Source organism: Vallitalea sediminicola (genome assembly GCF_054408565.1).
This window is the reverse complement of sequence record NZ_BTPT01000026.1, coordinates 115343-206102: the sequence shown is the minus strand read 5'-3', so window position 1 is coordinate 206102 and position 90760 is coordinate 115343. Positions and strand designations below refer to the sequence as shown.

Here is a 90760-nt window from a genome sequence, read left to right as displayed (position 1 = left end):
GTTTTACGGGTGGTGGTGATTTAAGTGCTATAGAAAAGTTTCATTAGGCTTTTCTGTTTGAAAAATAAGACATGAGGTGATTAAATGTTGATGAAAAGTTTTATCATAAAAGCTGAAACAGGATTACATGCAAGACCAGCAACATTATTTATTAATAAATCAAAAGAATATAATTCAGAGATTAAGGTAATAAAAAATAAGAAAGAAGCTGATGGGAAAAAATTTTTGCAAGTTTTATCTCTAGGTGTATTGAAAGATGATTTAATATACCTTAGAATCAATGGTAATGATGAAGAAGAAGCTATGAATGCATTAGAAAAATTAATAATGAATAACTTCACAGTCTAAGGAGAAAAACTATGGAAGAGTTATTTGGAATTAATGTATCAGCAGGTTATGGTATAGGCTCGGTGTATTGTTATAATCCTACTGAATATATAATAAGCAAAAAAAATAATGTTAATATCACCAGTGAAAAAATGAAATTGGAAAAAGCTTTAACAATAAGTATAGAACAATTACAGAAAATACATCTAGATAATGCTGATAACATTGGTGAAACAGCGGATATTATTAAAGCTCATATTACAATGATAGAAGATCCTGACCTAAAAGATAATATAATAGAAAAGATAGAAGAAGGTCACGATGCCCTGTGGGCGGTAGATCAAACAGTTAAAAAATATGCTGATATATTTAAAAATATGAATAACGAATATTTTAAAGAAAGAGCTCTAGATATAGAAGATATAGGTAAAAGAATCATTAATAACCTAATCGGGAATATTAAGAAGCCTCTAAATGATCTTAAGGATAAAATTATACTAGTTACAAAAGAGCTTACTCCCTCAGATACTTTATCAATGGATAGAGATAAAATATTAGGAATAGTAACAGAAACTGGAGGAAAAACATCTCACACAGCAATACTAGCTAGAACCCTTGGAATTCCTGCGGTGACTGGAATTGATAATGTCACTAGAATGGTTGAAAACAAACAAAATATAATTATTGATGGAACTAAAGGTAAAATTATTTTAGAGCCAGAAGAATATCAGATAAATACATATAAACAAATGATTGAAAAAAGAATACTTCAACTAGAAGATGAAAAATCTTTTATAGGATGTAAAACTAAGACAATAAATGGTTATAACTGCAAGATTTATTGCAATATCGGTTCTATAGAAGATGTACAGCAAGTACTAAATAATGATGGTGAGGGTATAGGATTATTTAGAACAGAATTTCTGTATATGAACAAAAAGATACCTCCATCAGAAAACGAACAATATGATATCTATAGCAACATAGGTAGAATGATGAAAGGTAAAGCGGTAATTATTCGAACATTAGATGTAGGTGGAGATAAGAAGATAGAGTATATAAATATAGAAGATGAGTTAAACCCTTTTTTGGGGAATAGAGCTATCAGGTACTGCTTACAAGAAGAAAACCTATTTTTGACTCAATTGAAAGCAATACTTAGGGCTTCGGATAATACTAGTATAAAAATTATGTTTCCAATGATAACTGCATACGAAGAGCTTATAGAAGCCAAAAAACTTCTAGAAAAAGCGAAGAACCAATTAATTGAAGAGAAAAAAAGTTTTAATGAAGAAATTAAAGTAGGTATCATGATAGAAACACCAGCTGCTGTTTTTAATTCAGACCAATTTGCAAAAGAAGTTGATTTTTTCAGTATTGGAACCAATGATTTAACCCAGTATACTTGTGCTGTGGATAGAATGAATACAAAGGTAAGCTATCTATATTCACCATATAATCCAGCTGTTATAAAAAGTATAAAGATGGTTGTTGAGAATGCTCAAAAAGAAGATATTGAAGTTTCAATGTGTGGAGAAATAGCATCAGATGAATTGCTGCTTCCACTATGGATTAGTTTAGGAATTGATGAATTAAGTGTTGTTTCAAGGAATGTTCTACGTATACGTAAACATATTAATAGTATTAATAGAAATAAATCTTTGATTGATGAAGCTGTAAAGTGTAAAAGTGGAGATGAGATGATAGAACTTTTGAAAAACATAAGTAGTATCTGATTGGAGGAGGCAGTTGTGAGTGGGGAAAATACATATCATATCATTAAAGTACTAAATAATAATGTCGTTCTTGCCAAAAAAACAAGTAATAATCAAGAGATGATTCTTATCGGGAAAGGAATCGGTTTTGGGAAAAAAGCTAATAAAGTTGCTATAATTGAACATAATAAAATTCAAAAAATATATAGTAACTCAGAAGGTATACTCAAAGAAGAATATATTAGGCTAGTAAATGCTATAGATAGAAAAGTAATAGGAGTAGTTGAAGAAATAATACTTTTGGCAGATAAAGAAATGGGGCATTTAGATGAACATATCCATATAGCTCTAGTAGATCATGTTGGGTTTGCTTTAGAACGATTAAAACAAGGTATGGTTTTTTCTAATCCATTCTTATCTGAAATAAAATCAATGTACAAAGATGAATATAATCTGGCATTAAGAGGAAAATCATTATTATATAAGCGTCTAGGTGTAATGATACCTGATGATGAAGTTGGGTATATAGCTCTGCATCTCCATTCGGGAAGACAACGAAAAGACATTAAGCATACAATCAAGGACACTAGATTATTAAAGAATATATTGGAATTAATAGAAAGTGAAATAGGATATGATATAGATAAAAATCTAACTATGTATACTAGATTGGTAACTCATCTAAAGCAAAGTATTACCAGGGTAGAAAAGAAAAAGGAAATAATAAATCCTTTATTAGATGATATTGTTACCAAGCTTAGTGTAGCTTATGGAATAGGGGAAAAAGTAGCAGGAATAATTGAAAATGAAAAGGAGATAAAGGTATCAAAAGACGAAATAGGTTTTTTGGCACTACATATTGAAAGATTAAGAAATTGATGAGCGTGTTACTGGTAATGCAGGCATAAGCTTATGGTTTAGAGATGGTATTTTGTTGATATCATTATTTGACTATGAGTTTATGCCTTTTTTTATTAATACACAATAAGTTATAACTGCTAGAAATCATTAAAAACAACTTTTTGTGAATTAATTTAATATTATATTACAAAGATTAAAGGAGGAGTTTTTTATGAGTAACAAGGCTGAGGCAACAAAAAAACAAATAAGTGCATTATTGCTTCCAGTGGGTGTCTTACTAGTAGCCGGGATATTATTACTACTAGGTCAACCAGGTGTGTTGAACATCGCTTTCTTTGAAGAAATGGGGAAAACAGTATTTGCACATTTACCAATGATTGTTGCCATTATAGTAGCAATCGCATTGGCTGTTGATGATCATGGTACAGTTGTATTATCAGCAGTATTAGGGTATTTCGTACTTAATAAAGGAGTTCAGACTATAAATGATGCTAGTAACATGGGTATAGTTGCTGGGATTATTGCAGGTATAGTAGCTGGATTATTATACAATAAGTATAAAAATGCTCAATTACCTACATGGTTAGCTTTCTTTGGAGGAAAAAGATTTGTACCAATTGTAACAGCATTCGCATGTATAATATTAGCACTTGTATTTGGTTATGCATGGGTACCACTTAAAGGACTATTCTAGAATTATATTAAATAAGGAGGATTTATAATGCAAGTATTTAGTAAGTTACAAAAATTAGGTACAGCTTTAATGCTTCCAATAGCAGTGTTACCAGCAGCTGGAATATTATTACGTATAGGTCAGCCAGATGTTCTTAATATTCCATTCATCAGTAATGCTGGAGATGCTGTGTTTAGTAATTTAGCGTTATTATTTGCAATTGGTGTAGCAATCGGTTTATCAAAAGACAAGAGTAGTATAGCTGCTTTTTCAGGTTCAATAGCTTATTTTATGGTAATAGCTGGAATCAATGCCGTAGTACCTGGTACTGATATAGGTGTATTGGGTGGTATAGTAACAGGTGGAGTAACTGCATTTATATATAATAGGCTAAAAGATAACAAGTTCGGAAAATCAGTAGTGCCTTTGGTTACATCCATTGCGTCTATTCCTTTATCTTTACTATTTTGCGTAGTATGGCCATTTATCGCAAAAGGATTAGATATGTTCGGTAATTTTGTTATTCAGTCGGGAGCAATTGGAGCAGGGGTATATGGTTTCCTTAACCGACTATTAATACCTACTGGTTTACATCATATCCTTAACAATATATTCTGGATGAATTTCGGTGAATTCACTAATGCAGCAGGTGAAATAGTAAGAGGAGACTATGCTAGATATCTTGCTGGAGACCCAAGTGCAGGAATATATATGGCTGGGTTCTATCCAATAATGATGTTTGCCCTTCCAGCAGCAGGTCTTGCTATGTATACATGTGCAAAAAAAGCGAACAAAGCTTTGGTAGGTTCAATGATATTCTCACTTGCATTTACTTCATTTTTAACAGGTGTAACTGAACCATTAGAATTCAGTTTTATATTCTTAGCACCAGTATTATATGTTATACATGCAGTTTTAGCCGGATTATCATTGATTATATGTAATATACTGGGCATATTGCATGGGTTCATATTCTCGGCTGGTTTCATAGACTACGCTCTATATTTTAAATTAGCGACTAAACCGTTATTGCTTATACCAATAGGGTTATGTTTTGGAGTTGTATACTACTTTGTTTTTGTATTCGCAATCAAAAAACTCAATTTACCTACACCAGGTCGTTTAGATGAACAAGGTGGTAATATTGATGCTCTTATTGCAGATCTTGGTATGGCAGGAATAGCAGCGGAGTTTGTAATGGCACTAGGTGGTAAACAAAATATCAAGGCAGTAGATGCTTGTATCACAAGACTTCGTTTGACCTTGAATGATTCATCAATAGTTGATGATGATGAATTAAAGAAATTAGGAGCTTCAGGAGTCCTTAGACCTAATAATAAGAATATGCAGGTTGTTGTAGGACCAAAAGCTGAATTAGTAGTTGATGAAATGAAGAAAATTGTATAGAACCCTGCAAATCAGTTTTATGTTATAACAACAATAATCCTAGGAGGCAATCATGTTTAAAATACTAAAAAAACAGAAAGATACACTAATATATACACCAGCTAGAGGCAAGGTCGTAGAACTTGATAAAGTACCAGATGAAGTTTTTGCTTCTAGGATGATTGGAGATGGTATTGCAATTTTACCATATGATGGTATTATAAAAGCACCATGTGATGGTAAAATAATTCAGATATTCCCAACGAATCATGCTATAGGAATTAAATCAAAAGAGGGTTTGGAGATACTTATACATATGGGAATAGATACTGTGGAGTTAAAAGGTGAGGGATATGAAAGATTAATTCAGGAAGAACAAGTTGTAAAAAAAGGTGATCCATTAATTAAAATGGACCTTGAATTAATCAAAGAAAAAGGCAAAGAGATAATAACACCTATTATCATAACCAACATGGAAAAGGTTAAAAGTCTTTCTTATTGTAATTTAGATAAGGCTATCGAAGATGATGTGATAATGAAAATCAGATTAAAGTAGGGATTCATATGCTCATACAAGAAGTTGTATTAAAGTATAATTTCCATGCAAGACCATGTGCTTACTTTGTCAATCAAACGTCGAAATATCAATCTAACATCAATATAGTAATTGGTGATATAAATGCTAATGGCAAAAGTGTTATTAGTGTGATGATGTTGGAGTTGGCTAAAGATGATAAAGTTAAAATTATCATTGATGGAAATGATGAGAAGGAAGCCATGAAAAAAGTAATATATCTGGTAGAGAACCCTCTAGAAAAGGACTGGTAGAAATGCTGGTTCTTTTTGTTTTGGGGGTTCAAAGGAATTCTTAAATGTGGAAAAGTGGTAATAGCCATGATTTTGGTAATATAGAACAAAACACTTTTTATGACTGACTTGTACTTAAAAAACCTAAAAGCCACTAACAATTGTCTTTAACATACATATATGATAAAATAATCTAAATGACGATACAATAATATTAAAGGTGATTTCATGGAAACTCAGCAAGTTATTGAAGGAATAATTGAAGAGATTATATATAGAAATGAGAATAATGGATACTGTGTATGTGAGATAAGTATGGAAGAGGAAGATATTACTTGTGTGGGTACAATGTTGGGAGTATCTGAAGGTGAGCAGATTAGAGCAGTTGGAGAATATGTCTCTCATCATACTTATGGTAGGCAATTTCAGATAGAAAGCTATCAAAGTTTTATACCACAGGATAGACATTCTGTTTTGAGGTATCTATCTTCTGGAGCGATTAAGGGAATTGGACCAGCTCTAGCTAAGAGGATTGTTAAGAGATTTGGGGATGATTCTTTTAGAATTATAGAAGAAGAACCAGAGACTCTTGCTTTGGTAAAGGGTATAAGTGAAAATAAGGCTAGAGAGATAGCTAATATTTTTTATGAGCAGAGAGAAATGAGGAAGACAATTATATTCTTACAAGAATATGGTATTTCGTTAACTTATGCAATAAAGATATATAATAAATATAAAGAACGTACCATGGATATTGTTGGAAACAACCCTTATAAGCTTGCTAAAGATATAATTGGTATAGGTTTTAAGACAGCTGATGAAATAGCTATGAAGATGGGGATTGATAAAGACTCAATTCATAGGGTTAAATCTGGGATTATGTTTATTCTGGGTAGAGCTTCACTTAATGGACATACTTATTTACCAAAAAATGAATTAATAGATAAAGCAGAAGAAATATTGTTAGTTCCATACGAGCTTATAGAAAATGCAATAATTGAGTTGCAGATCAATAAACAAATTATCAGTAAAGAAATCGAAGATGAAGTTATTACCTATAATATAATGTTTTATCATGTAGAATTAAATATAGCTAGAAAAATCTATGATCTTGCGCAATTTGAATATGATCTACCTAGTAACGTTGATAAGGAAATTGAAGCTATTGAAGATAGTTCAGATATTGTTTTTGATGATTACCAAAGACAAGCTATAAAAGAAGGAATCAAGAATGGAGTTATAGTCGTTACTGGAGGTCCTGGAACAGGAAAAACAACAACAATTAATTCCATTATAGAATTATTAGAAAGACAAGGATTAGATGTAATGTTAGCTGCACCTACAGGTAGAGCTGCCAAGAGAATGACAGAAGCTACAGGAAGGCAGGCGCAAACTATACATCGTCTATTAGAAATCTCTTTTATGAGTAGTGAAGATAATAAATTTGAGAAACATGAAGATAATCCCCTAGAATGTGATGCTTTAATTGTTGATGAGGCATCAATGGTTGATGTTATTCTTATGAATAGTTTATTAAAAGCGCTAATTCCTGGTACAAGGCTTATTATTGTTGGGGATAAAGATCAATTACCATCCGTAGGACCAGGAAATGTATTAAAAGATATAATAGAAAGTAATAAAGTAAAGGTAGTAAAATTGGAAAAGATTTTCCGACAAGCCAGAGAAAGTGCAATTATAATGAATGCACATAAGATTAATTCTGGAGAATATATTGACTTAACTAACAAAAAGAGCGATTTTTTCTACATAAAGAGGGCTACAGCAGGTAGTATTTTAGAAGAACTGAAAACTCTAACAAAAACTAGATTACCCAAATTTGCTAAATGTTCTTCTTTTGAAGGAATTCAAATACTTTCTCCTATGAGAAAGGGACTTCTTGGCACCATTAATCTTAATAAAGAATTACAAGCAACCTTAAATCCACCCCAAAAAGATAAGAATGAAAAAGTCTTTCGTGATGTTTTATTTAGAGAAGGCGATAAGGTCATGCAGATAAAAAATAATTATAACTTGGCATGGCAAATCAAAAATGAGTATAACTTTACTATAGACGAAGGTGTTGGTGTATTTAATGGGGATATTGGAACAGTTATTGAGATTAATCAGTATACTAATAAACTAAAGGTCAAATTTGAAGATAATAAAGTAGCTGAATATGAATATGCTAATCTAGAGGAATTGGAATTAGCTTATGCAGTTACAATCCATAAATCACAAGGAAGTGAATATCCAGTGGTGGTTATCCCTTTACTAACGGGACCATCCATGCTTCTTATAAGAAACTTGTTATATACCGCTGTTACTCGTGCTAAAAAATATGTAGTTATTGTCGGGCTAGATACTACAATACATCAGATGATAGATAATGATAAAGAAATTGAGCGTTATTCTACACTCAGATTAAGAGTTCAAGAGATTTTTGATACAATGAATGAAGTCATGAATAATAATGGGTAGGTCGAATCTATGAAACTTGATAAATTAGGAAATGAATTACTTAGCATAATTTATCCAAAACGTTGTCCAATATGCATGGATATAATACCTATCAATGGAGAAGAAAGAATTTGTGATTCATGTGTAGAAGAATTACCATATATAATAGAACCTCGTTGTAGAAAATGCAGTAAACCACTTAATAATGAAGTGACAGAGTATTGCTTTGATTGTACTAAAAATGAGCATGATTATACAAGAGGTTGGGCTGTCTGGCTCTACGAAGGTGAATTAAAAAAGGCTTTACGAAGATATAAATATGATAATAATGAAAATTATGGTAGAATTTTCTCGAAAGAAGTAGTAACATTATATAAAAGGGAGATACTAGAAGCACAGATTGATTTAATAATTCCCGTACCTCTTCATAAAAAAAAATTAAGAAAAAGAGGTTATAATCAAGCTGGTATTATCGCTACAAATATTGGGAAATACCTAGATATATCTTGTAATACCAATTGTGTCATTAGAACAATCAATACTAAGCCTCAGAAAAATCTTTCTGACAAAGAAAGAGTTAATAATATGAAAAAGGCATTTAAAGTAATAAAATCTGATGAAATAGTTGGTAAGACAATATTGATTTGTGACGATATATATACTACAGGTAATACTATAAACAGCCTTGCAAAGGAATTATTGATAAGTGGAGCAAATGAAGTGATTTTTATTACATTAGCGATAGGAAAAGGATTTTAACGGAGGTGTTTTTTATGAATGTAAGAAATTGTGTGAAGTGTGGTAGAATATTTAATTATATAACAGGTATACCTATGTGTCCTGCATGTAAAAGCGATTTAGAGGATCAATTCCAAGTGACTAAGAAATATATTAGGGATAATCCTAATGCTAATATAGCTCAAGTGGCGGAAGAATGTGATGTATCACTAAAACTGATTCATCAATGGGTACGTGAAGAAAGACTTACATTTTCTGAAGGTTCAGCAATAGGTATTGAATGCGAGTTATGCGGTAAGACTATTAGAACGGGTCGATATTGTGATCAATGTAAACATGATATTCAACATAATCTAGATGGTGCATACGATAAAAAAGATGCAATCAATAAATTAAAAGAAGATGAAGTGAAAAATAAGATGAGATATCTTAATAGGGATAACAAGTAATGAATACATAAATATAATTAGTTATAAAGTAATGAGCTAAAGGACTGCTTCATAATCCATTTTTGTATAAGTATTATTAATTAAGATTAGGGTAATTTTTATTGATAATATGAAAAAATAGATTATGAGACGGTCTGTTTTTATGTTTTTTTATTTTTGACTAAATATTATAATGATGATTGCCGATAAAATAATTGAAACCAACATATACTTAAAATATGTTAGAGAAATAAAATGGAAGGACGGGTTCTATCATGAGAGTAAATGGGATTAAAAATGTTAACAACGCATACAAAGTTAACCAGACAGATAGAATATCCAAAATAGCAAAAGTTAAGAATGAAAAAGACTCATTAGCTATATCAGATGTTGCTAAAGAACTACAGATAGCTAAGAAAGCAGTGAAAAATGCACCTGATATCAGACAAGATAAAGTTAATGACATAAAAAAGCGTATACAATCTGGTTCATACAATGTTAGTGCTAGAGAGGTAGCTGACAAAATAGTTGATAGATATTTTGACAAAAGAGGTTAATAGAGTAGATAGTATTATTCTAACTAATAAGTGTTAGATGTTTAATATTTTGAAAGGATTGAGCACATTGGCTAGTTTAATAGAAGATTTAATAATAACTCTAGAAGATGAAAAACAGTGCTATAAGAAATTGCTTACTGTTGGTGAGGCAAAAACAGAAATAATTATTAAAGGTGATATTTCTGCTCTTAATGAACTCACTAGAGAAGAACAACAGATGGCTTCACATGTTATAAGAATAGACAAAAAAAGAGAAGAAATAATTAATGATATCGCTATAGTAACTAATAAAGATTCAGATGAATTAACTATAAATAATTTAGCGGTTCTACTAGCCAAACAGGAAAAGGAACATTCTAAGCTGAATAATCTAAAAGAGGATATTAGAGAAGTTGTTGAAAGGTTACAAGTAATCAATGACAGAAATAAGATTTTGTTAAAAGAATCACTTGACTATATAGATTTTACAATGAATGCTTTACAAAGTGAAAGTGCAATGACAAATAGCAATTATGAAGCACAAGGTAATATATATAATTCACAAGAAGGAAGAAGATTCTTTGATGCTAAACAGTAACGTTATATTTAATTAGATAGATACTGGTTGAGTATTAAGAGGTGTAAGCCTAATTATTTAATATAGTTTAGATTATAACTCTTAATACTTAACTACAAAGGATAAAATAGCAGTGAATAATTAACAGTAGAGGTGATAATGTGTCGTCAATTAGTAGTTTATCTAGAGCCATATCAGGGCTACAAGCTAGTCAATATGGATTACAAGCAACTGCTCATAATATGGCTAATGTAAATACACCAGGTTACGTTAGACAACAAGTACTAATGAAAGATTCAAGTTATTTTAAAATAGGTAGTAATGGAAATAGTAACTTAATGGTTGGTATGGGTACTGATGTACAGGCTTTACGTCAAGTAAGAGATATGTTTCTTGATGGAGCATTCAGAAATGAAGCAAGCAGATATGGATATTATAATTCTGGTGCAGATGCTTTAGACGAAATACAAACAATTCTAGGTGAAATAGAAGGGGAAAGTATGGAAAAGGTACTTGAAAAGTTCTGGAAATCCCTTAATGAGCTTTCAAAACATCCAGATGGTAGAGAAGCAAGAGGTACATTCGTTCAAAGTGCCGTTCTTTTTGTAAATAAAGCAAATCTTATCATGGAACAGTTGGATGAATATCAATTAAATCTTAATAAACAGGTTACTGATAAAGTTGATGAAATAAATAGACTTGGTGAAGAAATAAATATACTGAATGATAAAATTGTTAAATATGAGATAAATGGTGATAATGCTAATGATTATAGAGATGCAAGGAATAATGCTCTAGACCAATTAGCACAGATAATTGACATAACTTACAAAGAAGACAAGCTTGGTAATGTTTCAGTCAAAGCAGAAGGTTTTGATTTTGTATCTCTTGGCAATGTCAACAAAATGGAACTTGAGCAAGCAGTACCTAATAGTCCGCTAGTATCACCTATATGGAAAGCAACTGGTCAAAGGGTATTTAATCTAGATACAGAGATTTCTGCTGAGAAAGAAAATGATAGAGGTTCATTAAAAGGAATATTATTATCAAGAGGCACTAGAAGAGCTAATTGGAAGGATACAGAGATTGCAAGTGATTTCAATGATAACGTAAAGCCTTCTATTATTATGAGGACTCAAGCTAAATTTGATTTATTTGTACATTCGGTTGTTACAACCATTAATGATAATATAGCACCAATAACAAGGGATGGTCCTTATGGGTTAGATGGTTCACAGAATATAGAGATTTTCAAGAGGAAGCATATGGATAGGTATACTGGTACTACATTCAATGATGAAAATGCTGGCTCTGACTCATTATATTCGGCTGGAAATCTAGAGATTAATCCGGAAGTATTGAATGATTACGATAAAATATGTATTACTGGAGTTCAAGGAGAACTTCAAAATAATGATGTTGTAGAGGCAATTAAAACTCAGTGGCAAAATCCGTTGCTGGACGAATATCCTGGATGTGATTCTAAGTTGAATATTAATGAATATTATGTAAGTTTTGTTGGAGATATAGGTAATATTGGGAAATTGACTAAAACACAGATGGAGAATCAACAAATACTTATTGCACAGATAGATAATCAAAGAGGTATTCTTATGGGAGTATCATCTGATGAAGAGTTAGGTAATATGATGAAATATCAGCATGCATACAATGCATCTGCAAGAGTGGTTACCGTGGTAGATCAGATGTTAGATCAAGTTATCAATAGATTAGGTCTTGTAGGAAGATAGGGGGAGTTAAATGCAATCATCATTTTTTGGCTTAAATGTAGCTACACAAGGTTTATTTACAGCAAGAACATGGTTAGATATAACTAATCATAATATAACTAATGCACAGACTCCTGGTTACAGCAGGCAATTTGGTATTCAATCAGCTTGCAGACCTTTACCTAATAATGGTATTGGAATGATGGGGACTGGTTCTGAAATATTAAAGATAAGTCAATACAGAAATAAATATTTAGATACTAAGTTTTGGAGCAATTCAAGCCATCTCGGAGAGTATACGGTTAAGAATTCACAGACAAGCAGTATAGAAACAATTCTTAATGAAATAAAAGATACAGGTATATCAAAACAGTTTGATGATATGTTTGATTCATTGCAGAAACTCTCTACAGATCCATCAAGTGAACCATATAAAATTAATTTTATTGATATGGCTAAGAGCTTTTCAAGATATTTTAATGATATCGGTGATAAAATGAGGTCTTTTCAAAGAGAAGCCAATTTCTCAATCAAAACTAAGGTAGACCAGATTAATTATTGTGCTAATCAGTTAGCGACTCTTAATGAACAAATAGAAAATGTTGAGTTTTCAGGTGCAGAGGCAAATGACCTAAGAGATAAAAGAGCGCTTATCGTAGATGAGTTATCACATATAATAAATGTTAAGGTTGATGAACGCGTAGATGTCAATGGTAAGAAGACTTTCTCAGTTCTAGCTAATGGACAAAAGCTGGTTGAAGGAAGTAGGGTAAATCTATTAGAAACTAAATCAAGAGAACATCTAAATAATCCAGAAGATGAACCAGGATTATTTGATATATATTGGGAAAATGGGAATAAATTCGATATGACAGACCCTGAACTAGAAGGTGAGTTAAAAGGGTATATTGATATGAGGGATGGCAATAATGGTGATAATTTTAAGGGTATAATAAATACAGTAGCTGTTGATACTATTGTAGTTGGTAATGTTAATAGAGCTGATTTACCAGATACAGGTGAAATTAAAATTGATGGTGTAGTATATAAGTATAACAGTTTTACATATGATGAAGGAAATAATGAGGTGACTTTTACATTAGCTTCAAATGCACCAGCAGGAGCTACTAATGTTAGTATGGGAGAAAATCTCAAATACAAAGGAATCTCATACTATGTTGAGAGAATGAATAACTTTGTAAGGACTGTTGCTGAGAAATTCAATGAAATACATAGAAAAGGGAATAACAATACTGGTGGTCCATTATTTACTTTTGTAGGCTTTACCCCTGGTGATGTTGTTGATTATAGTAAAATGACTATTGATAATTTCCAATTTTCTAAGGAAATAGCATCGGATATAGATAAGTTATTAACAAGTTCCGATCCAACATCAGGTGAAAGTGATAATGACATTATTAAAGAAATGCTAGATTTAAAGCATGATAATGATATGTTCAAAACAGGTGAACCAGGTAACTATATTCAAGCATTAATTGGAGAATTAGGAATAGATAAAAGTCAAGCTGATAGCTTTGAAACAGGTCAGACAAACCTTAATTTGATGATTAATAATCAAAGATTATCTTATTCAGGTGTCGATATTAATGAAGAAACAACCAATATTATTAAATTTCAACAAGCTTATGTAATATCAGCACAGATGATACGTGTATTTGATGAGATATACGATGTAACAATTAATAGAATGGGAGCTAATTAATTATAAAGTGTTTAATATAAGTGTGATTATGATATAGATAAGGAAGGTGTAATCTGAATGCGAATAACGAATAATATGGTAGCAAACAATATACTTCTAAGTCTTAATAGAAGTAAATATGCTCTTAGTATCTACGAAGGACAATTAGCTACAGGTAAAAAGATTCAAAAGCCCTCTGATGACCCTATAGTTGCAGTCAGAGCATTGAAGTTCAGAACCAGCGTTAGAGAAGTGGAACAGTACAAATCAAATGCCAAGGATGCAATATCTTGGATGACTGTTACCGAGAATTCAATTTCAAATATTATTGAAATCGTTAAAAAAGCTAGAGATTTAAGTGTTCAAGCTTCTAATGACCCTCTAGGTATAGGTGAAAGAGAAAGTATCATTACTTCCTTGAAGCAGCTAAAAGACCAACTTGCTAATGAGGGAAATGTGGATTACGCTGGTAGACATGTTTTTACCGGGTATAAGACGGATCAGCCATTGACGTTTACGGAAAAAGTGAGTGGTAAAAATTATAAGATTACAGAAAAATTTAAAAGTGATGATGTTGAAACAATTGAAAAAATAATAGATGATACCCCTAATCCAAGAGTAATTAATGTTGATAGGATAAGGTTGGGGTATTCTAATATAAATAATATTGCTGATACTAATATAGTATCACCTGATTTAGCAGTTGATACTATAGATTCTAATGATCCTAATGCTTATGAACCAGCTGTGGGAAAAGTTAACTTTCTAAAAGATACAGGAGAATTGATATTTAATTCGGCTGATAAAGCCAGTGGGAAAATACCAACAGATATAACATTTGAATATAATAAAGATAAATTTGAGAAAAATGATCTTAATCCAATACATTATTATAAATGTACTGATTATAATAATGTTGAATATGAAAATCAAAGAGATAATATTAGTTACCAAGTAAGCTATAATCAAAGTGTTCCAATTAATTCCTTAGGAAAAGATTTAATTAGTGTTGATTTGGTAAGAGATCTTGAAGAAATGATAAACGAAGTTGGTAAAGTATCAAAAGATGGTTCTAAATATGATGATTTATTGAAAGACAGTCTAGGAGATAAATTTACTCAGCTTATAGGTAAAATTGATAAACATAAAAATGAACTACTTAAACAAGAAGCCGATTTAGGTACTAGAATTAATCGCATGGATCTAACAATCAATCGTCTGGACGATGATAAAGTTAATTTTACTGATTTGATGTCTCAAAATGAAGATATTGATGTTGCAGAAGTAATTATGAAAATGAAATCTCAGGAAATGGTTTATAATGCAGCGTTAATGTCATCTTCTAAAATTATGCAAACTACGTTGTTGGATTTTATAAGATAGAAAATTTTAATAATAAAGATTTTAATAAATAATAATAGACGCATTAGAATATGCGTCTAAATTATTATTAAGTGGAATAAAATACCAAAATAATTTATTTGTTATATCTTTCTATGTTAAATAATGAATGATATAATAGTATTATGGTATATTTTGTATGAATTACTTATTTATTCCTAGATAAACAAGTTTCATGTTATAAACAAATAATCTCGTAAGGGGTGGTAGAAATGCTAATTGATACAAAGCATTTTGGTAAAATAGAAGTTGATAAAGAACATATTAATACATTTGATGAAGGAATTTTTGGATTTACTCAATATCACGAGTTCACTATTATACACGAAAATGATATCTTTTGTTGGTTACAGTCAATAGAAGATAAAGATATAGTATTACCGATGATATGTACACCGTTGGTATTTCCAGATTATAGTCCAGAAGTCAAGGATGAATTGATTTTGCGGATTGGAGATTTAAAAGAGGAAGATTTACTTTTATACAGTATAATTGTAGTTCCAACAGATATTGAGAAAATGACTACTAACTTAAAGGCTCCAATTATTGTTAATGCTAAGACTAAAAGAGGTATTCAAATTATACTAAATGACAATAAATATAAGATTAAACAGAATTTATATGAACACCTTAAACTATTAAAGCAAAAGGTGGGTGAATAATATGTTGGCATTATCTAGGAAAAAAGGCGAAGGTATTATTATTGGAGATGATATTGAATTAATAATTTTAGAAATTGGTAAAGATCAAGTACGAATCGGTATAAATGCGCCTAAGGATATTACTATTCATCGTAAAGAAATCTATGTACAGATTCAAGAAGAAAATAAAAAAGCTAGTAATACAACTGATCAAGGTATTAATAAATTAAAAGATTTATTTATAAAAAATTCATAAAACTATAAAGTTTATTTTAAATATACCGATATAATATGTGTATAATAATTTATGTGTAATAACGCATAATTATTAAAAAATAATATTGGCAAGGATGCCAAGCAAAATTCAAGGAGGAATTTATTATGATTATTAATCACAATATGATGGCAATGAATACGCATCGTCAAATGGGTGGAATCGCTACATCCCAATCAAAGGCAACGGAAAAATTATCATCAGGTCTTAGAATTAATAGAGCAGGTGATGATGCAGCTGGTCTTGCAATTTCTGAAAAAATGAGAGCACAAGTTAGAGGATTAAATCAAGCTTCTAGAAATGCTCAAGATGGTATCTCTCTAATTCAAACTGCTGAAGGTGCGTTAACTGAAACTCATGCTATGCTTCAAAGAATGAGAGAATTATCAGTTCAAGCTTCTACAGATACAGCGACAGATTTAGATAGAGATCAGTTAGATGCTGAATTTCAACAATTGAAATCAGAAATCAATGATATTGCTTCTCAAACAAAATTTAATAAAATGACTCTTCTGGATGGTAATTTTGGTAATTCAGTTGATCAAGATGCTGCTAACTCTACAGCATTAGCAGTAGCTGGAGTAACTTCAATATCAGGTAGTGGTGCTGCAGAAACATATACAATTGCAGATGATGGTACTGATTTAACTGTTACAGATGTTGCAGGTAATAGTGTTACTATAGCTGGAGGTACTATGGGTGCAGGTGCACAAACTGTAAAAATTGAAGAATTTGACATTTCTATATCAACAGGTAGTGCTTTTGTTGCTGCATCATTAAATGGTACAGATGTAGTTATCGGTGGAACGGGTTCAGTAGCATTTCAAACAGGAGCTAATGCTGGAGAGACTATGACATTAGGGATTAGTAACATGGATGCCACTGGTCTTGGAGTAAATACTAATGATTTACAAGATACTACAAATGCTTCTGCTTCTATTACTAATATTGATTCAGCAATCAAACTAGTTTCTGATGAAAGAGCTAAACTTGGTGCGAAACAAAATAGATTAGAACATAGAATTAATAATTTGAACACATCATCAGAAAATCTGCAAGCGGCAGAATCAAGAATTAGAGACGTTGATATGGCAAAAGAGATGATGAATTTTACAAAACAAAACATCTTAATGCAAGCGGCACAGTCAATGTTAGCGCAAGCAAATCAAGCACCTCAAGGGGTACTCCAATTATTAAGATAATTAATTTTTGAGTCGCAAAGTATAGATTAGATAATTATAAATTGAACATTTTAAAAAGAAGTTAAGAGTTATATCTTTAAATTAAATAAATCTAAAATCTAAAAAAGCATTATTAATAAGGAAAGAGTTAATTATTCTCCTTACGAATAATGCTTTTTTAGTTACTTTAAATATAATTATGCATCTCTAACACATCCATAACAAATATGTATAAATCAATCCATTAAAATGCTAATACATTAATGTACCTCAGGCATTAATCTGTTGATATATTATAATTAATAAATAATATTTATAATTGTATATATGAAAAAAGTTATAAAAAATATAAAAAAAGCTAAAGTTGTTATTATGAATAACCGATATATACTTTGAAAGAAATTATATAAGAAATATAAGGCATAAACAAGGATGATAAATAGAAACTTACAATATTTGGCAGGATGCCGAACAAAGTAAGTCTAAGTATCATACGTGTTTATGCCTTATTGCATGTGAATCAAGGAGGAAAAAATATGTTAGTATTAGGCAGGAAGCCAGGACAATATGTAATGATAGGTGAAAAAGTTAAGGTGGAGGTAGTAAAAAGTAAAGATGGTGACTTACGTCTTGCAATAGATGCCCCAAAAGATATTTCGATTATTAGAGGAGAAATATTCGAAAAACAAAGTATCAAATAAAGATTATTAACAATTATATAAAGAAATAAACTTCAAGGATGAGGGAATTATTTCAACCGTAGACTAGTAAAGGATTACTAGTAGAGGGTTGGGTTAATTCCCTTTTTTAATTAGATAATAAGCCAGTAATGTGTATCAAATGGCTTTTTATAAATAAAAATAGGTGACAATGGAAGGTCATCTTAAAAATTCAAGGAGGTAATATTTATGATTATCAATCACAATATGTTAGCAATGAATACTCATCGTCAAATGGGTGCTATTGGTACAAATCAAGCAAAATCAACAGAGAAATTATCATCAGGTATGAGAATTAATCGTGCTGGTGACGATGCTGCAGGTCTTGCAATAAGTGAAAAAATGAGAGGGCAAATTAGAGGATTAAACCAAGCATCTAGAAATGCTCAAGATGGTATTTCTTTGATTCAAACTGCAGAAGGTGCTTTATCTGAAACTCATTCAATGCTTCAAAGAATGAGAGAGTTAGCGGTACAATCTAATAATGGGACTAATACTAATGATGATTTGTTAGAATTACAAAAAGAATTCAATCAGTTAAATAGTGAAGTTGATAGAATTGCCGAGAAGACAGAGTTCAATACCAAACAGCTTCTTAAAGGAACATTAGGTGTAAGTATGGCGGATGGTACTCTTACTAAGGCAGCTGCCACTGCAGAAGGTGTTAGTTTTGATGTATCTGGAGTGAAGACTGGCGAAACTTTAACTTTTGATGTTTCAGTAGCAGGTAAAGTCACAGTTGAAGGTACTAATAGTGGAGTAACACAAACGGTAACTGTTGGAGATATAGCAGATGTAAAAGCTGGGACTACTCTTAATTTTGATAAGTTAGGCTTAACTGTTAACTTTACAGCTGATGACGACTTTGCAACACTTGCTGATGGTAAAACTATTACAACAACAGGGACAGCATTGAATTTTCAGATTGGTGCAAATAAAGATACAGTACTTGGGATAAGTATATCTGCAATGGATAAAGCTAATCTAGGAACAGGAACAGCAGTGGCTGGTGATGTTGCAAATATTGGAGCTGTTGATTTGACGGCAGCAGGACAAGGGTTTGATAAGAATATAGTGGTTATTGATAAAGCTATATCTCAAGTATCTTCCCAACGTTCTTCACTTGGTGCTTTCCAAAACAGATTAGAGCACACAATTAAGAATTTAGATACTTCTTCTGAAAACTTACAATCATCAGAATCAAGAATTAGAGACGTAGACATGGCAAAAGAAATGATGGAATTCACTAAGAATAACATTCTTCAACAAGCTGCTCAATCTATGTTAGCTCAAGCAAATCAAGCTCCTCAAGGAGTACTTCAATTATTAAGATAATTGTAGATGAAATTAATAAAAGAGGGTCAAGGAATATTTCCTTTGGCTCTTTTTTTATAAAATAATTTAATTATTATATTAAGTTATTTTATTAGAATTACGATATAGTTAGTAGAGATTATTTCACAAGGAGGTTCAGTTATGAGAATTGAATCAGAAAATATAAATGGTTATTATAATTCGCATTCTCAAGGTGACGTAAGTAGAAAAGAAAGTAATCATGTAGTTGAAAAAGATAAAATTAAACCAAGGGAAATGGTTAGTGAATTACCTAATAATAGTGATAATAAAAAAACTCAAGAACACGAAGTAATAGAAGCCATTGAAAAAGCAAACAAACATTTCAAATCATATGATAGAAGATTAGAATTTTCTATTCATGAAAAAACTAAACAAATCATGGTTAAAGTAATAAATACTGATGATGATAGTATTGTAAGAGAAATACCATCTGAGAAGATACTCGATATGGTTGCAAAACTATGGGAAATGTCAGGTATATTCGTTGATGAGAAAAGATAAGGAGTGATTTAATGGGAATTCAATTTTCTGGTCTAGCATCTGGACTTGATACAGATAATATTATTAAAGAATTGATGAAAGCAGAAAGAATAAAAGTAGATAGGGTAAAAAAAGACAGAACTAAACTTGAATGGAAGAAAGATATATGGAAAGATATGAATTCCAAGATGTATTCTTTTTACACTAAAAATATTTATGATTTAAAATCTAGAGGAACTTTCACAAAAAAAAATGCGTTATCCTCTAATGAGGCTCTTATATCAGCTAAGGCGGGCATATCTGCTGTGGAAGGAACGCATACGGTAACAGTGAATCATCTTGCGAAAGGATCATTTCTAACAGGTAACGAGGTGACAACAGATAGAAACGCTGCAGATATTACATCTTCAACTGTTGCTGGAGATTTAATTGATTTTGGAGGGGCTACTGAAAAAACAATTAAGATTAGTTTGGATAACGGAACAACTTATTCTGAGGATATTAAAATACTAGCTACTGATACAATTACTGAAATAACAAATAAGATAAAAGAAAAACAAGGAGATATCAATGTATCCTTCGATAATAATTTCAATAGGCTAATGATGTCAACTAAAGAGCAGGGACTAGGAAAACAAATCATGGTAGCTGGAGATGATGCATTACTTACATCATTAGGCTTAGTACCCTCCAAAAGAGCAGGAACTGCTGGACAAGATGCGGAATTTGTTTATAATCAAACAACTTTAACTTCAAGTAGCAATGAAGTAACTATAAATGGTCTTATTTTAACATTAAAAGGCGAAGGAGAAACTGCTAATATAACAGTTAATCAAGATACAGAAGCAATATATAATAAAGTTAAAGAATTTGTAACAGAATATAATAAATTGCTTTTAGAAATAAATGATAAAGTCTATGCGGATAGAGCGAAAGGATATGAACCATTAACAGAAGATGAAAAAAAATCTATGTCAGAAGATGAGGTAGAACTCTGGGAAGATAAAATCAAAGATTCATTGTTAAGAAGAGACAGTGCTTTATCTGGGTTAAAGGATTCAATGAGAAGCATTTTGTGTAATAGTAGTGGTGTAGATACAAGTGGTTTTGAATTTGATTTTTTATCTGAATTAGGTATTGTAACTGGTGATTATAGTGAAAAAGGGCTGTTACACATTAATGGAGATGAAGATGATCCGTTATATGCTGCTAAAAAAAATAGTTTAAAAATAGCTATTGAAGAAGACCCAGAAAAAGTAGCTGATTTATTAAATGCTATTGGTGATAAACTTCATTCTACAATGCAAGAAAAAATGAAATCTACTGAAATAAGCAGTGCACTTACATTTTTCAATGACAAACAAATAGATAAACAAATTGATAGCTATAAAGACCGTATAGAAGAATTAGAAGAAAGATTAACTAATGTAGAACAACGTTATTATCAACAATTCACTGCTATGGAAAAAGCGATACAAATGATGAATAATCAAAGTGCTTCACTAGCATCGATGTTAGGAGGAGGGGCGTAATGATTTATAATAATGCTTATAATCAATACCAAAACAACGCAATCTTAACCGCTTCCCCACAAGAACTAACACTAATGTTATATAACGGAGCAATAAAATTCTGCAACCAAGCTATCGTATCAATAGACAATAATGAAATGGAAAAAGCACATAATTACATTAGTAGAGTAGAAGATATTATAGAAGAATTTGTTATTACATTAGATGAAAAATATCCAGTAGCCGAAAGCTTTAAGAAAATGTATGACTATATAAATGATAGACTAGTTGAAGCTAATGTAACTAAAGACAAGGGAGTATTAGAAGAAGTTCTAGGTTACCTAAGAGAACTTAGAGATACTTGGAAAGAAGCCATGAAACTTGCAAAGATGCCTAAAAACAAAGACACAACTAACGCTACAGAATAAAGGAGTGAAGTGATACTATGGATATAGCAGCACTATCAACATCTTTGTCACAAGGGAAAATTATGTCTCAAGTTAATATTTCATTAAGTAAGATGGGTATGGATATGGTTAAACAGCAGGGACAAGCGTTAACTGAACTTATGCAATCTACTTCGCTTGAAACATCAGTGAATCCACATATAGGAGCTAATATAGATATTAAGCTGTAATTAACATAATTAACATTTACTTATATAGTAGAAAAGAGGTATTTGTATGTCGGATATCAACACCTATCTTAATATATTATTAGATTCGTTGAATAAGAAGTCAGACGTTCTTAAGAAAATTCATGATGTTACTAGAAAACAAAGTGACTATGTTAATAATAATGAATTCGATTTAGAAGAATTTAATATGTTTATGGCTGAAAAACAAGAATATATTGATACCATAGAAATTCTTGACTCAGGTTTTCAATCAACATTTAACAGAATCTCGAAAGAACTTGAAGGTAACATTAACCTATATAGAGATAAAATAAAGTTACTAAAAGATAAAATAACAAGTGTATCTGAGATTGGTATAGATATACAAGTATTAGAAGAAAAGAATAAAGTATTAATAGAAGAACACTTCAATAATAAAAAAAGAGAAATAAAAACTTTTAAAAAGAGCAAAAAAACAGCCACAAACTACTATAAAAATATGAATAACTCATTAAAAGATAAATCATATTTCCTTGATCAGAAAAAGTAAGATAAATCTTATAACTTAATAATTACAACGATATTCATAAAATTGTTGCGAAAACCTTGACAGTAGAACCCACAATATGATATATTATATACGCATATTTGTAGGGCTCTTTTTTTTTATGCCTTAAAATAATGTGTATTTCTCTAAACTTATAGACAAGTGGAGGTGGAAGTTGTGCGTGTCAAAATAACTTTAGAATGTACTGACTGCAAGCAAAGAAATTACAACACAACAAAAGAGAAGAGATTACATCCAGAAAGACAAGAAACAAAAAAATACTGCAGATTCTGTAGAAAACATACTCTTCATAAAGAGACTAAATAATTTTCTGCAATAATTTGCACAAAGGAAGTGAAAACATGGGTGAAGCAAAAGTTGTTAAAAAGAAAAGCTTTTTTAAAGGTTTAAAAGGTGAATTTAAAAAGATCATTTGGCCTGACAGAACAACATTAGCAAAACAAACAGTTACGGTATTATTTGTTTCATTAGTGGTTGGAGCTATAATTACTGTAATAGACCTATTGTTTCAAGCAGGAGTAGGGTATATTTATTAAACTAATAAGGTATACTCTTCAAGTAGGTAAAGATTGTAATCCTTTGGGCTATGGTCTAAGTGAAAAAAGTAAAGAAGGATGGTTCTATGGCAGAAGAAGCTAAATGGTTTGTTGTGCATACTTATTCAGGGTATGAGAACAAAGTTAAAGCTAATATTGAAAAATTAGTTGATAACAGAAAATTACATGACCAGATATTAGAGGTAATTGTACCACTATACAAAGTTATAGAAGAAAAGAATGGAAATAAAAAAGAAGTTGAGAAAAAAACATTTCCAGGTTACGTTATCATTAAAATGGTCATGAACGACGATACATGGTACGTTGTAAGAAACACTAGAGGTGTTACTGGATTTGTTGGACCTGGATCAAAACCTGTACCTTTATCTGAAGAAGAGATAAAAAATATGGGTATTGATATTGAGGTTGTTAACATTGAGGTAGAGACTGGTGATTCCGTTAAAGTTACTGAAGGACCTTTTGAAGGATCTGTAGGTGTTGTTAAGGAAATTCATGAGCATAAACGTACCGTAATAGTTAATCTTTCAATATTTGGTAGAGAAACACCAGTAGAATTAGACTTTACAAAAATGGAAAAACTTTAATTAATTATTGGTTTAATAGTATGAACTTCGTTTGTTCATGCTAGTGGGAGGGAAATCCCGTTAAATACCACAAAATTCAGGAGGTGCCCTTAATGGCTAAGAAAGTTACAGGAATGATAAAATTACAAATTCCAGCTGGTAAAGCTACACCAGCACCACCAGTAGGTCCAGCACTAGGACAACATGGTGTGAACATAATGCAATTTACAAAAGAATTTAATGCTAAGACAGCTGATCAAGCAGGAATGATTATTCCAGTAGTAATTACTGTATATCAAGATAGAAGTTTTAGTTTTATTACTAAGACTCCACCAGCAGCTGTATTACTTAAAAAAGCTTGTAAAATAGACTCTGGTTCAGGAGTTCCTAATAAAACTAAAGTAGCTACAATTTCTAAAGAAGAAGTTCAAAAAATTGCAGAATTAAAAATGAATGATTTAAATGCAAGTTCTGTTGAATCTGCTATGAGTATGATTGCTGGAACTGCAAGAAGCATGGGAATTGTTGTAGAATAGACAGTGATACTACAAAATTCACACTGTGGGAGGGTTGCTCCCGATATTACCACAAGGAGGTTAATGAAATGAAAAGAGGAAAAAGATATAAAGAGGCTGCTAAGTTAGTCGATAGAACAACACTATATGATCCAAAAGAAGCTACTGATATTGTTGTAAAAACAGCTAGTGCTAAATTTGACGAAACTATTGAGTGTCATATTAAATTAGGTGTAGACAGCCGTCATGCTGACCAACAAGTACGTGGAGCTGTAGTACTTCCACATGGAACAGGTAAAACAATTAGAGTATTAGTATTTGCCAAAGGTGATAAATTAAAAGAAGCCGAAGAAGCAGGAGCAGACTTTGTTGGAGGGAATGAATTAATCCCTAAGATTCAAAATGAAGGTTGGTTAGATTTTGATGTTGTAGTAGCGACACCTGATATGATGGCAGTTGTAGGTAGACTTGGACGTATACTTGGTCCAAAAGGATTAATGCCAAATCCAAAAGCTGGAACAGTAACAATGGACGTTGCAAAAGCTATTAATGATATAAAAGCTGGTAAAATTGAGTATAGATTAGACAAAACTAATATTATTCATGTTCCAATCGGAAAAGTATCATTTGGAACAGAAAAGATTATGGACAACTTCCACACTTTAATGAGCGCAATTATAAAGGCAAAGCCATCGGCTGCCAAAGGTCAATATTTGAGAAGTGTTGCTATAACTTCAACAATGGGACCTGGAATTAAAATCAACGGAGATAAATTAACTGTAGAAAAATAGTTGACAGGCTATTGAGTAGATGATATAATACGTTGAATAATTAAATATAAGTAATCTCATTGGAGATAACTTAACTGTAGACAGTAGGTACTGATTAGTGTAAAGGGTAACCACCTACCGAGGTATTACAAGTAAACAATAACAATTTTGAATTAAGTTCTGATTGTTTATTGATATTGAATTGTTAACCTCTTTGTCTATGGATGAAGAGGTTTTATTTATTAAGTACAAAACGAAAGTTTTTACTAAATATAATACGATGAAAATCGTGCTAAAAACCGCAACATTGAATTTAAGGAGGTGTACAGGATGCCAAATGTAGAATTAAAGCAAACAGTAGTAGATGAAATCAAAGAAAAACTTGAAGGTGCATCATCTATAGTGCTCGTTGATTATCGTGGTTTAACAGTTGAAGAAGATACAAAACTACGTAAAGACCTAAGAGAAGGAAATGTTATCTATAAAGTGTATAAAAACACAATGATGAATTTTGCTTTAAAAGGTACAGAGTTCGAAGAGTTAAAAGATCATTTAGCTGGTCCTAGTGCTATTGCAATAAGTTATGAAGATCCTATTGCTGGACCTAGAATACTTAAAAATGCAGCAAAAGACTTTAAGAACCTTGATTTTAAAGCTGGTGTTGTAGAAGGAATTTACTATGATGTTGAAGGTATTAAGAAAGTAGCTTCAATACCTACAAGAGATGAATTGCTTGCAAAATTACTTGGAAGCTTCCAATCTCCTATTTCAACATTTGCTCGTACAGTTAAGGCTATTGCGGACAAAGTAGAAGAAACAGGAGTTGAAACAGCTGCATCATTAGCAGTTGAGAAAACAGAAGAAAAAGTTGAAGAAGCGCAAGAAAAAACAGAAGAATAATATAATAATTTCGGAGGTGTATGATAATGGCAAAATTAACAACAGCAGAAATAATGGATGCTATTAAAGAATTATCAGTATTAGAATTAAATGAATTAGTAACAGCGTGTGAAGAAGAATTTGGTGTATCAGCAGCGGCAGGTGTTGTAATGGCAGCTCCTGGAGCAGCTGGAGCAGTAGCTGAAGAAAAAACTGATTTTGATGTTGAATTAACAGCAGCAGGATCACAAAAAATCAAAGTAATCAAAGCAGTAAGAGAAATTACTGGTTTAGGATTAAAAGAAGCAAAAGCATTAGTTGAAGGTGCTCCAACAAATGTTAAAGAAGGCGTAGCTAAAGATCAAGCTGAAGAAATGAAAGCTAAATTAGAAGAAGTAGGCGCATCTGTAACATTAAAATAATAATGAATTAAGGCCTCTAGCTAAGCTAGAGGCTAAATTTATAAAAATCGATATTTCAGGAAGTAAACTGAATCTAAAAGTAAATAAATTATGTAGATATTATTCTACATTAATCTCATTAAATTGCGGCTAAGGTCGCTTTTATTAATTTCTAGTGATACTTGTTTATTCATCCAAATATACAGTTTTTCAATTTCAAAAATAATAATCTGAAAAAAATCCAAAAAATTATTGACACACATTCTAATGTGTGGTAATATTTGATAATGCATTATTGTGGAGTTGTATGCTCATTAATTGTGTATACAAAAAACTTAACAAATAATATAAAACGAAAAATAACTCTGAGGAGTTGATTTTAACTGATATTAGACCATTCAGTAGTCTTAAATGAATAATAGTTTAATAGTTGTCAATGATATAAAAGATGATTAATGATACATGATGAAATCGGTAAAAAATTATTTTTTGCCAAATCATTGTATTTTTAGATAAATTTAAATTTAGCCAAGGGGTGAAACGTACATGGAAAAAAACAGAATTCGACCTATGAAGATCGGGAGAGGCCTTAGAATGAGTTACTCCCGTAGAAAAGAAGTCCTAGATATGCCAAATTTAATAGAAGTACAAAAAAACTCTTATCAATGGTTTTTAAAAGAAGGACTTAAGGAAGTATTTCGTGATATATCCCCTATTACTGATTATAGTGGGAACTTGGTACTAGAACTTATAGATTTCTCACTTAATAAAGAATTAAAGTACACAATTGAAGAATGCAAAGAAAGAGATGCCACTTATGCAGCTCCGTTAAAAGTAAAAGTCAGACTTATTAATAAGGAAAAAGATGAAATTAACGAACATGAAATTTTCATGGGTGACTTGCCTGTAATGACAGAAACAGGTACATTTATTATTAATGGTGCAGAGAGAGTTATTGTTAGTCAACTAGTTCGTTCGCCTGGAATATATTATAATATTAATTTTGATAAGATTGGTAAAAGATTATTCTCAGCAACAGTAATCCCTAATAGAGGGGCTTGGTTGGAATACGAAACTGACTCTAATGATATTTTTTACGTACGTGTTGATAGAACAAGAAAAGTACCAATAACAGTATTAATACGAACATTAGGTATTGGAACAGATGCGGCTATTGTGGATTTATTTGGGGAAGAGCCTAAAATACTTGCTAGTATTGAAAAGGATGGAACAACATCTTATGAAGAAGGATTAATTGAGATTTATAAGCGTATAAGACCGGGAGAACCACCAACAGTAGAAAGCGCTGAGTCATTAATCAATACGATGTTTTTTGATTCTAGAAGATATGATTTGGCTAAAGTGGGACGTTATAAATTTAATAAGAAATTAGCACTAAAAAATAGAGTAAAGGGTTTTACCCTATCAGAATCAGTTGTTGATGGATCAACAGGTGAAGTAATTGCAGAGGCTGGAACTATAATTACTGAAGAAATAGCAGAGAGTATCCAAGATGCTGCGACACCATATGTTTGGGTTACTGTAGAAGATAGAAAAGTAAAAGTCCTATCTAATCTCGCTGTAGATATAAGTAAATTTGTAGATATAGATCCAAAAGAGTTTGATATCTATGAAAAAGTATACTACAAAGCATTAGAAGAAATATTAGAAGAATATGATGACATAGAAGAAATTAAAGAAGCTATTAAGAAAAACATACACAAATTAGTTCCTAAGCATGTCACAAAAGAAGATATATTAGCTTCAATTAACTATAACATTGCTTTAGAATATGGTATCGGAAACAAAGATGACATTGACCATTTAGGAAACAGAAGAATCCGTGCTGTAGGTGAATTATTACAAAATCAATTCAGAATTGGTTTATCTAGATTAGAACGTGTTGTTAGAGAAAGAATGACAATACAAGATAGTGATGGTATATCACCACAGACACTAATAAATATTAGACCTGTTACAGCAGCTATTAAAGAATTCTTTGGTAGTTCACAGCTGTCTCAATTTATGGATCAGAATAATCCTTTGGCTGAGTTAACTCATAAAAGACGTTTGTCAGCTCTTGGACCAGGTGGTCTTTCAAGAGAGCGTGCAGGTTTCGAGGTTCGTGACGTCCATCACTCTCACTATGGTAGAATGTGTCCTATAGAAACGCCTGAAGGACCTAACATTGGACTAATTAACTCCTTAGCTTGTTATGCAAGGATTAATGAGTATGGATTTATTGAAGCGCCTTACAGAAAGATTGATAAAACTTCTGGAGTACCAGTAGTTACAGATAAAGTAATTTATGTAACAGCTGACGAAGAAGAAAACTATAGAGTAGCGCAAGCTAATGAAACACTTGATGAAAAAGGACATTTCTTACACAAATATGTTACAGGTAGACATAAAGAGGATATATTAGAGATGGATGCTAACGCTATTGATTTAATGGACGTATCTCCTAAACAATTGTTCTCAGTTGCAACATCAATGATTCCTTTCCTTGAAAATGATGATGCTAACCGTGCATTAATGGGATCTAACATGCAGCGACAAGCTGTACCATTACTGATGACAGATTCTTCAATCGTAGGTACAGGGATGGAACATAAAGCAGCTATAGACTCTGGTGTAGTAATTATCGCTAAACGACCAGGTGTTGTTGAAAGGGTTGCTTCCAAAAAGGTAGTTATTAAAACTGATGATGGACAACGAGATATTTATAAGTTACAAAAATTTTCAAGAAGTAACCAAGGTACTTGTATTAACCAAAGACCAATAGTTAATAAAGGTCAAAGAATTGAAGTTGGTGAAGTTATAGCTGATGGACCATCAACTGACCATGGTGAAATAGCATTAGGTAAAAACCCTCTAATTGGATTTATGACTTGGGAAGGTTATAACTTTGAGGATGCAATTTTATTGAGTGAGAATTTAGTGAAAGAAGATGTGTATACATCTGTTCATATAGAAGAATATGAGGCAGAAGCAAGAGATACTAAGCTTGGGCCAGAAGAAATTACTAGAGATGTACCAGGTGTTGGTGAAGATGCCTTAAAAGACCTAGACGAAAGAGGTATTATAAGGATTGGAGCAGAGGTACGTGCTAACGATATATTAGTTGGTAAAGTAACACCAAAGGGTGAAACAGAATTAACAGCAGAAGAAAGACTTCTTAGAGCTATATTTGGTGAAAAAGCTAGAGAAGTTAGAGATACATCTCTTAGAGTACCACATGGAGAAACGGGTATTATAGTAGATGTGAAAGTATTTACTAGAGAAAATGGCGACGAATTGCCACCTGGAGTAAATCAATCTGTTAGAGCATATATAGCACAGAAAAGAAAAATATCTGTTGGAGATAAAATGGCTGGACGACATGGTAACAAAGGTGTTATCTCTAGGATTTTACCAGTTGAAGATATGCCATTCCTACCTAATGGTAGACCTCTTGATATCGTTCTTAATCCATTAGGGGTGCCATCCCGTATGAATATAGGACAGGTACTTGAAGTCCATTTAGGATTAGCTGCAAAAGCTCTTGGATTCAAAATTGCTACACCAGTTTTTGATGGAGCAAATGAAAATGATATCATGGATACACTTGAACTTGCTAATGATTATGTCAATAAAGATTTCGATACATTCTGTGATAGATATGCAGAATCATTAAGACCAGACGTACTAAAATATTTAGATGATAATAAAACTCATCGTGAAGAATGGTCAGGTGTTCCGATTTCAAGAGACGGTAAGATATTCTTGAAAGACGGTAGAACGGGAGAATACTTTGATAATCCTGTTACAGTAGGATACATGCATTACCTAAAACTTCACCACTTGGTTGACGATAAGATTCATGCTAGATCAACTGGACCTTATTCATTAGTAACTCAACAGCCACTAGGTGGTAAAGCACAATTTGGTGGACAGAGATTTGGTGAGATGGAGGTATGGGCATTAGAAGCATATGGTGCTGCTTATACACTTCAAGAAATATTAACAGTTAAATCTGATGATGTAGTAGGACGTGTAAAAACTTACGAAGCAATAATCAAAGGTGAAAATATACCAGAACCAGGAATACCAGAATCATTCAAAGTATTATTGAAAGAATTACAATCCTTGGCTCTTGATGTGAAAATTCTTAGAAGTGATGCTTCAGAAGTAGAAATCAAGGAAAGTATGGATGATGCAGATGACTTATCTATCAACTTAGAAGGTAAAGAAGATGAATATATTTCTTCAGACGTAGTAAGCGGTGGAGCTAGTAAGAGAGAAACTTCAGAAACGAATGAACTGTTTGAGGATATTGAAGATGATAGTTATGAAGAAATAGATAAAGAAAAATTTATAATATCAGATGAAAAAACATTATTTGACGATGAGAAGTAAGAAGGGAGTGTCCAAGAGTGCCAAACGAGAATATAGAGCAATCAGTAAGCTTTGATGCTATTAAGATTGGCTTAGCATCTCCTGAAAGAATTAGAGAATGGTCAAAGGGAGAAGTAAAAAAACCTGAAACAATTAACTACAGAACTTTAAAACCAGAAAGAGATGGTTTGTTCTGTGAAAAGATTTTTGGACCTAGTAAAGATTGGGAATGTCATTGCGGTAAGTATAAAAAAATACGATATAAAGGTGTAGTATGTGATCGTTGTGGTGTTGAGGTAACAAAGTCCAAGGTACGTAGAGAAAGAATGGGACACATTGAATTAGCGGCGCCTGTATCTCACATATGGTATTTTAAAGGTATTCCTAGTAGAATGGGATTAATCCTTGACTTATCTCCAAGAACTCTTGAGAAAGTACTATACTTTGCGTCATATATTGTAATAGATCCTGGAGAAACAGGATTACAATATAAACAAATCTTGACAGAAAAAGAATATAGAGATGCTTATGAAAAGTACGGTAATAAATTTAGAGCCGGTATGGGAGCAGAATCTATAAAAGAAATTTTGGCTAATATTCAATTAGAAAAGGAATCAATTGAATTAAGAAAAGCTCTAAAAGAATCTTCAGGGCAAAAAAGAGCTAGAATAATAAAAAGACTAGAAGTAATAGATGCCTTTTTCAAATCCAATAACAAGCCAGAGTGGATGATTATGGAAGTTGTTCCAGTAATTCCACCAGATCTAAGACCAATGGTTCAATTGGATGGAGGTAGATTTGCTACATCTGATCTTAATGATTTATATAGAAGAGTTATAAATAGAAACAATAGACTTAAAAGATTACTTGATCTTGGAGCGCCTGATATTATTGTACGTAATGAAAAAAGAATGCTTCAAGAAGCGGTAGATGCACTTATAGACAATGGTAGAAGAGGTAGACCAGTAACTGGACCAGGTAATAGACCATTAAAATCATTATCTGATATGTTAAAAGGTAAGCAAGGACGTTTCAGACAGAACTTGTTGGGTAAACGTGTTGACTATTCTGGACGTTCAGTTATCGTTGTTGGCCCAGAGCTTAAGATATTCCAGTGCGGTTTACCAAAAGAAATGGCAATTGAGTTATTTAAGCCATTTGTTATGAAAAAATTAGTTAGTGATGGATTAGCTCATAATATAAAATCAGCTAAAAAAATGGTTGAGAGACTAGAATCAGACGTATGGGATGTATTGGAAGAAGTTATTAAAGAACATCCTGTTATGCTTAACCGTGCTCCTACACTTCACCGTTTAGGTATTCAAGCTTTTGAACCTGTATTAGTGGAAGGTAAGGCCATTAAGCTACATCCTTTAGTTTGTACAGCGTATAATGCCGATTTTGATGGTGACCAAATGGCTGTCCATGTACCGCTATCAGTAGAAGCACAAGCTGAATGTAGATTTTTGCTTCTTTCACCTAATAACCTATTAAAACCTTCAGATGGTGCTCCAGTATCCGTTCCTTCTCAAGATATGGTACTAGGTACTTATTATCTGACTCTTGAAAAAGAGGGAGAAAAAGGTGAGGGCTATTATTTTAAAGATGAAAATGAAGCTATGCTTGCTTATGAAAATAAAGAAATAACTTTACATGCTAAGATACATGTAAGAAGAACAATGGAAATTGATGGAGAATTTAAACAACAATTAGTTAAATCATCAGTTGGTAGAATCATATTTAATGAAGCCATACCACAAGACCTTGGGTTTGCTACTAGAGAGAAACCAGAGGATATATTCAAGTATGAGATTGACTTTTTAGTAGGTAAAAAGCAATTAAAGGATATATTGTATAGATGTATTATAACTCATGGATCAACTAAAACATCAGAAGTTCTTGATGGGATTAAGAAACTTGGTTTTAAATACTCTACAAGAGGTGCGTTAACTGTATCAGTTTCAGATATGGAAGTACCTGCAAGCAAAAAAGAAATAATTAAAAATGCAGAAGAAACTGTAGAAAAAATAACAAAACAATTCAAACGTGGATTCATGACTAATGAAGAAAGACGTTTAAAAGTTATTGAAACATGGAAAAATGCAGATGATACTATTACAGAAGCCTTACTTGGTGGACTTGGAAAATATAATAATATCTACATGATGGCTGACTCTGGAGCCAGAGGTTCTGATAAGCAGATTAAACAGTTAGGTGGTATGCGTGGACTTATGGCGGATACATCAGGTAAGACTATCGAATTACCAATCAAATCTAACTTCCGTGAAGGACTAGACGTACTTGAATACTTTATTTCTGCTCACGGAGCTAGAAAAGGACTTGCTGATACTGCATTACGTACAGCCGATTCAGGATATTTGACAAGAAGACTTGTTGATGTTTCTCAAGATTTAATTATTAGGGAACATGATTGTTGTGATAAAAACAATGCCCCTGGTATGTGGATAAAAGCTTTTAAAGATGGTAATGAAGTAATCGAAAGTTTACAGGAAAGAATCACTGGAAGATGGTCTGTTGAAGAAATTAAGAATCCAAAGACTGGTGAGGTTATAGTTGAAAAAGATACACTTATTACACCAATAAAAGCAAAAGCAGTAGTGGATGCAGGTATTGATAAAGTTCATATAAGAACAGTTCTTACTTGTAGATCAGAAATAGGAGTTTGTGCAAAATGCTATGGTTCTAATATGGCAACTGGATTATCTGTTCAAGTAGGGGAATCTGTTGGTATTATTGCAGCACAATCCATCGGAGAACCAGGTACACAGCTTACAATGCGTACTTTCCATACAGGTGGTATTGCTGGAGACGATATAACACAAGGTCTTCCTCGTGTAGAGGAACTATTTGAAGCTAGAAAACCAAAGGGATTAGCAATAATTGCGGAATTTGGTGGATTGGCTAGAATTAATGATACACGTAAAAAACGTGAAGTAGTAATAACAAGCGATGAAACTGGTGAAAGCAAAGCTTATTTAATACCATATGGTTCAAGAATCAAGGTAATGGATGGCGATGTAATAGAAGCTGGGGATGAATTGACAGAAGGTAGTGTTAATCCACACGATATCTTGAAAATCAGAGGAAGCAGAAGTGTTCAAGATTATATGTTACAAGAAGTTCAACGTGTTTACAGACTTCAAGGTGTGGAGATTAACGATAAGCATATAGAAGTTATTGTTAGGCAGATGTTAAAGAAAATAAGAATAGAAGATAGTGGTGAAAGTGACTTCTTACCAGGAAGTTTAGTTGATAGGTTAGAGTTTGAGAAAATTAACGAAAAACTTGCTAGCAATGGTTTGGAATCAGCAGAAGGAACTCAAGTTATGCTTGGTATAACAAAGGCTTCCTTAGCAACTAATTCATTCTTATCAGCAGCATCTTTCCAAGAGACTACAAAAGTATTGACGGAAGCTGCAATAAAAGGAAAATCTGATCCACTTATTGGATTGAAAGAAAACGTAATTATCGGTAAGCTTATACCAGCAGGTACTGGTATGGAAAGATACCGAAATGTTGGAATTGAAAAATATGTAGAAGAAGAACCACTTATTGACGATGTTCTTTTTGAAGAATAAAGGTAAAAATACAAAATTCGCCCTAGATTTAAATAAATCTAGGGCGTTTTATTAAAATCCTTGACATTTATAAAAAATAGTGTTAAAATTCAGCAGTGTGCATTGTAATAATTTTTTTAGTGACCGAAAGGGATGATCTATGTGCACCGATTAAAAACTAATTCCAAAGTAATTGGAATGAAACAGACTCTTAAAGCTCTTGAAAATGAAGAGGTAAAAGTGCTTTATGTTGCGAAAGATGCACAAGATAAAGTTACTATTAGAGCCATTGAATTGGCTAAGAGTCAGGAAGTTCCTGTAGTATATATAGATACTATGGAGGAATTAGGTTCAGTTTGCGATGTAGAAGTAAAAACAGCAACCGCAGCACTAATTAAATAAGATGTTAGGGCATCTTAAAAGAAATTACAGGAGGTGAAATAGATGCCTACTATTAACCAATTAGTAAGAAAAGGTAGAGCAGTAACAACTAAGAAATCAACAGCACCTGCTCTTCAAAAAGGCTATAACTCTTTACACAAGAGAACTACTGATGTATCAGCACCACAAAAAAGAGGTGTTTGTACTGCAGTAAAAACAGCCACTCCAAAAAAACCAAACTCAGCTCTTCGTAAGATTGCAAGAGTTCGTTTAACTAATGGTATCGAGGTAACAGGCTATATTCCAGGTGAGGGACATAACTTACAAGAACATAGTGTTGTTTTACTAAGAGGTGGAAGGGTAAAAGATTTACCTGGTACACGTTATCATATTGTTAGAGGTACACTTGATACAGCTGGTGTAGCTGACCGTAGACAATCACGTTCAAAATACGGTGCTAAAAGACCAAAAAAATAATTCTTAGTAATCTTTACTAGAATTTAAAATTAGTAAACATAATATGGAGTTAACTCCAGTAATTTGCTAATTAGTGCTAGGTAAAATTGCAATATTACCTGTAGGTTGCAGGATTATATATATATTACGATATACCGAGCACGTAACATGAATATGATTATATTCATGAGTACCGAAGAATTAATTATTATTAAGGAGGGAAGAGCCGTGCCACGTAAAGGACATATTCAAAAAAGAGAAGTATTAGCGGATCCAATATACAGTGACAAAGTGGTAACTAAACTTATCAATAACATTATGTTAGATGGTAGAAAAGGAGCTGCACAAAAAATTGTATACGGAGCATTTAAAAAGGTAGCTGATAAAACTGAAAAAGATGCTGTAGAAGTTTTTAAAGAAGCTATGAATAACATTATGCCAGTTCTTGAAGTTAAAGCTAGACGTGTTGGTGGATCTACTTACCAAGTTCCTATGGAAGTTAGACCTGAGAGAAGACAAGCATTAGGACTTCGTTGGCTAACTATTTACACACGTAAGCGTGGAGAAAGAACTATGGTAGATCGTTTAGCTGCTGAAATTATGGATGCAGCAAACAATACTGGTGCTTCAGTTAAGAAGAGAGAAGATACTCACAAAATGGCAGAAGCAAACAAAGCATTTGCACACTACAGATTCTAATAGTAGTTGCAACCCTATACATTACTCAATTATTATTGATATAATGTATATAATTACACAAAATTACTAATAATGCATATAATAATGTGTTGTGAAAAAACAAATCTATGCGGGAGCTAATGTTTCCGCATAATAATCAATAAATCGTAGCTAAGTAACCGTTGATTACCAAAGGAGGAATAACTTTGGCTGGAAGACAATTCCCACTAGAAAGAACTAGAAACATTGGGATTATGGCTCATATTGATGCAGGTAAAACAACACTAACAGAACGTATCTTATTCTATACAGGAAGAACTCACAAAATTGGGGAAACTCATGAAGGTGCAGCTCAAATGGACTGGATGGAGCAAGAACAAGAAAGAGGAATAACAATTACCTCTGCAGCTACAACTTGTCAATGGTTAAATCATAGGATTAACATTATTGATACACCGGGACACGTTGACTTTACAGTAGAAGTAGAACGTTCTCTTCGTGTTTTAGATGGTTCTGTAGGTGTATTCTGTGCAAAAGGTGGAGTTGAGCCACAATCTGAGACTGTTTGGCGTCAAGCTGATAAATATCATGTACCACGTATGGCATTTGTTAATAAAATGGATATCATGGGTGCAGATTTTTATAATGCAGTTGACATGATGAGAGATAGACTTGGTGCTAATGCAGTACCAATTCAGTTACCAATCGGTGCTGAAGATGATTTCATTGGTCTAGTAGACCTTATGAAAATGAAAGCCTTCATCTATAAAGATGATTTAGGTCAAGATATATCTGAAGAAGAGATCCCTGCTGAATTAGTAGATCAAGCTGAAGAATATCGTGAAGCAATGATTGAGGCTATTGCAGAAACAAATGAAGAATTAATGGAGAAATACCTTGAAGGGGAAGAGCTTACTGAGAAAGAATTGAAAAAAGCTCTTAGAAATGCAGTAATAAACGTTGAGATTATTCCTGTTTTATGTGGAACAGCGTATAGAAACAAAGGTGCTCAAAAATTATTGGATGCCGTTGTTGAATATATGCCAGCACCAGTGGATGTACCAGCGATTACAGGTATTAACCCTGATACAGAAGAAGAAGAGGCTAGACCATCTTCTGATGAGGAACCTTTCTCAGCACTAGCATTCAAGATTATGGCAGATCCATTCGTTGGAAAGCTTGCTTTCTTTAGAGTATATTCAGGAACTACTAACGCTGGTTCATATGTATATAACTCTACAAAGAGTAAGAAAGAGCGTATGGGACGTATTCTACAAATGCATGCTAACAAGAGAGAAGAGATTTCCAAAGTATACTCAGGTGATATTGCAGCTGCTGTAGGATTGAAAATGACTTCAACTGGTGATACATTATGTGATGATAAACATCCAATTATACTTGAATCTATGATTTTCCCTGAACCAGTTATTCACGTGGCTATAGAGCCTAAGACAAAAGCTGGTCAAGAAAAAATGGGTGTCGCTCTTGCTAAATTAGCAGAAGAGGATCCAACATTTAGAACAACTACGGATCATGATACAGGACAAACAATTATCTCTGGTATGGGTGAACTTCACCTTGAGATTATTGTAGACCGTCTTCTTCGTGAATTCAAAGTAGAAGCTAACGTAGGTCAACCTCAGGTTGCTTACAAAGAAACTATTACGAAGGAAGTTGAAGTAGAAGGTAAATTTGTACGTCAGTCTGGTGGACGTGGACAATATGGACATTGTAAAGTAAGATTCTCACCTATGGATGTAAACAGTGAAGAAATTTACGAATTTGTTAATGCAACTGTTGGTGGATCTATTCCTAGAGAATATGTTCCTGCAGTTGATAATGGTATTCAAGAAGCAATGGCAAGTGGTAGTTTAGCTGGTTACCCTGTTCTTGGTATCAAAGCTGTTTGTTATGACGGATCCTACCATGATGTCGATTCATCTGAAATGGCCTTCAAAATTGCTGGTTCAATGGCATTTAAGGAAGCTATGAAGAAGGGTGGAGCTACACTTTGTGAGCCAATCATGAAAGTAGATGTATCTGTACCAGAAGACTACATGGGTGATGTTATTGGTGATATTAACTCACGTAGAGGACGTATTGAAGGTATGGAGCCAAGAAATGGTGTTCAACAAATACATTCTTACGTACCATTATCAGAAATGTTTGGTTATGCAACAGATTTACGTTCTAAATCACAAGGTAGAGGAACATTTGTGATGCAATTTGATCACTTTGAAGCATTACCAAAATCTATTCAAGAGAAGATTATTGCTGGTAAAGGAACTAATTAATTTTATTTCCAAAAATAATAATATTGTTATTTTTAAATAACAATAAAAAACTTGCAAAATTTATTTTAATAAAATATAATTAAAAAAGAGACCAATTCAGAAATGAATGGACAAATTAGGGGATTTGCCCTAGATATAAAAGGAGGAAGATTTTAAATGGCTAAAGCTAAATATGAAAGAACTAAACCACATGTTAATATTGGTACTATTGGACACGTAGACCATGGTAAAACAACATTAACTGCAGCAATTACAAAAACTTTACACGAGAGATTAGGAACTGGAGAAGCAGTTGCTTTTGATAATATCGATAAGGCTCCAGAAGAGAGAGAACGTGGTATTACTATCTCAACAGCACACGTTGAGTATGAAACAGAATTAAGACATTACGCACACGTAGACTGCCCAGGTCATGCTGACTATGTTAAAAATATGATTACTGGTGCTGCACAAATGGACGGTGCTATCTTAGTTGTTTCAGCTGCAGATGGTCCAATGCCTCAAACTCGTGAGCATATTCTTTTATCAGGTCAAGTTGGTGTTCAATACATCGTTGTTTTCATGAACAAATGTGACATGGTTGATGATGATGAATTATTAGAATTGGTTGAAATGGAAATCAGAGAATTATTATCTGAATATGATTTCCCAGGTGATGATATTCCTATCGTTATGGGATCTGCTTTAAAAGCATTAGAAGATCCATCAGGCGAATGGGGAGACAAAATCTTAGATTTAATGAAAGAAGTAGATGGTTACATTCCATCTCCAGAAAGAGATGTTGACAAACCTTTCTTAATGCCTATAGAGGACGTATTCTCAATTACTGGTCGTGGTACTGTTGCAACTGGTAGAGTGGATCGTGGAGTATTACATGTATCAGACGAAGTTGAAATCGTTGGAATTGGCGAATCAAGAAAAGTTGTTTGTACTGGAGTAGAAATGTTCCGTAAATTATTAGACGAAGCTCAAGCTGGTGACAACATCGGTGCATTACTTCGTGGTATTCAAAGAACAGAAATTGAAAGAGGTCAAGTATTAGCTAAGCCTGGTACAATTACTCCTCATACAAAATTCAAAGCTCAAGTATATGTTCTTAAAAAAGAAGAGGGTGGACGTCATACTCCATTTTTCTCAAACTATAGACCACAATTTTATTTCAGAACTACTGATATCACTGGTGTAATTAATCTTGCAGAAGGTGTAGAAATGTGTATGCCTGGTGATAACATCGAAATGGAAATTGAACTTATTGCTCCAATCGCTATGGAAAAAGGTTTACGTTTTGCTATCCGTGAGGGTGGAAGAACTGTAGGTGCTGGATCAGTAGCAGAAATTATTCAATAATATAAGTTGATTATTTAATATAGGGAAAGCAGTGCTTGATGCACTGCTTTTTTTGTATTTAAAAGATTTTTATTTTTTTAAATATTTTTGGTAGAGATTTAGAAGTCATTATTGGTTATATTGATTCCAGTAGAGGGGGTATTAGTAATAGGTTTAACTTGCCTTACCCTGAGAAGCGGTCGGTCTGCGTTAAACCTATTACTAATACCCCTATGTTGTGGGCTAGTGGTTGCAGGACATGGGGACGTTTTGTTTGTCATATATCAATAATTCATAATCATAGATCTATAATTTAGTTAAAAATATTTGTGAATAAGGCATTTATCATCAAGAAAGAGTTATTGAGGGATGATATAATATAATCAATAAATCTAAGGAGGAGAGATAGAATAATGTATGAGTATAAGGAAATGCAGGGAGTTATTGATTATATTGAAGAGCATTTAGATGAGGATATGTGTATTGATATGTTAGCGGAGATGGGTATGTTATCGAAGTTCTATTTTCAGAGATTATTTTATAAGCTGGTTGGGGTTACAGTAATGGAATATGTTAGGTTGAGAAGAGTGGCTAGGGCTTCGGAGGATATCAATAATGGTGGAAAGATTACAGATATAGCCTTTGGGAATGGTTTTAATAGTTTGGAGACTTTTACTAGGGCATTTAAATCAGTGTATAGTATGACACCTAGTGAATATAAGAAGAAGGAGATACCCCTTGCTCATTTTTACAAGCCTGATATATCTTTGAAATATAGAGCTGTGGATATTGGAGTTCCTTTGATAGCTTCTGGTGTAGTAATAGAATTTGGTGTTAAGGAAATAGAAAAAGATATTAAGGTAATGGGGATTATGGAAGAATGTGAGATAGGGGTAGCGGGACCGGATAATCCTGGAGTAGCTTGGAACAAGTATGTTGAGATGAAGAATAAAATAAACAACCAAAGTATTATGAACGTGGAGTATGGAATATCTTTTCCGTCTGATAAACAAGGGAAGTTTAATTATCTGGCGTCGGTACAAGTTGATGAATTTGATAATACTAATGATAAATTATATAAATATGTTGTACCAAAAGGATTGTATGTAGTTTGTACCTTCTCAGCGGAGAATTTCTTTGAATTGACTAATGCTGCTTTGGATAAAGCTATGGCATATCTTTTACAGACATGGTTACCTAATAGTGATTATGATATGATTGGTGATTTTGCTGTAGAGTATTACGATTATCGTTGTTTAAAAGACCATCCTATACCACAACAGGTGCAGAGTGCACCTATTGATATTATAAAAAATCCACCTGAAATGGATATAATGGTATTAGTTAAAAGAAAATAATATGGAGTTTATAAAAAACAGTGCCTACGAGTACTGTTTTTTGGTAAGAATAATAATATATTCCTATAAAATTGACTCATTTTTACATTTATGTAGTAGTTTACAAAAATAAAGAAAAAACATAAAAAAAAATTGAAAATCCCTTGCATTATAGCATTTCTTAGTGTATACTAATAAATGCTGTGACAAAGATAGCGTTGAAATGTGAGGTTGCCGCTTTAAGCGGGTAATTCACATCGAGCGAATGTCATGTTCAAGAAACTGGCGGCAAGGTCACTGTACAATATAAAGTCAAAGCGATGTAGGCTTGATTTGAGGTGTGTAGGATATATGATACACACGGAACGATGTACAGTCACCACTTGTCGTACTATAGTACGAAAAGGAGGCGACTTTTTTTATGGCAAGTCAAAAAATGAGAATTAGCTTAAAAGCATATGACCATCAATTAATCGATCAATCTTCAAAGAAAATTATTGAAACAGCTAAGAAAACTGGTGCTAAGGTGAGTGGACCAATTCCATTACCTACTAAGAAAGAGATTGTAACTATTCTTAGAGCGGTGCACAAGTACAAAGATTCTAGAGAGCAATTTGAACAAAGAACTCATAAAAGATTAATTGACATACTTATGCCAACAGCTAAGACAGTAGATGCTTTAATGAGACTTGAACTACCTGCAGGGGTAGATATCAAAGTAGATGTAAAATAATTATACAACTTAGTATAATATCCCTTAGAGGTTTATATAAAGGCTATAAACCATCTAGGATGATTACACTTATGTGTAATCCGCTGTAGATTATTAGGAGGTGCAAAGGAAATGAAAAAAGCTATATTAGCTAAAAAAATTGGTATGACTCAAATATTTGAAGAAAGTGGAGAGTTAGTACCTGTAACAGTATTAGAAGCAGGACCATGTACAGTAACACAAGTGAAAACAGTTGAAAACGACGGATATAAAGCTGTACAAGTTGGATTTTGTGATATGAAAGAAAAACATACCAATAAGCCAATGAAAGGTCATTTTGACAAAGCAGGTGTTAGCTTCAAAAAGCATATAAAAGAGTTTAGACTTGATAATGCTGATGAATTTGAAGTAGGAAATGAAATTAAAGCTGATGCATTTGAAATTGGCGACAAAGTAGATGTATCTGGTGTATCAAAAGGTAAAGGATTCCAAGGATCAATTAAGAGACATAACCAATCAAGAGGACCTATGGGTCATGGTTCTAAGTCTCATAGAGTATCTGGATCTATGGGTGGTGCTTCTTCACCTTCAAAAGTATTCAAGGGTAAAAAATTACCTGGACATATGGGTAGCGAGAATGTAACTGTTCAAAACTTAGAAGTAGTAAAAATAGATGTTGAAAACAATTTACTTCTAATAAAAGGTGCTGTTCCAGGACCTAAGAAATCATTAGTAACAATAGTAAATAGCGTAAAAGCTTAGTTAATACGTAGGAAGGAGGAACGATCATGGCAAAAGTTTCTGTTTACAACATGGAAGGTAAACAAGTTGAAGAGCTAGAACTTAATGACAATATATTTGGTGTAGAAATAAACGAACACTTAATGCATATGTCAGTTATAGGACAGCTTGCAAATAAACGCCAAGGCACACAAAGTGCAAAAACTCGTTCAGAAGTAAGAGGTGGCGGTGCTAAGCCTTGGAGACAAAAAGGAACAGGTAGAGCGAGACAAGGATCAATTCGTGCACCACAATGGACTGGTGGTGGAGTTGTATTTGCTCCAAAGCCAAGAGATTATTCAATTAAATTAAATAAAAAAGAAAAAAAAGCGGCATTAAAATCAGCATTAACTTCAAGAGTAAATGACAAAAAATTTATTGTTGTTGATGAGTTAAAGTTCGATGAAATTAAAACTAAAAAGATGAGTACTGTTTTAGCTAACTTAAATGTACGTAAGGCATTATTAGTTTTAAATGAAAATGACCAAAATGTTATTTTATCAACTCGTAATATTAGAGGTGTAAAAACATCATTAACTAATACAATTAATGTATATGACATTCTAAAATATGATACTTTTGTGGTAACTAAAGATGCGGTTGCTACAATGCAGGAGGTGTATGCATAATGGCTGATTTAAAATATTATGACATAATATTAAAACCTGTTGTTACTGAAAAAAGTATGGAAGTTATGACTGACAGAAAATACACTTTCTTAGTTCATACAGAAGCAACAAAGACTCAAATAAAAGAAGCGGTAGAAAAAATGTTCGAAGGAACAAAAGTTGAAAAAGTCAATACTATGAATGATATTGGTAAAGTAAAAAGAAGAGGTATGACTTTTGGTAAAACTGCTAAGACAAAGAAAGCTATTGTTAAATTAACAGAAGGTAGTAAAGAAATAGATTTCTTTGAAGGTATGTAATAACAATACAATTAAAGTATAAGATGACTAGTAAATAGATAGTTAGAAGATACACACGGTAGCGTGTGTCGATATACTTTTGAAAGGAGTGCAATTCATGGGTATTAAAAAATATAACCCTTATACACCTTCCAGAAGACATATGACAGGTTCTACTTTTGAGGAGATTACTAAAAAAACTCCTGAAAAATCATTAGTAGTAAGTCTAAAAAAACATTCTGGACGTAACAATGAAGGTAAGATTACAGTAAGACACCGTGGTGGCGGATCTAAGATTAAATATAGAATGATAGATTTCAAGAGAAATAAAGATGGTGTTCCAGGTAAAGTGGTAGCTATTGAATATGATCCAAATCGTTCAGCCAATATTGCATTAATACAATATATAGATGGAGAAAAGCGTTATATTCTTTCACCAAATGGCTTGAAAGTTGGACATAAAGTAATGAGTGGACCAGAAGCTGAAATTAAAATTGGAAATGCATTACAACTTAAAGATATTCCAGTAGGTTCAAGTATTCATAACATTGAATTAAAACCATGTAAAGGTGGACAATTAGTTCGTTCTGCTGGTAATGTAGCACAACTTATGGCAAAAGAAGGTAAATTTGCAACACTTAGATTACCATCTGGAGAAATGAGAGTAGTTCCAATACTTTGTAAAGCTACTATCGGTCAAGTTGGAAATATAGATCATGAACTTATTACAATTGGTAAAGCTGGACGTAAACGTCACATGGGTATCCGTCCTACAGTTCGTGGTTCTGTTATGAACCCTAATGACCATCCACACGGTGGTGGAGAAGGTAGAGCACCTGTTGGTCGTCCAAGTCCAATGACACCTTGGGGTAAACCAGCACTTGGTTACAAAACTAGAAAGAAAAATAAACACTCTAACAAATATATCATAAGAAAACGTGGAAGTAATAAATAATAACCACTAAAAGGAGGTTTGAGTTAATGGCTCGTTCACTTAAAAAAGGACCTTTCGCAGATGAGCACTTACTAAACAAAGTAAGAGTATTAAATGAAAAAGGCGATAAACAAGTAATTAAAACATGGTCAAGACGTTCCACTATATTCCCTGAAATGCTAGGTCACACTATTGCAATTCATGACGGAAGAAGACATGTACCTGTTTATATAAGCGAAGATATGGTAGGACATAAATTAGGAGAATTCGTGCTAACAAGAACTTATAGAGGTCATGGAAAAGACGAAAAGAAAACCAAATTACGTTAATTCGGTATATTCGGTATATGCGGTATGGAAGGAGGCTAATTTATAATGGCTAAAGGGCATAGAAGTCAGATAAAAAGAGAAAGAAATGCTAACAAAGATACTAGACCTAAAGCAAAAGTATCCTATGCTAGAGTTTCATCAACAAAAGCTAAAATTGTACTTGATACAATTAAAGGAAAAAATGTAGGTGCAGCCGTAGGTATATTAAACTATACACCTAGAAATGGTGCTAGAATTATAGAGAAAGTTTTAAAATCTGCGATAGCTAATGCTGAGAATAATGATGGATTAGATCCAGCTAACTTATACGTTGAAGAAGCTTTTGCTAACAAAGGACCTACAATGAAAAGAATAAGACCAAGAGCACAAGGTAGAGCGTATAGAATAGAGAAGAAATCTAGTCATATCACAATCATTCTTAACGAAAGATAGATAAGGAGGGAAAGAATGGGACAAAAAGTCAACCCACATGGACTAAGAGTCGGAATTATTAAAGATTGGGATGCAAAGTGGTACGCAGAAAAGGATTTTGCAGACCTTTTAATAGAAGACAATAAATTAAGAACATATATCAAAAAGAAATTATATTCAGCTGGTGTATCTAGGATTGAAATAGAAAGAGCATCAGAAAGAGTAAAAATTAACATTCACACAGCTAAACCTGGTATTGTTATTGGTAAAGGCGGTTCATCAATTGAAAAATTAAGAACTGAGTTACAAAAAATGACTGCTAGTAAAGTAATCGTGAATATCGTTGAAGTAAAAAGACCAGAAAAAAATGCTCAATTAGTTGCTGAAAACATCGCGCTTCAACTTGAAAACCGTGTATCTTTCCGTAGAGCTATGAAGCAATCAATGGGAAGAACAATGAAAGCAGGAGCAAAAGGTATTAAAGCTATCTGTGCAGGACGTTTAGGTGGAGCAGAAATGGCTCGTACAGAATCATATAATGAGGGAACAATTCCTCTACAGACACTTCGTGCAGATATAGATTATGGATTTGCTGAAGCAAATACAATTTATGGAAAAATTGGTGTAAAGATATTTATTTATAATGGCGAAGTTCTTCCTGGTCAAGTTACTAAGAGAGAAGGGAGAGGGAAGTAATGTTAATTCCAAAGAGAGTTAAACGCCGTAAACAATTTCGTGGCAACATGAAAGGTAAAGCGTTAAGAGGAAATAAAATCAACTACGGTGAATATGGTATTGTTGCATTAGAGCCTTGCTGGATTAAATCAAATCAAATAGAAGCTGCCCGTGTTGCTATGACTCGTTATATCAAACGTGGTGGTCAGGTTTGGATTAAAATTTTCCCTGATAAACCAGTTACAGCAAAACCTGCTGAAACAAGAATGGGTAAAGGAAAAGGATCACCTGAATACTGGGTAGCAGTAGTAAAGCCAGGCCGTGTAATGTTCGAAATTGCTGGAATAGAAGAAGAAGTGGCTAAAGAGGCATTAAGACTTGCTATGCACAAGTTACCATGTAAATGTAAAATTTATTCTCGTGCAGAGCTAGAAGGCGGTGATAATTGTGAAGTCAACTAAATACATTGAAGAATTAAGAAATAAATCTTCTGCAGAACTTAATGAAGATTTAGTTACTGCAAAAAAAGAATTATTCAACCTAAGATTTCAAAATGCGACTAACCAATTAGATAATACAGGAAGAATAAAAGAGGTTAGAAAAAATATAGCTAGAATTCAAACAATTATAACTGAGCAATTAAAGGTTGCTAGGTAACCTTGGAAGGAGGAATTCAAGTGGCTGATAGAAATCTACGTAAAGTTCGTATAGGTAGAGTTGTTAGTGATAAAATGGATAAAACAGTTGTTGTAGCTGTTGAAAACAGTGTAAAACATCCATTATATGGTAAAGTTGTAAAAAGAACTTACAAGTTAAAAGCCCATGATGAAAAAAATGAATGCGGCATTGGTGATAGAGTACGCGTTATGGAAACAAGACCTTTATCAAAAGATAAAAGATGGAGATTAGTAGAAATAGTAGAGAAAGCAAAATAAGATTTGTATTTGCTGAAAGGAGGTTCATCTAATGATCCAACAAGAATCCAGACTTAAAGTTGCCGATAATACAGGTGCAAAAGAAATCCTTTGCATTAGAGTATTAGGAGGATCAACTAGGAGATATGCAAACATTGGAGATGTAATAGTTGCTACTGTTAAAGATGCAACACCAGGTGGCGTTGTTAAAAAAGGTGAAGTAGTAAGAGCTGTAGTAGTTAGAACTAAAAAAGGTGCACGTCGTAAAGACGGTTCTTATATCAAATTTGACCAAAATGCAGCGGTTATAATCAAAGATGATAAGACACCAAAAGGAACTCGTATTTTTGGACCTGTTGCTAGAGAGTTAAGAGAGAAAAAATACATGAAAATCCTATCATTAGCACCAGAAGTATTATAGGGAGGTGTAATAAGTGTATAAAACAAAACTAAAATCAGGTGATACTGTTAAAGTTATTTCTGGAAAAGACAAAGGAAAAGAAGGAAAAATTTTAATTGTAGATAGAAAAAATGGTAAAGTAATAATTGAAGGCATTAACATGGTTACAAAACATACAAAACCAAGCGCTGCTAATCAACAAGGTGGAATTGTTCACCAAGAAGCAGCATTAAATTCTTCAAAAGTAATGTATGTTCATAAAGGAAAACCTACAAGATTAGGTATTAAAATTGAAAAAGAAGACAGAAATGGACGTACTAAAAATGTTAGATATAGAGTAGCTAAATCAACAGGTGAAGTTATTGATTAATAGTAGAGAGGAGGCTAACTAGATTGAGTAGAATAAAAGAGGTTTACAATAATGAAATTGTAGACGCTATGATGAAAAAATTTAACTATAAAAATAAAATGGCTGTACCAAAAATTGAAAAAATAGTTATAAACATGGGCGTTGGAGAAGCAAAAGAGAATCGTAAGATTCTAGATTCTGCTGTTAGTGATATGACAATAATCGCTGGCCAAAAACCTATTATAACAAAAGCAAAAAAATCTGTTGCAGCTTTCAAAGTAAGAGAAGGTATGCCAATAGGATGTAAAGTTACACTTAGAGGTAGCAGAATGTTTGAATTTGCTGATCGTCTAATTAACTTAGCCCTACCAAGAGTTAGAGACTTTAGAGGTGTTAATCCTAACGCATTTGATGGTAGAGGTAACTATGCTTTAGGTATTAAAGAGCAATTAATCTTTCCTGAGATCGAATATGATAAAGTTGATAAAGTTAGAGGTATGGATATTATCTTCGTTACTACAGCTAAGACTGATGAAGAAGCTCGTGAATTATTAACATTATTCGGAATGCCTTTTAAAAAATAATAAGGAGGAAACGATTAAATGGCAAAAACATCAATGAAAGTTAAACAACAACTTAAGCCAAAGTTTTCATCAAGAGCTTATAACCGTTGTAGAATATGTGGAAGACCTCACGGATATTTAAGAAAATATGGAATATGTAGAATCTGTTTCCGTGAATTAGCGTACAAAGGACAAATCCCAGGTGTAAGAAAAGCTAGTTGGTAAGATTTAGTAATAGGAAGGAGGCCACAAATAATGACAATGAGCGATCCAATTGCAGATATGTTAACAAGAATCCGTAACGGAAATACTGCTAAACATGATTTTGTAGATGTACCTGCTTCAAAAATGAAGCAAGCTGTTGCTGACATTTTGGTAAATGAAGGGTACGTAAAAGGATATAAATTAATAGAAGACGGATTAATTAAAACTATCCGTGTAGAAATGAAATATGGTAAAGATAAAAATGAAAAGGTAATAGCTGGAATCAAGAAAATATCTAAACCTGGACTTAGAGTATATGCAGGTAAAGATGAATTACCAAAAGTATTAGGTGGACTTGGAACTGCTATCATCTCAACTAATAAAGGTATTGTAACTGATAAAGAAGCTAGAAAGCAAAACGTTGGTGGAGAAGTAATTGCTTTTATATGGTAATTATTCCTCGAATAGTTAAGCGTAAAAAATAAAATATAATGGATGAAGCTTTGTAAAATTGCAAAGGTATTTAATCCGAGGAGGTGCAAACATGTCACGTATTGGTAAATTACCTGTAGAAATCCCAGCAGGAGTAGAAGTAAGTGTTACAGAAAGCAACTTTGTAACTGTTAAAGGACCAAAAGGTACTTTAGAACAACAATTACCAAAAGAAATGTTAATTTCTAAAGAAGAGAGCCAAGTGTTAGTAAATAGACCAAATGATTTAAAGAAGATGAAATCATTACACGGTTTAACTAGAACTCTTATTGGTAACATGGTTGAAGGAGTAACTAAAGGTTACGAAAAGAAATTGGAAATCAATGGTGTTGGATATAGAGCACAAAAACAAGGTAAAAAATTAGTATTATCTTTAGGATATTCACATCCAGTTGAAATGGAAGATCCAGAAGGTCTTGAAGCAGTTGTAGAAGGACAAAATGTTATTATCGTAAAAGGAATTGACAAAGCAAGAGTAGGTCAATACGCAGCGGAAATAAGATTTAAGAGACCGCCTGAGCCATACAAAGGCAAAGGAATTAAATACGCTGATGAAATAATCAGACGTAAAGAAACTGGTAAATAGTAAAATAGCAAAGGGGTGAAATCCATGATAAAGAAAACATCACGAACTAAAGTGCGTGTTAAGAAGCATAGAAGAATACGTAATAATATAGTTGGTACTTCTGAAAGACCTCGTTTAGTGGTTTTTCGAAGTGACAAACATATGTATGCACAAGTTATCGATGATCTAACTGGTCATACTTTAGCAGCAGCTTCTACAGTTGAAAAAGACATTACTAGTAGTTTAGAAAAAACTAATAATGTAAAAGCGGCAGCTCTTGTTGGAGAAACTGTTGCTAAAAGAGCTGTTGAAAAAGGTGTTAAAGAAGTTATTTTCGATAGAGGCGGATACATTTATCAAGGTAAAGTAAAAGCATTAGCAGACTCAGCTAGAGAAGCTGGGTTAAAATTCTAAGTAAGGAGGTAGAAGCATGAAGCGTACAATGATTGATGCTAGTAAGCTAGATCTAAAAGAAAAAGTAGTATCAATAAGACGTGTTACTAAGGTAGTAAAGGGAGGGCGTAACTTCCGTTTTGCAGCTTTAGTAGTGGTCGGAGATGAGAATGGGCATGTAGGTGCAGGTGTAGGAAAAGCTACAGAAATTCCTGAAGCTATTCGTAAAGGTATCGACGACGCAAAAAAAAGACTTATTGAAGTTCCTATAGATGAAAATGGTAGTATTCCACATGATTATATCGGTAAATTTGGTAGTGCTTCCGTTTTAATGAAAAGAGCACCAGAAGGAACAGGTGTTATAGCTGGTGGACCAGCTCGTGCAGTACTTGAACTTGCAGGAATCAAGAATATTAGAACAAAGTCATTAGGTTCTAATAATAAGAACAATGTAGTAACTGCTACTGTTGCAGGACTTGATGGACTTAAAACTCCTGAAGAAGTAGCTAAACTTCGTGGTAAATCAATTGAAGAGCTTTTAGGATAGGAGGGAACCAAGATGGCAGATAAATTAAAAATTACTTTAGTTAAATCCACAATTGGAGCCATTCCTAAACATAGAAAAACAGCAGAAGCTTTAGGACTAACAAAACTTCATAAAACTGTTGAACAAAAAGATAATAAAGCAATTAGAGGTATGGTCAATTCTATACAACATTTAGTAAAAGTAGTAGAAATTTAATTGGGTTAAAATAAGCAAGGAGGTGTAACAGTATGAATTTGACAGAATTAAAACCAGCAGAAGGATCAAGAAAATCTAATTTCAGAAAAGGAAGAGGACATGCTTCTGGAAATGGTAAAACTGCAGGAAGAGGACACAACGGACAAAAATCTCGTTCCGGCGGTGGAGTAAGACCTGGATTTGAAGGGGGTCAAATGCCACTATACAGAAGACTTCCTAAAAGAGGTTTTACTTGCAGAAATTCAAAAGAGATCGTTGGAATTAATGTTAATGTCTTAAATAGATTTGAAACAGGTGCTACAGTATCTGTTGAAACTTTAATCGAACAAGGCGTTGTTAAAAATCCTAAAGACGGTATTAAGATATTAGGAAATGGTGATTTAACTAAAAAACTTACAGTAAAAGTTAATGCATTTAGTAAATCAGCAATAGAAAAAATTGAAGCCGCTGGCGGGAAAGCAGAGGTGGTTTAAATGTTAAGAACACTTCGTGATGCATTTAAAATACCTGATTTGAGAAAAAAGATAATTTACACTATGTTAATGTTTTTTGCTATACGTATTGGCGCACATATAAGAATACCGTTAATTAATCCTGAAGTTGTTCAAAACATGTTTGGTAATGCAGATGATGCTGGATTACTTGGTATGTTTGATGCATTCTCAGGTGGTGCCTTCAAAGATATGACATTGTTTGCTATGGGTATTACTCCATACATTACATCCTCAATCATAATGAATCTTCTAACAATTGCAATTCCAAAACTTGAGGAAATGCAAAAAGAAGGAGAAGAAGGACGTAAAAAAATTGCTAAGATCACTAGATACGGTACTATAGTATTAGCTTTACTTCAATCAATTGCAATATCAATTGGACTTGGTAGAAGCTTATTCTATAATTATAATATATTGTCAGTAATTATTGCTGTAACTGCAATGACTGCTGGTACAGCATTCTTAATGTGGGTTGGAGAGCAAATAACAGTTAAAGGTGTTGGAAATGGTATTTCATTAATTATCTTTATTAACATAATATCAAGATTACCATTTGGAACTAAGAAATTATATGAGCTAGCAACTGGAGGAAATAAATTAGTACCTGTAATTGTATTATTAATCATATATGTATTAATGGTTATGTTCGTAGTATTAATACAACTTGGCGAAAGAAGAATTCCAGTACAATATGCCAAGAGAATGCAGGGAAGAAAAGTATATGGAGGACAATCTACACATATACCACTCAAAGTAAACATGGCAGGAGTTATTCCGGTTATCTTTGCTTCATCCTTATTACAGTTCCCAGGAACAATAACTCAATTCTTTGGTGAACCACAGGGATGGTGGGGTTCTGTTATTAACTTCTTGAAAATTACTAGTATATCAGGAGCGCTTATTTACTTTGTATTCATATTATTCTTTGCTTATTTCTATACTTCAATTATTTTTAATCCAATTGAAGTTGCTAATAATATGAAAAAGAATGGTGGATTTGTTCCAGGTATTAGACCAGGAAAACCAACTGTTGACTATTTATCAAATGTTCTTAATAAAATTGTATTAATTGGAGCTTTAGCACTTGCACTTATCGCTTTACTTCCAGTAATACTTTCAAATGTATTCAGTATGAATGTAACATTTGGTGGAACTTCACTTATTATCGTTGTAGGTGTTGCCCTTGAGACAATTAAGCAAATTGAATCCCAAATGGTTATGAGACACTATAAAGGATTTTTAAATGCATAGATGAATAGATTAAGAATGAAGTAAGAACTAATATTCTATCTTCATTCTAAATCTTAGAGGCTTTAAAATTCTAATATAAGATATAACTTTGGAGGTTGTAATATGAGATTAATTATGTTAGGTGCCCCTGGTGCTGGTAAAGGAACACAAGCAAAAAGGGTAGCCGCGAAATATAATATTCCGCACATTTCAACAGGTGATATATTTAGGGATAATATAAGAAACAAGACTGAACTTGGATTGAAAGCCAAACAATATATGGATAAAGGCTTACTAGTTCCAGATGAGTTGGTTGTAGATATAGTTGCTGATAGATTATTACAAGAGGATTGTAAAGAAGGTTTCATTTTAGATGGCTTTCCAAGAACAATACCTCAAGCTGAGAGTTTAGACGAAGCGCTTATGTCTATGAAAACTAAAATTAATTATGCTATTAATATTGATGTGCCTGATGAAAATATTGTAAGAAGAATGTCTGGTAGAAGGGCATGTTTAAATTGCGGTGCAACTTATCATATAAAGTATAATCCACCAAAAAAGGAAGATATTTGTGATAACTGTACAGGAGAACTGATACTTAGAGATGATGATAAAGAAGAGACAGTACTCAAGAGATTAGAAATTTATCACAAGCAAACTAGTCCATTAATAGAATATTATGGAGAAAAAAACATCTTAATAACTGTTGATGGAACAGTTGACATTGATGATGTTACTAAGAGTATTGTTAAGATATTAGGAGCGTAAGTGTATGTCAATAACAATTAAAACCAACGAAGAAATAGCAATCATGAGAGAAGCAGGTAAAATAGTTGCGGGAGCTCATGAATTACTAGAATCAATGATAAAACCAGGAATATCTACATTTGACCTGGATAAGGCTGCAGAAGAATTTATTAGAAGTAAAAACGCCATTCCGTCTTTTAAAGATTATAATGGATATCCAGCTAATATCTGTGCTTCAATTAATGAAGAAGTTGTGCATGGTATTCCTACCAAAAAAAGAATTTTAAAAGAAGGCGATATAATAAGTATTGATATTGGTGCTTACTATAACGGTTTTCATGGCGATGCTGCTAGGACACATGGTGTTGGTGAGATAAGTGATGAAGCTAGAAACCTGATTGATGTTACTAAACAATGCTTTTTTGAAGGATTGAAAGTCATTAAGGAAGGCAATCATTTACACCAAATTTCATCTGCTGTACAAAACTATGTTGAAGAAAGAGGCTATTCAGTTGTAAGAGACTTAGTTGGACATGGTGTTGGACGTAAATTACATGAAGAACCTCAAGTTCCCAATTTTAAAGTAATTGGTAGAGGTCCGAGGCTTCTAAAAAATATGGTAATTGCAGTAGAACCTATGATTAATATTGGAAGGTATGAAGTTAGATGGTTAGATGATGATTGGACTGTTGTAACAATGGATGGGTCATTATCAGCTCATTATGAGAATACTATCTGCATAACTGAAGATGGTTATGAACTTCTTACTATTTAAGGCTGAGGTGTTATACTATGAACGAATTACAATATGGTCAAGTAGTAAAATCGAAGGCCGGTAGAGATAAAGATAAAATATTTGTCATAATAAATATAAAAGGTGAATATGCTTATTTAGCGGACGGTAATTTAAGACGAATTGAAAAACCTAAGCAAAAGAAGATCAAACATATACAACCTACAAATCATATAATCCATGAGATTAAAGAAAAATTGATTAGAGATAAAAAAGTTACAAATGTCGAGATAAGAAGAAATTTAGCTGTTTACAAAGTTAACGACCAAAGTTAATGGTGGAGGAGGTTGATAAAATGTCAAAGAAGGATGTAATAGAAGTAGAAGGAACAGTATTAGAGAAATTACCTAATGCTATGTTTCAAGTTGAGCTTGAGAATGGACATAAAATCTTAGCTCATATCAGCGGTAAGTTGAGAATGAACTATATAAGAATTTTACCTGGTGACAAAGTAACGGTTGAACTTTCTCCATATGATTTAACTAAGGGAAGAATTATTTGGAGAGACAAATAAGAGGTAACTTTAGTAATAAGCAAAATAACAATTGATATTGTTTGATATAAGTTGAATGAATACCCCTAATAAGGTCAACAATTTAACAGAGTGTTTTAATTTTATTCATTAAAATATCGAACACAGCTATCTTAAACCTTGAAATGTACCCAAACAAAACTCAATTGTTTAGGAAGGAGCAAGAAAGATGAAAGTAAGAGCGTCCGTAAAACCTATGTGTGAAAAATGCAAGATTATTAAAAGAAAAGGTAGAGTTCGCGTTATCTGTGAGAACCCAAAACATAAACAAAAACAAGGTTGATCATATAGATAATCTTAATTTTCTTATTGAGATTCTATAAACGGGAATACGTTTATAGAATAAGAAGGTGACTTAGTCACATAAAAGATTTCATAGAAAATAAGAAGAACTTTCCTATTAGGATAAAAGAAAGTATAAATAATACATGATGGTTAAAGTTTAACAATAATGTATAATTTATGTTACTTTTGTTAAAAATTTAAAAAAGTATTGCATATAATATTAAGATAGTATATAATTACTAATTGTGATATTATGCATAAAATTAGGGTTGAAATTATAAGATAACCTTAGTGTTTAATTATGAATTACATTTTTGGGATTATTAATTGGTAATCTTGAAAAGTAAGATATAAGCGGCTGAGTAATGACTCACCAGGATGGGTTGTTCTAGTAAGTTATTACGGAATTAAAAAATAATCATTAAATGATTCTCACTAAATCATTTAATATTGTGAACCAGATATGTTGGGATAATATTATCTAATAACTTTCACCGCATTAGATTATTATTCATTCCTTACCTTAAAAAACGGAGGTGTGAAATCACATGGCTCGTATTGCAGGTGTTGATTTACCAAGAGAAAAACGTGTAGAAATTGGTCTAACATATATCTATGGTATTGGTAGAACAAGCTCTAATCGTATATTAAAAGAAGCAGGTATTAATCCCGATACAAGAGTAAGAGACTTAACAGATGAAGAATCAGCAAAGATTCGTGAGATTATAGATAATTCTCAAATAGTTGAAGGGGATCTTAGAAGAGAAAGAGCATTAAACATAAAACGTTTAATGGAAATAGGATGTTATCGTGGTATTCGTCATAGAAGAGGTCTTCCTGTTAGAGGACAAAAGACTAAAACGAATGCTAGAACAAGAAAAGGACCAAAAAGAACAGTAGCTAATAAGAAAAAATAACCCATAAGGGAGGTTTGATTAATGGCAAAGAAAGTGTCCAAAAGAGGGACCAAAAAGCGTGTGAAAAAGCATATTGAACGTGGACAAGCGCATATCAAATCAACATTTAATAATACAATTGTTACGTTAACAGATACTCAAGGAAATGCAATTTCATGGGCAAGTGCTGGAGGACTTGGATTTAGAGGTTCAAGAAAATCTACACCATATGCTGCTCAAATGGCAGCTGACACTGCTGCAAAAGCAGGAATGATACATGGTTTGAAAATAGTTGAAGTAATGGTTAAAGGACCTGGTTCAGGAAGAGAAGCTGCTATTAGAGCACTTCAAGCTGCTGGACTTGAGGTTACAAGTATAAAAGACGTAACACCAGTACCACATAATGGTTGTCGTCCACCAAAACGTAGAAGAGTATAATTCAATCGGCTAGGAGGTGTAATAAAAAATGGCAAGATATACAGGTGCAGTTTGCAGACTTTGTCGTAGAGAAGGTGAAAAACTTTTCTTAAAAGGCGAAAGATGTTATACAGGAAAATGTGCTATGGATCGTAGACCTTATGCTCCAGGAGATCATGGTAAAAGACGTACCAAAGTTTCTGAGTATGGTTTACAATTAAGACAAAAGCAAAAAGCGAAAAGAATCTATGGTGTTTTAGAAACACAATTTAGAAATTACTTCGCAGATGCTGATAAAAGAAAAGGTATTACAGGTGAAAATTTACTTATAATCCTTGAAACTAGATTAGATAATGTTGTTTATAGAGCTGGTCTTGGTCGTTCAAGAACTGAAGCAAGACAAGTGGTTAGACATAATCATATTACAGTAAATGGTAAAAAAGTTAACATCCCTTCATATCAAGTGAAACCAGGAGATGTTATTGAAGTTAAAGAAAAATCATTAAGCATCCAAAGATTTAAGGATATTGTAGAAACTACAAGTTCAAGAATTGTCCCAGAATGGATAGATGCTGATATAGAAAACAAGACAGTTAAAGTTGTTTCTGTTCCAAATAGAGAACAAATCGATAGTAATATCGAAGAAACATTAATCGTCGAGTTATATTCAAAATAATAATATATAGGTATATAGAATCTATATTAGTAATTTATTTAACTATAAGTCAAAAAAATGTGTGCACAAAAATTGACTTGATGTTTACTACCCTCAGAGCATGGACATAGCGCTCCTTGCGCTTCAAGTCTACATAGGAAAAAAGGTATTTATAAAACTATAAATCCTATGGTAAAATAAAGAATAAAGGAGGGTCATTGAATGTTTGATTTTGAAAAACCGAAAATTGATATCGTTGAAATAGCTGAGGATAACAGATATGGTCGTTTTGTAATAGAGCCTCTTGAAAGAGGTTACGGAACTACTTTAGGTAATTCATTACGAAGAATTATGTTATCATCATTACCTGGTGCTTCTATAAGTAGCGTTAAGATTGAAGGGGTATTGCATGAATTTTCCTCAATACCAGGTGTTAAAGAAGATGTTACTGAAGTTATTATGAATATTAAGCACTTAGCTATTAGAAATAATAGTGATAGTCCAGAGCCAAAAGTGGCATATATAGAGTTTGAAGGTGAAGGTGTCGTAACAGCTGCGGATATTCAAGCTGATCCTGATATTGAAATCATAAACCCTGATTTACCAATTGCTACACTTAGTGGTGGAGCTGACAGTAAATTATTTATGGAACTTACTATTACAAAAGGTAGAGGCTACATTAGTGCTGACAAAAACAAATCAGAAGATCAACCAATAGGTGTTATTCCAGTTGACTCTATATACACACCAGTAGAAAGAGTTAACCTAATAGTTGAAAACACTCGTGTTGGTCAAATTACTGATTATGATAAATTAACTTTGGAAGTCTGGACAAACGGAACATTATCTCCTGATGAGTCTGTTAGTTTAGCAGCTAAAGTACTTAGCGAACATCTTAATCTTTTTATTGACCTATCAGAAAACGCTAAGAATGCTGAAGTAATGGTTGAAAAAGAAGATGATGAAAAAGAAAAAGTTCTAGAAATGAGTATTGATGAATTAGAACTATCTGTACGTTCATATAACTGTTTGAAGAGAGCAGGTATCAATACTGTTGAAGAACTTACCAATAGAACATCTGAAGATATGATGAAGGTACGTAACCTTGGTCGTAAATCCTTAGAAGAAGTATTGGCGAAATTAAAAGAATTAGAATTATCTCTAAAACCTAGTGATGAGTAATACTAATTAAATCTTTATATATTATAACATCTGGAAAAAAGGAGGTTAAACAGAAATGGCAGGATATAGAAAGCTTGGAAGAACTTCTTCACAAAGAAAAGCATTACTAAGAAACCAAGTTACTAATTTGATCTATCATGGACAAATTAAAACTACAGTTAGTAAAGCAAAAGAAGTTCGTAAACTTGCGGAAAAAATAATAGCATTATCCGTAAAGGAAAAAGATAATTATGAAACAGTAACTGTAACTCAAAAAGTACCTAAAAAAACTGCTGATGGAAAAAGAGTTAAGACAGTTGTAGATGGTAAAAAAGTTACTGAAACTGAAAATATTGAAAAAAATATTAAAAAAGATAGCGCTTCTAGATTACACGCACGTAGACAAATGCTTAAGGTTTTATACCCAGTAAAAGAAGTGCCTGTAAAGAATGCTGGTAAAAAAGCAAATACTAAACAAGTTAACTTAGTTGATAAGTTATTTGATGAGATTGCGCCAAAGTATTCTGATAGAAATGGTGGATATACAAGAATTATTAAAATAGGACCTCGTAGAGGTGACGGTGCAGAAGAAGTAATTATTGAATTAGTGTAATTTTGCATTAGTAGATAATAATAGGGATTAAGGCATATGTGCACTTAATCCCTTCTTTGTAATTAAAGATAAATTTATTAATTTTATTGAGTTTTGGGGTATGGTAATATATACTATTATAAGTATAAAATGAAACAGTCACTTTTTTATATAAGTGAATGCTTATACTAGTATATATTACTTGACAATAATAATATACCAATAGGTGGTGTAATATATGGAAATGATAAAATCTAGAGGTCTAGTATATGAATATCATACCCATAATGATATGGGCGAAATAGAAGAATTAAATAGAGCCCTTGATCATGTAGATATAGATATAAATAAAGGAGAATTCATAGCTATTCTAGGACATAATGGTTCTGGTAAATCTACTATGGCAAAGCATTTAAATGCTCTTTTAACGCCTTCAGAGGGTACTCTATGGGTAAAGGGTATGGATACCAAAAAAGAGGATGATATATGGAATATAAGGCAAACAGCTGGTATGGTATTTCAAAATCCTGACAATCAGATAATTGCTACTGTAGTAGAGGAAGATGTTGCCTTCGGACCAGAGAATTTAGGGATAGAGCCAAAAGAAATAAGAAAAAGAGTAGATAATGCACTAGATACAGTAGGCATGACAGCATATAGTACCCATTCACCTAATAAATTATCAGGTGGACAAAAGCAGAGAATTGCTATTGCGGGAGTATTAGCTATGAAGCCGGAATGTATTATTCTAGATGAACCAACAGCTATGCTTGATCCATCAGGGAGAAAAGAAGTAATAGAAACGGTTCAGGAATTAAATAGAAATGAAAATATAACAATTATTCTTATTACACATTATATGGAAGAAGCGATTGAGGCAGATAAAGTATATGTAATGGATGAAGGTAAGATGGCTTTACAAGGTACACCAGATGAAGTTTTTACACAGGTAGAACAGATGAAGACATTAGGATTGGATGTTCCGCAAGTAACAGAACTAGCCTATATGCTTAGAAAAAATAATATTAATATATCAGCAAATATACTTAATGTAAAGGAAATGGTTGATGCATTATGTCAATTAAAATAGATAACTTAACATATATTTATAGTCAGAGTACACCTTTTGAAAAAAAAGCTATTGATGATGTATCTCTAGAAATTGAAGACGGGGAATTTGTAGGTCTTATTGGACATACAGGTTCAGGAAAATCTACATTAATTCAGCATTTCAATGGATTATTAAAGCCTGCAAGGGGAAATGTATATGTTAATAATATAGATATACATAGTAAAGCAAAACCTTTAAGGGAAATAAGGCAAAAGGTAGGATTGGTTTTCCAATATCCAGAACATCAGTTATTTGAAATGAGTGTCTATAAGGATGTATCTTTTGGACCTTCCAATATGGGATTGGAAAAAGAAGAAATTGATAAGAGAGTGAAAGAAGCTATAAAAATTGTTGGATTAGGTGAAGAAACATATGAAAAATCACCATTCGAATTATCAGGAGGACAAAAAAGAAGGGTAGCAATTGCTGGTGTTCTAGCAATGAAACCAGATGTTCTCATACTTGATGAACCAACAGCCGGTCTTGATCCAAGAGGTAGAGATGAGATTTTAGACGAGATATCTAAATTACATGAAGAATTAGGGATAACAGTCATATTAGTTTCTCATAGTATGGAAGATGTAGGAAAATACGTGGAACGTATAATTGTAATGGATAAAGGCGGAGTAAAATATGATGACATACCTAAGAAAGTATTTAATCATATTGAGGAATTAGAATCAATGGGACTTGGTGTTCCACAGGTAACATACTTGATGCAAGAACTTAACAACAAAGGTTTTCGCGTTACTAATGAAGTAACTACGATACAAGAAGCTTATGATGAAATAATGCATGCTATTAGTGAGGATGTGAAAAGATGATTAGAGACATAACAATTGGTCAATACTATCCTGCTAATTCATATATACACAAGTTGGACCCTAGAATGAAATTATTAGGAACTCTTGCTTTTATTATCTCATTATTCATTGCTGATAATATATGGGGATATGTTGTGGCATTTATATATCTAGGAGTGGTAATAATTATATCCAAAGTACCTTTGAAATTCATGTTAAAAGGTTTAAAGGCAATATTTATAATAATTATACTAACTGTTGTACTTAATTTGTTTTTTACTCCGGGAGAAGAGAAACTATTTAATATAGGAAGTATTGTAGTATATAAGGAAGGCTTATATTTTGCCGCTCTAATGGCTGTTAGGCTTATTTTTCTTATAATTGGTTCATCAATACTTACACTTACTACTTCACCGATACAATTGACTGATGGAATTGAATACTCATTGAATCCATTAAAAAAAATAAGAGTACCGGCTCATGAAATTGCTATGATGATGACCATAGCATTAAGATTCATACCTATATTGTTAGAAGAGACTGATAAAATAATGAAGGCTCAGATGGCTAGAGGAGCTGACTTTGAATCTGGTGGTATTGTAAAAAGAGCTAAAAGCCTTATTCCATTACTAGTACCATTATTTATATCTGCATTTAGAAGAGCAGATGATTTAGCTTTAGCGATGGAAGCTAGATGTTATAGAGGTGGAGAAGGACGAACAAGAATGAAACAACTAAAATATACAAAATACGATTTAGGTGCATTGATTGTATTAGTAGTTTACATTACTATACTTATCATTCTTTGATTAATATGGAAATTATATATGAAGGTGAAATTGATGGGTAATATTATGCTAGTAGTAGCTTATGATGGAACTAAGTATTGTGGATGGCAAGTGCAAAAGAACGTAATTACCATTGAACAAAAAATTACTGAAGCTTGTCAAAAATTGTTTTCCCGGGAAATAAAATTAATCGGTGCAAGTAGAACTGACACAGGTGTTCATGCATTAGGTCAGATTGTTGTATTAAAAGTAGAAACATCAATACCTATTAATAAAATACCTTATGCGATTAATGCCTATTTACCTGAGGACATAGTAATAAGAGATGCAAAATGGGTTGCTAATAGTTTTCACCCAAGATACAATGCAAAAAATAAAACATATGAATATAGAATATACAATTCTAAGTTTCCATTGCCTCAACATAATAGATATGCTTATTTTTACCATAAATCATTAGATATAGATAAGATGAAAGAGGCTGCTGGATGTTTTATAGGTAAACATGATTTCAAATCTTTTTGTTCGACGGGAAGTAGTGTTAAAACTACGGTTAGAGAAATTTACAGATGTGATGTTAGCGTAAAAGATGAAATGATTGTTATTAGTATTAATGGAAATGGATTTTTATATAATATGGTTAGAATAATTGCAGGAACACTAATAGATGTTGGAAGAGGAAAAACTAAACCAGATTATATTATAGATATTATTAAATCAAAAGACAGAAATAAAGCAGGGGCCACCGCTCCAGCTAAAGGATTGACTCTAATGAAAATTAATTATAATTAAATTGTGAAAAGGAGGAGGTACTGTGAAACAAAAAATATTACTTATTATAGCCACGATACTTTGTTTTGGATTATTTATAACTACTGTGCAAGCTGCTGATACAACAGAACAGATTAATGAGGAAGAATATAAAGAAGAAATTATACCAGGCAAAGTTATTGCGATCATAAAGGATGAATATGAAACTTTAGAGACATCTGGTGGTGACTACATACAAAAGATTCAAGTGTTAAAGGTAAAGCTTACTAAGGGTAAAGAAAAAGGGAAACTAATAGAAGTATATAATACTGTAGATGGTATTATGGCTAATAGTTTTGATGCAAAAGTGGGAGACGAATTGTATTGTGGTATTGAACGTGATGAAGAAGGAAATATACTACAAGGATATATAAATAATATCAAGAGGGATAAGTATTTAATCTATTTAGTGTTAGCATTTGTATTGCTAACAGTGATTATAGGAGGATTTAAAGGTGTTAAAACCTTAATTACATTAGGTATTACTATTGTAGGTGTATATTATATGTTGAGAGGTATTATCAACGGACAGAATCCAGTGCTTACATCTATATTGGTATCTGTTGTTGTAACTATCATAACTATGTTTATTATAGGTGGATTTAATAAAAAGGCTATAGCAGCTATAGCAGGAACGTTATCAGGTGTTATAATTGCTGGTACTATCTCACTTATAGTTGGATACTATGCTAATTTATCTGGACTAGAGACATCAGAATCTCAGATGCTTTTATATTCAACAGAATCAATGAAGCTAGATTTTAAAGGAATATTATTTGCTAGTATTCTATTAGGTACGTTAGGTGCAGTAATGGATGTTTGTATGTCAATATCCTCATCGATAAAAGAATTAAAAGATCATAATCCTTTAATGACAGTTGGACAACTTTTCAAATCAGGTATGAATATTGGTAAAGATGTGATGGGAACAATGTCTAATACTCTAATCTTAGCGTATGCAGGTACTTCAATGTGTTTGATGCTATTGTTTATGGTAAATAAAATGACCTTAGTAGATATAGTAAATATGGAATTGATTTCTACAGAAATAGTTAGAGCATTAGCTGGTACAATAGGTTTAATTATATCTATACCAATAACAGCAATAGTAGCAGCACTTATGGCAAAAGGTGATTATAACAAGGTATAGAACAGTTGAAATATGATATTATCCACAGACGTGGATATTAATACATAGTAGTTGTGGATAAAAATAATAAAATATAAAAAAATGTGGATAATTTCTCTGAAATTACTTGACACACTAGGTTGGATGTACTATAATATTGAAGCGTGAGCTTGTAAATTAAAATCCATTAGCCCCGGGTTTTGATAATACATGAGAAATCGAACTGAATAAGGAGGGAACTCGATGAAAACTTTTATGCCGAGAGCAGAAGACGTTGAGAGAAAATGGTATATAGTAGATGCTGAAGGTCAAACTTTAGGACGTTTATCATCTGAAATAGCAAGAGTACTTATTGGAAAGAATAAGCCTATCTATACACCACATGTTGATACTGGTGATAATGTAATAGTTATCAATGCAGATAAAGTTGTATTAACAGGAAAAAAATTAGATCAAAAATTATACAGATATCACACTGGACATCCAGGTGGTTTAAAAGAGATAAAATACAAAGACATGATGAAAAATAAACCTGAAGAAGTAGTTATGCATGCAGTAAAAGGTATGCTTCCTAAGAACAAACTTGGAAGAAAAATGCTTAAGAAACTACGTGTATATAGAGGTTCAGATCATAAACATGATGCTCAAAAACCAGAAGTATTAGAAATTAACAACTAAATGATTCGTACCGAAAGGAGGAATATAAGTGGCACAATTAAAATATTATGGCACAGGTCGTAGAAAGAATAGTGTTGCAAGAGTATATTTAGTACCTGGAACAGGTAAAATTACAATTAATAAAAGAGATATAGATGAATATTGTGGACTTGAAACATTAAAAGTTACAGTTCGCCAACCATTAGAATTAACTCATACAACAGATAAATTTGATGTTATGGTTAATGTACATGGTGGTGGTTTTACAGGACAAGCTGGTGCTATCCGTCATGGAATTTCAAGAGCTTTATTAAAAGCTGATGATGAATTCCGTCCAGCACTTAAAAAAGCAGGTTTCTTAACAAGAGACCCAAGAATGAAAGAAAGAAAGAAATATGGATTAAAGGCTGCACGTCGTGCTCCTCAATTCTCAAAAAGATAATATTTCAAAATTTACAATCCCTCAGACAGCGATGTTTGGGGGATTTATTTATATACAGAGCTCTATTAAAATGTATAAAATTATACTCGTAACTAACGAGTAACTAACAAGTAACTAACAAATATAATAAAAAAATTAAATAAGTTCTATGGCTTTTTTTAACTCTTCGATATCTTTATGAGTATATAGATTTGCTGTAGTTTGATAACTAGCATGACCGATGATTTTCTGTAAAGCCACAGTATCAGCACCTGCATTACCCATTAATGTAGCGAAGGTATGTCTACAATCGTGGGGCTTGTGTCTGAAACCTAATTGTTCCATAATGAATACAAAATTATCTCTATAATAATTATCATATTTATATGGCTTATTATCAGTCTTAGAAATAAAATATTCGTATCCTTGATTTACTCTGTTTTCTACTAAGTTATATATTTTTCTATTTATGGGTATTATCCTATCTTTCCCGACTTCAGTTTTTAGATCACCATTAATTGTTTTTCTTTCTAAATCAATATCGTTGCTTTTTATTATTAATAATTCACCAACTCTTAAACCTGTGTAAATCATTATTAATATAGTATCGACTAATTCAATTTCGCTTGCAACATTGAATAACTTATTAATTTCTTCTTTAGTGAAAGGTTTTCTTCTTTTCCTAGATAATTTATATACCGTACCATATCCGTTTAGAATTTTTATATTTTAATCACAGCCTTCAATTATTATTAAATCTTTCAGCAATACCAATTAAAATTTTTAAGTCTTCAGCAGACAAATCAGTTGCTAGATTTATAAGTTTTTTAATTCAGTACTATTAGTAGTAATTATTTTTAAGTTAGAGACAAGTGTATCAGATAGTCCTAGTAAATTAACTACTCAGATAATAAAAGAATCGGAGAATATGAAGTCTCATTTACAGCTATTGAAGTAGATTACAATGAGGTGGTTATATGATAGCATTAACTCAACATCAAAAAGAGATATTACATAGCAAAAATGGTGTTAGAGAAATAAAGTTCCAATATGATCTACTAGATAAAGATGATATCTATAAAAAGACACTTAAAAATATAATAAGCTGCAGTATAGATTATAAAAGTTTAGCAGAAATAAAACGTACAGCTAATATAAGTCTAAAAGAAGATAGTGACATTGATTACCTAAACGATAGGATACAACCATTCATGTTAGTAAAAGACAAAGATGAATGGTTAAAATGGAGTTTAGGTATTTTTATGCTCAATAGTCCAACTAGAAAAGAAAACGATGGTTATATTACAAGAGATATAAAATGTTATGATACCAGTCAAATCCTAGTTCAAGATAAAGTTACTAATAGATACTTTATTAAAAGTGGAACTAATTATATAGCAGCTATATTAGATGTATTCTTAAGTGCTGGGATAATTAAGACCAATATAGCTGGAATAAATAAGAACATAATTACAGATAGAGAGTTTCCCATAGGAACTAGTAAGCTTGAAATAATAAACACATTACTAAAAGAAATAAACTACTACTCAATAGTAGCTGATGAACTAGGTTATTTTATAAGTAAACCTTATATCTCACCAGTAGATAGAGACATAGAATATACCTATAAAACAGATGAAAGCAGTATTATCTATAATGGATTAACTGAAACCCTTGACCTTTTTAATGCACCAAACAAATTTGTAGTGACTCTTTCTAATCCAGAACAAAAGCCACTTAAATCGGTATATACTAATAAAAATCCAGATAGTATCACAAGTACTATCAGAAGAGGGAGGACTATAACAGAATTTAAACAAGTAGACAATATAGCAGATCAAGAAGAATTGGATAACTATACAAAAAGACTTGCTGAAAATGCTAGTAATGTATATGGACATATAGAATTCGAAACCGCTGTAATGCCCCATCATTCTTATTTAGATTGTTTGCAATTAGAACATGATAACATGAGCATAAAAGATAAATACATTGAAACTAATTGGAGGATGAATCTAAAAGAAGGAGCTAAGATGAATCATAAAATAAGAAAGGTGGTCAAGGTGTGATTGATTCAGAGAAGTTAATACTGATAATAAAAAGATTAATAAAAAAAGAGATTAGACTACCACTAGTATTAGGAACTATCAAAGGCGGTAAAGTTAAATTTGATGGTGAAGATACTACAAGTCATAAGAATTACAAAAAACTAAATAATATAACACTTAATGAGGATGATAGAGTGCTGCTTGCCAAGGTAAGCGGTACTTTTATTATTCTAGGAAAATTAACATAGAAAGGTATGAAGTAATGTATGGAAAATGAATATACAAGACAAGACAAATTACTTGACAACCACGAGACTAGAATACAGAACCTAGAAAAAGCAGACGTTAAACTATTTGAAAGAATGGACAGCTTAATAAGTCAAATGCAATCAGTTACAGGTTGGATCAAGTGGTTGATTATAACCTTAATACTATCATTAAGTGGGTTTTTCATTTGGTATATTCAAAGTATACCAAAGCAATAAATAAAAAAAATAATTATATAAGAGATGGAGAGATAAATATGAGTATAGCAGTAGTAGGAAGTAAATTTAAAAATGAAATTGAAGAATTAGGAAAGCTCGGATGTGACATCCGACCTTTACCAAGTGGACAAAAACAAAAGCTCTATTTATTAAACGAGCCACAGGCTTCATATTTGATTACATTACTTGAAAACAACGATATAGTTCGTAAGTTTAAACTGGAATTAGTTAAACAATTTTATCGTATGCGTACAGCACTCATGGAAAGACAGACTACTGAATGGCTACAAACTAGACAAAAAGGTAAGCTAGTAAGAAGAAAAGAGACTGATTCACTAGCACAGCTTAAAGCATATGCAGAGGAACAAAGAGAAGGAAAGCCATATAAACAAATATATACTAATTATACTAAGTTAGTTAATAATGCTGTTGGAATTAATACAGGAGAAAGAAATATAGCCACATTTAAGCAATTACAGATAGTTTCTTTACTTGAAGATATGGTACAACATACAGTATTAGAAGAAATGCAAAAAGGCGTATTCTTCAAAGAAATATACAAGAAATGCAAAGCAAAAGTTAACACATTTGTATCATTAATGTATTTGGATACAGATGTAAAACAACTAAATTCGGTTTCATAGTTTAGTTTATAAAATTATAAGTATATTTTGTCGAAAGAACTACAACGCTTTATTATACTACCTAGACATACCAAATATAAGGCTATATTTTAGATGTGTAACATGATATAATCTGAAATAACAAAAGAGAAAGGATTGATATATATGAAGAAAATAAGAAATTTAGTTTTGTTTTTTGCAATGATAATGGTTTTAAGTGGGGTTAATGTTTATGCTGCTAGTGTAGGTGATAAATTAGAGCAACCTGAAGATGGTTGGAAAAGATATGATGATAATAATCAAACATTTATGTACCAAGGGGAATTCATAAGTGAAAAAAAAGATGATTTTTATAATGATACTATCCATTACTTGAAATCTAATCAAGCTACAGAAGGTGCTAAAATAAAATTTCAATTTTTAGGAAGTAAATTAAGAATCATAGCTAATGCTTATCAATATTATTCCAAATCATTGGTGGTTAATATAGATGGAATTGAATATTCATTTAATATGAATAAGGGTGTTTTCACACGTCAAGTTTTAATAGGTGAGATTAATAATCTAACTTTTGAAATGCATAATGTAGAGATATATGCGAGTGATAATATAAGATATTCTTTTGATGCAATAGACATAGATGATAATGGAGAACTAGTATGTTTAAATACTCCAACAAACCTTTCTGCTCAAGCCAGTAATGCAAAAATTAATTTAACGTGGAATGCAGTAGAAGATGCTGATAGCTATACTATATTAAGGTCAACTACTTCAGATAGTATTAATACAGTTATTGCTTCTAATGTAACAGATACAACTTACATAGACAATGATGTTGAACCAGGAGTAACTTATTACTATGTAGTAAGAGCAGTAAAAAATGGTGTAGAAAGTTCTAACTCAAACGAAGCTTCTGTTACAATAAAAGCATCTGATAAAAAAGTAAAATTAGTCCTTGAAGTAAATAGACAAAAGCAATTGAGTGTAACAGATGATTTAACTGATAATGCTGATATGATATGGATTTCTTCAGATACAACTATTGCAACTGTAGATGCAAATGGTAAGGTAAAAGCATTAAAGCCGGGTGATACAGTAATAACTTGTAAAAATGAAGATGGATCATATACTGAGACAATCAATGTTTTAGTTGTTGCTTTAGATTTACAGTTAGCAGTAGATTTATATACTGGTGAAAAATGCAGATTGGTAGTTGGTGACTTAATAAATACTTTAGGTATAACATGGGAAACAAATGACTCTACAATCGCAACTGTATCATATAAAGGTAGAGTAACAGCAATAAGCAAAGGATTGACATACATAAGTGCATTTGATGAAATAGGCAACGAATTAGGACGTATATACATAAGAGTAAGATAAATAATATACTAACTAAAACAAGCTTTAGGACAGGTACAGGATCTACTTTCTTAATTGAAGGTAGATCCTTTTTTATTGCTTATTAATAAATTATTTATTAATATATATCGGGAAACGTGTTATAATATAGATTAAAGTTATATTTAGTAAGCTATTTAATTTACTAGTATAGTATTTTTGTTTATAATTAACACTGTCACTGATAAGTGATAAAAGCAAATATAAATATTGAATAAATTGTATTATTTGTATAATGTAATATTACTTGTAAGTATAAACTAAAAATATATCTGAATTTAGTTAAAAATAACAAAAATAAAATAGTTTGTAACCTTTTGATAGTTTAATGCCCTTATATAATATAGGGGCATTTTAAGTTATATAAAAAAATGACGATATTCAATTCAAAATATTGACAAAATATGACAAAAAAATATATAATTTTATTAAGTTGCATATTGAATAATAATAAATTTGGAGGATGAAATAATGAAAAAATTTAATGGTAAAACAAGATTACTTTCTTTAATGTTAATTTTAGGATTGTTGTTAGTAAATTTAAATGTAAGTGCAATAAATAAAATGGATGCCCAGGATCTACTTGAAAGAGCTACTGAGCAATCTATTGAATTAAATTCAGAAGTATTCCAAAGTGCTGATAGCATTGTTGATTTAACTCCAGTAAATGCAAAAAGTACTTCAAAAGTAAAAAAAGAGAGTAATAAATTTATCTCTTTTATTGGAGATTTTTTTGCTTCAGAATCTTCTACTCCTACTAATACTTCAAATATAGAATGTATAGACCCATTCCTTGCGAATTCTTATGCTATAGCTAAATCTTCTTCCACTGTTATGGAAGATTATATTTATGCTAAATGTAGAATTTATAATGGAGGTGATGATTCATTAGTATCATCTACAGAAGAAGACGAAAATTATTCAAGTTTTGTTAGCGCTAAAGCAATAGATAGTGGTTTTTATAGTGATGATTATGCATATGGAAATCATATATACAAATTAGAAGGATACAAAGATGTTATTCATGAAACTTATGATGAATTTTAGATAATATAATTAAAGGATATCAATATGCAACTTATGAAAAGATGGTGAAAATATGAAGAGCAAAAAGAAAAATACTAGCATTAATATTTTAATAGGTATAGGCATTGTGGTATTAATTATTTTGTTAATAATTCAATTAAATCAGAACAAAGAAGTCTCTAGAGGAAAAAGTTCAGGTCAAGTAGCTTTTGGTATTTATAATAATAACAAAATATTGAATAGTGGGAGTTATATTCAAGAAAAAACTATTAAACATAAACTTGAAATGAGCCAAAATTTAGCTGTTCCAAGAGATTATTTAGTATTAGCTTTTATTGATTATGTCCAAACTGAATTTACTGTAGATGATAAGATATACAATAATTACATAATTAAGCTTGATAAAAATGATTCAAAAGATATTATGATTAATATGAATATACCAGATAATGCTAAAGAATTATGCTATGTAATAATTAAAAAACCTGCTTATATTATCGGAGAATCAGATATTAAGAAAGCTTGTACGTTGCAAGAAATTATGACTCTTAGATATAGTCTTGATAAAAATGACAAAAATATTAATATTGATAGTAATATTGATATAGTGTTAGAAGGACCAATGGATAATATATTTTTATCAGAAAGTGATATTAACTTAAAAGCGTTATTTACATGTAATGAAAATGAAGAAAAAAAACTGGTTTTAGGAAATATGTCTGATAAATCTATTCAATATGCTGTAGTTCAACTTTTAGATTGGAATCAAGTAACGTTTGATACTAAAGAGATGATAAAATTTTTTGAAGTTGCACCTAATACTAAGATTTCCTATGCGGTGGATATACCATCTGTTGACAAGGATTCTTTAATTCAATATATAGCATTTCCTTTTCCGTTTAATACTAGTAAAGATAACTTTTACAGTACTATAGGAGTAGGCACGTTTAGAACAACTATTATAGACATTGAATAAAAAAATTAATAGTAGTGCAACTATATGAAATTTAGATATACTAGTTATAAATATAAAATATAAGGATAAACAAATTTAGTTTAAAGATATATATAAATGGTGATTAAATAAATGTTAAATAGCTAGACAGATTCTTATATCAGAACATAGATAAGTGCTAAAGCACTGATTAGTACATATGAGCCTTAAAAAGGCTCTTTTAATTTGCCTAAAAGTAGAAATATAATTTAATAGTACATAGCTATAAATATAAAATAAAAATAAGTACTATCATAAGATAGACTTAATTAATTCCTCATAGTGTGTATTGGATTTACTCAAAAAGACTTTACAAGAACATTTGTTCGGTCTATAATATAAGTAATAGATAATACGACATAAGGAGGAACAGAATATGCAAGCAATAATAATAGAAGAAAAGAAAAATTGTAATTACAAATTAATGGTCGACCAAATTAAAAAAACTTTACGATGCATTGCTAGTGGTTACTTCTCTTTAGAAAGTGCCACTGCATACATAGAAGAGTTGCTACAAGTAGTATCAACTATACAGGATATAGAAAATTATACCCTTATAGTAGATGCAAAGAAACAAGAGAAAGTGGCACAAGAAGTATTGCCTACCATATCCGTTTGAATATTTCTAATCATAGATTTCAATTTAAAAGTTGGTAAAAATTTAAAACAACTAAAGAAACAATTAAGAAAATATATAGTACTTGCACATAAAAATATTTGAATTAATTAATAAGAATAACTAATTGTAGCATGACCACGAGTACTAGGAATACTAGAATGTATATCAACGGTTATTTTGGTTTTATGCCAAAAACTTGTTGAAATATTACAATTAACTGTTTGTCCAATTTTAATGTTTTCCCAATGACCACCACCGCCATCGCTAGAACGAATAGTAGCTTCAAATACTGCATTAGGGCGGTCTATGGTACAAGAAATATGGACGGTTATACCAGCTCCATATTGTTGAGCTTCATAATGGTAATTACCATTTGCATCCAAATCAAAATCAATTTCCATGGTTCCCGAGTCTTTTAAAGGGACTGGTTTTGTATAATCATTAATATCATTTGAGTTATATGTATTTATAGTCGATTGTAGGTCATTACGAACAGATTTAAAAATAGAATCAAAAACTTTATCCATATCTATACCTCCATAATTATCTTTGATGTGCAAGTATTTAAAATTATAATAACATAATTAATAAAAGTAAGTAAACATTAAAAATATATAAAATATAATACGCTGTAAAAAATATATAGCTTAAGTTAAAATCTTTATTGTAAGTAAATTAACTTGTGAAAAATTACTAATTACAAAGTTTAAAACCCGTTTTATTTGACAGATAAGATAATTGATGATAATGTTTTAGAATAAAATAAACTAAATATATTATGAAAATTTAATTAAATACCTTTTTGTGAAGGAGACTTGGAAAAAAATGGACAAGGAAAAATTGTATAAATTAATCATAGCAGATGATGAAGATACGATACGAAATGGATTAGTTAATTTGAATATTTGGGAAGATTTGGGTTTTGAGATTATAGCAGCCTATGAAGATGGATTGGGCATTATTGAATATTTGGATAAATCTCAAGATGTTGATGTATTATTAAGTGATATCGTAATGAATGAATACTCGGGATTGGATGTTCTGAAATACATCAATAAGAATAATATAGATGTTAAAACCATATTTTTAAGTGGTTATTCTGATTTTATAATCGCGCAAGAAGCTATAAGTTTAGGAGCTAGTGCATATTTACTGAAGCCCACTGCTATATCGAAGATTAGGGAGACATTCATTAAAGTTAAAAAAGAGCTAGATGAACAAAGGACAATAAGAGAATCCAATGAAGCTGAAAAATTATGGTTGGAAAAATTTCTCCTTAGTATAACATGTACACCAAGTCATATTAATATAGATAAACTTTGGAACATTATAGGTATCAAAAGTTCTCATAAATATTTTTATTGGACAAGTGTTTTTATTGAAATCAACCAAGATTATAATGGAAATACCAATGAAATTGAATTGATTTTAAAGAATTCATTGGATTTTGAAAAGGAATGGATTGTTGTGACCAATGCATTGATAGGTTCCATTACCATATTAATTTTAATTCCTAAAGATTTACCCATGACTTTTTATGAAAGTTTAGTTTGTGAAAAAATGGTTAGAACAGTGGAAACATTAAAGGAATTATTTAATTATGATATGAAGTTAAGAGACGTTATTATCACAGATAATTGGAAAGAAATGCAAAATGCTGTTAACAATACAGGTATTGAAAAACAAAATATCATAACGGTGAATTCAATTTATAGTAGTGATACGTTGTTTGAGTATATTAAAAATCGTGATTATGAGAAATTGAAAAATTTTTTACAATATGCGACAGAACATAAGAATGAAGTTCATCAGTTATTAATACGTGTTTCGATGATGTTATACCTTCAACTTATTCATTATTATATTGATTTGAATAGAGAATCACAAATTGAGGATATTAAAAAAGTTATTTATCAAGATCAAAATACAGAAATGGTCATACACTATTGCTATGATGCGATTTGTGCCCTGGAAAAACTTTTAGGGAAACGTAAAAAAATAGTTTCCATGATGTATGAATATATCTCTTTGCATATTGGAGAGGGCTTAACCTTATACGATATGGCAAAACATTTTAACTATAATGCATCGTATTTAAGCAGAGTTTTCAAAGAAGCAACAGGGGAGTCTTTTAGTAGTACACTAAAAAAAATTAAAATCAAACAAGCAAAATCAATGTTAAATAACCCAAAACTTAAAATTTATGAGATTTCAGAAAAGTTAGGGTATCAAGATGTTCGTCACTTCTATAAAGTGTTTAAAGATGCAACAAAAATGACGCCTAGTAAATATAGAGAAAGTATGGATATAGATTAGTGTTTAAGTTAAATATATAGAGTTAGGAGATGTATATGAAAAAACAAAGATTCAGTATAAAATTTATTGTACCTATGTTAAGAAAAGATACATTCAGAAGTCTATTTTTAAAAAATTTATTATATTTGTTGGTCATTGTTGCGGTACCTTTAATTAGTTTGACCTTATTTATAAATTTTTCTTATATCAATTCTAGAAAGCAAGAACTATATTCAAATATCAATAAAAATACCATTGAATTCAAAGCTGAACTTAAAAATGAATTTAATCAAATAAAGACTGCAAGCTATGCATTGGCCTATGATAAAAGCGTAATTAGACTTGCGACATATAAAGAAAATAGATTTAACAATGATTTTTTGAAAATAATAAGCGATATTAAAATGAAACTGAAAGTTTACGAAACTTCATACTTTATAACTGCAGATATGGGTATTATGTACTTAGAAGCAAAATATAATATAACTTCTCATACATCATACTCATTAAAGAACTTTGAATATAGGGAAAGTGATTTTCTCAAAAAAATATATGATACTATTAATGATAATGTTCAATATAATGTTTTTTTAAGTGATTATGGGATTATAAGTATATGTTTACTAAATAACAAAGAAAGTAGAGGAATAGTATATACATTATTAAATTTTAATAGTATCAATTCTAGCTTGAAAAAGTATATGGGAGAAGGTTTGGAAAATTATTATTTGATTGATAGACATGCCAGTAGAATGTATACTTTTGGTGGCGACGTATCTAGTTTTGTATATAATAAAGATAAAACAGAAGATGATATCACTTCTGTTATTCATAGTAGTAAGGATATGGAGCAAATTACCATAGAAGATAAAGAATATATCATAAAAAATATTGATTTTCCCAACAATCATATTTCGCTAGTAGTGTTAGTAGATGCGTCTAACTATATAAAGCATAAACAGACTGCAACTTTGGTCTTTATTCTTATTCTAATTATTATACTTTGTCTGAGTATACTTGCTTCAAGTTATGTTTCATGGCGTTTTTACCGACCTATAGATTTTGTAATTCATTTACTTCAAAATCCTAAACCAAATATTGTAAATGAATATAAAGAAGCTTATGAACCACAAGATGAGTTAGGTATAATATATACTATGATCAATGAGACAAGATTTCGTGAAGCCATGTTAAAAGATGAATTACAAAACAAAAAGGATATATTAAATAGAATTCAGAACAAGTTATTACAATCACAAATCAATCCTCATTTTATCAACAATACTTTAGAAACTATTAATTGGAAATCAATAGATCTTCTTGGAGAAGACAATGATATTTCTGAAATGCTAGTAAACTTTTCAAAATTATTAAGAAGGTCTTTTAGAGGTGTGGGTCAAATGGTATCTATATCTTCAGAGTTGGAGCATGCAAAATTATATCTTGATTTTCAGCAAAGAAGATTTTTTGGAAAATTTGAGATTGAATGGGATATTGATAAAAGTCTGTTACATTATTATACAGTACCAATTATTTTGCAACCTTTACTTGAGAATGCCATTAAATATGGGATAAAACCTTTAAAGAATGCAAAAGGACTCATAAGAATATCTTGTCAAAGCATTGGGGAAAGCATAGAGTTTGTTATCTATGATTGTGGTACGATAATATCAAATCAACAATTTAACCATATGTGTAATCAGTTAAAGATAGAAAGTTTGAATGCAGATAATCATATTGGTATCTCAAATGTTCAACAGAGAATAAAACTGGCATTTGGTGATAATTATGGGCTAGAGATAAATAATGGTGATAAGAGTTCATTAGAAATCAATAAGATAAAGGTAACGATTACAATACCAACAGTAAAAAAATCCACACTGTAATAATAAATTAAATAAAGTAGGTTTTATATTACATACCATACAAGTAATATAAGAACATTGTCAATATTTTTGTGATAAGTTATTATATAAATACAACTTAGTGCATTTTTAATTGACATACTATACAAGTTTATAAAACCATTGTCGATATTTTTGTACTAAGTTATTAATAAAGTAACTTAGTACATTTTTTATTTGAGCAAATAGTTCGTTCCTATGAAAATTGGGAAGGACTAGAGAAAGGATGAGACAATGAAAGATGCAAATATTTTGCAAAGAAGAATAAAAACGAAAAAAAATATAAAAAGGTATTATATTATTTATTTATTGCTATTGTTACCTTTTTTGTATTTATGTATCTTTAGATATTATCCAATTATTCTACAATTTCTTTTGGCATTTAAGAAGTATAGAATACTGGATGGTCCTTGGGGTAGTTCATGGGTAGGTCTTGAAAATTTCAAACATATATTTTCTTCTCCAGATATTGTAAGAGTTTTATATAACACTTTAATAATTAGTATTTATCGTTTGGTCTTCGGTTTTTTTCCACCAGTAATTTTAGCCATAATAATTTTTGATTTAACTTCAAATAAGTTTAGGAAAATTAGTCAAACGGTACTATACATACCTCATTTCTTTTCGTGGGTTATTATATATGCAGTTGTTTTTGCATTATTTACCAAGACAGGTATTGTCAATGGAGTTGTTGAACAGTTTGGTGGAAAACCACAAAACTTTCTGATTGAGTCTAAATGGTTTATGCCGCTAATAATAGGTTCAGGCGTTTGGAAAGAAGTTGGTTGGGGTACAATTATCTATATGGCAGCGCTAGGTAATATTAATACAGAATTATTTGAAGCGGCCAAGATCGATGGTGCAGGACCATTAAAAAGATTATGGCATATTTCATTGCCAGGAATTTTGCCAGTTATAGTTTTCATGCTTACCATATCATTGGGAACCATTTTCAGCAATAATGGAACCGAGCAAATATTATTATTTTATACGCCAGCTACATATAAAGTTGGTGATGTTATAGGAACATGGATTTATAGACAAGGTATTGGGAAATTAAATTATTCTTTAGGAGCGGCTGTGGGTCTTTTCCAATCTATTATAGGATTTGGGTTAGTCTGGATTACCAACAAGCTATCGAACAAGTTTGCAGGTGTTGGTATATGGTAATACTATATAAGATGAATGATTGGAGGGAGCAGAGATGAAAAAACACATAAATACTGAAAAAACTTATCAAATTGTCATTACTACAATAATTATAATTTTACTTATATGTTCAGTTTTTCCGTTGTTATATGTGGTGGGGTTGTCATTTACAGGTGAAGCTGAATGGATTGAAAGAGGTAACACAATGATTATTCCTTACAAACCAACTTTGCAGGGATATCAAAATGTACTATTCAAAGGCAGTAGATTTACGAATGCATTTTACATTAGTGTACTTCGTACAACCATAGGTACAGTTTTAGTTATGCTATTTACATTGATTACAGGTTATGCAGCTTCTCGTAAGGATTTACCAGGGAGAAAAATAATTATCATAATTATTATGATCACAGTATTATTTACAGGCGGTTTAATACCTACGTTTTTAGTGGTAAAAGCAACAGGAATTTATGATACATTTTTTTCAATGATTCTACCTGGATTGGTATACCCTTGGGGTGTTCTAGTTTTCAAGCAATTTTTTGAAAACCTTCCTAATCAAGTAGAGGAATCTGCTTATATTGATGGTGCAAGTGAGTTCGCATTAATGACCAGAATCATTATTCCAATGAGTAAACCGGTTATTGCTGCCTTGGCTATGTTTATTGCCGTAGGCCATTGGAACCAGTGGTTTGATGCACTTATCTATCTGCAAAATGAAAAATTGGAGCCTTTACAATTATTGCTTAGAAATATGTTCCAAAATACAAATATTGGTTATAATATGAATTCACAAGAAATATTTGATACAGAGCAGCGTGTATCAAGTACATCCATTAGAATGGTTATTACGGTGATTGGTACAGTACCTATTTTGGCTATATTTCCATTTTTGCAAAAATACTTTACAAAAGGAGTATATACAGGTTCTGTTAAGGGATAAATGTTTAATTGGAGGTAAGGTTTTTAATTACTAAAGAAGCTATATTTTGTAACTGCTTTAGTAATTGTAATAAAAGGGAGTGTCATACTTTTGACACTCCAATAAAAAAGGAGGAAGTTATAATGAAAAAACTATTTACAGTAGTTTTAGCATGTGTTATGACAGTTACATTAGTATTATCAGGGTGTGGTAAGAAAAAAGAAGCAGATACAGCTGATGAAAAACAAACAAATCAGAAAGAAAATATCAAAGAAAAAGTAAATATTGAAATTATGATGCAACCTTGGGTATCAGAGCCATTAGAATCAGATATTGATCCTTATAAAAAATGGCTCGATGAAACATACGATGCAAATTTCACTTTGACAACATCTTCAGAATTTGAAACAGAAATTTTAACTCGTTTTGCAGCGGGGACTCCACCAGACATCATTTTATGTAATTATGAAACATTGCTAACATTATATAGTCAAGATATATTAGTGAAAGATTGGAATAAATATCTTGACAAAATGCCAACTGTTGCAGATGGAATGGGTGATGCAGCTCAACAATATTACACAAGAGATGGCAAACTAATCACGCTCACAAACCCACCAGGTGGTCAAGGTTGGACTTGGAACATACGTAAAGACTGGTTATCAAAATTAGGATTATCAATGCCTACAACACCAGATGAGTTCTTAGATGTAGCAAGAGCTTTTACAAAAAATGATCCAGATGGTAATGGAAAAGATGATACATACGGATTTACTAGTGCAGGTGCGGGTAAATCTCTAGGTGATATATCCAACTTAAAATTAATGTTTGGTCCAACAGAGTTTTATGTAGGGGAAGACGGTACTGTAAAACACCCTGTAACTGATGGGAATGAAAAACTGTTCTTAGATTTTTTGAAAACAATTATTGATGAAGAACTTATAGATCCCGATTGGTATTCTCAAGGATGGGATGATAGAAAGCCTAACTTATACAAAGGTTTATTTGGTACTGTTTTTTATCCACCTATGTCACTATTAAATGAAACAGAAGGGGCTCGTGAAGGAGATCATGCTGTTATTGACTGGTATGATACATTAATCCCTATGCCTGTTGGAACACCTATTGGTGGAAAGCAACAACCAACTGGCATAACAGGTAGTATTAAAACTGTTTCCGCCAATGCTGAGGAAGATTCCGAGAAATTTGATGTTATTTTAAAATTCTTAGAAGGAACAAACTATCCTAATGAAGGATATTGGAAAATCCGTTGGGGTGGATGTGATGGTATTGAACAAACAAATCTAGATGATGGATATGTATATGCTAACCTAACTGGTACTGATAAAACAATTAGAGGTAAAGACGGTAAAAACAAATGGTTATTTAACTGGGGTAAATTAATAGCGGTACAAGGCAAAGATAAGATTATAAAAGGTACTAATCCAGAACCTGGGGTAATAGAAGAAACGTTTATGAAAATGCAATCAAAGTATGAAAATGACAAATTCTATCCTACAGATGATCAGTTGTTAGAATTAGATCTAGATGCGTCTGAAGAAGTAGACCGTGTTCTTGATGAATATCAAATCAATTATATTTTAGGTAACGATACAGATTATGATGCATTTGTACAAAGATGGTTAGATGCAGGTGGTCAAAAATTAATGGACCAAGCGACAGAGCAATTTAAAGATTTAGGTCTTATCAAGTAATACAAAAACTAAATAAAATAAATATATAATCTCCAATATGTAAAATGTTTTGCATTGGAGATTATATATTATTTAGAAAAAGAATTATCAAGAAGAATATGAGGTGTATTTGTTATGAACGCGATTAATAAATATAAAACGCCGTATAAATTGAATAAACCCATTTTGACAGGATCAGGAAAAGAAGGAGAGTTTGACTATCATGCTGTAGATTGCCCATTTGTATTTTTTCATCAGAACCTTTTTCATATGTTATATATTGGCTTTGATGGTATAGGGTATCAGACGGCGTTAGCAGTTAGTGAAGATTTAATACGTTGGAAAACCAAAGGCGTTGTTTTAGCAAGAGAAGAACATGTTGGATGGGATCAAACAGGTGCTGCTGGTACATGGATCATTAAAAATGACAATCTTAATGAATTGCCAATACTTAAAAAAGTGAATAATAAATATTGGATGATATATCATTCTTATCCGAGGACAGGTTATGAAGCTGGTGCAGCAGAAATGGGTCTGGCTTGGTGTGAAGATGAAGATCTTATGGAATGGCATCGTCTACCAAATCCTATATTTTCTTGGGAAAATGGCAGGGATTGGGAACAGGGTGGTTTATATAAAGCTTGTATCATTGAAAAAGACAACCAATATTATATGTTTTATAATGCAAAAAACTTAACCAATGGAGATTGGAAAGAACAGATAGGTCTAGCGGTTAGTGATAATCTATTGACTTGGAAAAGATATGAAAAAAATCCTATTTTAAAGATTCAGCCTAACACGTGGGAAAGTAAATTTTGCTCAGATCCTTGTGTGATGTATGATGATAAAATGTGGGTTATGTTTTATTTCGGATTTGATGGTAATCATGCACAGGAAGGTATAGCAGTATCAGAGGATTTACTGCATTGGGAAAAATATTCTGAACCGATTATAAAAAATGGAAAAGAGGGCGAACTTGACGAATTGCATGCGCATAAGCCTTCAATCATAAAGTATAATGATGTACTATATCATTTATATTGTGCCTGTGGAAAATATAAAGCAACAGATAGAACAAAGAATTTTGATGATGAATTCAGATGTATTACATTAGCTTCGTCTAGACCATTGTAAAATATATATAGAAAGGAAAATTTTATGAAAAAACCAAATATCTTAATTATTTTGGCTGATGATATGGGATATTCTGACATAGGGTGTTTTGGTTCTGAAATAAATACACCAAATATAGATGATTTGGCGAAAAATGGACTTAAATACACTCATTTCTATAATAATGCTCGTTGTTGTCCTAGCCGGGCTTCGCTTATAACTGGATTATATGCTCATCAAACAGGTGTTGGTCATATGGTAGAAAATTATAAAATACCAGAATATCAAGGGTATCTAAACGATAATTGCATAACTATAGCAGAAGGTTTGAAAATATCAGGTTATAATACTGCAATGACTGGAAAATGGCATGTAGGGGGAAACTATTGGCATGTAAATCGTGAAGAGGTATTAGGACAAAAGGGCTATCCTAATCCAATGCAACGAGGCTTTGATAGATTTTATGGAACACTTGAAGGAGCAGGAGATTATTATAATCCAACCACTTTGATGGAAGATGGAGATTGGATAACTGTAAATTCAGAGAATGATTTTTATTATACTGAAAGAATTTCAGAAAAAACTTGTGAATACATAGATACTTTTTCAGAAGAAAATAATCCTTTCTTCTTGTATGTTGCATTTAATGCGCCGCATTGGCCTTTGCATGCTAGAGAAGATGATATTAAAAAATATGAAGGCAAGTATATGTCTGGATGGGATTACCTTAGATATCAAAGATACAAAAAGCAAATAGAATTAGGAATTACAGAAGATATATGGAATATATCATTACGAGATCTTGATGCAATGCCTTGGGAATCAGTCGAAAACAAAGAATGGGAAGATATAAAAATGGCAGTCTATGCTGCACAAGTGGAAGAAATGGATAAAGCTATCGGAGAAATATACCAAAAATTAGAAGCGAAAGGCATAGCAGACGATACAATGATAATGTTTATGTCTGATAATGGGGGATGTGCAGAAAAATTACCAAGTGGTGGATGGGTACTTGGGTGTGCCAATGAGCAAACTTTAGATGGAAAATCTGTTGAAATCGGTAATTCTAGTAGGAAACGACCTGGAAATCAAGACACATTTATGAGTTATGGATTACCTTGGGCAAATTTAAGCAATACCCCATTCAAACTTTTTAAACACTGGATACATGAGGGTGGAATTTCCACACCATTGATTATCAACTGGAAAAATGGGATTGAAAATCCAGGAAGAATTATTCATTCGCCAATGCATTTTATCGACATTATGCCTACTATTTTGGATGTAGCAGAGGTTGAATATCCGTCAAATTATAAAAATAATGAAATAATACCTTATTCAGGTGAAAGTTTTAAGAAAAGCCTAAATGGTTCTTGGAAAAGAAAAGAACCTATATTTTGGGAACATGAAGGTAATTGTGGTGTAAGGAATGGCAAATATAAACTTGTCAAAAAATATCCAGGTGCTTTTGAATTATATGATATGGAAAAGGACCGTACAGAACAGAATGATATATCTAAGTTAGAACCTATAATTTTGAAAGAGCTAAAAATAAAATACTACGAATGGGCTAAAAAAACTAAGGTTAAAGAGTGGCAGGAAATATTGAAGATTAATGAATGAAATTATAATAAACTGTAAAGGAGTTTCTATGATAAATGAATTTGTTAAAACAGGTTAAAGAAAACAAAATCATTACCATTTTAAGAAATATACCTATAGATCAAATTTTACCTATTGCGCAAGCATTATATGATGGCGGTATAAAATTATTGGAGATCACATTCGATCAGTCATCATCAACTGGTTTGAGTGATACATCTATGGCCATTTCCATGTTAGCAGATGCAATGGGAGATAAAATGTACATAGGTGCAGGTACAGTAATGACAAGTGAGCAACTAAATATTGCATATAAAGCAGGAGCTAAATATATTCTTACACCTAATTTAGATGAAAAAATTATATATGAAAGTAAAAAACTTGGATTGAATGCTATATCCGGGGCATTTACTCCATCTGAAATAGTAACAGCTTATAACGCTGGTTCCGATATTGTTAAACTGTTTCCAGCAGGTTCAATTGGTACAGAATATATTAAAGCAATTAGAGCACCTATAAATCATATACCTATTATTGCTGTTGGTGGTGTAAATGAAATAAATATCTTGAAATTCTTAGATAGCGGTATAGTCGGTGCAGGTATTGGTTCAAATATAGTAAAAAATAATTTAGTGAAAAACAAAAATTATGAAGGAATAACTAAGTTAGCAAAAAAATACATTAGAGCTGTTAAAATGAAGTAGAAAGAGGTAATAAAGTGAGAATTACTGATTTTAAACTATATAAAATACCACCACGTTGGTTGTTTTTGAAAATTGAAACGGATGAAGGCTTTTTTGGATGGGGTGAACCCATAATTGAAGGTAGAGCAGATACTGTAAGAACTGCTGTAGAGGAATTCAAGGGGTACCTTTTGGGTAAGGATCCTATGAAAATAGAGGATCACTGGCAGGTAATGTATCGAAGTGGTTTTTATCGTGGCGGTCCAGAGGTTATGAGTGCTATTGCAGGTATTGATCAAGCACTATGGGATATTAAAGGCAAATATTATGGAGCACCCGTGTATCAGATGTTAGGAGGAGCTTGTAGAGATAAGCTGAAAATGTATCGGTGGATAGGTGGTGATAGACCATCTGATATTAAGATTGCTGCATTGGAAGCTTATAATCAAGGATACAGAGCGATAAAAATGAATGCTACTGAGGAAGTACATTATATTGATAGCTTTGATAAAATACAAGCAACTTGTGATAGAGTAGCCGCAATTAGGGATGAATTAGGGATGAAGCTAGATATTGCTGTTGATTTTCATGGTAGAATACATAAATCCATGGCAAAGGTTTTGGCTAAAGAACTAGACCAATTTCATCTAATGTTTATAGAAGAACCCGTACTTAGTCAAAATAATGAAGCGTTACGTGAAATAGCAAAATATACACCTACACCTATTGCTACAGGTGAAAGAATGTTTAGTAGATGGGAATTCAAAAATATATTAAAGGATGGATATGTTGATATTATACAGCCTGATTTGTCACACGCCGGTGGAATAAGTGAATGTAAGAAAATTGCAGCAATGGCTGAAGCTTATGATGTTGCAGTAGCACCACATTGCCCGTTAGGTCCAATAGCTCTAGGAGCATGCATTCAACTTGATGTATGTACACCGAATGTTTTCATACAGGAACAGAGTCTTGGTATTCATTACAATAAAGGTGGGGATTTGTTGGATTACTTAACTGATACTTCAATTTATCAGTACAAGGATGGTTTCTTGGATATAATAGATAAACCTGGTTTAGGTATTGATATCAATGAGGATTATGTAAAGGAATCTTCAAAGAGTGAAATTAACTGGAAAAATCCAATTTGGAGAAATTTTGATGGAACAGTTGCCGAATGGTAATGGGAGATAATCTTATGAATAAATATATAATTACTATTGATACAGGTACTACCAATACAAGAATTATTCTTTGGAGAAAAGACAGGGAATTAGTAGATAGTATTAAAATAAGTGTAGGTGTGAGAAACACTGCTATCGATGGTAACAATTCAGAGCTAAAGAAGGCAATCAAACAAGGACTAGAGCAGATACTAAATATTAACAAGCTTGGCTATGATAATATTTCAAAAATTATGGCAGGTGGAATGATAACTTCAAATGTTGGATTAATAGAAATTCCACATCTAACTGTACCCGTTAGTATTACAGAGTTAAAAAAAGGTGTGAGAGATGTTCTTATAGAAGAAATATGTCCTATTCCCATAAGTTTTATACCGGGAGTCAAAAATAAGGTAGATTGTATAGAGCTGTCTACATTTGAGCAAATGGATATTATGCGTGGTGAAGAGATTGAAGCTATGGCATTAATTAAGAGTATAGATTCTGATTGTGGCTATGTGATTGTATTGCCTGGTTCACATACAAAATTTATAAAAGTAGATGCTAGTAAAAAAATTGTAGCTTGTCTTACTACATTGACAGGAGAAATTCTATCCGCTATTACAAATAATACAATTATCGCAGATGCTGTTGGAAAGAAATTTGTTTCAAAAGAAGAATACGATAGGGACATGTTACTTTTGGGTTATAATACAACAGTTAAAGCAGGATTAAGCAGAGCAGTCTTTTCTGCAAGAATTATAAATCAGTTTTGTGAAAACAACAAATCCAAGATAGCAAATTTCATATTAGGTGCTGTTTTGGAAAATGATATTGAAGCAGTTAAAAACTCTGTTGCATTAAGTATTAATGGTTCAGAGCATATGATAGTTAGTGGAAAAAGTCCTTTTAGGCAGGCTATTGCAGATATTTTTAAATATGAGGCTACTTTTTCAAATGTGACTGAAATAATTCCAAAAGATAGTGAACCATTGTCTGGAATAGGTGCGCTTTTGTTATGTGATTGATATTTACATAGTAAAAACATAATAAAATTTTTCTGGAATAATGTTTAAAGGTGGTGGACGTTATAAATGCTTTATGGATGTGGTATCCTAGCGATTATGAAATATTTCATGGTATGAAACAAAATTTTTCACGAACGGAGAGAGGATTTTCTTGGCCTGCTTTCTGGAATATTGATGATTGTACTCATAATGTTAGATTTAAAAAAATATACAAACTTGTAGAGGATGAATATATTGATGTTTCGATTATTGGACAAGGTTACATTAAAATAAATAATAAAATGTTTGCATGTGGAAATAAATTGTTTTGTAAAGCAGGAACGGTGGAAATAATTATAGCTGTCGGTAATATGCAAGGTTTACCGTCAGCTTTTGTAGAAGGAAAGACAATTAATAGTGATAGCTCATGGGTTGTAGATGATTACACTAAGAATTGGGTATCTGTAGGTTGCAACGATCTATATACAGATAATCAATCTAATCCTAATAAATTTGATTTTTCATATAAGTCAGTGTATCCAGTTGTTTCAAATGAAGCAGATGGACTTTTTTATGATTTTGGCAAAGAAATAATGGGGAAAATTACTATAAAAAACAATATGTCAAATCAAAATCTAAAAATCTGCTACGGTGAGTCAGAAAAAGAGGCACATGATGTTGATAATTGTTATTATTGGGATAGTGTTTGTGCCGATGAACAAAACTGGAATTCAGATACCAAAGCTTTTCGATACATTTTTATACCAAATGCACCAATGGGTAAATTTGATGTATATGCTGATTTAGAATATGTAGATCGAAAAATGTTGGGAGAATTTAAATGCAATGATAAATTGATTAATAAGATTTGGGATATTTCCGCATATACATTTGAATTAACGTCTCGTATGTTTTTTTTAGATGGAATCAAGAGGGATAGATGGATATGGTCAGGAGATGCATATCAATGCTATTTTATCAATCGATATTTATTTTTTGATGAAGAGATTTGTAAGAGAACCATAATTGCTTTGCGAGGTAAAGATGTTGTAAAACAACATATCAATACGATAGTTGATTATTCATTGCTCTGGATAATTTCTATTGAAGATCACTATTATGCTACAGCAGATATAAAATTCTTAGAAATTATTTTTGAAAGAATGAAAATATTGGTAGATTATTGCATAAAAAGAACTGATGATAAAGGTTTTATTGTTGGGAGTGTTGATGATTGGGTATTCATCGATTGGGCAGATATGGATATGGAAGGACCAGTATGTGCAGAACAAATACTATTTGCTCAATGCCTAAGTTCTATAATTAATTGCTGTAAAGTACTGGAAAAACCTTACAATGAATATGAAAAGCGTCATGATAAGCTGATAAGCAATTTGAATAAATATTTTTGGGACAGTAAAAAAGGGGCTTACATAAATGGTTATGTATCAGGTAAGCACGATGTTACAAGGCAAGCCAATATATTTGCCATATTATTTAATATTGCCGATGACAAGAAAAGAGCATCTATAGCACATAATGTATTATTAAATGATGATATAGATCCAATAACTACACCATATTTTAAGTATTATGAACTGGAAGTATTGTGTAAGTTGGGATACCTGGGTGAAGTAATGCAAATCATAAAGGAATATTGGGGAGGGATGATTGATCAAGGTGCGACAACTTTTTGGGAAAAATTTGATCCGAAAGAAGATAGGCAAGAACAATATTCTATGTATGAAGATAAATATGGTAAGAGCTTATGTCACGCATGGGGAGCAAGTCCCATATATCTAATCGGAAGATATTTCATAGGATTATGCCCAATTGAACCAGGCTATAAAAAATTTCGGATATCACCCAAATTGAATAGTTTTACTAATTTCACATGTAAATTTCCTGTGAAAAACGGAATTGTTAAATTAGATTTTAATAATAATAAGCTATGTGTTATATCTGATGTTTCAGGAGGAGTATTGAATTATAAGGGGAAAGAATATATTATAAAAAAAGATAATGAACTTGTTATAAACAATGTAGTTTTATAGGAGGGATAGGATAAAAATGGATTTTAATTTAAGTTGGTTAAGTGATCCAAAAATATTCAATGTCAATAGATTACCTGCACATTCAAATCATAACTATATTGATTCTAATATGAATAGTTTTACAAAAAGTTTAAATGGCAATTGGAGGTTTTACTATTCTAAAAATCTAAATGATTTACCATTAGGATTTGAAGCATTAGATTATAATTGTGACAATTGGGATTTAATAAAAGTTCCAGGATTTATTCAGCTAAATAATAATGATAAATATGGAACTCCGCATTATGTTAATACAATGTATCCTTGGGATGGTCACGAAGAAATATATCCAGGAGAAATACCTAGAAAATATAATCCTGTTGGAAGTTATAGATTAGACTTCAATATTCCAGATGATTGGGATAAGGAATCTGTTTTCGTTAGATTCAATGGTGTAGATGCAGCTTTGGCTTTATGGTGTAATGGTGAATTTGTTGGATATTCTGAAGACAGTTTTACCCCGGCTGAATTTGACATTTCCTCTTTCATATCTGATAAACAGAATATATTATGTGCACAGGTGTTTAGATTTTGCTCAGGGAGCTGGCTTGAAGATCAAGATTTTTGGCGTTTTAGTGGGATCTTCAGAGATGTAGAACTTTTCACAATTCCTATAACTCATATATGGGATGCTTTTTTGAAACCTAATGTTTCTGAGGATATGAAAAAAGTATCTCTTAAAATAAAGCTGAAAGTCGAAGGAGAAGGCTCAATAGGTCTACAACTTGCTGACGAAAATCTTAAATATCAAATAGAAGATGAAACAGCAATACTAAATATGTTAGTTGAAAATCCTAAATTATGGAGTGGGGAAGAACCAAATCTATATACACTTAAAATTACTGTATATGATAATAATAATGAAATTACAGAAATTATTACTCAAAACATTGGGTTTAGACGATTTGAATTAAAAGATGGTGTTATGTGCATAAATGGAAAAAGAATTGTATTTAACGGAGTCAACCGACATGAATGGAATTGTCACACAGGTCGAACACTTAGTTATGAAGATATGATTTGGGATGTAATGAATATGAAACTTAACAATATTAATGCTGTCAGAACCAGTCATTATCCAAATGATGTGCGTTTTTATGATTTGTGCGATAAATACGGTATCTATGTAATGGACGAAGCAAACATGGAAAGTCATGGTACATGGCAAAAAATGGGTGTTGTTGCTAGCGATGAAAATACTATTCCAGGCGATAATCCCAATTGGAGAGATATTGTCATTGACCGTGCAAAGAGTATGTTTGAAAGGGACAAAAATCACCCTAGTATACTAATATGGAGTTGTGGCAACGAGAGTTACGGGGGAAAAAACATCTTTGATATGAGTGAATTTTTTCGTAGTGTAGATGATAGTCGTTTAGTTCATTATGAAGGAATCGTTCATGACAGAAGATTTAATTCCACAAGTGATATGGAAAGCAGAATGTATCCTACAGTGTACGAGATAAAAGAATTTCTTGCTAAGTATCGGAATAAGCCATTTATATGTTGTGAGTACTCTCATGCTATGGGTAATTCATGTGGAGCTATGCATAAATATACTGAACTCACAGATGTAGAGAATCTATATCAAGGAGGTTTCATATGGGATTACATCGATCAAGGTATTGTTAAAATGGGTCCTGATGGAAAAGAGTATCTTGCATATGGTGGTGATTTCGGAGATTCTCCTACGGATTATAACTTCTGTATAAATGGTATTGTATATGCAAACCGCCAAAACAGTCCTAAGATGCAGGAAGTTAAATTTAATTATCAAAATATACAAATTACAATCGATCAAGATACTATTTTAATTAATAATAAATTTCTTTTCATCAACCTCTCAACTTATAGATTGAAAATGACATTATCACTGCAAGGTGAGGTTATTTCAGAAAAGACCTTAAGTGTTAATGTACCACCTGGTCAAAATATGAAATTGTCTCAACCATTTAATATTCCACTAGAGTGTGGTATTTATTCTATATCAGCAGTATTCATTACCGATAGTGATTGTTTGTGGGCAGAAGCCGGTCATGTTATAGCACAAGGACAATATATTATAGACAAATCAAAATCAGTACACTTAACTAATAAGCTGTTAAGAGCAATAACTGGAGATGTTAATATCGGAATTTGTGGTGATGATTTCGAAGTTTTTTTCAATCGCAGATCTGGTAGACTTGTCTCTTTTCATAAAAAGAATAAACCACTTTTATATTCTATATTGCCAAGACTAAATTTCTGGCGTGCTAGCACGGATAATGATCGGGGAAATGGTTTGTATTTTGATAATGCCAAATGGTTAATTGCAGGTCAATTTGCAAAACTAGATAATTTATCATTTCAATTAACTGAGACAATTGTAACAATTACAGCAAATTATATTCTTGCAACAGAAACAAGAGAAAGAGTAAATGCAACTTATGTAATCAGTGGTGATGGAAATATATCTATTACACTAACTTGGTTAAGTGAAAGGACAATAATTCCAGAATTTGGAATGGTGTTTTGTATGCCAAATTCTTATAAGCATGTAGCATTCCTAGGAAACGGACCAGAAGAAAACTATTGTGATAGAAATAAAGGTTCAATACTTGGTAAATATGAGTATGAGGTTCATTCAAATATGTCAAAGTATGTAATACCACAAGAATGCGGTAATAGAACAGGGGTATACACCGCATCTGTAACTGATGATAATGGTGATGGTATATGCTTTAGTGGTAACGCTATGGATTTTTCAGCTTTGCCATATACACCACAGGAATTAGAACAAGCACAACACATTTTTGATTTACCCCAAAATGTTAAAACCGTTGTACGTTGCTCATATGGTCAGATGGGTGTTGGAGGAGATGATAGCTGGGGAGCAAAACCTCATTCAGAATATTTGAATACAATTAATAATGGAGATAGCTTTACATTTAATATTAAAGTAATTTAAACAATTCCTATGACATTTCTTTTTAACAGTGTGTTAAATAGTTATTTATGTGTTATAATTCTAAATACCTAAGATGTATTAATGACAGTTACTTGAAAGTAGTGATTAAATGGAAAAACAATTCTTTTTTTCAACAAAAGCTCTTATTCTTAATGGCAATAAATTTTTAGCCATGTATAAAATAGTAGATGGGAACAAATGGTGGGATTTACCTGGAGGAAGAATGGAATTTGGTGAAAGAGCTGAAGAAACTTTAGCCAGAGAGATAAAGGAAGAATTAGATGTTGTTATTGAACCTATCAAATTAATTGATACATGGACTTATATGCCCTATGAGTATTTCCAAACTGTAGGTGTTATATATCATAGCGAAATTATATCTGGAAACATCACGGTTTCAGAAGAACATGATGGCTATGAATGGGTTAGCATAGAGGATGTTGGAGAAGTGTTCAATAGAGAAGCTTTTGTAGAGCGGATGAAATCATGGAATTGGGATGCTGTAATGGATGATAGCATAACATTTCGAAATAAATTATAAAGATATGAAATATGATTTTACTTAATGAGTGTCTTATGATATCTTCAAAAAGAGATATTATGGAAACTCATGGAATAAGTGACTACAAACGTAATACCTATTTGCTTTTTCTAATTACTGCATTTATACAAGAAAATACAGTAGAAAATTTATAAAGTAACTTAATAAATAAAATAAAGCCAATTATTAAAAAAAATAGGTATTTTGCCAGATGATATCGGGGTATAAAATGACTATATATATAAAGACTATATATTATCAGTTAATGTTGTATTGAAAATGAACAAATGGTATAATTTTACGTAAGTAAAAATTTTACATTATTGTATATTAATGAGTATACAGACTATGATCAATTTTATTGAAGCGGATTATAGTCTGTATATATATAACAGTAATAAAAATTTTTTGTAGTTGAAGTAGATGAAAAAAAGAATGAGGTGATTGTAATTAATTAATATATTTTATATCATATTATAATTAAATGTATGCTAGAAACTGGAGGCTGATAAAAATGAAATTGGGTAGAAGTATTAAAGTAAAACTTATAATGTTGCCTATTATGGCTATTATAGCGGGAATGTTGATTGTTGGTATAAAAATTAAAAATACTGTTGAAGAAAAAATGATGGATGAAATGAAGATGAATGGTTTATTCTATTCTGAAAGAGTTATTGAAAGCATGAATGATGGACAAGTGGCAATAGATAAAATAAATAATGAATTAGAAGAGGAATTGATTGGAATTTCCAAATATATTTTAT

The 90760-nt window shown here is 31.8% G+C and carries 103 protein-coding genes and 1 other annotated feature (1 of these 104 only partly in view); of the genes, 101 read left to right on the top strand and 2 right to left on the bottom strand.

The window, feature by feature from the left end; genetic code table 11:
• The first annotated feature begins 84 nt into the window (after positions 1-84).
• The 79 genes from ACX6CF_RS12375 (at position 85) to rpsI (ending at position 63708) form a co-directional block, all read left to right on the top strand.
• Positions 85-348, top strand: a complete 264-nt coding sequence (locus tag ACX6CF_RS12375; RefSeq protein ID WP_458785643.1) for an HPr family phosphocarrier protein — start codon at positions 85-87, stop codon at positions 346-348.
• Positions 349-359: 11 nt separating this feature from the next.
• Complete coding sequence (gene ptsP / locus ACX6CF_RS12370) at positions 360-2063, top strand: phosphoenolpyruvate--protein phosphotransferase (protein WP_458785642.1); 1704 nt, start codon at positions 360-362, stop codon at positions 2061-2063.
• Between the two features lie 15 nt (positions 2064-2078).
• A complete protein-coding gene (locus tag ACX6CF_RS12365; protein WP_458785641.1) occupies positions 2079-2921 on the top strand; it encodes a PRD domain-containing protein in 843 nt (280 codons plus the stop codon).
• A 193-nt stretch (positions 2922-3114) separates the two neighbouring features.
• The gene (locus ACX6CF_RS12360) at positions 3115-3597 is read left to right on the top strand and encodes a PTS transporter subunit EIIC (RefSeq protein ID WP_458785640.1); all 483 of its coding nucleotides are present in this window, start codon (positions 3115-3117) and stop codon (positions 3595-3597) included.
• Between the two features lie 27 nt (positions 3598-3624).
• Complete coding sequence (locus ACX6CF_RS12355) at positions 3625-4983, top strand: PTS transporter subunit EIIC (RefSeq protein WP_458785639.1); 1359 nt, start codon at positions 3625-3627, stop codon at positions 4981-4983.
• A gap of 52 nt (positions 4984-5035) precedes the next feature.
• Positions 5036-5518: a PTS sugar transporter subunit IIA gene (locus tag ACX6CF_RS12350; protein ID WP_458785638.1), complete on the top strand. Its 483-nt coding sequence runs from the start codon at positions 5036-5038 to the stop codon at positions 5516-5518.
• An 8-nt stretch (positions 5519-5526) separates the two neighbouring features.
• Positions 5527-5790 carry an HPr family phosphocarrier protein gene (locus tag ACX6CF_RS12345; RefSeq protein ID WP_458785637.1) on the top strand — a complete coding sequence of 88 codons (264 nt, stop codon included), beginning with the start codon at positions 5527-5529 and terminating at the stop codon, positions 5788-5790.
• A 207-nt stretch (positions 5791-5997) separates the two neighbouring features.
• Entirely contained in the window at positions 5998-8247 is a 2250-nt protein-coding gene (gene recD2, locus ACX6CF_RS12340; RefSeq protein WP_458785636.1) for an SF1B family DNA helicase RecD2, read from the top strand.
• Between the two features lie 9 nt (positions 8248-8256).
• Positions 8257-8985, top strand: coding sequence for a ComF family protein (locus ACX6CF_RS12335; RefSeq protein WP_458785635.1), 729 nt, complete (start codon positions 8257-8259; stop codon positions 8983-8985).
• A gap of 14 nt (positions 8986-8999) precedes the next feature.
• Positions 9000-9413, top strand: coding sequence for a flagellar protein (locus tag ACX6CF_RS12330; protein ID WP_458785634.1), 414 nt, complete (start codon positions 9000-9002; stop codon positions 9411-9413).
• A 254-nt stretch (positions 9414-9667) separates the two neighbouring features.
• Complete coding sequence (flgM, locus tag ACX6CF_RS12325) at positions 9668-9949, top strand: flagellar biosynthesis anti-sigma factor FlgM (protein WP_458785633.1); 282 nt, start codon at positions 9668-9670, stop codon at positions 9947-9949.
• A gap of 67 nt (positions 9950-10016) precedes the next feature.
• Entirely contained in the window at positions 10017-10526 is a 510-nt protein-coding gene (locus ACX6CF_RS12320; protein ID WP_458785632.1) for a flagellar protein FlgN, read from the top strand.
• A 140-nt stretch (positions 10527-10666) separates the two neighbouring features.
• On the top strand, positions 10667-12256 hold the full coding sequence (flgK, locus tag ACX6CF_RS12315; protein ID WP_458785631.1) for a flagellar hook-associated protein FlgK: 1590 nt from the start codon (positions 10667-10669) through the stop codon (positions 12254-12256).
• A 10-nt stretch (positions 12257-12266) separates the two neighbouring features.
• Complete coding sequence (flgK, locus tag ACX6CF_RS12310; protein ID WP_458785630.1) at positions 12267-13958, top strand: flagellar hook-associated protein FlgK; 1692 nt, start codon at positions 12267-12269, stop codon at positions 13956-13958.
• Positions 13959-14015: 57 nt separating this feature from the next.
• Complete coding sequence (flgL, locus tag ACX6CF_RS12305; protein ID WP_458785629.1) at positions 14016-15320, top strand: flagellar hook-associated protein FlgL; 1305 nt, start codon at positions 14016-14018, stop codon at positions 15318-15320.
• A gap of 230 nt (positions 15321-15550) precedes the next feature.
• Positions 15551-16000: a flagellar assembly protein FliW gene (gene fliW, locus ACX6CF_RS12300; RefSeq protein ID WP_458785628.1), complete on the top strand. Its 450-nt coding sequence runs from the start codon at positions 15551-15553 to the stop codon at positions 15998-16000.
• Between the two features lies 1 nt (position 16001).
• On the top strand, positions 16002-16235 hold the full coding sequence (gene csrA, locus ACX6CF_RS12295; protein ID WP_458785627.1) for a carbon storage regulator CsrA: 234 nt from the start codon (positions 16002-16004) through the stop codon (positions 16233-16235).
• A gap of 125 nt (positions 16236-16360) precedes the next feature.
• Complete coding sequence (locus ACX6CF_RS12290; protein ID WP_458785626.1) at positions 16361-17455, top strand: flagellin N-terminal helical domain-containing protein; 1095 nt, start codon at positions 16361-16363, stop codon at positions 17453-17455.
• Positions 17456-17970: 515 nt separating this feature from the next.
• Positions 17971-18135, top strand: coding sequence for a carbon storage regulator (locus ACX6CF_RS12285; protein WP_458785625.1), 165 nt, complete (start codon positions 17971-17973; stop codon positions 18133-18135).
• A 207-nt stretch (positions 18136-18342) separates the two neighbouring features.
• Entirely contained in the window at positions 18343-19488 is a 1146-nt protein-coding gene (locus ACX6CF_RS12280) for a flagellin N-terminal helical domain-containing protein (protein WP_458785624.1), read from the top strand.
• 141 nt (positions 19489-19629) lie between these two features.
• A complete protein-coding gene (locus tag ACX6CF_RS12275; RefSeq protein WP_458785623.1) occupies positions 19630-20010 on the top strand; it encodes a flagellar protein FlaG in 381 nt (126 codons plus the stop codon).
• An 11-nt stretch (positions 20011-20021) separates the two neighbouring features.
• Positions 20022-21521: a flagellar filament capping protein FliD gene (gene fliD / locus ACX6CF_RS12270; RefSeq protein WP_458785622.1), complete on the top strand. Its 1500-nt coding sequence runs from the start codon at positions 20022-20024 to the stop codon at positions 21519-21521.
• Positions 21521-21928, top strand: a complete 408-nt coding sequence (gene fliS, locus ACX6CF_RS12265; RefSeq protein WP_458785621.1) for a flagellar export chaperone FliS — start codon at positions 21521-21523, stop codon at positions 21926-21928. The genes fliD and fliS overlap by 1 nt, the downstream gene beginning before the upstream one ends.
• 17 nt (positions 21929-21945) lie before the next feature.
• Entirely contained in the window at positions 21946-22137 is a 192-nt protein-coding gene (locus ACX6CF_RS12260) for a YjfB family protein (RefSeq protein ID WP_458785620.1), read from the top strand.
• Positions 22138-22183: 46 nt separating this feature from the next.
• Positions 22184-22666: a flagellar export chaperone FlgN gene (flgN, locus tag ACX6CF_RS12255; RefSeq protein WP_458785619.1), complete on the top strand. Its 483-nt coding sequence runs from the start codon at positions 22184-22186 to the stop codon at positions 22664-22666.
• 174 nt (positions 22667-22840) lie between these two features.
• The gene (gene rpmG / locus ACX6CF_RS12250) at positions 22841-22990 is read left to right on the top strand and encodes a 50S ribosomal protein L33 (protein WP_458785618.1); all 150 of its coding nucleotides are present in this window, start codon (positions 22841-22843) and stop codon (positions 22988-22990) included.
• A 35-nt stretch (positions 22991-23025) separates the two neighbouring features.
• Positions 23026-23220, top strand: a complete 195-nt coding sequence (secE, locus tag ACX6CF_RS12245) for a preprotein translocase subunit SecE (protein ID WP_113672554.1) — start codon at positions 23026-23028, stop codon at positions 23218-23220.
• A gap of 86 nt (positions 23221-23306) precedes the next feature.
• Positions 23307-23825 (top strand): transcription termination/antitermination protein NusG, encoded by a 519-nt coding sequence (gene nusG / locus ACX6CF_RS12240; RefSeq protein ID WP_458785646.1) that lies wholly within the window; start codon positions 23307-23309, stop codon positions 23823-23825.
• Positions 23826-23917: 92 nt separating this feature from the next.
• Positions 23918-24340, top strand: coding sequence for a 50S ribosomal protein L11 (rplK, locus tag ACX6CF_RS12235; protein WP_458785617.1), 423 nt, complete (start codon positions 23918-23920; stop codon positions 24338-24340).
• A gap of 68 nt (positions 24341-24408) precedes the next feature.
• On the top strand, positions 24409-25110 hold the full coding sequence (gene rplA, locus ACX6CF_RS12230) for a 50S ribosomal protein L1 (protein WP_458785616.1): 702 nt from the start codon (positions 24409-24411) through the stop codon (positions 25108-25110).
• Between the two features lie 56 nt (positions 25111-25166).
• Positions 25167-25337, top strand: a sequence feature (ribosomal protein L10 leader region).
• Positions 25338-25419: 82 nt separating this feature from the next.
• Positions 25420-25989: a 50S ribosomal protein L10 gene (gene rplJ / locus ACX6CF_RS12225; RefSeq protein ID WP_458785615.1), complete on the top strand. Its 570-nt coding sequence runs from the start codon at positions 25420-25422 to the stop codon at positions 25987-25989.
• A 26-nt stretch (positions 25990-26015) separates the two neighbouring features.
• Positions 26016-26390: a 50S ribosomal protein L7/L12 gene (gene rplL, locus ACX6CF_RS12220; RefSeq protein WP_458785614.1), complete on the top strand. Its 375-nt coding sequence runs from the start codon at positions 26016-26018 to the stop codon at positions 26388-26390.
• Between the two features lie 525 nt (positions 26391-26915).
• The gene (gene rpoB / locus ACX6CF_RS12215; RefSeq protein ID WP_458785613.1) at positions 26916-30767 is read left to right on the top strand and encodes a DNA-directed RNA polymerase subunit beta; all 3852 of its coding nucleotides are present in this window, start codon (positions 26916-26918) and stop codon (positions 30765-30767) included.
• Positions 30768-30784: 17 nt separating this feature from the next.
• Complete coding sequence (rpoC, locus tag ACX6CF_RS12210) at positions 30785-34345, top strand: DNA-directed RNA polymerase subunit beta' (RefSeq protein ID WP_458785612.1); 3561 nt, start codon at positions 30785-30787, stop codon at positions 34343-34345.
• A 141-nt stretch (positions 34346-34486) separates the two neighbouring features.
• Complete coding sequence (locus ACX6CF_RS12205) at positions 34487-34726, top strand: ribosomal L7Ae/L30e/S12e/Gadd45 family protein (RefSeq protein WP_458785611.1); 240 nt, start codon at positions 34487-34489, stop codon at positions 34724-34726.
• A 42-nt stretch (positions 34727-34768) separates the two neighbouring features.
• Positions 34769-35182 carry a 30S ribosomal protein S12 gene (gene rpsL, locus ACX6CF_RS12200; RefSeq protein WP_458785610.1) on the top strand — a complete coding sequence of 138 codons (414 nt, stop codon included), beginning with the start codon at positions 34769-34771 and terminating at the stop codon, positions 35180-35182.
• Between the two features lie 207 nt (positions 35183-35389).
• Complete coding sequence (rpsG, locus tag ACX6CF_RS12195; protein WP_458785609.1) at positions 35390-35860, top strand: 30S ribosomal protein S7; 471 nt, start codon at positions 35390-35392, stop codon at positions 35858-35860.
• A 185-nt stretch (positions 35861-36045) separates the two neighbouring features.
• Complete coding sequence (gene fusA, locus ACX6CF_RS12190) at positions 36046-38133, top strand: elongation factor G (protein ID WP_458785608.1); 2088 nt, start codon at positions 36046-36048, stop codon at positions 38131-38133.
• Between the two features lie 156 nt (positions 38134-38289).
• A complete protein-coding gene (tuf, locus tag ACX6CF_RS12185) occupies positions 38290-39480 on the top strand; it encodes an elongation factor Tu (RefSeq protein ID WP_458785607.1) in 1191 nt (396 codons plus the stop codon).
• Positions 39481-39872: 392 nt separating this feature from the next.
• Positions 39873-40817 carry an AraC family transcriptional regulator gene (locus tag ACX6CF_RS12180; RefSeq protein WP_458785606.1) on the top strand — a complete coding sequence of 315 codons (945 nt, stop codon included), beginning with the start codon at positions 39873-39875 and terminating at the stop codon, positions 40815-40817.
• A 400-nt stretch (positions 40818-41217) separates the two neighbouring features.
• Positions 41218-41529, top strand: coding sequence for a 30S ribosomal protein S10 (gene rpsJ, locus ACX6CF_RS12175; protein WP_458785605.1), 312 nt, complete (start codon positions 41218-41220; stop codon positions 41527-41529).
• Positions 41530-41640: 111 nt separating this feature from the next.
• The gene (gene rplC / locus ACX6CF_RS12170) at positions 41641-42270 is read left to right on the top strand and encodes a 50S ribosomal protein L3 (protein WP_458785604.1); all 630 of its coding nucleotides are present in this window, start codon (positions 41641-41643) and stop codon (positions 42268-42270) included.
• A 26-nt stretch (positions 42271-42296) separates the two neighbouring features.
• Positions 42297-42917, top strand: a complete 621-nt coding sequence (gene rplD / locus ACX6CF_RS12165) for a 50S ribosomal protein L4 (RefSeq protein WP_458785603.1) — start codon at positions 42297-42299, stop codon at positions 42915-42917.
• Positions 42917-43216 carry a 50S ribosomal protein L23 gene (gene rplW, locus ACX6CF_RS12160; RefSeq protein ID WP_458785602.1) on the top strand — a complete coding sequence of 100 codons (300 nt, stop codon included), beginning with the start codon at positions 42917-42919 and terminating at the stop codon, positions 43214-43216. Before rplD ends, rplW begins: the two co-directional genes overlap by 1 nt.
• A 97-nt stretch (positions 43217-43313) precedes the next feature.
• Positions 43314-44150, top strand: coding sequence for a 50S ribosomal protein L2 (rplB, locus tag ACX6CF_RS12155; protein WP_458785601.1), 837 nt, complete (start codon positions 43314-43316; stop codon positions 44148-44150).
• A gap of 26 nt (positions 44151-44176) precedes the next feature.
• Positions 44177-44458 (top strand): 30S ribosomal protein S19, encoded by a 282-nt coding sequence (rpsS, locus tag ACX6CF_RS12150; protein ID WP_458785600.1) that lies wholly within the window; start codon positions 44177-44179, stop codon positions 44456-44458.
• Positions 44459-44503: 45 nt separating this feature from the next.
• The gene (rplV, locus tag ACX6CF_RS12145; RefSeq protein WP_458785599.1) at positions 44504-44890 is read left to right on the top strand and encodes a 50S ribosomal protein L22; all 387 of its coding nucleotides are present in this window, start codon (positions 44504-44506) and stop codon (positions 44888-44890) included.
• A gap of 15 nt (positions 44891-44905) precedes the next feature.
• Entirely contained in the window at positions 44906-45565 is a 660-nt protein-coding gene (gene rpsC / locus ACX6CF_RS12140; RefSeq protein WP_458785598.1) for a 30S ribosomal protein S3, read from the top strand.
• Complete coding sequence (gene rplP, locus ACX6CF_RS12135) at positions 45565-46005, top strand: 50S ribosomal protein L16 (RefSeq protein ID WP_458785597.1); 441 nt, start codon at positions 45565-45567, stop codon at positions 46003-46005. The genes rpsC and rplP overlap by 1 nt, the downstream gene beginning before the upstream one ends.
• Positions 45992-46201, top strand: coding sequence for a 50S ribosomal protein L29 (gene rpmC, locus ACX6CF_RS12130; protein ID WP_458785596.1), 210 nt, complete (start codon positions 45992-45994; stop codon positions 46199-46201). The genes rplP and rpmC overlap by 14 nt, the downstream gene beginning before the upstream one ends.
• A 20-nt stretch (positions 46202-46221) precedes the next feature.
• Positions 46222-46479 (top strand): 30S ribosomal protein S17, encoded by a 258-nt coding sequence (gene rpsQ, locus ACX6CF_RS12125; RefSeq protein WP_458785595.1) that lies wholly within the window; start codon positions 46222-46224, stop codon positions 46477-46479.
• Between the two features lie 31 nt (positions 46480-46510).
• The gene (rplN, locus tag ACX6CF_RS12120; protein ID WP_281812714.1) at positions 46511-46879 is read left to right on the top strand and encodes a 50S ribosomal protein L14; all 369 of its coding nucleotides are present in this window, start codon (positions 46511-46513) and stop codon (positions 46877-46879) included.
• 13 nt (positions 46880-46892) lie between these two features.
• Positions 46893-47228: a 50S ribosomal protein L24 gene (gene rplX / locus ACX6CF_RS12115; protein ID WP_458785594.1), complete on the top strand. Its 336-nt coding sequence runs from the start codon at positions 46893-46895 to the stop codon at positions 47226-47228.
• A 23-nt stretch (positions 47229-47251) separates the two neighbouring features.
• Entirely contained in the window at positions 47252-47791 is a 540-nt protein-coding gene (rplE, locus tag ACX6CF_RS12110) for a 50S ribosomal protein L5 (protein ID WP_458785593.1), read from the top strand.
• A gap of 18 nt (positions 47792-47809) precedes the next feature.
• Entirely contained in the window at positions 47810-47995 is a 186-nt protein-coding gene (locus ACX6CF_RS12105; protein ID WP_458785592.1) for a type Z 30S ribosomal protein S14, read from the top strand.
• Between the two features lie 30 nt (positions 47996-48025).
• Positions 48026-48427 carry a 30S ribosomal protein S8 gene (gene rpsH, locus ACX6CF_RS12100; RefSeq protein WP_458785591.1) on the top strand — a complete coding sequence of 134 codons (402 nt, stop codon included), beginning with the start codon at positions 48026-48028 and terminating at the stop codon, positions 48425-48427.
• Between the two features lie 91 nt (positions 48428-48518).
• Positions 48519-49052 carry a 50S ribosomal protein L6 gene (gene rplF, locus ACX6CF_RS12095; protein ID WP_458785590.1) on the top strand — a complete coding sequence of 178 codons (534 nt, stop codon included), beginning with the start codon at positions 48519-48521 and terminating at the stop codon, positions 49050-49052.
• Between the two features lie 24 nt (positions 49053-49076).
• Positions 49077-49445, top strand: a complete 369-nt coding sequence (gene rplR / locus ACX6CF_RS12090; RefSeq protein ID WP_458785589.1) for a 50S ribosomal protein L18 — start codon at positions 49077-49079, stop codon at positions 49443-49445.
• Positions 49446-49461: 16 nt separating this feature from the next.
• A complete protein-coding gene (gene rpsE / locus ACX6CF_RS12085) occupies positions 49462-49971 on the top strand; it encodes a 30S ribosomal protein S5 (protein ID WP_458785588.1) in 510 nt (169 codons plus the stop codon).
• A gap of 12 nt (positions 49972-49983) precedes the next feature.
• Positions 49984-50166: a 50S ribosomal protein L30 gene (gene rpmD / locus ACX6CF_RS12080; RefSeq protein WP_458785587.1), complete on the top strand. Its 183-nt coding sequence runs from the start codon at positions 49984-49986 to the stop codon at positions 50164-50166.
• 32 nt (positions 50167-50198) lie between these two features.
• Complete coding sequence (gene rplO, locus ACX6CF_RS12075; RefSeq protein WP_458785586.1) at positions 50199-50639, top strand: 50S ribosomal protein L15; 441 nt, start codon at positions 50199-50201, stop codon at positions 50637-50639.
• Entirely contained in the window at positions 50640-51911 is a 1272-nt protein-coding gene (secY, locus tag ACX6CF_RS12070; protein ID WP_458785585.1) for a preprotein translocase subunit SecY, read from the top strand. It abuts the gene before it with no gap.
• A 102-nt stretch (positions 51912-52013) separates the two neighbouring features.
• Positions 52014-52658: an adenylate kinase gene (locus tag ACX6CF_RS12065; protein WP_458785584.1), complete on the top strand. Its 645-nt coding sequence runs from the start codon at positions 52014-52016 to the stop codon at positions 52656-52658.
• Positions 52659-52662: 4 nt separating this feature from the next.
• On the top strand, positions 52663-53412 hold the full coding sequence (gene map, locus ACX6CF_RS12060) for a type I methionyl aminopeptidase (RefSeq protein ID WP_458785583.1): 750 nt from the start codon (positions 52663-52665) through the stop codon (positions 53410-53412).
• 17 nt (positions 53413-53429) lie between these two features.
• Positions 53430-53705 carry an RNA-binding protein gene (locus ACX6CF_RS12055; RefSeq protein WP_458785582.1) on the top strand — a complete coding sequence of 92 codons (276 nt, stop codon included), beginning with the start codon at positions 53430-53432 and terminating at the stop codon, positions 53703-53705.
• Between the two features lie 20 nt (positions 53706-53725).
• Positions 53726-53944, top strand: coding sequence for a translation initiation factor IF-1 (gene infA, locus ACX6CF_RS12050; protein WP_113672515.1), 219 nt, complete (start codon positions 53726-53728; stop codon positions 53942-53944).
• A 187-nt stretch (positions 53945-54131) separates the two neighbouring features.
• A complete protein-coding gene (rpmJ, locus tag ACX6CF_RS12045) occupies positions 54132-54245 on the top strand; it encodes a 50S ribosomal protein L36 (RefSeq protein ID WP_113672514.1) in 114 nt (37 codons plus the stop codon).
• Between the two features lie 550 nt (positions 54246-54795).
• Positions 54796-55164, top strand: coding sequence for a 30S ribosomal protein S13 (gene rpsM / locus ACX6CF_RS12040; protein WP_458785581.1), 369 nt, complete (start codon positions 54796-54798; stop codon positions 55162-55164).
• Between the two features lie 21 nt (positions 55165-55185).
• The gene (gene rpsK, locus ACX6CF_RS12035; protein WP_458785580.1) at positions 55186-55581 is read left to right on the top strand and encodes a 30S ribosomal protein S11; all 396 of its coding nucleotides are present in this window, start codon (positions 55186-55188) and stop codon (positions 55579-55581) included.
• A gap of 28 nt (positions 55582-55609) precedes the next feature.
• Positions 55610-56236 (top strand): 30S ribosomal protein S4, encoded by a 627-nt coding sequence (rpsD, locus tag ACX6CF_RS12030; RefSeq protein WP_458785579.1) that lies wholly within the window; start codon positions 55610-55612, stop codon positions 56234-56236.
• A 201-nt stretch (positions 56237-56437) separates the two neighbouring features.
• Positions 56438-57397 (top strand): DNA-directed RNA polymerase subunit alpha, encoded by a 960-nt coding sequence (locus ACX6CF_RS12025; RefSeq protein ID WP_458785578.1) that lies wholly within the window; start codon positions 56438-56440, stop codon positions 57395-57397.
• 55 nt (positions 57398-57452) lie between these two features.
• Positions 57453-57989 (top strand): bL17 family ribosomal protein, encoded by a 537-nt coding sequence (locus ACX6CF_RS12020; RefSeq protein ID WP_458785577.1) that lies wholly within the window; start codon positions 57453-57455, stop codon positions 57987-57989.
• A 217-nt stretch (positions 57990-58206) separates the two neighbouring features.
• Positions 58207-59058 carry an energy-coupling factor transporter ATPase gene (locus ACX6CF_RS12015; protein ID WP_458785576.1) on the top strand — a complete coding sequence of 284 codons (852 nt, stop codon included), beginning with the start codon at positions 58207-58209 and terminating at the stop codon, positions 59056-59058.
• Positions 59043-59903, top strand: coding sequence for an energy-coupling factor transporter ATPase (locus tag ACX6CF_RS12010; protein ID WP_458785575.1), 861 nt, complete (start codon positions 59043-59045; stop codon positions 59901-59903). The genes ACX6CF_RS12015 and ACX6CF_RS12010 overlap by 16 nt, the downstream gene beginning before the upstream one ends.
• Positions 59900-60691, top strand: coding sequence for an energy-coupling factor transporter transmembrane component T family protein (locus ACX6CF_RS12005; RefSeq protein ID WP_458785574.1), 792 nt, complete (start codon positions 59900-59902; stop codon positions 60689-60691). Before ACX6CF_RS12010 ends, ACX6CF_RS12005 begins: the two co-directional genes overlap by 4 nt.
• A gap of 33 nt (positions 60692-60724) precedes the next feature.
• Entirely contained in the window at positions 60725-61462 is a 738-nt protein-coding gene (truA, locus tag ACX6CF_RS12000; RefSeq protein WP_458785573.1) for a tRNA pseudouridine(38-40) synthase TruA, read from the top strand.
• Positions 61463-61484: 22 nt separating this feature from the next.
• Entirely contained in the window at positions 61485-62630 is a 1146-nt protein-coding gene (locus ACX6CF_RS11995; protein ID WP_458785572.1) for a YibE/F family protein, read from the top strand.
• A 222-nt stretch (positions 62631-62852) separates the two neighbouring features.
• Positions 62853-63287 (top strand): 50S ribosomal protein L13, encoded by a 435-nt coding sequence (rplM, locus tag ACX6CF_RS11990; RefSeq protein ID WP_458785571.1) that lies wholly within the window; start codon positions 62853-62855, stop codon positions 63285-63287.
• Between the two features lie 28 nt (positions 63288-63315).
• Entirely contained in the window at positions 63316-63708 is a 393-nt protein-coding gene (rpsI, locus tag ACX6CF_RS11985; RefSeq protein ID WP_458785570.1) for a 30S ribosomal protein S9, read from the top strand.
• A 135-nt stretch (positions 63709-63843) separates the two neighbouring features.
• On the opposite strand, the gene ACX6CF_RS11980 is transcribed toward rpsI, so the two are convergent.
• Positions 63844-64407, bottom strand: coding sequence for a tyrosine-type recombinase/integrase (locus ACX6CF_RS11980; protein ID WP_458785645.1), 564 nt, complete (start codon positions 64405-64407; stop codon positions 63844-63846).
• 257 nt (positions 64408-64664) lie between these two features.
• Here ACX6CF_RS11980 and ACX6CF_RS11975 point away from each other — a divergent pair, with 257 nt between their 5' ends.
• From ACX6CF_RS11975 to ACX6CF_RS11940, 8 genes are all read left to right on the top strand, one after another.
• Positions 64665-65756: a hypothetical protein gene (locus tag ACX6CF_RS11975; RefSeq protein ID WP_458785569.1), complete on the top strand. Its 1092-nt coding sequence runs from the start codon at positions 64665-64667 to the stop codon at positions 65754-65756.
• Entirely contained in the window at positions 65753-65983 is a 231-nt protein-coding gene (locus ACX6CF_RS11970) for a hypothetical protein (protein WP_458785568.1), read from the top strand. The genes ACX6CF_RS11975 and ACX6CF_RS11970 overlap by 4 nt, the downstream gene beginning before the upstream one ends.
• 18 nt (positions 65984-66001) lie before the next feature.
• Positions 66002-66220 (top strand): hypothetical protein, encoded by a 219-nt coding sequence (locus ACX6CF_RS11965; protein WP_458785567.1) that lies wholly within the window; start codon positions 66002-66004, stop codon positions 66218-66220.
• Between the two features lie 38 nt (positions 66221-66258).
• Entirely contained in the window at positions 66259-66864 is a 606-nt protein-coding gene (locus ACX6CF_RS11960) for a Rha family transcriptional regulator (RefSeq protein WP_458785566.1), read from the top strand.
• A 144-nt stretch (positions 66865-67008) separates the two neighbouring features.
• A complete protein-coding gene (locus tag ACX6CF_RS11955; protein ID WP_458785565.1) occupies positions 67009-68226 on the top strand; it encodes an Ig-like domain-containing protein in 1218 nt (405 codons plus the stop codon).
• A gap of 489 nt (positions 68227-68715) precedes the next feature.
• Positions 68716-69291, top strand: coding sequence for a hypothetical protein (locus ACX6CF_RS11950; protein ID WP_458785564.1), 576 nt, complete (start codon positions 68716-68718; stop codon positions 69289-69291).
• Positions 69292-69343: 52 nt separating this feature from the next.
• Complete coding sequence (locus tag ACX6CF_RS11945) at positions 69344-70246, top strand: hypothetical protein (RefSeq protein ID WP_458785563.1); 903 nt, start codon at positions 69344-69346, stop codon at positions 70244-70246.
• A 394-nt stretch (positions 70247-70640) separates the two neighbouring features.
• The gene (locus ACX6CF_RS11940; RefSeq protein WP_458785562.1) at positions 70641-70883 is read left to right on the top strand and encodes a hypothetical protein; all 243 of its coding nucleotides are present in this window, start codon (positions 70641-70643) and stop codon (positions 70881-70883) included.
• 107 nt (positions 70884-70990) lie between these two features.
• Here ACX6CF_RS11940 and ACX6CF_RS11935 read toward each other — a convergent pair whose 3' ends face one another.
• A complete protein-coding gene (locus ACX6CF_RS11935) occupies positions 70991-71410 on the bottom strand; it encodes a hypothetical protein (RefSeq protein WP_458785561.1) in 420 nt (139 codons plus the stop codon).
• 298 nt (positions 71411-71708) lie between these two features.
• Between ACX6CF_RS11935 and ACX6CF_RS11930 the strand changes: the two genes are divergently transcribed.
• From ACX6CF_RS11930 to ACX6CF_RS11865, 14 genes are all read left to right on the top strand, one after another.
• Positions 71709-73199, top strand: a complete 1491-nt coding sequence (locus ACX6CF_RS11930) for a response regulator transcription factor (RefSeq protein WP_458785560.1) — start codon at positions 71709-71711, stop codon at positions 73197-73199.
• 35 nt (positions 73200-73234) lie between these two features.
• Entirely contained in the window at positions 73235-75064 is a 1830-nt protein-coding gene (locus ACX6CF_RS11925; RefSeq protein ID WP_458785559.1) for a sensor histidine kinase, read from the top strand.
• 252 nt (positions 75065-75316) lie between these two features.
• Complete coding sequence (locus tag ACX6CF_RS11920; RefSeq protein ID WP_458785558.1) at positions 75317-76252, top strand: ABC transporter permease; 936 nt, start codon at positions 75317-75319, stop codon at positions 76250-76252.
• 34 nt (positions 76253-76286) lie between these two features.
• Entirely contained in the window at positions 76287-77174 is an 888-nt protein-coding gene (locus ACX6CF_RS11915) for a carbohydrate ABC transporter permease (RefSeq protein WP_458785557.1), read from the top strand.
• Between the two features lie 122 nt (positions 77175-77296).
• Positions 77297-78868, top strand: coding sequence for a hypothetical protein (locus ACX6CF_RS11910; RefSeq protein ID WP_458785556.1), 1572 nt, complete (start codon positions 77297-77299; stop codon positions 78866-78868).
• Positions 78869-78982: 114 nt separating this feature from the next.
• Positions 78983-79981, top strand: coding sequence for a family 43 glycosylhydrolase (locus ACX6CF_RS11905; RefSeq protein WP_458785555.1), 999 nt, complete (start codon positions 78983-78985; stop codon positions 79979-79981).
• 24 nt (positions 79982-80005) lie between these two features.
• Positions 80006-81583, top strand: a complete 1578-nt coding sequence (locus ACX6CF_RS11900; RefSeq protein ID WP_458785554.1) for an arylsulfatase — start codon at positions 80006-80008, stop codon at positions 81581-81583.
• A gap of 35 nt (positions 81584-81618) precedes the next feature.
• Entirely contained in the window at positions 81619-82266 is a 648-nt protein-coding gene (locus ACX6CF_RS11895) for a bifunctional 4-hydroxy-2-oxoglutarate aldolase/2-dehydro-3-deoxy-phosphogluconate aldolase (protein WP_458785553.1), read from the top strand.
• Positions 82267-82280: 14 nt separating this feature from the next.
• Positions 82281-83429 (top strand): galactonate dehydratase, encoded by a 1149-nt coding sequence (gene dgoD / locus ACX6CF_RS11890; RefSeq protein WP_458785552.1) that lies wholly within the window; start codon positions 82281-82283, stop codon positions 83427-83429.
• A gap of 14 nt (positions 83430-83443) precedes the next feature.
• Positions 83444-84436, top strand: coding sequence for a 2-dehydro-3-deoxygalactonokinase (locus ACX6CF_RS11885; protein WP_458785551.1), 993 nt, complete (start codon positions 83444-83446; stop codon positions 84434-84436).
• A gap of 50 nt (positions 84437-84486) precedes the next feature.
• Complete coding sequence (locus ACX6CF_RS11880; RefSeq protein WP_458785550.1) at positions 84487-86469, top strand: alpha-L-rhamnosidase-related protein; 1983 nt, start codon at positions 84487-84489, stop codon at positions 86467-86469.
• 16 nt (positions 86470-86485) lie between these two features.
• Positions 86486-89455 carry a beta-galactosidase, LacZ type gene (gene lacZ / locus ACX6CF_RS11875; RefSeq protein WP_458785549.1) on the top strand — a complete coding sequence of 990 codons (2970 nt, stop codon included), beginning with the start codon at positions 86486-86488 and terminating at the stop codon, positions 89453-89455.
• Positions 89456-89564: 109 nt separating this feature from the next.
• Entirely contained in the window at positions 89565-89996 is a 432-nt protein-coding gene (locus tag ACX6CF_RS11870) for an NUDIX domain-containing protein (RefSeq protein ID WP_458785548.1), read from the top strand.
• Between the two features lie 514 nt (positions 89997-90510).
• Positions 90511-90760, top strand: the 5' end (the start) of a protein-coding gene (locus ACX6CF_RS11865; RefSeq protein ID WP_458785547.1) for a methyl-accepting chemotaxis protein. Its footprint extends 1769 nt past the window's final position; 250 of the gene's 2019 nt are visible here — the first part of the coding sequence; its start codon is at positions 90511-90513; the stop codon falls past the right edge of the window.

Excerpts from the sequence above, each read along its gene's own strand:
- ACX6CF_RS12375 (WP_458785643.1), top strand. The coding sequence starts at position 85 with ATGTTGATGAAAAGTTTTATCATAAAAGCTGAAACAGGATTACATGCA.
- ptsP (WP_458785642.1), top strand. The coding sequence starts at position 360 with ATGGAAGAGTTATTTGGAATTAATGTATCAGCAGGTTATGGTATAGGC.
- ACX6CF_RS12360 (WP_458785640.1), top strand. The coding sequence starts at position 3,115 with ATGAGTAACAAGGCTGAGGCAACAAAAAAACAAATAAGTGCATTATTG.
- ACX6CF_RS12355 (WP_458785639.1), top strand. The coding sequence starts at position 3,625 with ATGCAAGTATTTAGTAAGTTACAAAAATTAGGTACAGCTTTAATGCTT.
- ACX6CF_RS12350 (WP_458785638.1), top strand. The coding sequence starts at position 5,036 with ATGTTTAAAATACTAAAAAAACAGAAAGATACACTAATATATACACCA.
- ACX6CF_RS12345 (WP_458785637.1), top strand. The coding sequence starts at position 5,527 with ATGCTCATACAAGAAGTTGTATTAAAGTATAATTTCCATGCAAGACCA.
- recD2 (WP_458785636.1), top strand. The coding sequence starts at position 5,998 with ATGGAAACTCAGCAAGTTATTGAAGGAATAATTGAAGAGATTATATAT.
- ACX6CF_RS12335 (WP_458785635.1), top strand. The coding sequence starts at position 8,257 with ATGAAACTTGATAAATTAGGAAATGAATTACTTAGCATAATTTATCCA.
- ACX6CF_RS12330 (WP_458785634.1), top strand. The coding sequence starts at position 9,000 with ATGAATGTAAGAAATTGTGTGAAGTGTGGTAGAATATTTAATTATATA.
- flgM (WP_458785633.1), top strand. The coding sequence starts at position 9,668 with ATGAGAGTAAATGGGATTAAAAATGTTAACAACGCATACAAAGTTAAC.
- flgK (WP_458785630.1), top strand. The coding sequence starts at position 12,267 with ATGCAATCATCATTTTTTGGCTTAAATGTAGCTACACAAGGTTTATTT.
- flgL (WP_458785629.1), top strand. The coding sequence starts at position 14,016 with ATGCGAATAACGAATAATATGGTAGCAAACAATATACTTCTAAGTCTT.
- fliW (WP_458785628.1), top strand. The coding sequence starts at position 15,551 with ATGCTAATTGATACAAAGCATTTTGGTAAAATAGAAGTTGATAAAGAA.
- csrA (WP_458785627.1), top strand. The coding sequence starts at position 16,002 with ATGTTGGCATTATCTAGGAAAAAAGGCGAAGGTATTATTATTGGAGAT.
- ACX6CF_RS12290 (WP_458785626.1), top strand. The coding sequence starts at position 16,361 with ATGATTATTAATCACAATATGATGGCAATGAATACGCATCGTCAAATG.
- ACX6CF_RS12285 (WP_458785625.1), top strand. The coding sequence starts at position 17,971 with ATGTTAGTATTAGGCAGGAAGCCAGGACAATATGTAATGATAGGTGAA.
- ACX6CF_RS12280 (WP_458785624.1), top strand. The coding sequence starts at position 18,343 with ATGATTATCAATCACAATATGTTAGCAATGAATACTCATCGTCAAATG.
- ACX6CF_RS12275 (WP_458785623.1), top strand. The coding sequence starts at position 19,630 with ATGAGAATTGAATCAGAAAATATAAATGGTTATTATAATTCGCATTCT.
- fliD (WP_458785622.1), top strand. The coding sequence starts at position 20,022 with ATGGGAATTCAATTTTCTGGTCTAGCATCTGGACTTGATACAGATAAT.
- fliS (WP_458785621.1), top strand. The coding sequence starts at position 21,521 with ATGATTTATAATAATGCTTATAATCAATACCAAAACAACGCAATCTTA.
- ACX6CF_RS12260 (WP_458785620.1), top strand. The coding sequence starts at position 21,946 with ATGGATATAGCAGCACTATCAACATCTTTGTCACAAGGGAAAATTATG.
- flgN (WP_458785619.1), top strand. The coding sequence starts at position 22,184 with ATGTCGGATATCAACACCTATCTTAATATATTATTAGATTCGTTGAAT.
- secE (WP_113672554.1), top strand. The coding sequence starts at position 23,026 with ATGGGTGAAGCAAAAGTTGTTAAAAAGAAAAGCTTTTTTAAAGGTTTA.
- nusG (WP_458785646.1), top strand. The coding sequence starts at position 23,307 with ATGGCAGAAGAAGCTAAATGGTTTGTTGTGCATACTTATTCAGGGTAT.
- rplK (WP_458785617.1), top strand. The coding sequence starts at position 23,918 with ATGGCTAAGAAAGTTACAGGAATGATAAAATTACAAATTCCAGCTGGT.
- rplA (WP_458785616.1), top strand. The coding sequence starts at position 24,409 with ATGAAAAGAGGAAAAAGATATAAAGAGGCTGCTAAGTTAGTCGATAGA.
- rplJ (WP_458785615.1), top strand. The coding sequence starts at position 25,420 with ATGCCAAATGTAGAATTAAAGCAAACAGTAGTAGATGAAATCAAAGAA.
- rplL (WP_458785614.1), top strand. The coding sequence starts at position 26,016 with ATGGCAAAATTAACAACAGCAGAAATAATGGATGCTATTAAAGAATTA.
- rpoB (WP_458785613.1), top strand. The coding sequence starts at position 26,916 with ATGGAAAAAAACAGAATTCGACCTATGAAGATCGGGAGAGGCCTTAGA.
- rpsL (WP_458785610.1), top strand. The coding sequence starts at position 34,769 with ATGCCTACTATTAACCAATTAGTAAGAAAAGGTAGAGCAGTAACAACT.
- tuf (WP_458785607.1), top strand. The coding sequence starts at position 38,290 with ATGGCTAAAGCTAAATATGAAAGAACTAAACCACATGTTAATATTGGT.
- ACX6CF_RS12180 (WP_458785606.1), top strand. The coding sequence starts at position 39,873 with ATGTATGAGTATAAGGAAATGCAGGGAGTTATTGATTATATTGAAGAG.
- rpsJ (WP_458785605.1), top strand. The coding sequence starts at position 41,218 with ATGGCAAGTCAAAAAATGAGAATTAGCTTAAAAGCATATGACCATCAA.
- rplC (WP_458785604.1), top strand. The coding sequence starts at position 41,641 with ATGAAAAAAGCTATATTAGCTAAAAAAATTGGTATGACTCAAATATTT.
- rplD (WP_458785603.1), top strand. The coding sequence starts at position 42,297 with ATGGCAAAAGTTTCTGTTTACAACATGGAAGGTAAACAAGTTGAAGAG.
- rplW (WP_458785602.1), top strand. The coding sequence starts at position 42,917 with ATGGCTGATTTAAAATATTATGACATAATATTAAAACCTGTTGTTACT.
- rplB (WP_458785601.1), top strand. The coding sequence starts at position 43,314 with ATGGGTATTAAAAAATATAACCCTTATACACCTTCCAGAAGACATATG.
- rpsS (WP_458785600.1), top strand. The coding sequence starts at position 44,177 with ATGGCTCGTTCACTTAAAAAAGGACCTTTCGCAGATGAGCACTTACTA.
- rplV (WP_458785599.1), top strand. The coding sequence starts at position 44,504 with ATGGCTAAAGGGCATAGAAGTCAGATAAAAAGAGAAAGAAATGCTAAC.
- rpsC (WP_458785598.1), top strand. The coding sequence starts at position 44,906 with ATGGGACAAAAAGTCAACCCACATGGACTAAGAGTCGGAATTATTAAA.
- rplP (WP_458785597.1), top strand. The coding sequence starts at position 45,565 with ATGTTAATTCCAAAGAGAGTTAAACGCCGTAAACAATTTCGTGGCAAC.
- rplN (WP_281812714.1), top strand. The coding sequence starts at position 46,511 with ATGATCCAACAAGAATCCAGACTTAAAGTTGCCGATAATACAGGTGCA.
- ACX6CF_RS12105 (WP_458785592.1), top strand. The coding sequence starts at position 47,810 with ATGGCAAAAACATCAATGAAAGTTAAACAACAACTTAAGCCAAAGTTT.
- rpsH (WP_458785591.1), top strand. The coding sequence starts at position 48,026 with ATGACAATGAGCGATCCAATTGCAGATATGTTAACAAGAATCCGTAAC.
- rplF (WP_458785590.1), top strand. The coding sequence starts at position 48,519 with ATGTCACGTATTGGTAAATTACCTGTAGAAATCCCAGCAGGAGTAGAA.
- rplR (WP_458785589.1), top strand. The coding sequence starts at position 49,077 with ATGATAAAGAAAACATCACGAACTAAAGTGCGTGTTAAGAAGCATAGA.
- rpsE (WP_458785588.1), top strand. The coding sequence starts at position 49,462 with ATGAAGCGTACAATGATTGATGCTAGTAAGCTAGATCTAAAAGAAAAA.
- rpmD (WP_458785587.1), top strand. The coding sequence starts at position 49,984 with ATGGCAGATAAATTAAAAATTACTTTAGTTAAATCCACAATTGGAGCC.
- rplO (WP_458785586.1), top strand. The coding sequence starts at position 50,199 with ATGAATTTGACAGAATTAAAACCAGCAGAAGGATCAAGAAAATCTAAT.
- secY (WP_458785585.1), top strand. The coding sequence starts at position 50,640 with ATGTTAAGAACACTTCGTGATGCATTTAAAATACCTGATTTGAGAAAA.
- ACX6CF_RS12065 (WP_458785584.1), top strand. The coding sequence starts at position 52,014 with ATGAGATTAATTATGTTAGGTGCCCCTGGTGCTGGTAAAGGAACACAA.
- map (WP_458785583.1), top strand. The coding sequence starts at position 52,663 with ATGTCAATAACAATTAAAACCAACGAAGAAATAGCAATCATGAGAGAA.
- ACX6CF_RS12055 (WP_458785582.1), top strand. The coding sequence starts at position 53,430 with ATGAACGAATTACAATATGGTCAAGTAGTAAAATCGAAGGCCGGTAGA.
- infA (WP_113672515.1), top strand. The coding sequence starts at position 53,726 with ATGTCAAAGAAGGATGTAATAGAAGTAGAAGGAACAGTATTAGAGAAA.
- rpmJ (WP_113672514.1), top strand. The coding sequence starts at position 54,132 with ATGAAAGTAAGAGCGTCCGTAAAACCTATGTGTGAAAAATGCAAGATT.
- rpsM (WP_458785581.1), top strand. The coding sequence starts at position 54,796 with ATGGCTCGTATTGCAGGTGTTGATTTACCAAGAGAAAAACGTGTAGAA.
- rpsK (WP_458785580.1), top strand. The coding sequence starts at position 55,186 with ATGGCAAAGAAAGTGTCCAAAAGAGGGACCAAAAAGCGTGTGAAAAAG.
- rpsD (WP_458785579.1), top strand. The coding sequence starts at position 55,610 with ATGGCAAGATATACAGGTGCAGTTTGCAGACTTTGTCGTAGAGAAGGT.
- ACX6CF_RS12025 (WP_458785578.1), top strand. The coding sequence starts at position 56,438 with ATGTTTGATTTTGAAAAACCGAAAATTGATATCGTTGAAATAGCTGAG.
- ACX6CF_RS12020 (WP_458785577.1), top strand. The coding sequence starts at position 57,453 with ATGGCAGGATATAGAAAGCTTGGAAGAACTTCTTCACAAAGAAAAGCA.
- ACX6CF_RS12015 (WP_458785576.1), top strand. The coding sequence starts at position 58,207 with ATGGAAATGATAAAATCTAGAGGTCTAGTATATGAATATCATACCCAT.
- ACX6CF_RS12010 (WP_458785575.1), top strand. The coding sequence starts at position 59,043 with ATGTCAATTAAAATAGATAACTTAACATATATTTATAGTCAGAGTACA.
- ACX6CF_RS12005 (WP_458785574.1), top strand. The coding sequence starts at position 59,900 with ATGATTAGAGACATAACAATTGGTCAATACTATCCTGCTAATTCATAT.
- truA (WP_458785573.1), top strand. The coding sequence starts at position 60,725 with ATGGGTAATATTATGCTAGTAGTAGCTTATGATGGAACTAAGTATTGT.
- rplM (WP_458785571.1), top strand. The coding sequence starts at position 62,853 with ATGAAAACTTTTATGCCGAGAGCAGAAGACGTTGAGAGAAAATGGTAT.
- ACX6CF_RS11975 (WP_458785569.1), top strand. The coding sequence starts at position 64,665 with ATGATAGCATTAACTCAACATCAAAAAGAGATATTACATAGCAAAAAT.
- ACX6CF_RS11965 (WP_458785567.1), top strand. The coding sequence starts at position 66,002 with ATGGAAAATGAATATACAAGACAAGACAAATTACTTGACAACCACGAG.
- ACX6CF_RS11960 (WP_458785566.1), top strand. The coding sequence starts at position 66,259 with ATGAGTATAGCAGTAGTAGGAAGTAAATTTAAAAATGAAATTGAAGAA.
- ACX6CF_RS11955 (WP_458785565.1), top strand. The coding sequence starts at position 67,009 with ATGAAGAAAATAAGAAATTTAGTTTTGTTTTTTGCAATGATAATGGTT.
- ACX6CF_RS11950 (WP_458785564.1), top strand. The coding sequence starts at position 68,716 with ATGAAAAAATTTAATGGTAAAACAAGATTACTTTCTTTAATGTTAATT.
- ACX6CF_RS11945 (WP_458785563.1), top strand. The coding sequence starts at position 69,344 with ATGAAGAGCAAAAAGAAAAATACTAGCATTAATATTTTAATAGGTATA.
- ACX6CF_RS11940 (WP_458785562.1), top strand. The coding sequence starts at position 70,641 with ATGCAAGCAATAATAATAGAAGAAAAGAAAAATTGTAATTACAAATTA.
- ACX6CF_RS11935 (WP_458785561.1), bottom strand. The coding sequence starts at position 71,410 with ATGGATAAAGTTTTTGATTCTATTTTTAAATCTGTTCGTAATGACCTA.
- ACX6CF_RS11930 (WP_458785560.1), top strand. The coding sequence starts at position 71,709 with ATGGACAAGGAAAAATTGTATAAATTAATCATAGCAGATGATGAAGAT.
- ACX6CF_RS11925 (WP_458785559.1), top strand. The coding sequence starts at position 73,235 with ATGAAAAAACAAAGATTCAGTATAAAATTTATTGTACCTATGTTAAGA.
- ACX6CF_RS11920 (WP_458785558.1), top strand. The coding sequence starts at position 75,317 with ATGAAAGATGCAAATATTTTGCAAAGAAGAATAAAAACGAAAAAAAAT.
- ACX6CF_RS11915 (WP_458785557.1), top strand. The coding sequence starts at position 76,287 with ATGAAAAAACACATAAATACTGAAAAAACTTATCAAATTGTCATTACT.
- ACX6CF_RS11910 (WP_458785556.1), top strand. The coding sequence starts at position 77,297 with ATGAAAAAACTATTTACAGTAGTTTTAGCATGTGTTATGACAGTTACA.
- ACX6CF_RS11905 (WP_458785555.1), top strand. The coding sequence starts at position 78,983 with ATGAACGCGATTAATAAATATAAAACGCCGTATAAATTGAATAAACCC.
- ACX6CF_RS11900 (WP_458785554.1), top strand. The coding sequence starts at position 80,006 with ATGAAAAAACCAAATATCTTAATTATTTTGGCTGATGATATGGGATAT.
- ACX6CF_RS11895 (WP_458785553.1), top strand. The coding sequence starts at position 81,619 with ATGAATTTGTTAAAACAGGTTAAAGAAAACAAAATCATTACCATTTTA.
- ACX6CF_RS11885 (WP_458785551.1), top strand. The coding sequence starts at position 83,444 with ATGAATAAATATATAATTACTATTGATACAGGTACTACCAATACAAGA.
- lacZ (WP_458785549.1), top strand. The coding sequence starts at position 86,486 with ATGGATTTTAATTTAAGTTGGTTAAGTGATCCAAAAATATTCAATGTC.
- ACX6CF_RS11870 (WP_458785548.1), top strand. The coding sequence starts at position 89,565 with ATGGAAAAACAATTCTTTTTTTCAACAAAAGCTCTTATTCTTAATGGC.